The following is a 115343-nucleotide window of genomic DNA, read 5'->3' as shown; positions in this document are numbered from 1 at the left end:
ATACCGGAGGAGGCGCAACTGGTGCTCGCCGAGCAGCAGTTGCCAGTGCTGGTTGCCGCCCGTGACAGTGCCATCGAACCGTTACGTGCCCAACATGGCGAGGCGGAGCAGGGTAAACACCAGTTGGCACAACAATGCGTGCAACAAGCGCAGGATAGTGAAAGCGCCCTGGCAGAACTGCAAACCCTCGGCGACGGAGAGATCATTGGCGACGGCCGTGCCGATTTCACCCGCCAAACCCAACGCTACGATCTGGAGTTGAACGGCCAACCATTCGCTTTGCTGGATGTGCCCGGTATCGAGGGTAACGAAGGGCTGGTGGTCAGCCAGATCGAAAAAGCCGTGCAGACGGCTCACGCCGTGCTTTATGTCACTAACCAGGCGGCTCCACCCCAAACCGGTGATGCACAGCGCAAAGGCACGTTGGAAAAAATCAAGGAACACCTTGGCGCGCAAACCGAGGTCTGGACGATTTTCAACAAGAAGATTACCAACCCCAAACACTCGCTTACCGACCGACCGCTCATCTCCGAAGACGAAGCTGTGAGTTTGGAAGGGCTGAACGAGAAGATGCGCGAGCAGCTTGGTGCCAACTACCGCGAGGTGTTTCCCCTCTCGGCACTGCCTGCGTTTTTGGCCTCAACCGATCACTTTGCCCCCCACTCGCAAAATGCCACTCGGCGCACCAAGATTCTCGCGGACTTCAACGCTGAAGAACTGTTGGAAAAAACCCGTTTGCGCGCGTTTTTATACCTGCTCAACGGTAAGTTACTCGATGGCAGCGACGCCAAGATAACCCGAGCTAATTTCCATAAGGCCAAGGATGCATTGGACCAGACGGTGACAGCGCTGGAGGCGCTCAAGGGCAGGTTCAGCCAGTTATTGGAGAACCTGCGTGTCGACGGTCACAGTGCTCAAGTGCAATTGAAGGGTAGCTTCAAATCCCTGAAAAAACGTCTGGAGTCAGCCGGTGAAACGGAGATTGATCAGTTTGTCAGCCGCGTGCGAAATGCGATGTACAAACGCATCGATACCGACATCAGCAATGATGAGTTCAAGCAAGCGTTTCGCGGCACCATCGATGCTCAGCAAAAGAAGCTGAGTGATGAGTTACCGCAGGTTATCGCGAAGGAGGTCGAGCGGTTCCAAAAGGAGGCCGAAGACATTCTTGCTCGCTTCGAAGAGCAAGCGCGCGAGTTGACGGGTATCTACGCGAAACTTGGCAGTACCAAGCTCGATAGCCAGTTCAATCTCAAGATCAAGATCGACAACGGTGTCAAAGTCGGCAGCTTGCTGATTGGCGTGGCGGGCACTATTGCAGCGGCGTTCTTTACCGGTGGTACCAGTTTGCTGGTGCTGGCCCCCGCGCTCGCGGGGCTCGCAGTATCGGCTTACAAGGCTGTTCGCAGCGCATTCAGCTCTGACTACAGGAAGTCCCAGCAGCGCGACGCTATTGATAGCAACCTGCGCGAAGCAACAGGTGAATTACGTACTTTGCTCCACGACGGTTTGAAAACCTCCCTGGCAGACATGGAGAAGAAAATTCGCGTGCTGGAGCAGGCACTTGAAGCCCCCATCACCCAGACCGCTGGCCTGGTACTGCTATTGGGTCAATCGACTGATCAACTGACTGCCCTTTCTCGCCAAATCGACAACGCAGGAACCCTGTAATGGAAAACACCCTCGATACATTCAAGGCTCAGCAAGCGCTCTCGGTAGACCTGCTCGGCAAACTGCTCACATTTCTCGATCAGGGCGAAGCCGCCGGCGTAACGGTTGATCCGGTGCTCAAGGACAAACTGCAAACCGCCATCGGCAGCGTGGCCGGTGAAAAACTCAAAGTGGCCCTGATTGGTGGCTTCTCGGAAGGCAAAACGTCTATCGCCGCAGCCTGGATGGAAAAGCTGGATAAATCCAGCATGAAAATCAGCCACCAGGAGTCGTCCAACGAAGTGAAAGTCTACGAAGTGGGTGACGACTTTGTATTGATTGACACCCCAGGCTTGTTCGGTTTCAAGGAGCAGGTGAACGCCGAAACCAATGCCATCGAAAAATATAAAGACACCACCAAGAAGTACGTGAGCGAAGCCCATCTGGTGCTCTACGTCATGAACTCCACCAACCCGATCAAGGAGAGCCACCAGGACGATTTGGTCTGGCTGTTCCGAACCCTGGACCTGCTGCCCCGCACGGTATTTGTACTCAGCCGTTTTGACGAAGTCGCCGACGTTGAAGACGAGCAGGACTACCAGGCCAACCTGGCCATCAAACGTACGAACGTCACCGGGCGCCTGCGCGAGCTGGTAGGGCTAAGCAAAGCCGAAGTTGCTCAGTTGACTGTCGTGGCAGTAGCGGCGAACCCATTTGATCTAGGGTTTGATCATTGGCTGACCAACATTGGCCAGTTCAAAGCGCTGTCCCATATCGCCAGTCTGCAATCGGCAACTACCTACAAAATCCAGAACAGCGGCGGCAGCGTCGCGTTGGCTGGCGAAATGCACAACAGCGTGATTCGTGATGTGCTGAACAAGCAGCTACCAGTGGCCATCGAGAATGATCAGAAAATCTCGCTGGAGGTGAGCCGACTTCGTGAGCTGAAAAGCCGCTCGGAAGACCAGTTGGAAACTACAGGGCGAGAAATCGAGGCAGTGCGCAGAAGTTTGAGCGCTTTCGTAGAGCGCTATTTCACTGACCTGATCATGCAAGCCAAGGGTGCCAGCCTGGAGACATTTGGCGACTTTTTCGAGCGCGAAGTGGGCGCAGAGGGCATCGTGCTTGCTACGCGACTGCAGAACGAATTCAGTCGGCAAACCGAATCCATCACCCTTGATGTGGCGAAGATGCAGCTCGGCTTTGATACCGAAATCAATCATTTCAACACCAATGTCCGCGCATTCGGCAAACAGGGTGTCAATCACCTGCTTAAAGGCAACATGATCAATAACACCACCGTGTTAGCCGCACGCGACACAGTGGTCAGCGCAGGCAAGATGATAGGCATGGAGCTTGGCTCACTGCTCAAATTCAAACCCTGGGGCGCCGTGAAGTTCGCCAAGGGCGCCAATGGTGCACTCGCCTTTCTCGGCGTTGCCATGGAAGCCTGGGATAGTTGGGAGCAATACAAGCGGGAAGAGGCGTTCCGTACTTCCATCGCGAAGATGGTTGAAGACTTCGAGAAGCAGCGCAAGGAGCTAATAGGCCTGATCAACGCCGAGCAATTCAAAGAGCAATTCTTCGGCAAGTATCTGGAGCTCAAAGAAAGTGTTTCCATGCTCCAGAACAGCCTGAAAGACAGCAGTGAACGCCAGCAGCGATTCCAGGCATGGCGTGTTGAGGCAGAAAACATTGAGGCGCAGTTCAAGGCGCTGAATTGAATGCGGTGAAGCGGTAAGCGTGATCGGTGTAGGTGCGGTGGTTGCGCATCTACTGATCCGGGCGGGGCTGACGGGTGACTGCCAACTCTCCGGGTGCCTGAATCTCTTTATTTACTGAATCCCAGGCACAAAAAAAGACGTCCGTGGACGTCTTTAGATGTTGAAGTGGTGGAGCCGGGGGAAGTTGAATTAGCTCAGTAACATATTGATTAATGGTGATAACTCCGGTTTGTATTTTAAGCAGGAATACCGATTGGAATACTGCGACAAGTATTCCTGGCCTGCCGATGACCAGTTCGGCCGCCCAATGTCGGGCGACCCCTGTTCCCAGTACAGTCACTGAGCTATCACTACGGGGTAACGGGCGCTTCCAGCCTGTCCAGCATCAGTAGAGTAATGAGCAGAAGCGGCTTGCCGAGCAGGTTGGCGCAGCCACGCAGTTTATCTCGGTTGACGCTGCGAAGAGCTAAGTGTCAGTACTTCATCAACCACGGCTGCAGTTCCTGGAGGTTGCTTACCACCAGTTGCTGGGCCTCAGGCAGTATTGCCATGTTGCGGTGGTCGATCTGATACCGCTGCAGCACATACTTCACCAGTGCCCGGCGGCTGGAGACCACCAGTTGTCCCTGCGTCATGCCGAAGTCGGTTTCGATAATTGCCTTCTGCGCCGCGTTCAACCGCCAATCAGGCTCGAAGATAATCGGCACCTCGATATTCCAGTCTTCGTCCTGCTCGCGGGTGTTTGGCGACGCGTCGAGTAAGTCTGGCTGCCCACGCAGGCGGCTGAGGACAAAGTCGCGGTACTGGCCGTTCTTTTCGCAGTAGGCCCGCACGTGCCAGCGCATGCCAGTGTAGACCAGCGTGTGCGGTGCGATCAGGCGCACCTCGACGTCGGGGGTGTTGAAGGAAACGTATTCGGTTTCCAGGCGCAGGCCTTCACGGCAGGCCTTGAGCAAGGGGCGCAGCACCTCGGGCCGAATGGGCCGATCAGGCACTTCCAGCACTCGGGTGTGTGCATAAGCCAGTGCCAGCCCGTCGATGTGCGGGGCGCGTTCATTATTCTGGTAAAGCAGGTGCAAATAGGCGCTGGCGCTGTCTTCGATGAACAGCGGCTCGAACTGCGCGCTTGGTACATAGCCCTTGATCTGCTTGTCATACGTCAAGTTTTCGGGCGCATGTTCGGTGATGTAGGTATTGATGTCCTTCGACGCCTGCTGGCGGCTGATGCCAAAGCTCTGCATCAGGTGCCCTGTGGTCAGCCGGCCTTCCCACCAGGCAACGGTTTCGATCAAACGGTAGCGAAGTGCCAGATCCCAGCGTACCTGCTCGATGGATTGCTTGCGTTTCATACCCTCTCCATGTGCGCGATTACTTTACCTGTATAAGTCTACATTCTGGACGTGTAGCTCTTCATTACATATTTTTGGCTTGTCTTCGGAATACGTCGGAGGCAGCAAAGGATATGAGCATGACTATGCCGGAAGTGGTTGCGACAGGGGCTTTGGTGGCGATGGGGGGCATCCTGCTGGTGCTGATTCAGCAAGCTTTGAGGCTCGGCGAGCTTTGGAAAAAGGTCGAGCAATGCCAGCATTACCTGCGCTGGCTGCAGATCTGGGAAATGGAGAACCGCGAGTTGCGCTCGGCGTTGCGTGCAGAGCGTGAGCATGTTGCGCAGTTGCAGCGCAAGTTGGTGATTTTGCAGGAACTGAATTCTGCAGCAGAGTGTTAAGGGACGATATGAACAGAATTGAACGGATCAGCGGCTGCCTGCTGGCGGCGAGTATGAAGAGCAGATTGAACTGGCTTATCCAGGTAGTTGGATGCGTTGAAGGTAATGGATTTGCCCAAGTGAAAGGAGCTTGAAAATGCCGATCAAACCCAGACCCTTCACTTTGAAATGTGAAGGTTGTGGTTGGACGAAAGCAGTGGCGCCGCAGAGTGATGCGTTGGCACCTAGTGAGAGGTTTGATCAGTGCCCTAGGTGTGGCAGCAAGGCGCTGGAGATACGTCCTGCGGGTTGGTTTAAGGGGGCAGTGGCGGAGTTGCTGGCGCGCAGACGTTTTTGAGGCGCCTCCGCTCAGTTGGTGGAATTCTCCCAGCGGCCCGGAGGGTTCGTTATCGATGGGGCCTACAGGTGTCGTGGCTATATGCCATTGCTGGGCGAGCGTTTACCATAGCGCAGAGCTGTGGTGGAGGCTTTCAGAACCAGCCCATTCGGCTCTGCCTTGGAGCATTCCACTCATGCACGGTCAGGACTTCCAACTCGCTGCTTTTATTGCCAAACAAAACGCTGCCTGGCCTAACTTCATTACAAGGACGCGCAATGAACTCCCCTGAAGATCTCAACCGCCTCTATACCGATGTCTCAGATAGCATTGGCAGCGCCATGACTGACATTCTCGCGCTTAATGTCGAGCACAAGGATGGTAAGCGCGAAATCGGCAATATCACTGACAAGCTGCGCGACATTCGGGGCCGGTTCGACAGCGAACTTCAGCAGTTGAAAACCCACGCCGAGTGGGACACATTTACCTTGGCGTTTTTCGGCGAAACTAACGCCGGCAAGAGCACGATCATCGAATCACTGCGCATCCTGTTCAAGGAAGAATCCCGCCAGGCACTGCTGCAACAGCATGCCGACGATCTTGAGCAGTTCTCGCAGGCCCTTACCGCTCAACTCGAACGCGTCCGCGAAGGCTTGCACGCCTTGTACAGCGAGTACACCGGTGAAGTGGCCAGTATCAGCCAAAGCACAGCCCGGCTGACGCAAATCGTTCAGAGTGAAGCCCAGGAACGAAACACGATTGCCCAAGCCGAAGCCGATGCAAGAACCCGGCTTGCCCAGCAAGAGGCTGAGTCACGCATTGCGGTGCAACAACAGGAAGCAGCGCATCGTCAGCAGATAGCGGAGGCTGACGCGAGGGCCAAGCGCGATCTCGCCGAACAGGAGTCCAACGCTCGCCTGGCACTGGAACAGCAGGAAACCTCACAGCGTCTGGAAATTACGCAAGCGCATGCGATATCGCGCTTCAAGGTCCGCCTGGCCATGTTCGGCATTGGTGGGGTTCTGATCGGCGCCTCAGCTGTGGCGGCGGTGCTGACGTTGGCAGGAGCCTGAAATGTCCCGACATGAGCTCGATGAACTGTTCGATGAGGCAACCTCAGCCCCCTTGCCTGTTGCCCCGGATGACGCATCTGTCCTCCAACACATCGAGGCACGCTCCCCGGCACTGGATGCCCTGCTCAATCAGCAACTCACGGCACTGCACGACAAGCTGTTGGCGCACGAGCGTAAGAAGGCTCAAGCACGTCGGGTAGACGGGCTGATCATAGGCACTGGTGAAGCCGATTTCACTAAGGGCAATACACTCTACCCCCTGAACTACAAGGGCAAACGCTTTCAGCTGATCGACGTGCCCGGTATCGAGGGAGACGAAAGCAAGTACGCGCACATGGTTCGCGAAGCGGTGGCCAAGGCTCATCTTGTCCTTTATGTGAACGGCACCAATAAAAAGCCGGAGAAGGCGACCGCAGAGAAAATTCGTTCCTATCTGCGGCTAGGTACTCAGGTCTGCCCCTTGGTCAACGTGCGTGGCAATGCCGATGCCTACGAGTTCGAGGAAGATCGCGAGTCGCTGACAGCGCACGGCGGTGCCACCGTTGCCTTGCAACAGACCGAGGAAGTGCTGCGTTCGGTATTGGGCAGCAAGGTCTTGCAGCCCGGCCATTGCGTGCAGGGCCTGCTGGCGTTTTCGTCGCTGGCGAGCGACGCGCAAACTGGGCGTACGACAATCGACCCCGCCCGTGGCCGAGACTTGGTCATTCAGCAGCGCAATTATCAGAAGCACTTCGCCTCGTCGAAAGCGATGTACGAATTCAGCCAGATAAAGTCAGTCGCCAAAGTGCTGCATTCCAAACTTGCGACGTTCCGCGAAGACATGGTCGAGAGCAACAAGACCAAGGTGTACGAACTGCTGGTTGAGAACATCTCGACCTTGCAATCGTTGCACGGCGCCCATGAAGCATTTGTGGCCAGATCCAAATCGGAGTTCGAGAAGTGCCGTGAAGCGATCAAGGGTTCCCTGGAGCGATTCGAACGGCTGGTCATGACCGGGAGACGAAACCTTTGGGACAACCTGTTCAATAGCTTGAAGGAAGACGCCGACTATATCGTCGAACGCCATTTTGGCGACAACGACGCTATTTCCAGCCAAATCAATCGTGCCTTCAAAACTCGGCAGAATTCGCTCAAGGAAAAACTGCAGGAGCAGTTCGAACTGTACCTCAACGACTTAGGCCAAGACCTACAGCAGGCGATTCAGCGCTTGTTGGAGGACGTCGCACGGGTGGAGTTCGAGCAGCTTCTCTATGATACCGAAGCCCTAAATATCAATTACAAGACACCTGACTTGGACCTTGGCTTTGAGCTGGGTGACTATGGCTGGATGGCCTTCAACATAGGCTCCTACGCATTAGCAGGGGCAGGTATCGGGACAGCGTTTCCAGTGATAGGCAACCTGATAGGCGCTGCCGCCGGCGCTCTGGTGGGCATCCTGGTCAGTTTGCTGAGCGTCTTCACCGGCAAGGAAAAACGTATTCGCAAGGCGCAGGGGCAAGTGCAGGAGAAGATCGATGAAGCCTGTTTTGAAGCACATAAAGCCTTGAAAGAAGAGCGCAAAACGCTGTTTGCCCCCGTGCGCAAGCAAATTGATGAGACCGTGCTGTCTCGTGTGCAGCAACTTGACGAGTCGCTCAAGCGCCCTCTGAAGATCATCGAACAGCAGATAGCGCTAATGACCCGTACCAAAGAACAACTGGAGAGCATGCCTTATGGAACAATTCAAGCAGTTCAACGTTGAGAAACAGACCGCGCTCAAGGGGTTGGAGCAACTGCGTGCAGTGCTCGACGAGTTGGGCGAGATGGGCGCGGACGTCGGGAGCGAGCTGCAGAAAATAGACTCGGCGGTACAGGCAGTCGAATCCGATGTCCTGCGTATCGCCTTGCTCGGTGCTTTTTCCGACGGCAAGACCAGCGTAATTGCCGCTTGGTTGGGCAAGGTTATGGCCGACATGAACATAGACATGGACGAGTCCTCCGACCGCTTGGCCATCTATTCCCCAGAGGGGCTCCCGGAAAAGTGCGAAATCGTCGACACCCCCGGCCTGTTCGGCGACAAGGAAAAGAGTGTCGACGGTGAGCAGGTGATGTACGAAGACCTGACCAAACGCTACATCTCTGAGGCGCACCTGATTCTGTATGTGGTGGACGCAACCAACCCGCTCAAGGAAAGCCACAACGACATCGTCAAGTGGGTACTGCGGGACTTGAACAAGCTGTCCTCGACCATTTTCGTGATCAACAAGATGGACGAAGTGACCGACCTCACTGAACAAGTGCTGTTCGATGCCCAGGCCACGATCAAGAAGGATAACCTCAAAGGCAAACTGCAGCGTGCGGCCAATCTTAGCTCGGACGAAATGGCCAGGCTGAACATTGTCTGCCTGGCATCCAACCCAAATGGGCGTGGCTTACCGTTCTGGTTTGGCAAGCCGGAGCACTATGAAAGCCGCTCGCGCATCAACGACCTCAAAGCAATGACCACTGAAGTACTGCGGCACAATGTTCCGGGGGTGCTGATCGCCAAGACCGGCTTGGATGTGGTGCGGGATGTTGTCGGCCAGCATGTGCTTCGCGCCGAAGAACAGTTGGGGCAGCTCAAGGCCTTTGCCGAACAGAATGCCGAGGAATCGGCACGCATCAGTCAGGACATTGCCACGGGCCGCCGTGAAGTCAAACGACTGGCTGGCGAGCTCTTCGAGGAACTTCAGAACCTTGAAAAAGGCTTACTGGGCAAGCTCCGTCCTCTTGGCCTGGAAAACATTCGTGAATTCCTCGAGGACGAACTCGGTTACACCGAGGAAGGCGTAGGCTTCAAGCTGAACCTGAAGATCAAGGGCGCGATCGACCGTTCATTCGATCAGTCGTCCAAAGTGACCAGCCGCATCTCTCAGGATATTGGCCGCCAGCTCAACTCCAGCGAAAGTTTTCTCAATGCTATGGGCGATAGTGCATTGAAGTCGATGGGTGGGGCGGCCAAAGGCATTGCGAACCTGAGTCCAGACATCATCAAGGGCGCGGTCTTCGCGGCCCGCGATGCACTCAGCGCGGTGACCGGTGTCGCGATCAAATTCAAGCCCTGGCAGGCGACTAAAATCGCCGGAGCCATTTCAAAATGGGCAGGTCCTGCAGGAGCAGCTATCACTCTTACCTCGGACCTTCTCAGCGCCTACAAAGCGCATGAATTGGAACAGGAATTGAAGAGCGCCAAGGACTCGATTGCCGAGGTGATCAAAAGTGCCTTCAAGGATATTTACGACATCATCGGCGACGACGAAAAGCTACTGGATTTCTTTGCACCACAGCTCAAGGCGTTTGAGAAGATCATTGAAACTGTGGAGGAGCGCTCGACGTTTATCAGCACCAATCAAGCCAAGCTCCAGGCCGTGAAAGCCAAGTTGAATGCCCTGACATCGTCGCCAGCGCGGCTTGAGGCTACGGTCTGAACAAACGGCAAGGGGCGCCACGCGCCCTTTGTTAACGAGTTTCAGGGGTCGTGCGTGTATTAGAATATGCGAGCGACTAATCAAACCAAGCAGAGTAATAACTTATTGCGGCCGGTTGGTACGCACGCAGGGAAGTCTTGGCGCTAAAGAACGCCAGGAGACGGCCGATAACCTTGCAGAACTGCTGAATTTATGGTGTTGGCACAATACGGTGCTCATACATGAGGTCGGACATGATTATTGTCGTGATAGCCGCAATTGTTGTAGCTGTGATTGTTTTCAAGCTATTGCTTCCGCTTTTGGGGGAAATGATTGGCTTGGTAATCGGCGGTGCGTTATTAATTGGTGGTATTGCTTTGTGCGTGGCTTTTCCGCCCGTGATTATTCTCTTTCTCATTGTGGGCTTGATTATTGCTGGTAATAAAAAATCTAAGGGTGAGCAATGAGTGTTACTACAGAGAAAGAACTGGCTGACGCGGTAAGTCGCAATGAAGATACCATCGTAATTGAAGGCGATCTTGCCAAAAAAACTGTTCGAATCAAGGCGACAGGAACTGTTGCATGGGCTGTTGCCATTGGCTCTATCGGCATCGTCTTTTATGGGGTAATTGCTACGCTGGGCACGGGTGGTGCAGCTACACCAGTTGCTGGTGTAGCGGCTGTTGCCGGATCCGGCGCAGCCCTTAGTATTCTAGGGGTTGCGACAACTACTGCCGCTGTATCCATGGCGGTTTCTGTGAGAAGTCTTAGCGTGCTGAAGAAGCTAAGAGGTAATTATAAGATAGCAATTGACTCGGGAGATAAGGTCACGCTAAAGCGCTGCTAATTGGCTGGGATGCTTTCATGAGTTTTGCTGCCGCTCACGGAGTGCTTAGAAAAACGAAGGAGCAATACTGCGACAAGTATCCCTGGCCTGCCGATGATCAGTTCAGTCGCCCACTGTAGGGCGACCCCTGGTCCAAGCGTGGTCACTGAGCTAAATGACTACGTGATAACAGGCATCACCCCATAATATGTCTGAGTTATCCAGCATCAGCAGAGTAATAACCAGAACCAGCTTGCCGAGCAGGTTGGCGCAGCCCAATCAGGCGGTTAGATCCCTTTCCTCCTTGGCCGCCTGTTAGTAGCCGGGAATGAGACCTTGCAGCCTGTGATGATTTCCTAAAGCCGCGAAGGCGGTGGTCGTGGTATTGTTTGGCCACCATTCGTAAAGGAGTACAGCCGTGGCGTACCTTGTCGTTATACTTGCAGCATTTTTTTCAAAATCGTATTTCAACAGTAAGCTGTGCAGGGGAGAGTATGGTTTTTTTAAGACCTATTTCCTCTATGGCGGTCTTGGAGCATTTGTAATTTATGCTTCAATCATGTTTTTGTTTGGGTATTCAGCTTTGAAAGATGACAGTGGGACTGGGCATTTTGCGCTCCTGACGACAGCGCGTCTTGGCTTATTCTGTCTTGCGGTTTATCTGTCCGGGATTGCATTGGCGGTGTACAAAATAAAGATGAGGAGCGACTTTTCACCGTTGATGAATTTATACGTGGCACTGATATTGATCGCATTTGTCATCCTGCTGCCGACTGCGCTGTTCAAGGCGCCTGTTATGTGTGCTGTCTATGCAGCCTCGGTGTTTGTTTTTTACAAGTTTGTATGGGGTGGTGAGTTTGTGGTGAAGAAGGCTGCTATTGACTGAGCGTGGGAGAAAAGTGCGGTGCGTGAGTGTCGCACTTCATACACTTTGAGATGGGTTTGATGGCTGCTGTCGAATTGAGGTTCTTCGTTCCTCTACAGCCAGTTGTGTCGCTTGTAGGACGACCTCTGCTCCGGTCGTAGCCATCCAGTTGAGCAGCAACCGATTAGCGCTCCCCCCACAAAAGTTGTCGGGGCGTCCCAGCAGGAGTCGAACAAGGAGTGGCACCAAATTGCCTTGCAGATTGATGTAGTCACGCAGTTGATCCAGATTGGTACTTGTGTTCAGCGTGGCGACACTAAGCATGAAGCCAGGTTCGACGGAGGATTGTAGAGTCTCACCATTCAATAGTGGCATTATGACTGTCAAGCACGCGGCTTCGGCCTGGGATGGCTTTCGCAGCACCACGCGTTCATCCCAGCGTTTGGAATCGTGGCAAATCAGCTCGTTACGCCCACCCAAGGTCCCGCTCAAGGAATGAAGGCAATGATCAAGAAATCGGTGACGGAGCTCGCGTTCGTCAACAGTAAATCGCCGCTACCCACCGTCGAGGTCGATTCGCAGTCCATTGAGGACGCAGGTTTCAGTATCTACCGCACGGTGATGCAGGTACTCACCCAATTGGCTGAGCAGGACGCATCACTGCGGGCGACTCTCTATATGTACGGTACTGTTAGCGTCAATTTCCGCGAGCCGTGCTGGTCTGAGTTTTTGCTGGTTGCAGGTCCAGAAAAGGTGCTGCGTGCCTTGGGGGCCGGCTTTGAACGTTTGCCAGCCGTGAAGTCGCGATTCAGCGATTACGTTCCGTCTTCCGCAGCATTGCGCACTTTTCATGTGCAAGATGGCTTGGTGTGGGAACAAGAGGATGCCAGCACTTGGTACTCCCACGCCCAGACGCTGGCTGACCTGACCGCTGAAGCTGATGAGGCTGATGAGGCTGAAGAGGGTGACGACGATGCCGAGCCTATCGAGGAGGATGAAACGGAAGAGGCCTGGGATGCCGAGGACCTGGAGGCTGCGGATGAGCAAGAAGAGGGCACGGCGGTCGTTGTCGGCAATCGGAAGGCGGCACGTTATCGGGCTGCTCGCTCTGATGCGAAAGTGAGCACCATCCGGGCGAGGATCGAAGAAGTCTTCGGGTTGCCGGAAGGTTCTGTCGCGCTCTGTGGGCCAGACGGTCGCTCGTTGCGGGGGAACGCATTGATCAGGACGCTGCGTAGACGTTGGGACGAAAATTGATCCCGGAATTCCTACCCGCCAAGACTAATTCGCTTGTACGGGTCAGTACTCTGCCTTTCGCCGAATTGCTCAATGCAAGCGATTGGCCATTGGCATTGGACAGCTATCAGCGTGGTTTCGTCTGGGGGCCAGATAAGCTGACGCAACTGGTCAGTGATCTAGCAGCATATGCAGAACAGGCGGATTCCACCCTGCCTTACTACATGGGGGGGGTACTACTGCATCGCGACGCGAGCCAGTCGAAGCGGTTCATCATCGATGGTCAGCAGCGCATCACCGCGCTGTCGCTGTTGTACCACCGCTCTACCGGCAAGCTGCCTGTGGGGCAGGCACTTAGCTATTCAGGCCAATCCGCGCGACATATTGCTGAAGGGTTGCAGGCATTGAAGCAAATGGAGGCGATTGCGCCGCAGATCATCGAAAGACTACGGCTGACAGTGATCGAAGTGGACAGCACCGATCTCGCTTTCACCTTTTTTGACACCCAGAACAACCGCGGGGTGCGCTTGGAGGCCACTGACCTGCTCAAGTCCTATCACCTGCGTGCGATCGACTACGCGCAAGGGAAGACTGAACTCAAGGCAGCACTGCAGCGGCACTGTGCGGAGCGTTGGGAGAGCCTGCAACGCCACCCGGCGGTGCTAAGCCCTGGTCAGGACTTCGCCCCTAACTTATTCAATCGTTTTCTCTGGCGTGCGCGGCGTTGGCGCGGGTCGCACACGCCTGCGGGGAGGCACGAACCGCTCCTGGCAGAATTCCAGCGCGACACTTGGCCCCACGTCGCCGACAGCCGTAGCCGCATTGACAGCGTGCCGCTCTACGCGACTCAGCACAATCGGCTAGCGTCCTGCATGACTCTGGCGCGAGATGGCGATTACGTGCTGCAGGGCAGCCATCTGCGAGTCGGTCAAAATCCTGCAAGCCTACCCATGGCGTTGCGTCAGCCCATCCATGAAGGTGTTGGGTTCTTTCTATACGCAGACAAGTACGCAGCGTTGCTGCAACGGCTGATGAATGATCCTGCGCCATACCTGCAGGTGAGCACGTTCCGCACGATCTACAAACAGCTGCTGCACAATAACCAGGAGTACCTGCGCGAGATCTTCATGCTGTGCAGCCTGATGTATGTCGATCAGTTCGAAGTTGAACAACTGACCGCCTTTGCCCTGCGCTTGGAGTTTTTGCTGGGTGCGATTCGCTTGGAGAAAAAACAGGTCAAGCAGGAAACCGCGGCCAATTTCTTCAGGCTGGCCGAGCTGAACCTGTTGGATGTGATTGCCCAGAGTTACCACCCGAAGCAGGTGCTGGACTTTCTTCAGCACCGACAACAAGCGGTGGCGTCTTCGTATGCCAACGAAACGGTAGCAACAGGGCAGGGTGTGCAGGGACGATATAAGAGGGCAGTCCTGGACTTCTATCAAGGGCAGTTGGATTCCGAATGCTTGACCCTTGCGGGTAAATCGCAATGGCTCGAAACGTACTTGAAGGCTTGTCAGGAAGATCGCCATGCGTATTGATTCCCGTCTCTTCACCTTGGAACAGCTGGCTAATCAAGACGACGCGGCCTGGTGCTTCAACGTGCCCATCTATCAGCGCTTGTACGTTTGGGGTGACGATCAGATAAGGACGTTGCTGACCGATATGGCCAACGCCTTCGATCGGCGCGATGAGCAGTTCTTTCTGGGTGGTGCCTTGCTGGTCGAAAAAACCTCTGAGCAAGACCACCTTAAGGGCTTGCGCCGCTTCGACCTGATCGATGGGCAGCAGCGCTTTACTACGCTGTGGATGCTCAGCACGATCGCCATATGGAACCAGGTGATGGGCGATTTCAGCAGGGTGGTGCTGAAAGACGGTGTGATTCCGCGTTTGCACTTCTCGATTCGCGAGCAAGTGAACGCCTTCCTTGCCAGCATGATGCCGGGCAAGGGGAGAGCGAGCCCTGAGATCCTCGATACCCAAAGCATGAGAGAAGCTCAGCAATTGATGGTTTCCTTCAAGCAGACCTATAAGCGTGCGGATGGCGGACCTGTGGATGATGAATATCTCAAGGCGCTGGCTGGCTTCGTTTATCGCAACGTCTCGCTCGTGCTCACACAGGTGCCTGAGGGGATGGACTTGAACAAGTTGTTCGAAGTCATCAACAACCGCGGCATCCAGCTCCAACATCACGAAATTCTCAAGGCCAGGCTATTGCGCGACATCCCTGCAGAAAGCCGTTCCCGTTACGCGGCTTTGTGGAATGCCTGTGCCGACATGAGTGGTTTTGTCGAACGTAACCTTTGCCAGGAAACCCAGCTGGAGGCTCACCGTCTGGGCGATCTCTATAGCAAGGGGCAGTTGCTGCACGCGGCAGCTGTGCACGGGCTGCTGTCGCGAAGAGCCGAGGCTGCACAAGCGGAATCCGCTGAACGACTGACTTTGGAGAACATCGTCAACGGCGCAGTTACCAGGTTTGACAATGGTTCAGCGGCCATCGCGGTGGATGAAGGCGAAGCGCCATGGGCGCGTAGTATTATTGGCTTCCCGCTGTTCCTTCTGCATGTGCTGCGTATCTGGTTGAAAGAGCAAGGGCAGCCGGATGTGCCCCGCGTGCTGGATCGGCACCTACTTACCTTGTTCGAGGCCCACTTACTGCTGTCGGCGGAGCCAGCGCAGCGTACCGCAAGGGCGCAAGGGTTCATTGACTTGCTCTGGCGTATGCGGGTGCTTTGGGATGAATACGTCATCAAATGGGTCGACCAGGGCGACGACGAAGTTCATCAAATTTGCCACACCTCGATCTCTGCCAATGATGACAAACGTTACATCAGTCGCAGCCGTGACAACGATCTGAAACAAGGCATGTCGTTACTGCAGAGCATGCTCTACCACTCCCAGGAAATCACCACCCATTATTGGTTGACACCTTTCCTCTATTTCATCCACAAGCACGCGCAAACGGTACGTGGCGGCGTGGGGGAGGTTGAGCGCTACTACGACTTCCTGTGCCATTTGGATAACCAGCTACTCGGGGAGGTGACGGGCGATCCCTTGATAGTGCGCACGCGGGCATTCATGGATGAGCCGTGGCGTACCGCTGTCGAGCTTCAATTCGAAGCAGTGCTGCCCTGCGATTACGGAGTGGACTTTGCCCATTACTGGTTCTACAAGCTGGACTTCGTGCTCTGGCATGAGCAGCATCGTGATCATGATGCATGGGGCAACTTTCGCTTCACAGCCAAGAACTCGGTAGAGCATATTTCGCCGCAGAATCCACAGGCGACCGATACCAATAAGGTCACCAACGCCTGGCTGAACCGCTTTGGCAATCTGGCGCTGGTCTCGCGCAGCATCAACTCCGAGTACAGCAATCTGCCATACAACGAAAAGCGCCAGCGATTCCTCAACAAGCGAGCCCTTGAGAAGCGGCCAGACTCTTTGAAAATGGACTTGATCTACTCGAACGACGAATGGGGAGATGCATGGGCGGCTGAACATCAGGCGGCGATGCTGGCGGCAATGCAGCGCCATTACCAAAAGCGTTTTGCCGTTGAGTAGCGTGGAGTAAATGGCAGCGCTCACCAGTGCATCACTACAGTCGGAACTGGTGGGCGGTGGTTGGCAGCCCATTGCCGCATGATTTTCATCCGGTCAGCTAAATATCCAGTTAAGGCTTCACCTCACTGGTGGATCTGTCGCATCATCCGGCCATTATCGTTGTCGTCACATGACACTGGATGTCGGGGTCGTGTCTGTTACAGGAATTTTCAATGCAAAGTCTTTATGCTCCAGGCGCTCGCGTCGTTATCCGTGACTGCGAATGGGTAGTGCGCCGAGCTGATCCCTGCGATGACGGTGGTTACATTCTCACCGTCGATGGGTTATCGGAGCTGGTCAATGGCAAGAGTGCGCAGTTTCTCTCTCGGCTAGAGGAGCAGGCTGACGTGATCCGTATTCTGGATCCGGCAGATACCCGCTTCGAGCAGGACACCACTCCAGGCTTCGAGAAGAGCCGTCTGTTCATCGAAACCCAGCTGCGGCAGATCACTCCAGCAGATGGCAAGATTCATCTGGGCCATCGCGCAGCGATGGATACGGTGCCTTACCAGCTCGACCCAGCGCTGCAGGCGCTCAAGCAGAATCGCCAGAGGATCCTTATTGCCGACTCAGTGGGCCTGGGGAAAACCCTGGAAGCCGGCATCCTAATGACGGAGCTGATCCGCCGGGGCCGCGGCAAGCGCATTCTGGTGCTGACGCTGAAAAGCATGATGACCCAGTTCCAGAAGGAGATGTGGAACCGATTCACTATCCCACTGACTCGGCTGGACTCCGCCGGCTTGCAGCGTGTGCGCAATCACATACCGGGTAATCACAACCCTTTCTACTACTACGATAAGTCGATCATCTCTATCGACACGCTGAAGCAGGACAACGAGTATCGCCGCCATCTGGAAGAGGCCTACTGGGACATTATTGTCATCGACGAGGCCCATAACGTCGCCGAGCGTAGCAGTGGCTCGCAGCGTGCCAAGCTCGCGCAACTGCTGGCTGGCCGCTCCGATACGCTGATCATGCTCTCGGCCACGCCGCATGACGGCAAGGCGCGCAGCTTCGCCAGCCTGATGAACATGCTTGACCCGACTGCCATTTCCGATCCGGACGACTACGCCAAGGAGGACTTCCGCGATAAGGGGCTGGTCATCCGTCGCTTCAAGAAGGACATCCGCGACCAGGTAAAGCAGGAGTTCAAGGAGCGAGTAGTCAAGGACATCTACCTGTACGCCTCGCTGGAGGAGGAGGGTGCTTACCAAGCCCTGCTTGATGTGCCCTTCACCTACCGTGGCGAGCATAGTGCGACCAGCAACGGCCAGTTAGTGCGTATCGGCCTGCAGAAAGCCATGTTTAGCTCGCCGGCTGCCGCCGAGATATCGGTCAAGCAGCGCATTGCCAAGTTGCAGGGCAAGGGTGCCAGCACCGACGAGCAGGCTGAAATTGAAGCGCTCCACAACTTTCAGCACGCCTTGCGCAACATCACCCCGACCAGCTTCAGCAAATATCGGGAATTACTCGGACTGCTGAACAGCAAGGACTTTGGCTGGAAGAAGAGCGACACCGACGACCGCCTGGTGATCTTCAGTGAGCGTATTGAAACGCTCAACTGGCTGCAGGCCCAATTGCAGCAGGATCTCAAGCTTAAGGACGATGCCATCCAGATACTGCATGGCGGCATGAGCGACATAGAGCAGCAATCCATCGTCGAAGCCTTCGGCAAGCCGGAAAGCAAGCTGCGTGTATTACTGTGTTCGGACGTGGCTAGTGAGGGTATCAACCTGCACTACCTGTCTCATCGTCTGGTGCATTTTGATCTGCCCTGGTCGCTGATGGTGTTCCAGCAGCGCAACGGTCGGGTTGACCGCTACGGCCAAGAGCAGACGCCGATCATCACCTACCTGATTGCACAGAGCAGCAACCCGACGGTCAAGGGCGACCAGCGCATACTGGAAATCCTCAAGGAGAAGGACGATCAGGCCTACCGTAACATCGGTGATCCAGCCACTTTCATGAAGGTCCACGATGCGGACGCTGAAGAAGCGTTGACCATGCAGGCCATGGCCACCGGCACCGACGCACAATCGTTTGATCAGCAATACCAAGCCGATGACAGTAATGAAGGCGACGATCTGCTTGCGCTGTTTCTCAACCCCGAGGCCGTGCAGCCAAAAACTCCTGAGCAGGTAGAGCAGTTCACCGTCGACGGCTTCAGCTTGTTCCCCAGTGACTATGAGTTCGCTCGTCAGGCGCTGGAAGCCATCAACCGTGAGCGCCGCCAGGTCAACTTCACGGCCAACAATGAGCGTCAAACCATCACCCTGACGCCTCCGGACGACCTGGACTACCGTTTCCGCTTCCTACCCCCGGAGATCCGCCCGGAAGATGGCAGCCTGGTACTTACCGCTGACAAGCAGCGTTTTGCCGAAGAAATTCGCCGTAGTCGTCAGGACGAGAACGCCTGGCCCAAGCTGCACTACCTCTGGCCCCAACATCCGGCGATCCAATGGCTGCAAGACAAGCTGCTGGCCCAAGTGGCTCGGCACAGTGCGCCGGTACTAGCGCTGCCGGATATCGACCGGGTCACCCAGCTAATGCAACCCGACGAGAGTGTGTTCCTGGTCAGTGGCCTGATTCCCAACCGCAAGGCCCACCCAGTGATCTGGAAGTGGTTCGCCATCAGGATCCGTAACGATGCAGTCACGGGCATCGAACCTGCCGAAGCATGGCTGCAGCGCCTGCAGCTGGACAACCGCTTGCCTAACCGCGCTCAGCCGCTGGCTATCGTTCAGCTAGAACGTCTGCGGCCGGCAGTGATTACCGCTGCGCGCAAGCAGATGCAGCAACTGCAACAGGATTACATCGCCGCACACCGACCGCAGCTGGAACGTCAGCTGGCCGAGCTCAAGGTGCTTAAGGGGCGTCAGGTCCTGCAGCTCGATCTGCAACTGGAAAGTTCCAGTCAGGCGGAGCATTTCAAGGCCGCTCGCAAAGAAGAGCGTCTGAACCGGATTGAAAAGGTGTTTGCCGACTACCAGACCTGGGTGCAGGACACTCACACCATAGAACCGGTGCCGTTTATTCAGATTATTGCCATATTTACCCGGGCCACAGACTGAGTAGCCGGGCTCAGGCAAAGGAGTAACAGTTAGATGTCGTTACAGGACAGCGTGGCCACCTTTATCGGGTTGAGCAACGATAACGAGTTTTTTAGCGCCCATTACCTTGCAGAGGTATTCCAGGGCGACCTGGCTGACACCATCAAAGAGTGGGAGATCCGGGAAGAGCAGGGCGATGGCTTCGTCACCCCGCACCGCGCTCTGCGCAACCTGAATCAGGGCTATTTTGCCTTGCGCCACAAGCTCAAGACTGAGCGCAGCGCCAGTGAGCGCATCCGTCTGCAACGCGAGTTCTACCGCGACCTGCTTGTTGCGCTGGGTATTCCCTACCAGCCCGACAACCGTGAGGTTGCCGCCAATATGGAGCTGCCAGTGCTCAGTGTGCTGAGTGACCAGCTGTGGGTATTGGGTGCACTGGATGCTAGCAACGAAGGGGAAGATCCGCTGTCGCTGCAACTGCACAGTGACCAGTTCTTCGGCCCTGGTCCGCACCACGACAAATTGAGCAATGCCGATTGGTATCGCATTCTCAATGAAGTCGTGTTTCGCCAATCCAGCCCGTTTAACGAGCAGCCGCCGCGCTGGGTACTTTTGCTCAGCGACCGCCAGGGCATTCTGATTGACCGCTACAAGTGGTCGCAGAACCGCATGCTGCGTTTTGACTGGGAAGAGATCCTAGGGCGTCGGGACGACCGTACCCTCAAGGCTACCGCGGTACTGCTGCACCGAGAAAGCCTGGTACCGGATGACGGTCAGAGCCGACTCGACAGCCTGGATGAAAGCAGCCACAAGCACGCCTTTGCCGTCTCCGATGATCTGAAATACGCCCTGCGCCAGGCCATTGAACTACTCGGTAACGAAGCAGCCGCGCAACTAATCGAGCAAGCCCGAGATCGCAAAGAGGGCATTTACAGTGGCAGCAATGCGCTGGACGCCAACCAGTTGTCCAGCGAATGCCTGCGCACCATGTATCGCATCCTGTTCCTGTTCTATATCGAAGCTCGGCCTGAGCTCGGCTACTTGCCGTACCAGCACGACGCTTGGCGCCAAGGCTACAGCCTGGAAAGCCTGCGCGATCTGGAAAGCGTTCGCTTAACTACCGAAGAAAGCCGTCACGGTCACTATTTTCACCATAGTCTGCAGCGCATGTTCGGCTTGATTTACAACGGACACCAGCTCAACCACCAGCTCGACCAGTTGCACGAAAGTACCGCCAACGGCTTCACCCTGCAGGGGCTGGACAGCCACCTGTTTGACCCGGCTAACACCCCATTGCTTAGCCGCGTCACTTTCAGCAACGAAACCCTGCAAAGGGTGATCCGGAGCATGTCTTTGACCCGGCCCCAGAAGGGCCGCAGGCGCCGTGGCCGTGTCAGCTACACACAGCTCGGTATCAACCAGCTCGGCGCCGTGTATGAAGCGCTGCTCAGTTACCGTGGTTTCTTTGCCACCGAGGATCTCTACGAAGTCGCCGCCAAAGGCCAAAACCTTAACCCTGACGAACTGGACACTGGCTTCTTCGTTACACAAAGCCAGCTGAACGAATTCGATGAAGACGGTGAATGGGTTTACGACATCGAGGACAAGAAGAAAAAACTGCGTGTCCATCCCAAAGGCAAATTCATCTACCGCATGGCTGGGCGTGATCGGGAAAAATCCGCTAGCTACTATACCCCGGAAGTGCTCACTAAAAGCCTCGTGAAGTACACCCTCAAGGAACGTCTGACAGGTGACGTCACTGCCGACCATATTCTCAACCTGACGGTGTGCGAGCCCGCCATGGGCAGCGCCGCCTTCTTGAACGAAGCTGTAAATCAGCTCGCAGAGGCCTACCTCACGCGCAAACAGCAGGAGCTGGGCCAGCGGATTCCCCATGAGGACTACCAGCGCGAACTGCAGCGAGTAAAAATGCACATCGCCGACCACAACGTTTTCGGGGTTGACCTCAACCCCATCGCAGTGGAACTGGCGGAAGTCTCCCTCTGGCTTAATGCTCTTAGCGGCGGCCACAACGTACCCTGGTTCGGCTACCAGCTGTTTACCGGCAACAGCCTGGTCGGTGCTCGACGCGAGGTCTACCCGACTAGCGCTCTCAAGAAGCAAGCCAGAGAAAGCCTCTGGTATAACCATGCCCCGCGACGGCTCGACCCCTTTAGCCTGCTGGGGCAGGCAGGCGAGAGGGGCCGAAAAGAAGGGGAGATTTACCACTTCCTGCTGCCCGACCCTGGTATGGTTGGCTATAACGACAGCGTCGCCAAAAAGCTGCGTCCAGACGCCTTCAAAGCTATTAACGAATGGAAAAAAGCTTTTTGTGCTCCGTTCGATGCGCAGGAAATCCGTACCCTGCAAACTCTCAGCGACGCCGTTGATCGTCTCTGGCGTGATCACGCCCAAATGCTTGCCCAGCATCGCCTGCGTACCGAAGACAGTTTCCCACTGTGGGGCCAGCCAGGCATGGCCGAGCACCACACCACTACTAAAAATAAAGATCAGCTGAGCACCACCGGCATCTTTAACACTAATGCTCGCATTGCTTCGCCATACCGCCGTCTGAAACTGGCCATGGATTACTGGTGTGCACTCTGGTTTTGGCCGCTGAACAAGACAGAGCAATTACCTGACCGGCAAAAATGGCTGTTCGACCTTAACACCATCCTCAACAGCGCGGGCACCTTCGAATTCGAGCCGTCACAGGAAGGCCTGTTCAGCAGTGTGCAGAAGCAAAGTGAAGACCTCTTCGCCAAACCTATCGCAGATCTCTTCGCTGCCGACGAACCCCAACAAACCTTGCGTGCCGAAACCCAGGCCGCCCGGGACGTCAGCACTCAGCAGGGTGAGCTCAACCTGGAAAAGCTTTTCAAGAATAGGTTTTTCAGCACTCTGGCCATCGCCAACGAGTTGGGTGAACACTTCCGGTTCTTCCACTGGGAGTTGGCCTTTGCTGATATCTACGCGAAGCGCGGAGGCTTCGACATCACCCTGGGTAACCCGCCCTGGCGGAAGGTGGAATGGCAGGAAGGCGGTATTCTAGGCGACCACAACCCAGCCTTTGTGCTACACAACTTCAGCGCCCAGCAGCTCACTGACCAGCGCGAAGCTGCCTTCGAGCGTCGCCCCCAATTGCAACAGGCCTGGTTTGACGAACTGACGGAGGCTGAAGGTTCACAAGCGTTTCTGAACGCCACCCAGAACTACCCGCAGCTCAAAGGCGTGCAGACCAATCTGTACAAATGTTTCCTGCCCCGGGCCTGGACCAACCTGAATGAACGCGGTGTCAGCGGTTTCTTGCATCCAGAGGGGATTTACGACGACCCCAACGGCGGTGGATTTCGGCGGGAGGTGTATCACCGACTGCGTGCACATCATCAATATCAGAACGAGAAGAGACTCTTTCCGATCGGCAACCGCAATAAATTCAGCGTGAACATTTCCGGACCTTATCGTGAGCAGGTCGGGTTCCACAACATTGCCAATCTTTTTGTGCCGCATACTGTCGATGGCTGCTATGTCGATCCTGCTGGTAGGTCTGTGGGTGGCATCAAAAACCATAACGATGAGTGGAATTTGGAAGGACATCCTGACCGTATTATCGAAGTCAGTCAGCACGAATTGGCTTTGTTCGCCAAACTTTACGATGAGGCCGGGACCGACACTTTGGAGGCACGACTGCCGGCACTGCATGCCCGACAGCTCACCAGCGTACTGGAAAAATTTGCTGCTCAGCCCCGGAGGCTGGGGGATCTGAAAGGGCAGTACTTCTCGACGGTAATGTTCGACGAAACATACGCTCAAAGGGACGGTACTATCAGGCGCGATACTCAATTCCCTAAAAAACCTGAGCAGTGGGTGCTGTCGGGCCCTCATTTCTCAGTCGGCAATCCTTTGTATCAAACACCCAAGCGGGTTTGCGAAACTCACCGGGCCTACGACAACCTAGACCTGCAAACCCTGCCGGACGACTACCTACCGCGCACCAATTACATGCCCGGCTGTGACATCACGACCTATCGTGACCGCACCCCGCGGGTGCCATGGGTTGAGGAGGGCGAGCACCGGGAACGGCTGGTGACGGATTATTATCGGTTCATCAGTAGGGAGATGCTTAGTCAGTCTGGGGAGCGCACGCTCATAGGGACGTTACTACCCCCAGGGGCAGGTAATGTTCACACTTGTATTCAGCAGATATTTAAGTCGACCAAAGATTTGATGAGCTTCTTCATTGGGGCGCTGTCTATACCTGTGGACTTTCAGGTAAAGAGCACAGGTGCAGGTCATGCAAATAAGAGCGTTATTGCCAAATTTCCAATCGTCGAACTACAAGGGGTTAAGCAGCATGCTGCTATGGTTCGTGCGCTCTCGCTGGTTTCTCTGACCAATCATTACGCAGGGCTGTGGGAGACATGCTGGGAAGCTGACTTCTGTAAGCAAAGCTGGGCCACCCGCGAACCCTGCTCTTTATTGCGACCGGACTTCTTCGACGAACTCACCCCAAACTGGCAACGCAAAAACGCTCTGCGCAGTGATTACTCTCGTCGCCAGGCTCTGTTAGAAATCGATGTTCTCGTCGCTCAAGCGCTCGGCCTTACTCTGGAGGAGCTGCTCACAATCTATCGGGTCCAGTTTCCAGTTATGCGCCAGTATGAAGCCGATACTTGGTATGACCAAGACGGCCGCATCGTCTTCACGCCCAGCATGGGGCTCGTCGGTGTCGGTCTGCCCCGCAAGGCCCGCAAAAGCGATCTTGCCGGAGGCACTCATTACTCTGTCGAATCCCCGGGCTCCACTGCCCATGACATCGCCCTCGGCTGGGAAGATGTTCAGCACCTTACTCATGGCGCTGTTCGCAAAACCTTCCAGGACGATACCCTGCCTGACGGCCCTTGGGAAACCACAGTCACATACCACGCCCCTTTCTTAAAACCTGATCGGGAGGAGGATTATCGGGTGGCGTGGGCAGTTTTTGAGGAAAGGGCTAGATGCGAAAAGCAATGATTCATCTTACCTTCGTAATGCACCTGCGTATTCATGAGGGTTATCTTGAGCAGGGTCAGCATTTTGGCGCAACTAATAAGGACATTTCATGATTCCCAGCTTGCTGGCCAGCGAAGTATCTGCTGCGCTGCGTGAATTCATCATTACCGGCTTCGAGACTGAAATCGCACCATTCCGGGGTGAGTTCCGTCGCCTAGTAGAGGAGCAGCAGGACGGTGAGGCTTTCATAAAGGGGCCTTATGTTACTGTTGGTTTGCCTTTTCTGCGTGGTCAGTCGGGCTGTGATTTCTTTTCCGGCTTAAAGACTGAGTACCCTCCCCATGCCCACCAGGAACAGGCTTGGCAGCGCCTTGCGACGAGTGACAAAGCAGTCAATACGCTGGTAGCGACGGGCACCGGCTCCGGTAAAACAGAGTGTTTTATGTACCCGGTGCTGGATTTTTGCCAGAAGGCTGGCAAGCCCGGTATTAAGGCCATTGTCATTTACCCGATGAACGCTTTGGCGACGGATCAGGCCAAGCGTTTTGCCAAAGAGATTTATAACCAACCGTCACTGAAGGGACTGCGTGTTGGGTTATTTGTCGGCGGTGATAGCCAAGGCATCAAGGCCATGGGACCGGACCAGGTAATCACGGATAAAGAAACCCTGCGCCAGAATCCGCCCGACGTGCTGCTTACCAATTACAAGATGCTCGACTACCTATTGATGCGCCCGCAGGACCAGAACCTGTGGGTGAACAATGGGCCCGACACCCTCCGTTATCTGGTAGTGGATGAGCTGCATACTTTTGATGGCGCCCAAGGTACAGATCTGTCGCTCCTGATCCGCCGCTTACGTGCCCGTTTTGATCTGGCTCCGGAGCGCCTGATCTGCGTGGGTACTTCGGCTACATTGGGAGGTGAAGACAGTGTGGCGGGACTGCTTCAGTATGCCAGCGATATATTTTCCGCTCCCTTCCCACGGGAGGCGGTGATTACTGAGCAGCGTCAGTCGCCGGATGAGTTCATCGACACGCTGTCGTTCCTCAACCTGAACCCGGACATTGGTCCAGAGACCCTGCAGATCGCGCTGCGCCAGAGCTTGAACGAGTATTTGCTGGTCGCTTACGAGTTGTACTTCAGCAAACAGCCGGAGATGGATCTACAGGAAATGCCAGGGCGTATTGCGCTTGGTAAGGAGCTGAAGCAGCACGGGCAACTGGCCAATCTGTTGCGACACCTGCGGCAGGGTGACAAGACTCCAACCTTCAGAGAGTTGGCGAATCGTCTGGCCGCTCAGATTCCAAAGCGTTTTCAACGTCAGCCGGAACAGGCACTGATTGCTCTTTTGTCATTGTCAGCTCATGCAAGGGCGGAAACGAAGCTGCCCTTGATGCAGTTGCGCCTGCAGCTGTGGGCACGAGAGCTGCGACGCATTGTCGGTACCTTGCGTGAGTCTGTTCCCGCAGATGATCTTGAGATCGAGGAGACCGACAGTATCAAGCGCTTGCCGCCCTTGCTGGCATTCGGTGATGACCCGCCGGCCAGGGACGAGCAGCAGATTCGGTTGCCACTCGTGCAGTGCCGTGAGTGTCACGGTACGGCCTGGTTGACGCGGATGGAGGTGGCGCAGCCGGTCAATCAGCAGATCGAATTGGATCTGGCCAATATTTACTCGGCGTTCTTCAGCAATCACCAGGAAACCGGGTTGTTGATGCCTTGGCAGCTTAGTGGTGATAAGCAGATGAGCGGCCCAAGGTTGACCCATTTCCGGGTTTGCCGTGAGTGCGGCTTTACCGCAGGGCTGGAACATAACGGTGGGTGCAAGGCATGCCAGGCTGGGAATGAAGCGCTGGTGCGTGTCAGTCGCCCAGATTTGCTCAAGGAGGAGCGTGTCGGCCAGGTAAACCGGGTTGTACATCAGCACAACTGCCCGTACTGCTCCGCAAAAGCATCCCTGGTGGTGTTTGGTGCGCGAGCCGCGAGTCTGAGCGCGGTGGCTATTCATCAGCTATTCAGCAGTCGCGATAACGATGACCGAAAACTGCTGACCTTTAGTGATTCGGTGCAGGATGCAGCACATCGCGCCGGTTTCTTTGCCGCCCGTACATGGCAGAACAACGTTCGAATGGCCTTGACTCAGCTGCTGGAAAATCAGACCGGTCCGGTGCCGCTGTTGCAGATACCGGAATTGTTTGAGCGTTATTGGCTAGAGTATGAAGGTCGGCATGGGTATTTGACGCTGCCGTATTACCTGCGTGAGTTCATGCCGCCGGATAAGCGTTTTGATGGGGACTTTGAATATTTTGAGCAGTCCGGTGAGGTGCGCAATCCGGCCCGGCATTTGAAGATCATCCGTAATCGCATGCTCTGGCAGGTACTGGAGGATCTGGGTTGGCGTGCGCAGGTTGGTCGCTCGCTAAATCGCTTAGGCATTGCAGCGCTAGAGTGGCCGCTGGATAAGGTGCAGCAGGCTGCGGAACGTTGGGCGACTGAGGTAAATAATACGCTCGGCTATCGGATTGATTCTGAGGCAGCCCAGCAGTATATGCAGGGTCTGATGCTGCATCTGGTGTATCTGGGTGCATTCGCGTTAGAGGACCTCGCGAGCTACCGCTGGAATTCTGGGAAGTCTTATCTGCTGAACCTCCTTGATTACGTGCCGGCCAGCGGTCCGTCTGCCGCTCGTCCACGTTATCCGGCAGCGAGTAATGGTGATGGCTTTGAAGTGCTTTCTGGAAGCCAGGGCGCTACCTGGTACCAGCGTTGGCTGGCTTGTCTGAATCCGGGAGAGTTGGTCGATCGAAAACAGTTGGAGTCTGTGTTGGGGGCGTCGTTCAAGGCTCTTTGTTCGACTGGGCTGCTTAAAGAGGAGCTGAGTGAGCGTGGTGTTCAGTTGTGGGCGGTGGTGCCTGAAGTGCTGCAAGTCACCTCGGAAGTACATAACGTAGAGTGTCCGGGCCATCGTTCTCTGCTGTTGCCAGCAAGCCATGCCAAGGCTTTGCTTGGCATGCCGCTTTTGAACGCGGCACACCCGGATCTGCTTTACTTGCAAGTTGTACCCACACGGGACTCGCTGTATCGCAACCTGTTCCGCCATGGCGTCATTCACCGGGTGATAGCTCATGAGCATACCGGGCTGCTATCCACGCCGGAGCGGATCCGCGTCGAGAACAGTTTTATGCGTGAGGGTGGCAAACCGTGGGAATACAACCTGCTGTCTGCTACGCCGACCCTGGAAATGGGTATCGACATTGGCAACCTGTCCAGCGTGCTGCTTTGCTCCGTGCCGCCGGCACAGGCGAACTACCTGCAGCGCGTTGGGCGAGGAGGTCGGCGTGATGGCAACTCCTTCGTCCTAACCGTGGCCAACGGTCGACCCCATGACCTGGTGTTCTACGCCGACCCGAGCCGCATGCTGGATACCCCGGTGGAGCCCCCAGCGGTTTTTCTCAAAGCGCGGTATGTGTTGCGTAGGCAATTGCTGGCATATGCCATGGACTGCTGGACCAGAGAATCCAGGGGCGACAACCTAGTGCCTTCGAATATGCAGCCGGTGCTGGATGCGGTGGAAAAGGTCCAAGAAGACCGCTTCCCCTATACCCTGCTGAATTTCCTTAAACACAATATGCAGGAAATTTGGGATGGCTTCAGTGCTTATGTAGCCAGAGAGCTCAGTGGTGATGATCTTGAGTCGCTGCGCCAGTTCTTGTTTGGCGGACCGCAGCATCTGGATGACCATTTGCAGTTCTATGTGCTTGGGCGGCTCAAGGTGGTTGCTGATGAGCGGGCAAATATGGCTGCGCGCAGTGCGGATCTGAAAAAGCAGATCGATAAGCTAGCCAAGGCACCACAGGACGAGCATACCCGGGACGAACTCGCTGAGCTTGAGCGAGAGCGTGAGGGTTTCAATCGTTTGCGCTATGTGATGAACCGGCGCGAAACGCTCAATTTCCTGACAGATGAAGGCTTACTCCCCAACTACGCCTTCCCAGAGGAAGGAGCAACCTTGCATTCGGTTATCTTCCGATCAGAAAAAGCGACTTCTGGTGATGGGGCTGAGCGCGAGCTGATCAAGCGCGAGTACGAATACCAGCGACCGGCACAGGCAGCGCTGACGGAATTGGCGCCTGAATCGGTGTTCTATGCCGGGAACCGCAAGGTGAAGATATCCCGAGTGGAAACCGCCAAAGGGCGCAATATTCAGGACTGGAGATTCTGCCCGCGATGCCATTACTCCGCAGCTGCGGACAACCCCACTGCAGGCTTCAGCGAAAAGATCTGCCCGCGTTGCCATACCAGTCAGTGGGGGGATTCAAGCGCTCGTACCAAGATGCTGAAGATGACTCAGGTGTATGCGTTTACTAACGCACGCGATGCGCTGTTGAACGACAACTCGGATGATCGGGAGCCGGTATTTTTTAGTAAGCAGATGCTGATCGATTTTAAGCCTGCAGATATCCATATCACTTGGGTTTTGGATGATAAGGATCGTCCGTTTGGTTTCGAGTTTATCCGCTCGGCGACTTTCCTTGAGGTGAACTTCGGTCGCCGTGACGGCGAGGAGATGATGTTCCAGGTAGCTGGCGAGCAGTTGCAGCGATCCGGTTTTGCCGTTTGTCGCGAGTGTGGCTCGGTGCAGAGCCGTAAAGTGATGGCAGGCAAGGGCGAGCCGGTTCATCTGAAGAGCTGTAGCTATGCCAAGGGCGTGAAAAAGCTTGTCAATGGCGGTGACGACTTTGGACTGGACAACTGCCTGTATCTGTACCGCCAATTTACCTCGGAAGCCCTACGTATTCTGTTGCCAAGACTGGCAACGGGGGGGACTGAAGAGCAGATTAACTCCTTTGTTGCGGCCCTGCAGTTGGGACTCAAACGACGGTTTGGCGGCAAAGTTGACCATCTGCGAGTAGCCCACCAGAGCGAGCCGATAGGGGAAACAGACGAGCGTCGACATTTTATTGTGTTGTACGACTCCGTGCCCGGCGGGACTGGGTATCTGCATGAGCTACTGAGCCGGGCTGAGAACATGCAGGCTGTGTTCCGGATGGCTTACGATGTCATGGAGACGTGTGATTGCTACGAGCACACGATGGATGGTTGTTATCGCTGCCTACTGGAGTACCGCAATGCCTATGGCATGGAGAGCACCAGTAAGGCGATAGCCTTGGAAATGCTCAAGGACATTGTCGAAGGTGAGCATGAGTGGGTGCAGAACAGTGAGCCCCTAAGTTCCCTCTCCGGTAATCCATGGGTGGAGAGTGAGCTGGAAGCACGTTTCCCCGAGGCGCTTGCGCGATTCAGTGGTATGGATTGCGTCAGCGGTCAGAAGGTCAGGGTATCGGCTGACATCATTCACGGTAAGACCGGTTACCGGCTAACGATCGGCGAGCAGGCCTATGAAGTGGAGCCCCAGGTTGATCTGGGCAAGGCTGAGAGTGTCCAGTTTGCCAGTCGACCGGATTTCGTGCTTTGGCCTGCATCGGCTGGTTTCAAGCCAGTTGCGATCTTCCTTGATGGCTACCAATTTCACGGACAGAAAAGTAGCGAGGACTTGATCAAGCGACAAAGCTTGATGCATGCCGGTTTCGTGGTATGGACGTTGAACTGGTATGACGTTAACAAGGTGATCGGTGATAAAGCCTCGGATGTGCCATTACTAACCGGTATGACTTCACCAGCGCAGCATCACCAGGCGATCGCGGGGCTGGCAAAATTGACAGGGACAGCCAATACGGCTCAACACCTGAGCATGCCCACCTTCGACTTACTCATGCACTTTCTTGCCGATCAGAATCCGAAAGTGTTGTCGGAGCAAGCGCTATTTTTCATTCTGCAATGCTTGCCAGCTGCTTCGTTGGCCGACGCCGAAGTCCGGGCGAAGCTTTTGCAAAGTCTCCATGGCTTGCCGGTAAGCTTTACCGATCAGCAACCAGAACCGATAGCTCTCGCGGGGGCGGTGGAAGTCAAGGATGCGCAAGGGGCTGCGCTGATCAGCTTGGGCTTGATTGCCGGTGCGGATTTGGTCAGACAGTTTGATCTGAACCAAGCCTTGGTGTCATTTTGCTATGACTTGAAGCAAGGCAGTGAAGAGGCTGCTCGTTATCAATGGCAGAGATTCTGGGCTGCGGTGAATTTTCTGCAGTTCCTGCCGCTGTTTTATGCCTGGACACCCCAGTCAAAGCACGATGGGACAGCAGCAGGCTTGCTCTGGCCGTTGGTTGGTGCGGTGGCCGAAGAGTCGGTGGAAGCACGCCAGTTGCCCAACTGGTTCCAGCTGCTGGATGAGAACGTAGCCACCGCCTTGAGTGAGCATCAGATTGCTTGGTCTATGTCTGCTGTTGTCGGCGATGCGGTTATGGATGAGCAGGGTGAGGTGGTCGGTGAAGCAGAGCTGCTGTTGCCCGAGCAGAAAATTGCTCTGCTGCTTGAGCATTTGGAAGACCAGCAGGCGGCGATGGCGTATTTGCAGAAAGCAGGTTGGATCATCGTTTCCAGCGCCGAGGATCTGGTTAAGGCCATCACCCAATTGAATTCAGGAGCCTGAGATGGTTAGTGTTGCGTTTTCGGACAAATATTTTGACAGCCTGTTGAAGCTCACGCCGAACGAGCAAGCTCAGGCTAACAAGGCGGTCATGCTGTTCCAGCAGGACCCGCAACATGGCGGTCTGCACTACGAAAAGCTGACAGCTTTCAGGGATGACAAACTGCGTTCGATCCGGGTGAACCAAGATGTTCGAATCATCCTGGCAACAGTGGAGAAACAGAACTTATATCTGATGCTCTACATAGACCACCACGAGCAGGCTTACTTTTGGGCGGCGCGTCGTAAGGTCGAGATCAACCCCAACACAGGCAGTCTGCAAGTATTTACTGTCCAGGAGCAAGAGTTGGTGGCGCCCGAACAGCCTGCCATGGTTGCACAGCCTGGGCTGTTTGATTCCATCCGTGATCGTCAGCTGACTCAGTTGGGAGTTCCGGAGGAGGCCTTGCCACTAGTGCGTAGTATGAAGATCGAGGCTGATCTGGAAACGGCGCGCCTAAATGAGCAGATCCCGGCAGATGTACATGATGGATTATTCATGTTGATGGCTGGCGCCAGCTTCGAAGAGGCTTTCAACGAGGTTGTTCCGGTAGTTACACAGCAGGTGGATACCGACGACTTCACTACGGCATTGGCGCGCCCCGAATCTCGCGCGTGCTTTGTTGTGGCAGAAAATGAAGAGGCGCTACAGGAGGTGCTCAATCAGTCGCTGGAGAAATGGCGGGTTTTTCTCCACCCGGCGCAGCGGCGCTTGGTGGAAGGCAAGAAGAATGGCCCGGTGCGAGTGCTGGGCGGTGCCGGTACTGGCAAGACCGTAGTGGCCATGCATCGTGCAAAATGGCTGGCCGAGCATGTGGCGAATCCAGATAATAAGGTGCTGTTCACCACCTTTACTCGCAACCTAGCGACGGATATTCAGCAAAATCTAAACAAGATTTGCAGCCCGGCACAACGCGAGCGTATCGAGGTAATCAACCTGGATGCTTGGGTAATCAGCTTCCTGAAGAAGCAGGGTTATGACTATGGGCTTTTGATGAATGCCCAGCAGGAAAGGCAACTCTGGGAGCAGGCTTACTCCGACAAGCCGGCTGGCTCTGAGCTGAGTCTGGCGTTCTTCCAGGAAGAATGGGCGAGGGTGGTTCAGCCCCTATCGATCATGACTGCCGATGAGTTCAAGACCGCTTCACGTATCGGTCGCGGCACGCCACTGAATAGGCAGCAGCGTATCGATATCTGGCCTGTGTTTGAACGCTACCGACATCTGCTGTCGAGCAATTACCTCAAAGAACCGGATGACGCTTATCGCGATGCGCGCCGGCTGCTTGAAGGCCGCGCTGAGCTCCGACCGGAGCTGTGCGCGGTTATCGTGGATGAGGCGCAGGATATGGGCACCCAGGCATTCATGCTGATTCGTGCTCTGGTACCTCCGAGTTCTAACGATTTGTTCATTGTCGGGGATGGGCACCAGCGCATTTATGGCAAGAACAAGGTGATATTGGGCCAATGCGGTATCGATATTCGAGGTCGCAGTTCCCGCCTCAAAGTGAACTACCGTACTACGGATGAAACCCGAAAGGTCGCGGTTAGTGTGCTTGAGGGTGTGTCCGTGGACGATCTTGATGGCGGCGAGGATACCAACGCTTATTACCATTCGCTGATGCACGGACCTAGTCCGGTCATCAGGAGTTTTGCCGGTATGGCTGAGCAGGTACGACAGGTCATAGGGGACCTTCAGGCCAATGATTTGGCCTCTGACAATTGCTGCGTGATCGCTCGTACCCGCAAGGAATTACTAGAAATTCAAGCTACATTCGAGAGCTGTGGCCTGCGCTGTCATATGCTGGATCGTGACAGTGCCTCCACCCCTGATGGTGCCATCAACCTGGCGACCATGCACCGGGTGAAGGGGCTTGAATTTGATGCGGTATTCATCCTCTCTGTGAATAAGGGTTTGGTCCCCCTGGACTTCGTGGTTAGCCAGGCAGCTGATCTGGTGACCAGACGTCAGAAGGAAAACGAGGAGCGTGCGCTCATTTACGTCAGTCTGACCAGGGCCCGAAAGCTGGCGTTTGTCTATGGGTACGGACATATGAGTGAGTGGTTTTGAAATAGAAGGCCGCAGATGGGTTGTGAGGCATAACTCTTCGAGCTCTCAATGCGCGCTGAAGGCGATGCCTCGTCTTTGGTCGCATTGGAGCTCCAGTTTTCGCTCGAAGGTAGAAACCCCATTTCATTTCTAGGCGTCGAGTAATCAACCGAACAGTGAGCAGATAGTAATACCGGGTCTGCACGCTGCGTTGTTTCAGTCGATGTTTGAGAAACTAAGTCAGTTGCTTCTGTTTTCAACCCTAAAACGGCACCAGAAGAACGGTTTATTATTGAGAAGACAGGGATCTCGAGGGGCTGGAGTTTGGAGGTCTTTTAGCGTATCTCAAAGGGTCGCTATAAATAAGCTAATTATTTCGTTTGGTGGAACTGAGTTATGAACGGCGGCGCTGCTTTGACGATGAGCGTTATGAATACAAAGCTCCGAACGCTCTGCCTGATGTTTGCATTTTAGAAGGTTCGCAGGGGTAGGTATCGCTAGGTCTGCGCTTCGCTGAGGCCGCTCGCGAACGGCATCATACAGCCGATTCTGTTGAAAAAGTCGGCCATGGTTTCTCTGATAAAAACATACGTGCTTGAGATTGAAATCTTTACTTTGAGCAGGCGATTCCAGGCTCAGATTTCGCGTAGCGGCGCGCAAAAAAAGGCGTTTTCAGCGGTCAGTATGCGGGCAGTCTGAAAAATCCGACTTTTTCAACAGAATCAGCCAATAGCCGTCATTCAGGAAAGTCATGAAGCGAGCCAGTGATACCGGTGATCGTGATCCTGAACCAGTCACAGACAATCTTCGCCCCTGTTTGGAAATATCACCTGCCTCATCATTTATGTGGGCGTATCAAGCTACCAATCAACGCAAGGAGATCGCGCTGAGCGCTTACGTACGCTCAGCGCAAGAGAGGTGAAGCCCTACAGCGGTACAATCGATTGGTGTGCTGTTTAAGTTATGTGTATCACCAGAAAAGACTTCTGCTGCCTACTCTCGGCTTAGACGGGGCAATGAGGGAAGTGGTAATTGAGAGTTACCGAATTCCTATAGTCGGCTCTATGGACCTTAGCGGTAGGGAGGCTATTTAGATCATCACTCACAAACTTGTGCGGAAAATAGCCACCAGAACGTTCAGGCACGCAGTGAACAAAATGGTCTGACGCAAATTTAGCCGCGACGCCAGGTGTCCAAGAGTCTTTAGATCCGTGATGAGGTACCTGCACAACAGCCAAATTATCCCAGCGATCAATTCCATAATGGCACTGCATGGATGAAATAGTAGGGAAGTCTATTTTTAGGTCTCCCAGACAAAGTAAGCCACTCCGCTGCAAGCTTGAGCCATCAGTTTTTTTGGGGGAGTCATGCAGAATGCTTTCATGGTTAGGAAACAAGCCGCACGATTCAACCTCAATGATAGGCTGTACCATGAGACACAATGAAATGTTGTTTTTTTGCATGCCGGAACGACCGAAATGGCGTTCATAAACCTCTTTAAATCTAAATCTCCACTTCCGATCAATCGTTGCAGGGTTATCAAGCCCAGAGGCCTTCAAAGCTATTTCAAGCTCAGCCTGCACAACTTCGATCGGTGCCCGCGATATTCGTGCCACCCGCGTTCCTGATTCAATCTCAAAGAGATCTGGCTGGTTCGAATTAAAAAACTTAAACTCAATGGGGACTTCACCGAGACCGAAGCTGACTGAGTGACTCAGCTCCATTGTTGCGATACCGGATTTCTTAGTAATGGCTGGGTGCTGAAATAAATCTTCCAATGAATTCGGATAGGTTACTTCGCCATTCATTTCATTAAGAGACGAAGGTTCAGCACCTTCAGGCTTGGGCAAGGGGCCATGAGGGGTATCTGGTTTCTGGCCGTCATCCGGAGTCTTTGTTTCAGAACCACCTTTGACGAATATGATTGTATTGACCTGTTCAGAGAGGCCGTTGACTTTCAGCCACCTCACAGGGTCGTGCTGAAATAGAGCCGTGGAAGCAGAACAAGATGACGCGTCCCCGATTGCAATTTGTTCCGCTTGTTGGAACAAGTCCAAGTAAGGTACAGCGAGCCAACGGATTTGTTTTGACTGTAAAAGGTCCTTCACTCCGTTAACATGATCATTATCAAAGTGAGATATGACTAATAGATCAATCAGGTCGGGGATGAAAGGCGAGGAGTTCACGGCATCTAGAGCCGCGGTGAGGCTGGTGGTGCTCTTGGAGCCGCAGTCATATGCCCAACTGAACACCGGCGTCCTTCGGGCCTCATCCCATACCAATCCGGTGAAAAATGTGCCGTGCCCTACGGCATGAAAGCACTGTTGCACGTGAAAATAGCGTTCCATAGCATACGTTTCCAATTTTTTGACAGCGGTATGCTAACCCGACTTTACTAGAATGGCGGCCTTTTGATGGCATCCAGCTCGCGACCTTCACCGAGCACTTCTCCTTCGGATGCCTATAGGTTTTTTAGGCAAATGCTGATATTTGCGAACGGCCCCTTTGGGTCTGGGCTGTGTGAAAACCCCGGAGCGATAAGACTGGTTAAAAAAACAACCTACAATTTCACGCTCCCAAGTGATTTCTAGATTGGCTGAGTAGCCAGCCTTTTCAGATTTCACTAAGGAGCACGATCTTTCAGGAAGCGTTTGCATTTTCACCGCCTGGGTCGAATGCGGCCGGTTTCGGGGGAGGGCCCGTCTCTGCTCAAAGACCGAAAACCCACGACGCCCCTAAGCGTCGAGCGATCAATCTGACGGTGAGCACATAATAATATCGTGTGTAGTCACCACGCTGTTCCAAGTGATTCTTCAAAAACCAATCCAGATGCTTTCTCTGCCAAGCCCATGGCGTATCTCGCTGCCAGCGCTCAGTGATTTCAGCTTGAATGATTTTCGCCTGCCGCAGATGGCGTTGCCGCGTGGCGTGCGACCCGGTCAGTACACCAGCCAAGAACAAATCCATATCGAATGGCTTAGTCATGCGCGCGCTCCAATGTAGGCAGCGACCACGTCTACCCGACCGTGCCCCAACTCATAACTGATTTGCCTCCGGGCCTCACGATCTAGGTTGCTATCTATCTGACAACATTGGCCACCATTGATAGGCGCACGGTGTTGGGTGATTTGCTCATAGCGCTCGCATGCGTATGCTGCTCGTAGCTCGTGGAAGCCTTTAAGGTGGTGTGTTTGCAGGATGTACCGCGCAGGGCGGATAATTTGTTGCAGAAAATCCAGGTAGCTTTCGTTTGGCTCAATCAGGTTGCGGCTATCCGCCGGCGACACCTGCCGTGCAAACCCAAGTGCACCTCGAACATGGTCGTCCACCGCAATCCAACGTGGCGCCGAGGCGCCGGCGCGGCCGCCTTTAGTGCCATCCTGAATGTTTATACTGCCTAGGTCGTTAGCCTCATGACTTAGCCGAGGCAGATCAGCCAAGATGGCCTCACGCAAGCGCATGCCGGTTGCTCGCGCCAGCAGAACGATCGCGGCGGCGCGTAGCTGATGTTGGCGGCAAAGTGCATCGACGATCTGCATAACCTGCTTGCGGTCCTGGCCCTGTGGCACAGACTGGCGAACCCCGGTGCGTTGCATACCCAACGCCTTGCTCGGACTTGGCAACTTCACGTACTGATCACCGCGAAGCGCCGCCATGGTCCTGTTAACGCTGGATAGCCGATTTTGTGCGGTGCTGATGGCGAGTTCACCCCGCCGAACCACGTCGCGCAGATACGCTGCATAGTCGGCCAACACCTTCCGATCAATCTGCCGCGCATCATTGATACCGGGCCCCTGTTCGGAACGGCACCATTTGACGAATGCCTGCCACCGATCACAGTGCGCTTTGACCGTGCCGTAGTGGCCACCGCCGAACATGTCTATCAGCGCCTGAGGTCCTGCGTAGCTCAATTGCCTGCCGTAGCCGAAATTGCGGCCATCGCGTCTACCCACCAATGCCATATCGCTCACCTAATCTTTCGATCTCCAATCCTCGCCCCACGTCATCCCGCCAAGAATGTTGAGTGTTATCAGGGATCAAGGCCCCTGCGACCTGTGGGGATATCCTCTAACGCGGGACTGGCGGCTCCTTACGACCGGGAGCAAGGGCATCTCATGATCCGGCCTCCTTAGCACCGTTACCGGTGGGCGGGTGGAGGCTGCACTGGCTGACGAGACCAGCGCCGCGAGATCCTGAGCCGGATGAAGGCAGCGATGCGATGACAGGGGCATGCCTGGCTGTCAGCCAGGTGCAGTCCAATCCATGGTCTGCGGCATCATCATCTGCATCGCTGTTGCTGGTGACTTCGGTGTTTGTCACGCCGATTGTCACGAGGAGCGTTGCGGCAAAGCCCCGTTCTATAGGAGCTGCAGCAGTGGTAGGAGCGCCCGTCTCTTTCCAGGAGAAAGAGACGGGCGCAGGTTGGCGCAATATTCGGCCAAGCGGATAGGTTGCTGCAGGGCAGCGAAGTAGGAAGTGTCGTCTGGCGCACGAGGGCCATGATCTGAAGTAGGCATCCATCACCGAGGAGGTGACCGGGCGAGCTGCCGGACGCGAATCGCCATTAGGGGAGAACCACCGCGAGAGCGGCGTGACCTTGAAGGTTCGGGTCACCTGGGGTGCTGTCAACGACAGCCTTTGCACTGTCTTTTCTACGCTCGCAATCCGAGAGGGTCAAGCGATGAGCCTCGCATGGAATTGCAATTGAAAATGGTACTGGGCGTGTACGGAACACCGTGGTTTCCAGTGGCGGATTTGGTGCTTTTGATTTTTTAGGTGAGGTCCATCCAAACAGGGCGGCTTTGCAGCCCTGTTTGGATGGACCCGCGCTTACAAACGGATAAACGAGGCTGCTTGCCCCGAATCTTGAGCGCACAGTTGTTGTCGCTGCCGTTATGGCATCTGTACAGCGCTAGCGGATCGGCACCACGTTCCTGTCTCTGGCTTGGCCATATGCTGAGGCGAGCAGGCTGCCGGTGGCGGCCTTTTGGATGTACTCGCTCCACCAGGCCATCATCGGGCGTCGTCGCTCAATGTAGTCGGCTCGGTTGTAGGCGCTCCGCACCTCATCCTTGTCGACATGCGCCAGTGCAAACTCAATCAGCTCCGGGTCCCAGCCATGCTCATTTAAGATGGTGCTGGCCATCGAGCGCATGCCGTGGCTGACCAACCGATCCTGGAACCCCATGCGTTTCAACGCCATGTTGGCGGTTTGGCTATTGGCGTGGGTACGTGGATTTCTGTCTGCCGGGAAGACGAATTCGCGATGGCCGCTGTGAGTTTTCAGTGACTCCAACAGAGCGACAGCGTGATCACTCAACGGAATGCTGTGTGGGCGACGCTTCTTCATCCGCTCCGGTGGGATAGTCCAGACACGTCTTTCAAAGTCGATGTCAGCCCAGCGAGTAGTCGCCGCCTCGGCAGGGCGAGTCATGGTGTGCAACTGCCATTCGATCAGGCAGCGGGTCGTGCGTTTGATACTGGCGTTCGCGATCTCCAGCATGAGCTCCGGGAGCTCTTCGGGCGGAAGCGCAGCCATGTTCTCTTTCTTAGGCTTCTTGAATACCGCTCGGATACCGCTGAGTGGGTTGGCGAAGATCAGACCAGAGTTCACCCCGTAGGTCATGATCTCGTTAAGCCGCTGACTAAGACGCTTGACCGTCTCCAGGCTGCCTTTCGCTTCGATTGGACGAAGCAGTTCGATCACCATCGGCGCGGTGATTTTCGCGAGTGGCGTCGTCTTCAAGTCGGGAAGCACATGTAGCGTGAGCGACCGCCAAATGTCTTCAGCGTAGGCCGGCGTGACCGAGTCTTTCTTAAGCTCGAACCAGGCGGAGGCCACGTTCTCGAAGGTGTGTTCTGTTTCTGCGCGCTTGGCTTCATTCAGCGTATTGCGCTGCACCTTCGGATCGATGCCCTGGGCGAGCAGCTCGCGCGCTTCGACTGCCTTCTTTCGTGCGTTCGCCAGTGACAGTTCAGGGTAGGTCCCGAAGCCGATGTTGATGCGCTTTTTGGTCACCGGTTCGCGGTAGTTGAAATTCCAAAGCAACGAGCCGTTGCTGCGTACGCGGAGCTGCAAACCATCACCGTCAGTGAGGACGTAATCCTTGGACGCGGGTTTGGCTCCCTTGAGCTGCCGATCGGAGAGGCGGAGGGTTTGAGCAGGCATGAGATTTTCCTCAGGCTCTGATTTGGTATTCCAAAGATTAGCACCGGATGGCCTGGAATACCGTCTGGAATACCCGAATGGCTGGAACTTAAAAACTCTCAAAAGACCATAAAAGCGCTGGAGGCCGCGTATTTACTGGATCGCAGGCACAAAAAAAGACGTCCGTGGACGTCTTTAGATGTTGAAGTGGTGGAGCCGGGGGGATTTGAACCCCCGTCCGCCAGTACTCCGCTGTCGGTACTACATGCGTAGCCGTTTCTATTAAGTTAACCCTCAGCGACCCGAAGGGCAGGGTGCTTTGGGCGAGTTGTGTAAGTTTTAGCCGCTTCGTCCACAACGTACTGCACGGCGATTCTGTTCTATATGACAATCACTTTGGGTTTACAGACATCCCCTGGTGATTGCTGGACCCGAAGGTACCAGAAGCTCAGGGCTAAGGCTGCTTACGCAGCGAGAGCGAATTCCTGGCCGTAGTTTTCGTCATTGGCAACTATAAGAAGTTGCAACAGTGGATTTACGAGTTCTGTTACCAACTCGGCATGCACCTAAAGTTTCGCAACCGGCGTCGAATCCTAAACGGCCCCGTGCTTGTAACTCGTTGTTTCATAGTGAGTGACAAGCCTTTGCAGTGTACGCCAAACCGTCACGGAAGGCCAACCCGAAGGTTGTCCTTCCGTGACTGATCGGGCTATTGGCCGCCTTTTTCGCTGTTCTGCAGGTCTTGCAGTGCCTTTGAGGTGATCTCGATGCACTTCTTGTCATCCCCAGCTGCGTGGGCGGCCTTGGCCGAGGACACGGCAGTGTCTATCTCGCCGCTTTTGCCGCTGGTGTCAGTGGCGAGCAGCGCTTTACCGTTGTTGATTTTGTCCAGGTTGATCTGGCACAGGTCTTTATCGCCCGCCGCAAAAGCAGGGGAAGCCAGCATCGCAGCGGTAATGAACAAGCCAGCAAGAGCGGAACGCTTCATAGGGTATCTCCTTGCGCAAAAGGGCTCGACGCTGCTGGCGTTCAACGGCTGCCAGCGACATCACTGATGAGCCTCGTTTGTCGAGGCCTATGCAGATGACTACGCCGGCGCGCAGGGGTTCTGTTTTTTTGCAGGATTAATGAGCGCGGGCTTGGGTGACTCGGTCAACCAGGTAGACCAACCCGTGATAATCAATACCGCCGTGCTGGCTCAAGCCGATCTCGCAAGTGCGGCTGGTGGAGATGCCTTCGCTGCAATATTGCACCGCTTCTTTTAGTGTGCGCAGTGAGTGGGCGTTGAGTTCCGGCGTGGTGAAGCCCTTGTCACCGGCAAACCCGCAACAATGAATGCCTTCCGGAATGACCACCGTGTTGGAGCAGCGCCGGGCCAGGTCGATCAGGGCCTGGCTTTCGCCCAGGTGTTGGGTGCTGCAGGTGACGTGCACGGCGATGGGTGCTTCCTGGGGCGTGAAGTCGAGGCGGTCCATCAGGTGGGTGCGGATAAACCGTACGGGGTCGTAAAGGTCCAGGCGCGTTTCGCCCAAGTCTTGCACCAGGCGCAGGGTGCAGGGGCTGGTGTCGCAGTAGATCGGGTCAAGCCCGCCACGGCTGGCGTGGAGCAGGGCGCCGATCAGTTCCTGGCGCTTGTGTTCGGCCTGTTCGGCGTAACCTTTGGAGGCGAAAGGCTGACCGCAGCACAGGCTGTCCTGATTGTCGGGGAACACGACTTGGTAACCGGCTTTTTCCAGCAGGCCACGGGTTTTGTCGTACAGCGACATTTGTTCTTTATCCCCCGCTGCCGGGCCCATGGCACGTGAAACGCAGGCGGCCAGGTAGACCACCCGTGGCCGTTCGTCCGTCACTGCCGGGCTGAAACGGATGGCTTTTTCCGGCTGCGGCATGGCGTTGGTCCACTGCGGGATTTGCCCCTTGGACAGCTGGGTCACGCGGGCCGATAGCTTCGTCAGACGCGGTGCGCCGAGCAGCATCCGAGCGCCATTGGCCACATGCAGGGTAAAACGCGCGCCTTGCAGGGCGGTGGAGAAGTGGGTGGCGAGCCACTCGGCGGTTTTCGTACGGTCGGCGTCGCGGCTGCGCAGTTTTTTCACCAGGTCGCCGGTATTGATTCCCACAGGGCAGCGTTGAGCGCAGAGGCCGGTCGCGGCGCAGGTGTCGATGCCCTGATAGTGATACGCAGCTTCCAACTCAGTGGTGTCGACACCGGCGCGTTTCTTCGCCTGAATGTCTCGCCAGATCACAATGCGCTGGCGCGGGCTCAAGGTCAGGCCTTTCGACGGGCACACTGGTTCGCAGAAGCCGCATTCAATGCACTTATCCACAAGCTCATCAGCGGCGGGTAGCGGCTTGAGGTGCTTGAGGTGGATTTGCGGGTCTTCGCTGAGCACCACGTCCGGGTTGAGGATGCCGTTGGGGTCGAGCAGGCGTTTGAGTTGCCACATCAATTGATAGGCGTCGCTGCCCCATTCCAGTTCCACGAACGGCGCCATATTGCGCCCGGTGCCGTGTTCGGCTTTAAGCGAACCTCCGAACTCCACCGCCACCAGTTGCGCTACGTCGTCCATGAACGCTTGGTAGCGTGTGACTTCTTCCGCGCTGTTGAAGCCTTGGGTGAACACGAAGTGCAGATTGCCTTCCAGCGCATGTCCGAAAAGGATCGCTTCGTCGTAGTGATGTTTGTCGAACAGTGCGATCAAACGATTGACGCCGATTGCCAGTTGCTCAACCGGGAAGGTCACGTCTTCGATGATCACGGTGGTGCCGGTTTTGCGCACGGCGCCGACGGCAGGGAAGGTGTCTTTGCGGATTGCCCACAGGCGCGCGTTCTCGGTGGGATCTTCGGTGAAATCGACCTGTTTTTCTACCGGGAATGAGGCCAGGGAGGCCATGATCAGCGTCAGTTGCTCATGCAACAAAGTCGATGATGCCGCGCGGGACTCGATCAACAGGGCGCAGGCATTTTCCGAAAGTTGCTGTACGAAAGCCGGCATGCCTGGCTTGTTTTGTACCGAGCGCATGCTGCGTCTGTCCAGCAGCTCCACGGCCGAGACTGGCTGGGTTTTGAGCACGGTGACCGCGTTGCAGCAGGTCTCGACATCGGGAAACACAATCAACGCCGAGGCTTTGTGCGGGTGGTCGATCACTGTGTCGTAGGTGACTGCACTGATAAAACCAAGGGTGCCCTCGGAACCCACCAGCAGATGGCTGAGGATATCCAGCGGTTCATCGAAATCCACCAGGGCATTGAGCGACAGCCCGGTGGTGTTTTTCAGACGGTACTTGTGGCGAATTTTGGCCGCTAATTCGGTATTTTCCCGCGTCTCGCGACCCAATGTCGCCAGCCGCTCAAGCAGTTTGCTGTGTTGTTCGCGAAACGCCTTAACGCTGGTGGCGTCTTCGGTATCCAAGCGGCTGCCGTCAGCCAGCACCAGGCGTATGCCGGCCAGGGTGTGGTAGGTGTTCTGCGCGGTGCCGCAGCACATGCCGCTGGCATTGTTGGCGACGATTCCGCCGATCTTGCAGGCGTTGATCGACGCCGGGTCCGGCCCGATCTTGCGCCCGAACGGCGCCAGCCACGCATTGGCCTGGGCGCCGATCACACCGGGTTGCAGGCGAATTTGCGTGCCTTGCCCGCGAATCTCGCGGCCATTCCAGTTGTCGCCCAGTACGATCAGTACCGAATCGCTGATGGCTTGCCCGGACAGGCTGGTGCCGGCGGCGCGGAAGGTCACCGGTATGTGGTCGCGTTGAGCCAGTTGCAGCAAGGCGACGACTTCGTCTTCTGACTCCACGCGGATCACCAGTTGTGGGATCAGTCGGTAAAAACTGGCATCGGTGCCGAAAGCGAGGGTGGAAAGTGGGTCGTCGAAACGTCGATCTTTCGGGATCAGTTGTGCGACGTCGCTCAGAAAGGCAGCAGGCAGGCTCATCGGTCCTCCAGAAATAGCTGACGCCGGAATCGTATCCGGCGGCATTACGTGCAGGTCTTAGTGCACCAGCATACCGGTGAACCAGTAGGCTTGGGCCAGGGTGATCAGCCCGACGATGGTGGCGAAGAACAGGCTGTGCTTGAGAGTAAAGCGGAACAGGTCGGACTCTTTGCCCACCAGGCCGGTAGCGGCGCACGCCACGGCGATGGATTGTGGCGAGATCATTTTGCCGGTGACGCCACCACTGGTATTTGCGGCGACCAGCAACGTGTCGTTGACGCCGATCTGATGCGCGGTGGTGGCTTGCAGCGAACTGAACAGGGCGTTGGACGAGGTATCAGAGCCCGTCAGGAAAACCCCCAGCCAGCCGAGGAAAGGCGAGAAGAACGGGAAGGCCGCGCCGGTACCGGCCAAAACCAGTGCCATGGTCGAGGACATGCCGGAGTAGTTGGTAACAAAGGCGAAGGCCAGCACCATCCCGATCGACAGGATCGGCCAGCGCAGTTCGTAGAAGGTCTCTTTTAAAGTGGTAAGACCAGTCTTGATGTCGATTTTCAGTACCAGCATCGAGACCAGCGCAGAGAAGAAAATCGCAGTGCCGGTCGCCGAAATCGGGTCCAGTTTGAACACGGCCGGGATCGCGGTGGGGTTGGTCACGATTGGCGCGACCTTGATCACCAGTTGATCCAGGTGCGGGATCGCGAAGTTGAACACCCAGCTGTACATCGAGCCGCCGGCGGCGAACATCGCCTTGAACGGCTTGAGGGTCCAGATAGTGACCAGCACGGTGAGAATCAGGAACGGCGACCAGGCCTTGAAAATCTGCCCGAGGCTGTAGGGCGAGACGATGGTGTTGCGTGGCAGGCCGAAGCCACCGGCGCTGGCAGTGACTGCGGCGCTGGAAGTAGCGCCAGCGATTTGTGCGCCTGCGGTGCGTTTTGGCTGCCAGACTTTCAGGAGCAGCGTCAGGGAAATCAGGCTGGCCAGGGCCGAGGTGATGTCCGGCAGTTCCGGGCCGATGAAGTTGGAGGTGAAGTACTGGGTGATGGCAAAGCTCAAACCGGCGACCAGCGCAGCCGGCCAGGTTTCACGTACGCCACGCACGCCGTCCATCATGAACACCAGCCAGAACGGCACGAACAGCGACAGCAGCGGCAGTTGGCGGCCGGTCATGGCGCCGATCTTGAATGCGTCGATGCCGGTCACCTGGCCTGCAACGATAATCGGGATGCCCAGCGCACCAAAGGCTACGGGAGCGGTGTTGGCAATCAGGCACAGGCCTGCGGCGTACAGCGGGTTAAAACCCAGGCCGACCAGCAGTGCCGCGGTGATCGCCACAGGCGCGCCGAAACCGGCCGCACCTTCGAGGAAGGCGCCGAAGCAGAAGCCGATCAGCAGCACTTGCAGACGTTGGTCGTCAGTGATCGACAGGACCGAGCTGCGGATGATCTCGAACTGGCCGCTTTTGACTGTGAGTTTGTAGAGGAACACCGCCGCGACGATGATCCAGGCGATGGGCCACAGGCCGTAGGCAAAACCGTAACCGGCGGCGGCCAGTGCCATGTCCACGGGCATCTGGAAGGCGAAGATCGCTACCAATATCGACAGCGCCAGGGTGATGCTGCCGGCCACATGGCCTTTGAGGCGAAATACGGCCAGGGCAAGGAAGAAGAATACGATCGGAATAACGGCCGCCAATGCGGACAGGCCGAGGCTGCCGAGTGGGCTGTAGAGCTGTTGCCAGGTTTGCATAGTGGGGTGGCCCCTGATTGTTGTTGTTTGGTCAGCTTGGATAATTGGTATTACCAATTTACAATCGCTGTGGGCTAGAGTAAAAGCCTTGGCGGGGGTGTGTCAATTTGCCGCCCGCGAAACTTTGGTCGTAAGTGAGTGGGCAGGGTGTGCTGATCGGCTGAAATGAGGGCGTTCTGATAGGTGCTGCAAGCGCTGTGATAGGCGAGAATAGAGGCCCGGCGCGTGGTCGGGATGGTGGGGAGTAAGTGATGGGGTTTGATCAGGTGCGTCAGCGCCGTTTGTCCGATGACATCGTCGAGCAGCTTGAGGGCATGATCCTTGAGGGCACGCTGAAGTCGGGCGAGCGCTTGCCGGCCGAACGCGCGTTGGCTGAGCAATTCGGGGTGTCGCGACCTTCTTTGCGCGAAGCAATCCAGAAACTGTCAGCCAAAGGTTTACTCGTCAGCCGCCAGGGCGGTGGTAACTACGTGGCCGAATCCTTGGGTTCCACGTTCAGTGATCCGCTGTTGCACCTGTTGGAGAACAACCCCGAGGCTCAGCGTGATCTGCTGGAGTTCCGTCAAACCCTTGAGGCCTCTTGCGCCTACTACGCTGCGTTGCGCGCGACGGAGGTTGATCGCGAGCGGCTTACGGCGGCCTTCGAAGCACTACAGGATTGCTACACCCGGTCCGATGAGGTGAGTCGGGCCGAGGAGGGCGCGGCGGATGCGCGGTTTCACTTGGCTATTGCCGAGGCCAGCCATAACGCCGTGTTGCTGCACACCATTCGCGGTCTATTCGATTTGCTGAAGCGTAACGTGGTGACCAACATCGGCGGCATGTATCAGCAGCGAACGGAAACCCGCGACATGCTGATCAGTCAGCATCGGGATCTGTACCTGGCGATTATCGAGGGGCGGGCGGAGCAGGCGCGGGATGTCTCAACACGTCACCTGCTGTATGTGCAGGAAGTGTTGGAAGAAGTGCGTCAGGAAGTTCAGCGCGTGGCGCGTGCGGAGCGGCGCAAGGGGATGTAGCCAAGGGCGACTCCCAAGGCTACATCACAGCAAGGATCAGTCTTCCTTGCCCTTATTGCGCACGGCGCGATGCAGTTCGCGATTGGAGTCGCGTTCACGCTCGGTATCGCGCTTGTCGTATTCCTTCTTGCCCTTGCCCAAGGCGATCTCGCACTTGACCAGGTGCTTGCTCCAGTACCAGGACAGGCAGACGCAGGCATAGCCCTTCTGCTGTACGGCGGCAGCGAGCTTTTCCAGTTCGCGGGCATTGAGCAGCAGCTTACGCGTGCGCACCGGATCGGCAATCACGTGGGTGCTCGCGGTGGTCAGCGGGGTGATATGACTGCCAAGCAGCCATGCCTCGCCGTCCTTGAGCAGTACATAACTGTCGACCAGTTGCAGCTTGCTGGCACGCAGACTCTTTACTTCCCAGCCGGCCAGGACCAGACCAGCCTCGAACCGATGTTCGATGAAGTAATCGTGTCGCGCCTTTTTATTTTGCGCGATGGTCCCTGTAGGGTGTTTCTTTTGTTTAGCCATAGGGGCGGCATTATAGGGAGTTGCGAGGCTGTCGGCTACGGTCAACCTGCGTGCTTGAGCGTGTTGGACGAATCCCGGACAATGCGGGCAGTTATCTGGTTTTTTTCTTTCGCGGATCGGGCTCTTCTTTCGCGATGTTTTGCCTCAGCAGTGGAAATAACGCACACATGACGACGCATATTCAACGTTCGGCGCTGCTGCCCTATCCGGCACAGGCGCTCTATGACCTGGTCAACGACGTGGCGCGTTACCCGGAATTCCTGCCGTGGTGCTCAACGGCCGAGGTGCTGGAAAGCAGTGATGAGCACATGGTCGCTAGTGTCGGGGTGGCGAAGGGCGGCCTGAGCCAGCATTTTGTGACGCGCAATGTGCTGGTGCCTGGGAAATCCATTGAAATGAATTTGCAGGAGGGACCTTTCACTCAGTTGCATGGAGTGTGGGTTTTCAAGGCGCTGACGGACAAGGCCTGCAAGATCAGCCTGGATCTTTCCTTTGATTACGCCGGGCCTATCGTGCGCGCGACGCTGGGGCCTTTGTTCAATCAGGCGGCCAATACCCTGGTGGATGCATTCTGTCAGCGAGCCAAGCAACTGCATGGTTGAGATTGAAGTGGTGTACGCCGCCGTGGATCGCCAGATGCTGCTGGCGGTCACGGTGCCGGCTGGCACCAGCCTGCGCATGGCGGTAAAGGCATCGGGCATCGCAGCGCACTTTCCCGAGTTGGATCTGGCTGATTGCGCTTTGGGTATATTCGGCAAGGTGGTCGCGGACGCTGAAGTGCGTAGTGTGCAGGCGGGTGATCGCATTGAGATTTACCGCCCCTTGCTGGCAGACCCTAAAGAAATACGCAGGTTGCGCGCAGCCAAGGCGGCGCTGACCAAGCAGCAGAACTCCTAGGTCGGCCAAATGGCAGGCAACAAAAAGCCCGGCATGCCGGGCTTTTTGTTGAGCTCCGCACACTTACTGCGGGCTGGTGTCCAGAGGTTGTGGCGTTGGGACGGGGACCGTTTCCACGCCATCGACGTCTTTCTGGATCTTGTCGAGCAGAGAGCCTGGCTTGGCCGGTACTTCGGATTTCGGCTTCTCGCCTTCCTGCGCAGGCGCAGTGACGTTGGTGCCGTTGTCCTTGCCGAGCAAGGCTTCATCACGGCTCACGCCGGGCATGAAGTCACCGGACAGGCTGACAAGCTGGTCATTGCCATTGAAAATGACGCTGACGCGCTCCTGTTGGCGTTCACCGCCACCAGGCTGGAGGCTGTAGAGATAATCCCAGCGATCGGCATGGAAAGTGTCGGTCAGCAGGGGGTTACCCATGATAAACCGTACTTGCCGTCGGGTCATTCCGGGGCGTAACTGGTCTATCATGTCCTGCGTGACGACATTGCCCTGCTGGATGTCGATTTTGTAAACCCCGGGGAATGAACAACCGGCGAGTGCGAGCAGTCCCACAAAGGTGAAACTGGTTAGCAAGAGCTTGGTGTTTTGCATCGGTGGGCGACTTCCACTATCTTGGCTGGGACAACGTAAACGCCGATCATACCCGTATTAAGAGAAGCTGCGAAGCAGCATCCGCGAGAAAGCTAACCATGGTTGAAAATAGCGAACTACGCAAAGCCGGTCTCAAAGTGACTCTGCCACGAGTCAAGATTCTACAAATGCTCGATTCTGCTGAGCAGCGTCACATGAGTGCCGAGGATGTCTACAAGGCGCTGATGGAGTCTAACGAGGACGTCGGCCTGGCCACGGTTTACCGTGTACTGACCCAGTTTGAAGCCGCAGGGCTGGTGGTTCGTCATAATTTCGACGGCGGTCATGCAGTATTTGAACTGGCTGACGGTGGTCATCACGACCACATGGTTGACCTGGATACCAATGAGGTTATCGAGTTCACCAGCCCGGAAATCGAAGCGCTGCAGCACAAGATTGCTGAGGAACATGGCTTCGATCTGGTTGACCATAATCTGGTCCTGTACATCCGTAAGAAAAAGTAACAAGCGCTGCAGATTTTCTCTGCAAAACGATCGAAGGCGACCTCAGGGTCGCCTTCGTGCTTTCTATAATGAAGGAAAACTGCCCGGTCAGGCCTTTGCTGCCACGACCATTTTCTTCGCATGCGCCAACGACTCCTTGGTCAAGTCGATCCCGCCAAGCATGCGCGCCACTTCTTCAACGCGTTCCGACTTATTCAACTTGGACACGGCTGTGTGTGTGGCATCGCTGCCGCGTACCTTGTGTACAAACAGGTGTTGATGCCCCTGGGCCGCCACTTGCGGCAAGTGGGTGACTGTCAGCACCTGGCCTCTATCCCCCAGGCGTCGCAACAACTGGCCAACAATTTCTGCCGTCGGCCCACCAATCCCCACATCAACTTCGTCAAACACCAGCGTTGGCACCCGAGAGGTTTGCGCAGTGATCACCTGGATGGCCAGGCTGATGCGCGACAGCTCACCGCCGGAGGCCACTTTTGCCAGCGCTTTGAGCGGCTGCCCAGGGTTGGCGCTGACCAGTAGCTCGACCTGCTCCAGCCCGTGGGGCTGCAGTTCGTTACTGGCGTTGGTGCGCAATTCAATGGTAAAGCGCCCGCCAGGCATGCCCAGGCGTTGGATCTCTAGTTCCACTGCGTTGGCTAGGCTCGTCGCTGCTTGCTGGCGCAAGTCGCTGAGTTCGCGCGCCTTCTCCTGATAGTGGCGAGCGAAAGAGGCAAGCTCGTCGCCCAGGCGCTCGATGGATTCATCGTTGGCGTTCAGGGTCTCGATTTCATCCAGCAGCTTTTGCTGCATCGTCGCCACTTCGGTGGGCTGGATGCGATGTTTGCGCGCCAGGGTATAGATGGTGTCGAGGCGTTCTTCTATCTCCTGCAGGCGCGCCGGGTCGGCATCGAAGTGGTCCAGGAAGCGATTCAACTCGCCGACGGCTTCCTCTACTTGAATCTGTGCGCTGGTCAGCAAGGTGGTGGCCTCGCTCAACGAGCCGGAGGCGCTGTTCACGCTAGAGAGGCGATTGAGGCTGGCGGTCAGTGCATTGAGCACATTGCCGGAGTCACTCTCACTGCATTGCTCCACCACCTGGCGGCAAATGCCCAGCAGGGTTTCCGCGTTGGTGAGGTTCTTGTGTTCCTGCTCAAGCTGCTCCAGTTCGGTCTCGCCCAGGCCCAGGCTTTCCAGCTCTTCGAGCTGATAGCTGAGCAATTGGTGGCGAGCACGTTGCTCATCGCCGGAGTTGGAGAGTCGCTCCAGTTCCTGGCGAGTCTGGCGCCAGCGCTGGGCGGCGAGTTGCACCTGGCGGGCCAGGTCTGTGGCGCCGGCGTACTCATCGAGCAGGCGGCGATGGGTATCGGTTTTCAGCAGGGACTGATGTTCATGCTGGCTGTGGATATCGATCAACAGTTCGCCCAGGGCCTTTAAATCGCCAAGCGGGCAGGGCGTACCGTTGATATACCCGCGTGAGCGGCCTTCCGCCGTGATGACCCGTCGCAAGATGCACGGGCCTTCATTATTAAGGTCGCGTTCGGCCAGCCAGGCCTCAGCCTCGGGAATATCCGCCAGGTCGAAGGTGGCCAGGATGTCGGCCTTGTCCGCGCCGGGGCGCACCACGCCACTGTCAGCGCGATCACCCAGGGTCAAGCCCAGAGCGTCGAGCATGATCGACTTGCCGGCGCCGGTTTCGCCTGTGATTACGCTCATCCCGCGATCCAGTTCGAGATCCAGGTGTTCAACGATGGCGTAGTTATGTACGGACAGGTGCACGAGCATGACGGCCGCTCCCAGGCTTTAGGTCTGGTTATTTATACAGTGTTTTGTCCGGCGCTGACAATCCTGGTGCTTAGCTCGATTTGCTTGAATCTGGATATTTTTAAGCGCAACCAGGAATGACCACGCAGGAATTGATGAAGGTCAGTCGAAAGACTTTTGGTAACGCCTGCGCCCTTGAACCTGGAAATTGTGGCCCCATATACCGGAACAGAAGCGCGAGTTGAGTTCGCGCATGATTTTGAAAGGAGAAAACTATGGCTGACGAACAGACGCAGGATACGCAAACTCCAGACGCCAATTCGGCTGTCGGCGATGAGCTGGCGACTCGTGTGCAAGTGCTCGAAGAGCAATTGGCCGCTGCGCAGGACCAGTCTTTGCGTGTTGCCGCTGATCTGCAGAACGTCCGCCGCCGTGCCGAGCAGGATGTAGAAAAGGCTCACAAATTCGCGTTGGAAAAATTCGCCAATGACTTGCTGCCGATTATCGACAGCCTGGAGCGTGGCCTTGAATTGTCCAACCCGGACGACGAAAACATCCGCCCGATGCGCGAAGGGATCGAACTGACCCTGAAAATGTTCCAGGACACCCTGAAGCGTTATCAGTTGGAAGCGATCGATCCACAAGGCGGCGAGCCGTTCAACGCTGAGCATCACCAAGCCATGGCCATGCAGGAAAGCCATGACCTGGAGCCAAACAGCGTGCTCAAAACGTTCCAGAAGGGTTATCTGCTCAATGGTCGCCTGCTGCGCCCGGCGATGGTCGTCGTGAGCAAGGCGCCTGCACCGGTTTCGCCTTCTATTGATGAGCAGGCTTGAAATACGCTGCAAAGCCCCCATCTATAAGTCAAGCGTTTAAGTGCTACCGCAGTTAGCCACCACTGCTGCGGCAACCAAATTCAAGTTTCGGGAGAGTAAATCATGGGCAAAATTATCGGTATCGACCTGGGGACCACCAACTCCTGTGTCTCCGTCATGGAAAACGGCAAAGCCAAAGTAATCGAAAACGCCGAAGGCGCGCGTACCACGCCGTCGATCATTGCTTACGCAAATGATGGCGAGATCCTCGTTGGTCAGTCGGCCAAGCGTCAGGCTGTGACCAACCCGCACAACACCCTGTACGCGGTAAAGCGTCTGATCGGTCGTAAGTTCGACGAAGAAGTCGTACAGAAAGACATCAAGATGGTGCCTTACAAAATCGCCAAGGCTGACAACGGTGACGCCTGGGTTGAAGTAAATGGCAACAAAATGTCGGCACCGCAGATCTCGGCTGAAGTCTTGAAAAAGATGAAGAAGACCGCCGAAGACTACCTGGGTGAAGCTGTGACCGAAGCGGTGATCACCGTTCCGGCTTACTTCAACGACAGCCAGCGCCAGGCGACCAAAGACGCCGGCCGCATCGCGGGCCTGGACGTAAAACGTATCATCAACGAACCTACCGCAGCTGCCTTGGCTTACGGTATGGACAAGGCCAAAGGCGACCACACTGTGATCGTTTATGACCTGGGCGGTGGTACGTTCGACGTGTCGGTCATCGAGATCGCTGAAGTTGACGGCGAGCACCAGTTCGAAGTGTTGGCCACCAACGGTGACACTTTCCTGGGCGGTGAAGACTTTGACATTCGTCTGATCGATTACCTCGTTGACGAATTCAAGAAAGAAAGCGGCATGAACCTCAAGGGTGATCCGCTGGCGATGCAGCGCCTGAAAGAAGCTGCCGAGAAAGCCAAGATCGAGCTGTCCTCGAGCATGTCGACCGACGTGAACCTGCCGTACATCACTGCAGATGCCACCGGTCCTAAGCACTTGAACGTGAAGATTTCTCGCGCCAAGTTGGAAGCGCTGGTTGAAGACCTGGTTCAGCGCACCATCGAACCTTGCCGCATCGCGCTGAAAGACGCCGGTATCGACGTTGGTTCCATCAACGACGTGATCCTGGTGGGCGGTCAGACCCGTATGCCACTGGTTCAGCAGAAAGTGACCGAGTTCTTCGGTAAAGAAGCACGTAAAGACGTGAACCCGGACGAAGCGGTTGCCATGGGTGCTGCCATCCAGGGTGCGGTATTGGCCGGCGACGTGAAAGACGTGCTGCTGTTGGACGTCAGCCCGCTGACCCTGGGTATCGAAACCATGGGCGGCGTGATGACCGCGCTGATCGAGAAAAACACCACGATTCCTACCAAGAAATCGCAAGTGTTCTCGACTGCCGATGACAACCAAGGCGCTGTGACCATTCACGTGCTGCAAGGTGAGCGTAAGCAGGCTGCTCAGAACAAGTCCCTGGGCAAGTTCGACCTGGCCGAGATTCCACCAGCACCACGTGGCGTGCCACAAATCGAAGTGACCTTCGACATCGACGCCAACGGCATCCTGCACGTCGGCGCGAAAGACAAGGCAACTGGCAAAGAGCAGAAGATCACCATCAAGGCCAACTCCGGTCTGTCTGATGAAGAAATTCAACAGATGATCCGTGATGCTGAAGCCAACGCTGATGCGGATGCCAAGTTTGCCGAACTGGCTGGCGCCCGTAACCAGGGTGATGCACTGGTTCACTCGACACGCAAAATGGTCGCTGATGCCGGCGATAAAGTGACTGCTGAAGAGAAGACTGCAATCGAAGCTGCTGTGGTTGCCCTGGAAGCCGCTGTCAAAGGCGACGACAAGGCCGCTATCGAAGCCAAGATCGAAGAGCTGTCGAAAGTCTCCGCTCCAGTGGCGCAGAAAATGTACGCCGAACAAGGTCAGCCAGCTGACGGTGCTGCGCAACAGGCTGAGCCTGAAGCCAAGCACGACGACGTTGTCGATGCCGAGTTCGAAGAAGTCAAAGACCAGAAGTAAGTTGGTCGCCCGGTTGACCGCTATCAAGCGGTGACTGGTAGGATGTCGCCGCGCGGGAGCTTGCTCCCGCGTTGGCGTGTCTGGGGTATGCGAATTTTTACAGCATGCGACAGCGTTCGGATGCTGGCGGTGTGATCGGGAATGCTCCTGCTTTCCGAGCAGTAAATACCGCATTTTTGGCCGGGTACCTGGCTAAAAGTAGTAATGACCAGGATCGTTGAATTGACGTGAGTTGGGTCCGGGCCTGTATTGGGGCTCAACGAGTTTGGCAAGGCTCAGGAGGGTCTGGCTGAACGTCCTATAAGAGTGCAAAGACTTATGGCAAAGCGTGACTATTACGAAGTGTTGGGTGTGGAGCGCGGCTCCAGCGAGGCGGACCTGAAGAAGGCCTACCGTCGCCTGGCGATGAAGCACCACCCGGACCGTAATCCGGATAGCAAAGAATCCGAAGAAATGTTCAAAGAGGCCAACGAGGCCTACGAATGTCTGTCTGATCCCAACAAGCGCGCGGCCTACGACCAGTATGGCCATGCCGGTGTCGATCCGAGCATGGGTGGCGGCGGTGCCGGGTTTGGCGGTCAGAACTTCTCCGATATCTTCGGTGACGTGTTCAGCGACTTCTTCGGTGGTGGCCGCGGTGGTCAGCGTGGCGGCGCCCAGCGTGGCAGCGATTTGCGCTACACCCTGGAATTGAACCTGGAAGAAGCCGTGCGCGGCACCAGCGTCAATATCCGTGTGCCGACGCTGGTCAACTGCAAACCGTGCGATGGTTCGGGGGCCAAAAAAGGCTCTTCGCCGATTACCTGCCCTACCTGTGGCGGTATTGGCCAGGTGCGCATGCAGCAAGGCTTCTTCTCGGTGCAGCAGACCTGCCCGCGCTGCCATGGCCAGGGCAAGATCATTTCCGATCCGTGCGACTCGTGCCACGGCGAAGGTCGTGTCGAAGAGTACAAAACCCTTTCGGTGAAAGTGCCGGCGGGCGTGGACACCGGTGATCGCATTCGTCTGTCGGGTGAAGGCGAGGCCGGTACTCAAGGCGGTCCGACGGGCGACCTGTACGTGGTGATCAATGTGCGTGAGCACTCGATCTTCCAGCGTGACGGCAAGCACCTGTTCTGCGAAGTGCCGATCAGTTTTGTCGATGCAGCCTTGGGCGGCGAGCTGGAAATTCCGACCCTCGACGGTCGGGTCAAGCTCAAGATCCCTGAAGGCACCCAGACCGGCAAGCAGTTCCGTATCCGTGGCAAAGGCGTTGCGCCAGTGCGCGGTGGCGGTGCTGGCGACCTGATGTGCCGTGTGGCGGTAGAGACTCCGGTCAACTTGAACCGCCGTCAGCGCGAATTGCTTGAAGAGTTCCGCAGCTCGATGGAGGGTGACGACTCTCACTCTCCGAAGACTGCGGGCTTTTTCGATGGCGTGAAGCGCTTCTTCGGCGACCTGTAAGGAATTGAGTATGCGACGTATAGCCGTAATGGGCGCTGCCGGGCGCATGGGCAAGACGCTGGTCGAGGCGGTGCAGCAGCGCTCGCCGGCTTCCGGGCTGACCGCTGCGATCGTTCGTCCGGGCAGCACGTTGATTGGTGCGGATGCCGGCGAGTTGGCCTCGTTGGGGCGCATCGGTGTGTCGTTGTCCGGCAATCTGGAGCAGGTGGCGGACGAGTTCGACGTGCTGATCGACTTCACTCTGCCGGACGTGATGCTGAAAAACCTGGCCTTCTGCCGCAAGGCGGGCAAGGCCATGGTGATCGGCACCACGGGTTTGACGGCTGAGCAGAAGCAGTTGTTGGTGGAAGCGGGCAAAGATATTCCTGTCGTCTTCGCTGCCAACTTCAGTGTCGGTGTGAACCTGTCGCTCAAGCTGCTGGATCTGGCTGCTCGCGTGCTGGGGGATGAGGCGGATATCGAGATCATCGAGACTCATCATCGCCACAAGATCGATGCGCCGTCGGGCACCGCGCTGCGCATGGGTGAGGCGATTGCCGATGCGCTGGGCCGAGATCTGTCGAAAGTGGCGGTGTACGGTCGCGAAGGCCATACCGGTGCGCGTGCGCGTGACACCATTGGTTTTGCGACGGTGCGTGGCGGCGATGTAGTGGGTGATCACACCGTGTTGTTCGCCACTGAAGGTGAGCGCCTGGAAATCACGCACAAAGCCTCCAGTCGTATGACGTTTGCCAAGGGCGCGGTACGTGCTGCGCTCTGGTTGGAAGGTCGTACGTCTGGTCTGTACGACATGCGCGATGTGCTGGATCTGCACTGATCAGTAGCTAAAACGGGGCCTCAAGCTTATGCTTAGGCCCCGTTTTTACCCGCTAAGCGACGTCCTGTCGCATTCCCCTGCCTTTAAGGCTCATTAGCGGTGGACCAAAAAAGCCTTTTTCTGTAAGCTACAGCTTTAGTGTGTTCACTAAAAGCGCGCAGAATAATTCAGTGAATAAGCGGAGTGACGTGTCCATACGTCACTCCGCTTTTTTACACCTGCGATCGCCCTTTCAGGCTTTATTTACGGGAGGTCTTCTTGACTAAGCCAGCCATACTCGCCCTTGCTGATGGCAGCATTTTTCGCGGCGAAGCCATTGGAGCCGACGGTCAGACCGTTGGAGAGGTGGTGTTTAACACTGCCATGACCGGCTATCAGGAAATCCTTACCGATCCTTCCTACGCCCAACAGATCGTTACCCTGACCTATCCGCACATCGGCAATACCGGTACTACACCGGAAGACGTCGAGTCTGATTGCGTCTGGTCGGCCGGTCTGGTGATTCGTGACCTGCCACTGGTCGCGAGCAACTGGCGTAACACGATGTCGCTGTCCGATTACCTGAAAGCCAACAATGTTGTGGCGATCGCCGGTATCGATACGCGCCGCCTCACGCGCATCCTGCGTGAAAAAGGCTCGCAGAACGGCTGCATCATGGTCGGTGACAATATCTCCGAAGAGGCGGCGATTGCCGCAGCGCAAGGTTTCCCAGGCCTGAAGGGCATGGACCTGGCGAAAGTCGTCAGCGTCAAAGAGAAGTACGAGTGGCGCTCCACTGTCTGGGACTTGAAGACCGACAGCCATGCGACCATCGAAGCTGCTGACCTGCCTTACCACGTTGTGGCCTACGACTACGGCGTCAAGTACAACATCCTGCGCATGCTGGTCGAACGTGGCTGCCGCGTGACCGTGGTGCCGGCGCAAACGCCTGCCAGCGACGTACTCGCCTTGCAGCCGGACGGCGTGTTCCTGTCCAACGGCCCGGGTGACCCTGAGCCATGCGACTATGCCATCCAGGCGATCAAGGACGTGCTGGAAACCGAGATTCCGGTATTCGGTATCTGCCTCGGTCACCAACTGCTGGCCCTGGCCTCCGGCGCCAAGACTCTGAAAATGGGTCACGGCCACCACGGTGCCAACCACCCGGTACAGGACCTGGACACTGGCGTCGTGATGATCACCAGCCAGAACCACGGTTTTGCGGTAGATGAAGCCACCCTGCCGAGCAACGTGCGCGCCATTCACAAGTCGCTGTTCGACGGTTCCCTGCAGGGCATCGAGCGCACCGACAAGAGCGCGTTCAGCTTCCAGGGCCACCCTGAAGCGAGCCCAGGCCCGAACGACGTAGCGCCGCTGTTCGACCGTTTCATCAATGAGATGGCCAAGCGACGCTGACTGAGCGGCCTGCGGGCGGCCCCGGATTCCGGTGGCCCCCGCGGGCTCATCAAAGATTGTTCAAGACGGCTTGCCGACTGACCTGCGGATTTGAGTGACAAACCCATGCCAAAACGTACAGACATAAAAAGCATCCTGATTCTCGGCGCTGGCCCGATCGTGATCGGCCAGGCCTGCGAATTCGACTACTCTGGCGCCCAGGCCTGTAAAGCCCTGCGCGAAGAGGGTTACCGCGTCATCCTGGTGAACTCCAACCCGGCCACCATCATGACCGACCCGGACATGGCTGACGCCACCTACATCGAGCCGATCAAGTGGCAGACCGTTGCCAAGATCATCGAGAAAGAGCGTCCGGACGCGCTGCTGCCAACCATGGGTGGTCAAACAGCTCTGAACTGCGCCCTGGACCTGGAGCGCGAAGGCGTCCTGGAGAAATTCGGCGTAGAAATGATCGGCGCCAATGCCGACACCATCGACAAGGCCGAAGACCGTTCGCGCTTTGACAAGGCGATGAAGTCCATCGGCCTGGACTGCCCGCGCTCGGGCATCGCCCACAGCATGGAAGAAGCCAACGCAGTGCTCGAGAAGCTGGGCTTCCCGTGCATCATCCGTCCTTCCTTCACCATGGGCGGGACCGGTGGCGGTATCGCTTACAACCGTGAAGAGTTCGAAGAAATCTGCTCTCGTGGCCTGGACCTGTCGCCGACCAAAGAGCTGCTGATTGACGAGTCCCTGATCGGCTGGAAAGAGTATGAGATGGAGGTTGTCCGCGATAAAAAGGACAACTGCATCATCGTCTGCTCCATCGAAAACTTCGATCCGATGGGCGTGCACACCGGTGACTCGATCACCGTTGCTCCGGCGCAGACCCTGACGGACAAGGAATACCAGATCATGCGTAACGCCTCGCTGGCGGTACTGCGTGAAATCGGCGTGGAAACCGGCGGTTCCAACGTTCAGTTCGGTATCTGCCCGGACACTGGCCGTATGGTCGTGATCGAGATGAATCCGCGTGTATCGCGTTCTTCGGCGCTGGCATCGAAAGCTACTGGCTTCCCGATTGCGCGTATCGCTGCCAAGTTGGCGATCGGCTATACCCTGGACGAGCTGCAGAACGAAATCACCGGCGGCGCTACTCCGGCGTCCTTCGAACCGTCGATCGACTACGTCGTCACTAAGCTGCCACGTTTCGCTTTCGAGAAATTCCCGAAAGCCGACGCACGCCTGACCACTCAAATGAAGTCGGTGGGTGAAGTCATGGCCATCGGCCGGACCTTCCAGGAATCCCTGCAGAAAGCCCTGCGTGGTCTGGAAGTGGGCGTTTGTGGCCTGGACGAGAAGCTCGACCTGAGCAACCCGGAAAGCATGAGCATCCTCAAGCGCGAACTGACCGTGCCGGGCGCCGAGCGCATCTGGTACGTGGCTGACGCGTTCCGCGCCGGCCTGTCGGTCGAAGACATCTTCGGCATGAACATGATCGACCCGTGGTTCCTGGTGCAGATCGAAGACCTGATCAAGGAAGAAGAGAAGGTCAAGACCCTGGGTCTTGCCAGTATTGACCGCGACTTGATGTTCAAGCTCAAGCGCAAAGGTTTCTCCGACATGCGTCTGGCCAAGTTGCTGGGTGTGACCGAGAAAGCGTTGCGTCGCCACCGCCACAAGCTGGAGATCTTCCCGGTCTACAAGCGCGTTGACACCTGCGCGGCCGAGTTCGCCACCGACACCGCCTACATGTACTCAACCTACGAGGAAGAGTGCGAAGCCGCGCCGTCGGGCCGCGACAAGATCATGATCCTCGGCGGTGGCCCAAACCGTATCGGCCAGGGTATCGAGTTCGACTACTGCTGCGTACACGCGGCATTGGCCCTGCGCGAAGACGGTTACGAGACCATCATGGTCAACTGCAACCCGGAAACCGTTTCCACCGACTACGACACCTCCGATCGCCTGTATTTCGAGCCAGTGACCCTGGAAGACGTGCTGGAAATCTGCCGGGTCGAGAAGCCGAAGGGCGTGATCGTCCAGTACGGCGGCCAGACCCCGCTGAAACTGGCGCGTGCCCTGGAAGAAGCCGGCGTGCCGATTATCGGCACCAGCCCAGACGCGATCGACCGTGCAGAAGACCGTGAACGCTTCCAGCAAATGGTTGAACGCCTGAACCTGCGCCAGCCGCCAAACGCCACCGTGCGCAGCGAAGACGAAGCTATCCGTGCAGCCAGCAAGATTGGCTATCCGCTGGTGGTGCGTCCGTCCTACGTACTGGGCGGCCGCGCGATGGAAATCGTCTACGAAGAAGAAGAACTCAAGCGCTACCTGCGTGATGCGGTGAAAGTGTCCAACGACAGCCCGGTGCTGCTCGACCACTTCCTCAACTGCGCCATTGAGATGGACGTGGATGCAGTGTGTGACGGTACCGACGTGGTGATCGGCGCGATCATGCAACACATCGAACAGGCGGGCGTTCACTCCGGTGACTCCGCTTGCTCGCTGCCGCCGTACTCGCTGCCGGCGCACATCCAGGACGAGATGCGCGAACAGGTCAAGAAAATGGCCCTGGAGTTGGGCGTGGTCGGCCTGATGAACGTACAGTTGGCGCTGCAAGGCGAAGACATCTACGTCATCGAAGTCAACCCGCGTGCTTCGCGTACCGTGCCATTCGTTTCCAAGTGCATCGGTGTGTCCCTGGCCATGATCGCTGCCCGCGTGATGGCCGGTAAGACCCTGAAGGAAATTGGCTTCACCAAGGAAATCATTCCTAACTTCTACAGCGTGAAAGAGGCGGTGTTCCCGTTCGCCAAATTCCCTGGTGTGGACCCGATCCTGGGCCCAGAGATGAAGTCCACCGGTGAAGTAATGGGCGTGGGCGATACCTTCGGTGAGGCCTTCGCCAAAGCCCAGATGGGTGCCAGCGAAGTGCTGCCGACTGGCGGTACTGCGTTCATCAGCGTGCGTGATGATGACAAGCCACTGGTTGCAGGCGTGGCCCGTGATCTGATCAACTTGGGCTTCGAAGTCGTGGCCACTGCCGGGACCGCCAAGCTGATCGAGGCTGCCGGCCTGAAAGTGCGTCGCGTGAACAAGGTGACGGAAGGCCGTCCGCACGTGGTCGACATGATCAAGAATGACGAAGTCACCCTGATCATCAACACCACCGAAGGTCGCCAGTCGATCGCGGACTCCTACTCCATTCGCCGTAACGCCTTGCAGCACAAGATCTACTGCACCACCACCATTGCTGCTGGCGAAGCCATCTGCGAAGCGCTCAAGTTCGGTCCGGAAAAGACCGTGCGTCGCTTGCAGGATCTACACGCAGGATTGAAGGCATGACCAAATACCCAATGACCGTCCAGGGCTTCAAGGCCCTGGAAGAGGAGCACGCCCATCTGACCAAGGTCGTCCGTCCAAAGCTGAGCCAGGACATCGGTACGGCCCGCGAGCTGGGTGACTTGAAGGAAAACGCCGAATACCACGCTGCTCGCGAGCAGCAAGGTATGGTCGAGGCGCGGATCCGTGACATCGAAGGCCGCCTGCAGAACTCGGTGGTCATCGACGTGACGACCATTCCGAAGACCGGCAAGGTGATTTTCGGCACGACCGTGGAAATCGCCAACGTCGAGACGGACGAAAGCGTGGTCTACCACATCGTTGGCGAAGATGAGGCTGACTTCAAACTCGGCAAGATCTCTGTCGGTTCTCCGCTGGCCCGCGCCTTGATTGCCAAGGAAGAGGGTGATGTGGTGTCTGTCAAAACGCCGGGCGGCGTGACCGAGTACGAGATTGTTGAAGTTCGTCACGTCTGAAAGACGGCGCCCGCTTCGTGCGGGCGCCATGCTTTGGCAACTCTCCCAGATGCTTTGGGTGGGCGGCCTGTGGTTGCTGCACATTGGCGTGTTGCCGGCGCTGGGCCTGATAGGCCTGGCACCGTTGCTGATCGATGAGATCGATGGATTACTCAGTGCGTTGCTGGTGGGTTTTGCGGCGGCGTGCGTGACGCTCCAGGCGTTGGTGCTGGTCAAGGCTGAAGGCTTGGGAAGTTTGTGGCGGGATATTCGCGGGCAACTGCTGTTGATGGCGCTGTATGCGTGTGCAATGTATTGCATGGTGCATGTCTGGCTGCCGGAAGCGTTGCGCTGGCAGCTATTCAGCTATCTTGTGCTAGGGTTTTCCGGTCTGGTGCTGGTGATGCAGCCGGCGCCAGGTTGGAGTGGCAGGGCGCGCGAAGCACGCCCGTGACCCTTTTTATTACTTGAAGCGGTGTACGTTCGACAGTTGCTTGTTGACGCTGAAGTTCTTGCGATACAGCAGCGCCATCTTGCCGATGACCTGGACCAGGTCCGCTTTGCCTACCTTGCACAGTTCTGCAATGGCAGCCAGGCGCGCTTCGCGGTCAAGGATGTTGACCTTGATCTTGATCAGTTCATGATCGTTCAGCGCACGTTCGAATTCGGCTAACACACCTTCAGTCAAACCGTTATCTGCCACAATCAGAACTGGTTTCAGATGGTGGCCAATGGATTTGTACTGTTTCTTCTGCTCTTGAGTGAGCGGCATAATCTGACCCCTGCGTCTGATCTTGTAAAAAGCGGCGGCCAGTTTACCCGAGCGAGTCCGGGACCGCCCAGTTAATCACGACCCGTTTTATTTTTCGAGGTGGCCCGTGGCCCGTTCCAAAACCAGCCTTAAGTGGCTACAAGAACATTTCAACGATCCTTACGTCAAAAAGGCGCAAAAGGACGGCTACCGTTCCCGGGCCAGCTACAAGCTGTTGGAGATCCAGGACAAGGACAAACTGATTCGTCCAGGCATGAGCGTAATTGATCTGGGGGCCGCCCCAGGTGGCTGGTCCCAGGTGACCAGTCGTCTGATTGGCGGGCAGGGCCGCTTGATCGCTTCCGATATCCTGGAAATGGACAGCATCCCGGATGTGACCTTTGTTCATGGTGATTTCACTCAGGATGCCGTACTCGCCCAGATCCTCGAGGCTGTGGGAAATTCGCAGGTAGACCTTGTGATTTCCGACATGGCCCCCAATATGAGTGGATTACCGGCCGTTGATATGCCGCGCGCAATGTTCCTATGTGAACTGGCGCTGGATTTGGCGGGTCGGGTTTTGCGTCCTGGTGGTGATTTTCTGGTGAAAGTCTTCCAGGGCGAGGGTTTCGACGAGTACCACAAGAACATCCGCAAGCTGTTCGACAAGGTGCAAACGCGTAAGCCTGACTCTTCCCGGGACAGGTCGCGGGAGCAGTACCTGCTGTGCCGCGGCTTCCGCGGGGTTGAAGGCGCTGCGAGTGAAGAGCGTTTTTGAGGAATTGGAGGAGGGCGATAGGTTTTTTTATATCGCTTTCGTCACGAAGCTTTACGAATATTGTGTAGTCAAAGTTTCACAAAGGGTTACAGACGGCGCCTGCCAGAGTTGTAGGTAATGTAGTAAGTTAGGCCGGTGAATATCATGCGAAGCGCGCGCCAGTAGCGGAGCTTGCTTCAGAGGGTAGTTAATTGAACGATATGGCAAAGAATCTGATCCTGTGGTTGATCATCGCGGCTGTCCTGGTGACGGTGATGAACAACTTCTCCAGCCCTAACGAGCCGCAGACCCTCAACTATTCCGACTTCATCCAGCAAGTTAAGGATGGCAAGGTCGAGCGCGTAGCGGTTGATGGCTACGTAATCACCGGCAAACGCAACGATGGCGACAGCTTCAAGACCATTCGTCCGGCGATCCAGGACAACGGTCTGATCGGCGACCTGGTGGATAACCACGTGGTGGTCGAAGGCAAGCAGCCTGAGCAGCAGAGCATCTGGACCCAATTGCTGGTCGCCAGCTTCCCGATCCTGGTGATCATCGCCGTGTTCATGTTCTTCATGCGCCAGATGCAAGGCGGTGCGGGAGGCAAGGGCGGGCCGATGAGCTTCGGCAAGAGCAAGGCACGCCTGCTCTCCGAAGATCAGGTGAAAACCACCCTGGCTGACGTTGCCGGTTGCGACGAAGCCAAGGAAGAAGTGGGTGAGCTGGTCGAGTTCCTGCGTGATCCAGGCAAGTTCCAGCGCCTGGGTGGCCGCATTCCTCGCGGTGTACTGATGGTCGGTCCTCCGGGTACCGGTAAAACCTTGCTGGCCAAGGCGATTGCCGGCGAAGCCAAGGTGCCGTTCTTCACCATTTCCGGTTCTGACTTCGTCGAGATGTTCGTCGGTGTTGGTGCCAGCCGTGTTCGCGATATGTTCGAACAGGCTAAAAAGCATGCACCGTGCATCATCTTCATCGACGAAATCGACGCCGTTGGTCGCCATCGTGGTGCTGGCATGGGCGGCGGTCATGATGAACGTGAGCAGACCCTTAACCAGTTGCTGGTTGAGATGGACGGCTTTGAAATGAATGATGGCATTATCGTCATCGCTGCAACCAACCGTCCGGACGTATTGGACCCCGCGTTGCTGCGTCCGGGCCGTTTCGACCGCCAGGTTGTGGTGGGCTTGCCGGATATCCGTGGTCGCGAACAGATCCTGAAAGTACACATGCGCAAAGTGCCAATGGGTGACGACGTGGCTCCGGCCGTGATTGCCCGTGGCACGCCAGGCTTCTCAGGTGCTGACCTGGCCAACCTGGTCAACGAGGCGTCGCTGTTTGCGGCTCGCACCGGCAAGCGCATCGTTGAAATGAAAGAATTCGAACTGGCAAAAGACAAGATCATGATGGGCGCCGAGCGCAAATCCATGGTCATGTCCGAGAAAGAGAAGCAGAACACCGCTTATCACGAAGCCGGTCACGCTATTGTTGGTCGCGTCGTGCCTGAGCATGATCCGGTCTACAAGGTGTCGATCATTCCTCGTGGTCGGGCGCTGGGTGTGACCATGTTCCTCCCGGAAGAGGATCGCTACAGCCTCTCCAAGCGCGCACTGATCAGCCAGATCTGCTCGTTGTATGGCGGTCGGATTGCTGAAGAAATGACCTTGGGCTTTGACGGGGTCACCACCGGTGCCTCCAACGACATCATGCGTGCCAGCCAGATTGCACGGAACATGGTGACCAAGTGGGGCTTGTCGGAAAAACTCGGTCCTTTGATGTATGCCGAGGAAGAAGGCGAAGTGTTCCTGGGTCGCGGTGGTGGTGGTCAAAACGCCAGCTTCTCCGGTGAGACTGCCAAGCTGATCGACTCCGAAGTGCGCAGTATCATTGACCAGTGCTACGGCACGGCCAAGCAGATCCTGACGGACAACCGCGACAAGCTGGATGCCATGGCGGATGCGCTGATGAAGTACGAGACCATTGATGCCGACCAGATCGACGACATCATGGCCGGTCGCGCACCCCGCGAGCCTCGCGATTGGGAAGGCGGTTCGGGCACCTCTGGCACGCCGCCAGTGGTTCAGAACGAACGCCCTGAAACTCCGATCGGCGGTCCGGCAGCTGACGTCTAAGGTTTGAAATGACTTCTGTGTTGTCCTCCACCCGGTTGCCTTGCGGCAACCGGGTTCTTGATTTGGCCCATACGCATGTCATGGGCATTCTCAATGTCACTCCCGATTCCTTTTCCGATGGCGGCCGCTTCAGCCAGCTCGATGCTGCATTGCGCCATGCTGAGGCAATGGTTGCGGCGGGCGCGACATTGATTGATGTCGGTGGCGAATCGACCCGGCCTGGAGCTCGCGTTGTATCCCCTTTGGAAGAGCTGGAGAGGGTGGCGCCGATCGTCGAGCGCATTGCGCGTGAACTGGATGTCATTATCTCGGTTGATACGTCGACGCCAGCCGTGATGCGCGAAACTGCGCGCCTCGGGGCGGGGCTGATCAACGATGTGCGCTCTCTTCAGCGTGACGGGGCTCTGGATGCGGCTGCGGCCACCGGATTGCCGGTGTGCCTGATGCATATGCTGGGTGAGCCCGGCAATATGCAGGACAGCCCGCACTATGATGATCTTGTCGGTGAGGTGAGTGGTTTTCTCGCGGAGCGAGTCGCTCAATGCGCAGTCGCGGGAATTGCCGCAGAAAAGATCATCCTCGACCCTGGCTTCGGCTTCGCCAAGACCCTGCAGCACAATCTGAGTTTGTTCAAACACATGGAATCCCTGCATGCCCTTGGTCGCCCCCTGCTGGTCGGCGTTTCACGCAAGAGCATGATTGGCCTGGCCCTGAATCGACCAGTGGGTGAGCGCTTGTACGGCGGTCTTGCGCTGGCGGCGCTTGCTGTCACCAAGGGGGCGCGCATATTACGTGTGCATGATGTTGCCGAGACAGTGGATGTAGTGCGTATGATTGCCGCGGTAGAATCAGCCGAATAAGAATGATGGAGCACTTATGACTAAAAAATACTTTGGCACCGACGGTATCCGTGGTCGGGTCGGCGAATTTCCGATTACTCCTGATTTCATGCTCAAGCTGGGTTGGGCGGCGGGTATGGCGTTCCGAAGCATGGGCGCGTGCCGCATCCTGGTGGGCAAGGACACTCGCATCTCGGGCTACATGTTTGAGTCTGCGCTGGAGGCGGGTCTGTCTGCAGCGGGGGCTGATGTCATGTTGCTGGGGCCCATGCCGACGCCGGCGATCGCTTACCTGACGCGTACCTTCCACGCTGAAGCCGGTATTGTGATCAGTGCCTCGCACAACCCGCATGATGACAACGGCATCAAATTCTTCTCGGGTCAGGGCACCAAGCTGCCGGACGAGATCGAGTTGATGATTGAAGAGCTGCTGGATGCACCGATGACGGTGGTTGAGTCCAGCAAGTTGGGCAAGGTGTCGCGCATCAATGACGCCTCTGGCCGCTATATCGAATTCTGCAAGAGTAGCGTGCCAAGCAGCACCAATTTTGCCGGCTTGAAGATTGTGGTCGATTGCGCCCATGGCGCTACCTACAAGGTGGCGCCCAGTGTGTTCAAGGAATTGGGGGCGGATGTAACCGTGCTGTCGGCTCAGCCTAATGGGTTGAACATCAACGACAACTGCGGCTCCACCCACATGGAGCAATTGCAGGCTGCGGTCCTTGCTGAACATGCTGACCTGGGCATTGCGTTTGACGGCGACGGTGACCGTGTTTTGATGGTGGATCACACCGGCGCCATTGTTGATGGTGATGATCTGCTGTTCATCATTGCGCGCGATATGCATGAGCGCAACAAGCTGCAAGGTGGTGTCGTTGGTACGCTGATGAGCAACCTGGGGCTTGAATTGGCCTTGGCGGATCTGGGTATTCCTTTCGTGCGCGCCAATGTCGGTGACCGCTACGTGATCGCTGAGCTGCTGGAGCGTAACTGGCTGGTGGGCGGCGAGAACTCCGGGCATGTCGTGTGCTTCCAGCACACCACCACGGGTGACGCGATCATCGCTGCGCTGCAGGTTCTGCTGTCGTTGCGTCGCCGCGAAGAAAGTCTTGCCCAGGCACGCCAGGCGCTGCGCAAATGTCCGCAAGTGCTGCTCAATGTGCGTTTTGGCGGCGGCGAAAACCCGATCGAGCACCCGGCTGTCAAAGAGGCGTGCGAGCGCGTAACCCTTGCTATGGCGGGGCGTGGCCGCGTGTTGTTGCGCAAGTCCGGCACAGAGCCTCTGGTGCGTGTCATGGTCGAAGGTGATGACGAAACACAGGTTCGCGGCCATGCCGAAGACCTGGCAAAACTGGTAACTGAAGTTTGCGCCTGAATTCGGCTTGCCAGTGATGATGTGGTTGGGTAACATCTGCGCCCACTTTGACCGACGAGGTACAGCATGCGTCGCACTATGGTAGCTGGTAACTGGAAGATGCACGGTACCCGCGCCAGTGTCGCTGAGCTGATCAATGGCCTTCGTCACTTGGCCTTGCCGAGCGGTGTTGATGTCGCGGTGTTCCCGCCTTGCTTGCATATCAACCAAGTGGTTGATGGCCTGAAAGGCAAGTCGATCCAGGTCGGCGCGCAGAACTCTGCGGTGGAGCCGATGCAAGGTGCGTTGACCGGTGAGATTTCGCCGAGTCAGCTGGTTGATGCGGGTTGTTCCTATGTGCTTGTCGGGCACTCCGAGCGCCGTCAGATGATGGGCGAGCGTGACGGGACACTCAATCGCAAGTTCGCAGCGGCACAGGCTTGTGGCTTGATTCCGGTGTTGTGCATAGGGGAGACCCTGGAGCAGCGCGAATCGGGCAAGACTCTTGAAGTTGTCTCGCGTCAGCTGGGCAGCATCATCGAGGAGCTGGGTGTTGGTGCGTTTGCAAAGGCAGTAATTGCTTACGAGCCGGTCTGGGCCATTGGCACCGGGCTGACTGCTACACCGCAACAGGCGCAGGATGTGCACGCAGCCATCCGCGCGCAGTTGGCGGCAGAGAATTCTGAAGTCGCACAAGGTGTGCGTCTTCTATACGGCGGCAGCGTGAAGGCGGCCAATGCGGTCGAACTGTTCGGCATGCCGGATATCGATGGGGGGCTCATTGGTGGAGCTTCCCTGAATGCAGATGAGTTCGGTGCGATCTGTCGCGCCGCGGGAAACTGAAAAAATGCTGGAAACAGTCGTAGTCGTTTTTCATCTGTTGGCTGCCCTGGGCGTAGTTGCCCTGGTTTTGTTGCAACAGGGTAAAGGTGCGGATGCTGGTGCGTCTTTCGGTGCAGGTGCTTCAAATACTGTGTTCGGAAGCCAAGGTTCCTCTACCTTTCTTAGTAAGTTTACTGCTATACTTGCCGCCGGTTTCTTCATAACCAGCTTGGGGCTAGGTTACTTTGCTAAAGAGAAAGCTCATGTGCTGACTCAAGTAGGTCTCCCAAACCCAGCAGTGTTGGAAGTACCAAAAGCAAAACCGGCTTCTGATGATGTCCCGGTGCTTCAAGAGCAAAAGTCGGCTACTCCAGCGACTGACGTACCTCCAGCTCAAGAGCAGAAGTAAGAAGGGTTGTAAACGCTGTATTGCCGAGGTGGTGGAATTGGTAGACACGCAACCTTGAGGTGGTTGTGCCCATAGGGTGTAGGGGTTCGAGTCCCCTTCTCGGTACCAATTATCAGGAGAGCCCGCTGTTGCGGGCTTTCTTGTAGGTGGAAGGTTACATTGACCCTGTAAGGGATCGGTCGTATACTTCCGCCCCAGCTTTGTCGCGGGGTGGAGCAGTCTGGTAGCTCGTCGGGCTCATAACCCGAAGGTCGTCGGTTCAAATCCGGCCCCCGCAACCAGTTTTAGCGGAGCCCCTTTTAAGGGGCTTTTTGTTAGCTGGACACTTTCAACGCCGCTGTTCGACGGCGTTTCAAGGATGGGCGTTTCGCCCATTTTTTTATTTTGCACAGCATGCACATACATGCACGAGGGGGTTCAGGTGTCGAGCAAGCTAGAAGAGTTGCAGGCCTTGCTGGCCCCGGTGGTCGTGGCCCTAGGCTATGAATGCTGGGGTATTGAGTTTTCGGCTCAAGGTCGCCACTCAATGTTGCGCGTTTATATCGATAAAGAGGGCGGCGTGCTGGTGGACGATTGTGCCATTGTCAGCCGTCAGATCAGCGGTGTGCTGGATGTTGAAGATCCAATCTCCGTTGAATACACCCTCGAAGTTTCCTCGCCAGGCATGGAACGCCCACTGTTCACTATTGAGCAGTTTGCAAAATTTGCCGGTGAACAAGTGAAGATCAAGCTGCGATCTCCCTTTGAAGGGCGACGCAACTTTCAGGGCCTTCTGCGCGGTGTAGAAGAACAGGATGTCGTGGTGCAGGTAGAAGACCATGAGTTCCTGTTGCCGATCGATATGATCGACAAGGCCAACATTATTCCCAGTTTTGACTGAGACGCGGATCCCGCGGATCCAATGGCTTGCGAAAGGCGAGGCGTACGATGAGCAAAGAAGTACTGCTGGTTGTTGAGTCGGTATCCAATGAAAAGGGCGTACCGGCAAACGTGATTTTTGAAGCGCTGGAGCTGGCCCTGGCCACTGCTACCAAAAAGCGTTTTGAAGACGAAGTTGATCTGCGTGTGGAAATCAACCGCCACACCGGTGCCTATGAGACTTTCCGTCGCTGGACGGTCGTCGAAGAAGCCGATCTTGATGATCCGGCCATCGAAACCTGGCCAAGCAAGGTTGCGCAAACGCATCCTGGTGCCAAGGTCGGTGATGTGGTCGAAGAAAAGATCGAATCGATCGAATTCGGCCGTATTGCTGCACAGACCGCCAAACAGGTCATCGTGCAGAAGGTTCGCGAAGCCGAGCGCGCTCAAGTCGTTGACGCTTATCGCGAGCGCCTGGGTGAAATCATCTCCGGCACCGTTAAAAAAGTCACCCGCGACAACGTGATCGTCGACCTGGGCAACAACGCCGAAGCGTTGCTGGCCCGCGAAGACATCATTTCTCGCGAAACCTTCCGTGTCGGCGTGCGCCTGCGTGCGCTGCTCAAGGAAATCCGCACCGAGAACCGCGGCCCTCAGTTGATCCTGTCGCGTACCGCGCCGGAAATGCTGATCGAGCTGTTCCGTATCGAAGTGCCGGAAATCGCCGAAGGCCTGATCGAAGTCATGGCTGCGTCCCGCGACCCGGGTTCGCGCGCCAAGATCGCGGTTCGCTCCAAGGACAAACGCATCGACCCGCAAGGCGCTTGCATCGGTATGCGCGGTTCGCGCGTCCAGGCAGTGTCGGGCGAATTGGGCGGTGAGCGTGTGGACATCGTCCTGTGGGACGATAACCCGGCGCAGTTCGTGATCAACGCCATGTCGCCGGCTGAAGTGGCGGCAATTATCGTTGACGAAGATGCCCATGCAATGGACATCGCCGTTGGCGCAGACAATCTGGCTCAGGCCATTGGTCGTGGTGGTCAGAACGTGCGTCTGGCCAGCCAACTGACCGGTTGGACCCTGAACGTGATGACCGAATCGGACATCCAGGCTAAGCAGCAAGCTGAAACCGGTGACATCCTGCGCAACTTCATCGAAGAGCTCGAAGTCGATGAAGACCTGGCACAGGTGCTGGTAGATGAAGGCTTCACCAGCCTGGAAGAGATTGCCTACGTACCGTTGGAAGAAATGCTCAACATCGACGGCTTTGACGAAGACACCGTCAACGAGCTTCGCGCTCGGGCCAAGGATCGTTTGTTGACTAAAGCCATCGCTACTGAGGAAAAGCTGGCAGACGCCCATCCGGCCGAAGACCTGCTCTCGCTTGAGGGTATGGACAAGGATTTGGCGATGGAACTGGCGGTGCGCGGCGTAATTACCCGCGAAGACCTGGCCGAGCAGTCTATTGACGATCTGCTCGACATCGACGGCATTGACGATGATCGTGCCGGCAAGTTGATCATGGCCGCCCGAGCCCATTGGTTCGAGTAACTAGGCGCGGCCTGAGGAGAGAAGTGCATGACGCAAGTCACGGTGAAACAACTGGCCGATGAGGTCAAAACACCGGTAGAGCGCCTGTTGCAGCAGATGCGTGAGGCAGGTCTGCCGCACACCGCCGCCGATGAAGGTGTGAGCGACAGTGAGAAGCAGTCTTTGCTGACTCACTTGAAGAGCAGCCACAAGGCGAAAGTGGAAGAACCGCGCAAGATTACATTGCAGCGCAAAACCACCAGCACCCTGCGTGTTGCTGGTAGCAAGAGCATCAGCGTTGAAGTACGCAAGAAGAAAGTCTTCGTACAGCGCAGCCCGGAAGAAATCGAAGCCGAGCGCAAACGCGAACTGGAAGAACGTCGCGCAGTAGAAAATGCTGCACGTCAGAAGGCTGAAGAAGAAGCCAAGCGTCGCGCCGAAGAAGAAGCGCGTCGCCAGCCTGCTGCTGCGCAACCTGCTGCCACTGAAGCGGTCGCCGCGCCTAGCGCTCCTGTAGAAGCTGTGCGTGAGGCCGCTCCGGTTGCCGCTGCACCAGCACCTGCTGCTGACGCTCGCAAGCGCGACGAACCTCGTCGTCCGGACAAGCCGCGTGCTGACGATAACAATCGTCGCGGTGGTGGTGGCGATGGCGAGCGCAAAAACGCTCCGCATCGTGCCTCGGTCAAAGAGAAGGCGCCTGCTCCACGCGTTGCCCCACGTACTACCGACGAAGAAAGCGATGGCTTCCGTCGTGGTGGTCGCGGCAAGGCCAAGCTGAAGAAACGCAACGCCCACGGTTTCCAGAGCCCAACCGGCCCTGTCGTGCGTGAAGTGAAGATCGGCGAGACCATCACTGTGGGCGATCTGGCCCAGCAGATGTCGGTCAAGGCAGCTGAAATCATCAAGTTCATGTTCAAGCTGGGCACTCCGGCCACCATCAACCAGGTACTGGACCAGGAAACTGCCCAGTTGGTTGCTGAAGAGCTGGGCCACAAAGTGACCCTGGTCAGCGACACCGCCCTGGAAGATTCCCTGGCCGAGTCCCTGAAGTTTGAAGGTGAGGCGGTTTCCCGTGCACCGGTTGTGACCGTAATGGGCCACGTTGACCACGGTAAAACTTCCCTGCTCGACTACATCCGTCGTGCCAAGGTGGCTGCGGGCGAAGCCGGCGGTATCACCCAGCACATCGGTGCGTACCACGTTGAAACCGACCGTGGCATGGTGACGTTCCTCGACACCCCTGGTCACGCCGCATTTACCGCGATGCGTGCCCGTGGTGCCAAGGCGACCGACATCGTGATCCTGGTGGTTGCAGCGGACGACGGCGTGATGCCACAAACCATCGAAGCCGTTCAGCATGCCAAGGCAGCTGGCGTTCCGTTGGTAGTCGCAGTGAACAAAATCGACAAGCCGGGCGCCGATCTTGATCGCATCCGTAGCGAACTGTCGGTTCACGGCGTGACCTCCGAAGAGTGGGGTGGCGACACTCCATTCGTACCGGTCTCCGCGAAGATGGGTACCGGCGTTGACGAACTGCTCGAAGCCGTTCTGTTGCAAGCCGAGGTTCTGGAACTGACCGCTACTCCATCGGCTCCTGGCCGTGGCGTTGTGGTTGAGTCCCGTCTCGACAAGGGCCGTGGCCCGGTTGCAACCGTCCTGGTTCAAGACGGTACCCTGCGCCAAGGCGACATGGTGCTGGTCGGTTCGAACTACGGCCGTGTACGTGCCATGCTCGACGAGAACGGCAAGCCAATCAAGGAAGCAGGTCCTGCTATCCCGGTCGAGATCCTCGGCCTGGACGGTACCCCGGACGCTGGCGACGAGATGAGCGTGGTTGCCGATGAGAAGAAAGCCCGTGAAGTGGCTCTGTTCCGTCAAGGCAAGTTCCGTGAAGTCAAGCTGGCCCGTGCTCACGCCGGCAAGCTGGAAAACATCTTCGAGAATATGGGTCAGGAAGAGAAGAAGACGCTTAACATCGTCCTCAAATCTGACGTACGTGGTTCCCTCGAAGCGTTGAACGGCGCCTTGAATGGCCTGGGTAACGACGAAGTGCAAGTGCGCGTTGTCGGTGGCGGTGTCGGTGGTATCACCGAATCCGACGCCAACCTGGCACTGGCTTCCAACGCTGTACTGTTCGGCTTCAACGTGCGTGCCGATGCTGGCGCTCGCAAGATCGTCGAGCAGGAAGGCCTGGACATGCGTTACTACAACGTCATCTACGACATCATCGAAGACGTCAAGAAAGCCCTCACCGGCATGCTTGGCAGCGACGTCCGGGAGAACATCCTGGGTGTGGCCGAGGTGCGTGACGTGTTCCGCTCGCCGAAATTCGGCGCGATCGCCGGTTGCATGGTTATCGAAGGTGTTGTGCACCGTAACCGTCCAATCCGTGTACTGCGTGAAGACATCGTTATCTTCGAAGGCGAGCTGGAATCCCTGCGCCGCTTCAAGGATGACGCTTCCGAAGTACGTGCCGGCATGGAATGCGGTATCGGCGTCAAGAGCTACAACGACGTCAAGGTGGGCGACAAGATCGAAGTCTTCGAGAAGGTTCAGGTTGCTCGCAGCCTCTAACTCGCGCACTTCCGGAGCCACGCCGCGTGTGGGCATGCAAATGCCCCGCGCAGCGTACGGACTCTAAACGCAACGCCCGGTCTGGCTTTTGTCAGGCCGGGCGTTTGCCGCTTTCAGACCCCACGGGTTTCACCGTGTGGCAGTAACAGGTAACAAGACATGGCAAAAGAATACAGCCGTACCCAGCGTATCGGCGATCAGATGCAGCGCGAGCTGGCCCAACTGATCCGTCGCGAAGTCAAAGACCCCCGCGTTGGCCTGGTCACCATCACCGCCGTTGAAGTGAGCCGTGACGTGGGGCACGCCAAGATCTTCATCACCGTGATGGGGCAGGACAGCAGCGAAGAGATCGCGCAAAGCATCAAGGTGCTCAACTCGGCTGCGGGTTTCCTGCGCATGCAGTTGGCCCGTGAAATGAAGCTGCGCAGTGTTCCCCAGTTGCATTTCCACTACGACGAAAGCGTCGTGCGTGGCGCGCACCTGTCGGCACTGATCGAGCGCGCCGTGGCTGAAGACAGTCAGCACCCGTCCACACCTGAAGACGCCAAGGAGTAAGCGGTGGCTCAGGTCAAACGTATCCGTCGCAACGTCAGCGGCATCATTCTGCTCGACAAGCCCATTGGCTTTACCTCCAATGCGGCTTTGCAGAAGGTCCGCTGGCTGCTCAACGCCGAAAAGGCCGGGCACACCGGCAGCCTCGATCCTTTGGCCACCGGTGTACTGCCGTTGTGCTTTGGCGAGGCCACCAAGTTCTCGCAATACCTGCTCGATTCCGACAAGGGTTACGAAACCCTGATGCAATTGGGCAAGACCACCACCACGGCCGACGCCGAAGGTGATGTTCTGCAGGTTCGCGATGTGACCGTTGGTCGTGCTGATATTGAAGCGGCTTTGCCCGGTTTTCGTGGGCAAATCAGTCAGATACCGCCGATGTACTCGGCGCTCAAGCGTGATGGCCAGCCTCTTTACAAGCTGGCACGTGCGGGCGAAGTAGTGGAGCGCGAACCGCGTTCTGTTACTATTGCGCGCTTGGAGTTACTCGCCTGTGAAGGCGACACTGCCCGCCTGGCCGTGGACTGCAGCAAAGGCACCTATATCCGTACCCTCGTGGAAGATATCGGTGAACAGCTCGGTTGCGGTGCGTACGTTGCAGAACTGCGACGCACCCAGGCCGGCCCTTTCAGCCTGGCGCAGACGGTCACGCTGGAAGAGTTGGAAGCCGTACACGCCGAAGGTGGCAACGAAGCGGTTGATCGCTTCCTGATGCCATCGGACAGCGGTTTGCTGGATTGGCCATTGCTGCACTTCTCGGAGCACAGCGCGTTCTACTGGCTCAACGGCCAGCCGGTACGTGCCCCGGATGCCCCGAAGTTCGGCATGGTGCGGGTACAGGATCATAACGGTCGCTTCATCGGTATCGGTGAAGTGAGCGAAGACGGGCGCATCGCGCCGCGTCGACTGATTCGGTCAGAATGACCGAACGAGTGTGGCTGTTAACAGGCACGGTCAACACTCATTTTTAGATACAGGGATTTGTCCCTGGCCTGTTGAAACTGCCCTTTGGGTGGTTTCCTGAAAAAAGGATTGCCTCATGGCTCTCGACGTTCAAGAAAAAGCACAAATCGTTGCTGACTATCAGCAAGCTGTTGGTGACACTGGTTCGCCAGAAGTGCAAGTTGCACTGCTGACCCACAACATCAACAAGCTGCAAGGTCACTTCAAGGCCAACGGTAAAGATCACCACTCCCGTCGTGGTCTGATCCGCATGGTAAACCAGCGCCGTAAGCTGCTGGACTACCTGAAAGGCAAGGATCTGGGTCGTTATCAGACTCTGATCGGTCGCCTGGGTCTGCGTCGCTAATAAGCGATTGCGCTAGAGGTTGGTTGTCTGCCGTGTGTCAGTGGGATTCCCGCTGGCGCATGGTAGGCTCCCAGCCTCAAGTTTTATCTGGATACACGTTTTACCCCTGGACCAGGTTCGGGCCGATTCCCGACATTGCCCAAGAATTTCGCAAGAAGACAAGTTCCCCCAAGAGCCACAAAGAAGGTAGGACACCGTGAACCCGGTTATCAAAAAATTCCAGTTCGGTCAGTCGACCGTTACCCTCGAGACAGGCCGTATCGCCCGTCAAGCCTCCGGCGCAGTGCTGGTTACCGTTGACGACGACGTGACCGTTCTGGTGACCGTTGTTGGCGCCAAGACCGCTGACCCGAGCAAAGGCTTCTTCCCTCTGTCCGTTCACTACCAGGAAAAGACTTACGCTGCCGGTAAGATCCCTGGCGGCTTCTTCAAGCGTGAAGGCCGTCCTTCCGAGAAAGAAACCCTGACTTCCCGACTGATCGACCGTCCGATCCGTCCGCTGTTCCCAGAAGGCTTCATGAACGAAGTGCAGGTAGTCTGCACCGTCGTTTCCACCAGCAAAAAGACCGATCCGGACATCGCTGCGATGATCGGTACCTCGGCTGCCCTGGCCATCTCCGGCATTCCTTTCGATGGCCCGATCGGCGCAGCCCGCGTTGCTTTCCATGAAAGCACCGGCTACCTGCTGAACCCGACCTACGAGCAACAGAAAGCGTCGAGCCTGGACATGGTCGTTGCCGGTACCTCGGAAGCCGTGTTGATGGTTGAATCGGAAGCCAAAGAGCTGACCGAAGACCAGATGCTGGGCGCCGTGCTGTTCGCCCACGACGAGTTCCAGGCTGTTATCAAGGCTGTCACCGAGCTGGCTGCCGAAGCTGCCAAGCCAACCTGGACCTGGGCTCCACAAGCTGAAGCGACCGAACTGCTGGGCGCTATCCGCTCCGAGTTCGGCGCTGCCATCTCCGACGCCTACACCATCACCGTCAAGGCCGACCGTTACGCTCGCCTGGGCGAGCTGAAGGATCAGGTTGTGGCCAAGCTGTCCGGTGAAGAAGGCCAGCCTTCCTCCAGCGACGTCAAAGCGGCTTTCGGTGAAATCGAATACCGCACCGTTCGCGAAAACATCGTTAACGGCAAGCCACGTATCGACGGTCGCGACACCCGTACCGTACGTCCGCTGAACATCGAAGTCGGCGTTCTGCCGAAGACTCACGGTTCGGCGCTGTTCACCCGTGGTGAAACCCAGGCTCTGGTAGTTGCGACCCTGGGCACCGCCCGTGACGCACAGCTGCTGGACACCCTGGAAGGCGAGAAAAAAGACCCGTTCATGCTGCACTACAACTTCCCTCCGTTCTCGGTGGGCGAGTGTGGTCGCATGGGTGGCGCTGGTCGTCGCGAAATCGGTCACGGCCGTCTGGCCCGTCGTTCGATCGCCGCCATGCTGCCTGCTGCCGACGTGTTCCCGTACACCATCCGTGTTGTGTCGGAAATCACCGAATCCAACGGTTCCAGCTCCATGGCTTCCGTTTGCGGTGCTTCCCTGGCACTGATGGACGCGGGCGTGCCGATGAAGGCGCCGGTTGCCGGCATCGCCATGGGCCTGGTTAAAGAAGGCGAGAAGTTCGCCATCCTGACCGACATCCTGGGTGACGAAGACCACCTGGGCGACATGGACTTCAAAGTAGCCGGTACCGCCAAAGGTGTGACCGCGCTGCAGATGGACATCAAGATCAAGGGCATCACCGAAGAAATCATGGAAATCGCCCTGGGCCAAGCCCTGGAAGCGCGCCTGAACATCCTCGGTCAGATGAACCAGATCATTGGTCAGTCCCGTACCGAACTGTCGGAAAATGCTCCGACCATGATCGCGATGAAAATCGACACCGACAAAATCCGTGATGTCATCGGTAAAGGCGGCGCGACTATCCGTGCGATCTGTGAAGAGACCAAGGCTTCGATCGACATCGAAGACGACGGCTCGATCAAGATCTTCGGCGAAACCAAGGAAGCGGCTGAAGCAGCACGTCAGCGCGTTCTGGGCATCACTGCTGAGGCCGAGATCGGCAAGATCTACGTCGGTAAGGTTGAGCGCATCGTCGACTTCGGCGCATTCGTCAACATCCTGCCGGGCAAGGACGGTCTGGTTCACATCTCCATGCTGAGCGACGCTCGCGTTGAGAAAGTGACTGACATCCTGAAAGAAGGCCAGGAAGTGGAAGTGCTGGTATTGGACGTGGACAACCGCGGCCGTATCAAGCTGTCCATCAAGGACGTTGCAGCAGCGAAGGCTTCGGGCGTTTAACTACCCCCAAGCGTTGCGCTGAAAAAAAGGACTCCTCGGAGTCCTTTTTTTATGGGCGCTGGAAAGTGACGGTAAATCAGCTGCTTAGCCGAAACCAAAAGCCGCAACTTGCATGCAGTCACGATGACGTTCATGCAACTTGCACGATTCCGAAAAATGCTTGTTTTTATAAGTACTTGTTTTATATGGGTTTTATTGGCTTACAAGACTTGGCACACTGCCTGCAATATCCCTGTTAACGCTGCAGCATCAAGGTTTACGTACTGCAGACTTTTAATAAAACAGGAGTTACTCGTATGAAGAAGTTCGCTCTCGCTACTGCTACCGCTCTGACCCTGGCCATGGGTGCTAACGTAGCCTTTGCTCAGACTTCCCAAGCCCCTATGACGCTGGCGGCCGGTGAAGTGACCAAGGCTAAAGAGTCCACCTCAGATACCTGGATCACCACCAAAGTGAAAGCTGACCTGCTGACCGAGAAAGGTATTCCTGGTTCGGACATCAAGGTTGAAACCAACAAAGGCGTGGTTTCCCTGTCCTCGACAGTCGCTATCTCCGACGCACAGAAAGCTACTGCTGTAGCAATCACCAAGAAAATTAAAGGTGTGACCGCCGTTTCGGCTGACGGCCTGATGGCTGGCGGCGCTACCAAGGCTGACAACGTCGACAAAACCAAAAGCGCAGCAGCCGGTGCCAAAGAGTCCACTTCGGACACTTGGATCACCACCAAAGTAAAAGCTGACCTGGTTACCGAGAAAGGCATTCCGGGTACCGACATCAAAGTCGAAACCAATAAAGGCGTAGTGTCCCTGTCTTCGACCGCAGCCGTCACTGAAGCTCAGAAAACTACCGCGGTGAACATCACCAAGAAAATCAAAGGCGTTAAAGCTGTATCGGCCGACGGCCTGAAAGCAGAGTAACGCACCCGTTTCGTTTGGACTGGATAGCGGCGGCTTAGGGTGAGTTAGATATCCACCCGATGCACCTCTGGAGTTCATGCGACGGACCACACGGATGTGGTCATTACAGGCCCCGGCACTTGTGTCGGGGCCTGTTCTATTAAGGGCTGGAATACATGAGAATCAAATGTGGGAGCGGGCTTGCCCGCGAAGGCGGTTGGTCAGTCGACGAATCTGTCAACTGACGCTGCCCCTTCGCGGGCAAGCCCGCTCCCACATTTAGAGTTGTGTTGCTTTGAGTTATTCGGCGTCCAGATGCATAGGTGTAACGACCCGGCCATCCTTCTCGGCCTGGCCCAAGTTGGCATCAATGAAGTACACCCGGTCATCTTCCAGCTGGCCTTTGTCCACCAGGTAGTCCTTGATGGTGCTGGCGCGGTCCTGGCCCAGTTGGCGCAGCAGCACATCACTGCCACTCCAGAACTTGATCACGCCGTCACGAAGCTTGGCGCTACGATCATCGCTGCTCAGGTCTTTCCATTCGGCTGGTGGTTGCTGTTTCAGGCGGGTGCGGTAGATGCCTTCAAGCAACGGCGCTTTTTCCTTTTCGGGCACGACAAGCAGGGACGCCTGGGCTGGAACCTTGTCGCCACGACGTTGAAGAATCTTGTAGTAGTTGTACTGGTATTCACGTTCCAGTCGCTGAGCGGCAAGGAAAGGTCCATCGCTGCTGGCTGCCGCTGTGCCTTCGATCTCCAGGCGTAGGGTAGGGCGCTCTTTCAGTGCTTTAGCCAAGGTGTTCAGGGCGCCTTCGGCATCCTTGTTCAATTCGCTTGAGCCAGCGGCGAACGATACATTGCCGAGGTCTTCCGAGCCGCCGCCCGTCACCAACCCGCCGATAAACTTGAAGGGCGCCGTCGCTGCACGCACCACCAGGTTACGCAGGGTCTGCCAGACAATCGGCATCACACTGAACTGCGGGTTATTCAGGTCGCCTGTCACCGGCAGTTCGATGGAAATCTTGCCGTCGGAATCCTTGAGCAAGGCGATTGCCAGGCGAATCGGCAAGTCCACGGCATCGGCGCTGTCGACTTTCTCTCCCAGTTGCAGTTGCTCGACCACCACTTTGTTCTCGGCCTTCAGCTGACCCTTGGTGATCACATAGTGCAGGTCGAGGTTCAGGCGACCCTTGCGGATACGGAAACCGGCGAACTTGCCGGAGTAGGGCGTCAGGGTGGTCAGCTCTACGCGTTTGAAGCTGGTTGCGATATCCAGCGCCGCCATCGGGTCGAATGGGTTTACGCTGCCCTTGATGGTCACCGGCGCATAACGGTCAACCTTACCCTTGATATCGACGCTGGCCGGTTTGGCCTGGCGGCTGTCGATGGTGCCGATCTGCCCGTTGAGTTGTTGAATCGCCGTGGCGAAGTTGGGTGTCAGGCTGAAGTCGGCAAAGTTGGCCGAACCGTCATTGATCGCAATCTGGCCGATACGAATGCCCAACGGCTTTTCCTTGCTGGCAGGCTTGGGTGTCTTGTCGGCGGGTTGCGGGATCAACAGGTCATCCACGTTGGTGGTGCGGTCATCGTTGATCATGAAACGTGCATACGGCTGCAGCAGGTTGACCTTGTCGATCGACAGACTGTCGCCGTGCTGATAGTTCACGCCTTCGAGCACCAAGCGCTGCCATTTGAGGAAGTCGCGGGTCTTGAGGGTGTCCAGGGTGTGCAACTGGTCGACCTGCGCTCTGCCTGTGACCTGGAGTTTCAAAGGATCAGTGCTTTTCAGGTTCACATCGAGATTGCTGCCAAGCATGCCGCTGCGCAGTTCCAGACGGATGAACGGGCTGATATAGGACTGGGCGACCCGCAGGTCAATGTCCTGGGTATTCACTTTCAGCTTGGCGCTGACCGGGTTGAGGTTAACCTCGCCGGTCGCCTGAACCTTGCCCTGCTTGCCCACGCCCGTGTCGACTTTCAACGTGAAGGGGCTCTGGTTGAGGCTGTCGAAATTCTGCACATCGACGTTCAGCGGGCCCACTTCCAGCGCGACCGCCGGCTTGGCCTGGCGGTCAGCCAAATGCACCTGATAGTTACGCAGTTGCACGTCCTTGAGCAGTACTTGCCAGGGTTTGCTTGGCGCAACAGGTTCAGCCTTTGGCGAATCGGCAGTGGCCGGTGCGGTGGCCGGCTCCGGAGCCTTGGCCGGTTTGCTCGGTTGGCTGGCGAACAGTTTCTGCCAGTCCAGTTGCCCGTCCGCTTCCAGCGCCGCCCAGGTTTCCAGCTTGTTACTGCGGATCTTGCCGACGACGACCTGTTGTTTGGCCAGGTCCACCGTGGTTTCGCTGACGTCCAGGCGTTCCAGGCGCACCAGTGGGCGGCCATCCGGTGCCTTGATGGCAAATGGCGCGATGCTGGCGGAGGTGTTGGTCAGGTTCAGTTCTGTCTCTTTGGCCAGGCTGAACTTGTACTCGGTGCTGAAGTTGAGCACACCGTCTTCCAGCACCAATGGCAGCGCGTCACGTACATACGGCCACCAGGCTTTCATCTTGCCATCGGTGACTTTCAACGTGCCTTCGGAGGTGATCGGCACCAGGCTGAAATTACCTTTCCAGTCGATCTGTCCGCCTGCAGGTCCGGCCGCTACCAACGTCATGTCGGCATTGTCTTCAGGCAGGGTACTGAGGTTTTTCAGCTCGAAGTCGAGCTTGTCGTAGAGGAATTCGATGGGTTCGCTGGGACGCAAATCTTCGAAATGCACATAGCCGCCCGCCAGCTTGATGCTGTCGATGCGCAGCGGAAACGGTTTGGCATTCGGATCGGTCGGGGTGGGCTCGCTGGGCGGCAGCTTGAACAACTGCGCGAGGTTCAACTGGCCGGACTTGTCGAACAACAACTCGGTCTTGGGTTTGTCCAGTTGCACATCGGCCAGGTGCAGGGCGCGAGTCCAGAGGCTGTCGATCTGCAGGTTGGCGTAGAGACGCTCGAAACCCACCTGTTCCTTGCCCGGCTCACCGATTTTCAACCCCCATGCCGTCACCTCCAGGCTGAACGGGTTGAGCTCGATCCGCTCGATCCGCGCCGGCACCGTGGCGTAATTGGCCAGTTGCTGGTTGGCAATGCGAAGGGCAACGCCAGGGAGAATCAAAAAGCCCAGCAAGCTGTACAGGGCAAGGGCGGTCAACAAGGCGCCAGCGGCGCGAATCAATCCTTTGGGCATGGGGCGGCGCCATCTATGTCAAACAGGAGTGCCTTGGAGTATGGCACGGGTTTTCGGTTCCGAAGAACGGGTCCTTTGGGAAACGTCTTACAGCTGCAGTATCAGGGTTTTCAGCGGGGGTTGTTGGTCCTGCGAGGGAAAGTCCGCGCCAGGGGTCATGATTTTCCAGTCTCGCACGGGGCGCCCGGCCTTCTCTGCGCAACGTAGCACCTGTTCGCGCCAGTCCTCCATGCTGACTTTCGCCAGGTTGTTGCAGCAGATCAGCACGCCATTGTCGGCGGTGGCCAGCAGTGCGGGTTTGAGCAGGCTCTGGTAATCGCGTAGCAAATCGACGGTGCCGAAAGCGCTCTTTGCCCACGCCGGCGGGTCGAGCAGTACCAGATCGTATTGACGCTGTTCCAGGCGCGGATAACTCGGCAGCTTCTGCCCGCGGCGCTGGGTGATCGGCAGGCCGGCCAATTGGCGGATCGCCGGGAAGTAATCCGACTGCACGAATTCCATAGTCGGCAATTGCGGGTTGAGCAGCCCATTTTCGCGCCCGACCGCCAGGTTGCCCTCGGCGAAGTCCAGATTGCACACCTCACGCGCCCCACCGGCCGCCGCGCTCAGGCCGACGCCGCAGGTGTAGGCGAACAGGTTCAGCACGCTTTTGCCGGCGCTGTGGGCCTTGACCCAGCCGCGGGTGTTACGCAAATCCAGGAACAACAGCGGATCCTGCCCGGCATGGCGGCCGCGCACGCGGTAATTGAGGCCCCACTCATGTCCCACCTTGTCCTCCAACGCAGCGGGCTCGGCACGATAAACCGTGTCTTCGCGGTCGATGCGTGAATTGCCACGGGAACGGTCGTTGTACACCAGCAACAGTTCCAAGCCCACGTACTGGTTGACCTGTTGATGCAGGTCCAGCAGTTCTGCGGTTTCCAGGGATTGGTGAAAACTCTGCACCAGCAATTGCGGGCCGTAGCGGTCGATGGTCAGGCCGCCGGCGCCTTCCTGGCTGCCATGGAACAGGCGGTAGCAGTCGGTGCCTTGGGCGTGCAGCTCATGGATCAGGTCTTGGCGATGATTGAGGGCGGCGCGCAGCGCCTGATTCAGAGGAGACATGGAGCGCGCCTTGCTGGGGAAATGAGGGCGCGAAGTTTAACAGCTATGCGCCGTCGCCTACATCAACCCCATCCGCCGATGGGCGCGTTGCACCGAACCGTTGCGCATCGCCCACCGTAGCATCGGCGCACTGCGCTTGACCCCGGCACGGATCATCTGGCGTTGCAGCGGGCTTTGGTGCTGGTCGAGCATGGCGCTGGCCCAATCCGGCAGCAGGTCGATCCCGGCCTGCATCATCAGGCTGCCAAAGGGCTTGGCCAGCAGGCTCGGGGAGGGCGCATTCAAGAGCAAGCGCAGTACTTCGCGGCTGCGATCGTCGCACAGTAATTGCGGGCGGATGCGGGCCAGATAATCCGAAATTTCCTGCCGAGAACGCGGAACATGCCGCGCGCCCAGCTGATCGGCGACCAAGGCAATTTCGCTGTAGTAACGGTCCTGGTCTCGACCGGATAGATTCGGGTTGCGATAGCGCAAGTGGGCGGCGAGAAAGTTACTGACCTCCGCCACATGCACCCAGGTCAGCAACTCCGGGTCGCTGGCCGCGTAAGGTCGCCCGTTCGGGGCATGGCCGACCACCTGCAGGTGAATGGTGCGGACTTTTTCGATCAGCCATTCGGCGTCTTTGCGCGAACCAAATGTCGTGCCCGAGATGAACTGCGAGGTGCGCCGCAAGCGCCCGAGCATGTCCTGACGAAAGTTGGAATGGTCCCACACGCCCGCCAGGGCCAATGGGTGCAAGGCTTGCAGCATCAAGGCGCTGATGCCGCCGATGAGCATGCTGCTGAAGTCGCCATGGACTTGCCAGCTCACCGAGTCGGGCCCGAACAAGCCGGGGTCGCCCTTGGGGTTTTCCAGGTCCAGTTGGCCCAGCGACAGGCCAGTCAGGCTCATCAACTGGTTTTCGATACGGCTGCGGATAAATTCCATGGCGACTCAGGGGTTCCTATCGGTTCAGGCGTTTGTCGATCAAGCCCTCTACGACACTCGGGTCGGCCAGGGTCGAGGTATCACCGAGGCTGTCGAGTTCGTTGCAGGCGATCTTGCGCAAAATCCTGCGCATGATCTTGCCGGAGCGGGTTTTCGGCAAGGCCGGCGCCCATTGGATCAGTTCCGGCTTGGCAAAGCTGCCGATTTCCTTGCTGACCAGCTCCAGCAGGTGTTTTTTCAACGCATCGTCGGGTTCCACCCCATTCATGGGCGTGACAAACGCATAGATGCCCTGGCCTTTGACGTCATGGGGGTAGCCCACCACGGCGGCCTCGGCCACCAGGTCATGCAGCACCAGCGCGCTTTCCACCTCGGCGGTGCCGATGCGATGGCCGGACACGTTGATCACATCGTCGATGCGCCCGGTGATCCAGTAGTCGCCGTCGTCGTCACGGCGTGCGCCGTCGCCGGTGAAGTAGTAGCCGGGGTAGGGTTTGAAATAGGTGTCGATCATGCGCTGCGGATCGCCGTACACGCTGCGGATCTGTCCGGGCCAGCTCGCTTTGATCGCCAGCACGCCGCTGCCGGCCCCGCTGAATTCCTTACCCTGTTCGTCGAGCAGCACGGGCTGTACGCCAAACATCGGCTGGGTCGCGCAGCCGGGCTTGATGCGCTGCGTGCTGACCAAGGGGCTGAGCATGATGCCGCCGGTTTCTGTCTGCCACCAGGTGTCCACGATCGGGCAGCGCTGCTCGCCGACGGCATTGAAGTACCAGTCCCAGGCTTCCGGGTTGATTGGTTCGCCGACACTGCCCAGCAGGCGCAGGCTGGCGCGAGAGGTGTTCTCCAGCGGGCCATGCCCCTCACGCATCAGAGCACGCAAGGCGGTGGGCGCGGTGTAGAAGATGTTGACCTTATGCTTGTCGATCACTTGCCAGAAGCGCGAGCTGTCCGGGTAGCTCGGCACGCCTTCGAACATCAGCGAAGTGGCACCGTTGGCCAGCGGGCCGTACACGATGTAACTGTGGCCGGTGACCCAGCCCACATCGGCGGTGCACCAGAACACCTCGCCGTCGCGGTAGTCGAGCACGTATTTGAAGGTCATCGCGGCTTGCAGCAGGTAGCCGCCGGTGGTGTGCAGCACGCCTTTGGGTTTGCCGGTGCTGCCGGAGGTGTAGAGGATGAACAGCGGGTCCTCGGCGTCCATCGGCTCAGGCGGGCAGTCGTCGCTGGCCGCATCCAGGGCCGGTTGATACTTAAGGTCGCGGCCTTCGCTCCAGTTGACGGTCGCTGCGGTGCGTTCCACCACCAGTACTGTGCTCACATTCGGGCAACTGGCCAGGGCTTTGTCGACATTCTGCTTCAGCGCCACCGGCTTGCCACCGCGCACGCCTTCGTCGGCGGTGATCACCGTGCGGCAGTCGGCGTCGAGAATACGGTCACGCAAGGCATCCGGCGAAAAGCCGCCAAACACCACGGAATGCACTGCGCCAATCCGCGTACACGCGAGCATGGCGTAGGCCGCTTCCGGGATCATCGGCATGTAGATGCACACCCGGTCGCCTTTCTTCACGCCACGGCTTTTCAGCACATTGGCCAGGCGACTGACGTTCTGGTGCAGTTGGCGGTAGGTGATGTTGGAAGATTTGGCAGGATCATCGCCCTCCCAAATGAAGGCCGGCTGATCGGCGCGTTGCGCCAGGTGACGGTCGATGCAGTTGTAGCTGACATTCAGTTGGCCGCCGGCAAACCACTGGGCGGCGCCAGTAATGATGTCGGAGCGGTGAACGGTGTGCCACGGGGTGATCCAGTCGAGAAAGCCTTTGGCCTGTTCAGCCCAGAAGGTGTCCGGTTGTTCGATGGATTGGCGGTAGAGGCGCTGATAGTCCTCTTGACTGAGTTGCGCAGCCCGGCGGACGGCATCGGCGGTGGGGAACGTGCTGATATCGAACATGAGCGATCCTTATTCTTGTTTTAGCCACAAGTGATAAAGATGCACCCTGCAAGGGGAGGGTTCAAGGCCAACGTCCAAACGGACGTTGGCCCTGCCATACCTGGATCAGCCGCGGTGACGACCGCGGAAGTAGTTGATCAGGCCCTGGGTCGACGCATCGTCGGCCAGGGTTTCCTCAGCGCCGGTCAGGCGGTTGTAGACGCCTTTGCCCAGCTCTTTACCCAGCTCCACACCCCATTGGTCGAAGGCGTTGATACCCCAGATCACGCTCTGCACGAACACTTTGTGCTCATACATGGCAACCAGAGCGCCCAAGCGACGCGGGCTGATGCGCTCGACCACAAGGGTGTTGCTCGGACGATTGCCCGGGATCACCTTGTGCGGTGCAAGTTTTTGCACTTCGTCTTCCGGGATGCCCTTGTCGCGCAGCTCGGTTTCGGCTTCGGCGCGGGTCTTGCCGAGCATCAGCGCTTGGCTCTGGGAAAGGCAGTTGGCGTACAGCCACTGATGGTGGTCGGACACCGGGTTGAAGCTGACGATCGGCACGATAAAGTCGGCCGGGATCAGTTGGGTCCCCTGGTGCAGCAACTGGTGGTAAGCGTGCTGGCCGTTGCAACCTACGCCACCCCAGATCACTGGGCCGGTATCGGTGGCGACGGGGGTGCCGTCCTGGCGCACGCTCTTGCCGTTGGATTCCATGTCCAGCTGTTGCAAATGTTTGGTGATGTTACGCAGGTAGTGGTCGTACGGCAGGATCGCATGGCTCTGCGCGCCCCAGAAGTTGCCGTACCACACGCCCAGCAAGCCCAGCAGCACCGGCATGTTCTGTTCGAACGGTGCGTTCTGGAAATGCTGGTCCATGGTGTAGGCACCGGACAGCAGCTCCTTGAAATTGGACATGCCGATAGCCAGGGCGATCGGCAAGCCGATGGCCGACCACAGCGAGTAACGACCGCCGACCCAGTCCCACATCGGGAAGATGTTTTCTTCACGGATACCAAAGGCCACCGCCGCCGCGTTGTTGCTCGATACGGCGATGAAGTGGCGGTACAGCTCGGCTTCCGAGCCACCTTGGGCCAGGTACCAGGCGCGGGCGGCCTGGGCGTTTTTCAGGGTTTCCAGGGTGTTGAAGGATTTCGACGAGACGATGAACAGCGTGGTCTCGGCGCGCAGCTTCATGGTCAGTTCGTGGAACTCGCTGCCGTCGATGTTCGCCAGGTAGTGGCAGCGCACGCCTTTGTGGGCGTAGGACAACAGCGCTTCGGAGACCAGCTCCGGGCCGAGGAACGAGCCACCGATACCGATGTTCACCACGTCGGTGATCGGCTTCTCGGTGTAGCCGCGCCACAGGCCATCATGAATGCGGCCGACCAGGTCGGTGATCTGGTTCAGTACCTTGTGCACGTCCGGCATGATGTTCACGCCGTTCACCGACAACTTGTCGCCTACCGGGCGGCGCAAGGCGGTGTGCAGGGCCGGGCGGCCTTCGGAGGAGTTGACCGGCTCGCCGGCATACAGCGAGTTGATCGCGTCTTTCAGGCCGACTTCTTTGGCGAGGCCCACGAGCAGGTCGCGGGTTTCGCTGGTGATCAGGTTTTTCGAGTAATCGAGGAAAAGTCCGCAGCTGCTCAGGGTGAACTGGGAAAAACGCTGAGGATCGGCATTGAACGCTTCGCGCATGCTGAAATCCTGCATGGCTTGGCGATGTTGATTGAGCGCTTGCCAGGCGGGCAGAGCGGTAACGTCATGAGGAGTGCGGTAGTACGCCATCGCTGCGGGTTTCCTTTTATTACGGGGACTGCCTTTAGGACACTTCTAAGCCCGGAACGTCCAGTCTTTGATCAAGCATTGGGTTCCGGACAGCGCTAACCATAGCGCAGGGCGATTACATTAAACCTAGCGTGTCGATATGTCTTGGCTTTGTCTGCGCTAAGGCCGGTACTTTTTTATACCGGCCCTTTTTATTGACGCAGCGAGGAGGGTGACTGAAAGGGGTCAGTCGAGGGTCAGGTGCAGGTTGTCGATGAGTCGGGTAGCGCCGAGATAGGCGGCTACGAGGATCACGATATCCCGATCCTCGGCCGTGGCCGGACGCAGATGCACACCCTGACGCACTTCGAGGTAGTCGAGGCGCAATCCGGCGGCTTCGATTTGCTGGACCTGTTCGGCACGCAGCCTGGCAAAGTCGTGGTCACCGGCTTGGATCGCGGCGCCAATCTGGCTGAGGCTGCGGTACAGCACCGGCGCAATGGCCCGTTGCTCGTCGGTGAGGTAACCGTTACGCGACGACAGCGCGAGGCCGTCGTCGGCGCGCACGGTGGGCTCGCCGATGATCTGGATCGGCATGTTCAGGTCGTGGACCATGGCGCGGATCACGGCCAGTTGCTGGTAATCCTTCTGGCCAAACACCGCCATGTCCGGCTGGACCATGTTGAACAGCTTGCTGACCACCGTCGCCACGCCTTCAAAATGCCCCGGACGGCTGGCGCCGCACAGGCCTTCAGACAATTGCGGCACGCTGACGCGGGTTTGGCCGGTCATGCCGCCGGGGTACATTTCCTCGACAGTGGGCGCGAACAGCAGGTTGCAGCCCGCTTGCAGCAGCTTTTCCTGGTCGGCGGCGAGTGTGCGCGGATACTTGTCCAAGTCTTCGCCAGCACCAAATTGCAGCGGGTTGACGAAGATGCTGGCCACCACGAAATCCGCCTGCTGGGCGGCCTTGGTCACCAATGTGGCATGGCCTGTGTGCAGGTTGCCCATGGTCGGCACAAAGCCAATACGCTTGCTGGCATTGCGGGCGTGGGTCACGGCGGCCCGCAGTTCACGTACGGTTCTTACGGTGTTCATGCAGAGAATCCGTGTTCAGCGCCAGGGAAGGTCACGCCTTTGACTTCGGCGACGTAGGCGCTCAATGCAGCGTGAATGCTGTCCTGGCCGGCCATGAAGTTCTTCACGAACTTCGGCACACGGCCGCTGATCGACAGGCCGAGCATGTCGTGCAGCACCAGCACCTGGCCATCGGTGGCCGAGCCTGCGCCAATCCCGATCACCGGCACTTTCACGGCCTGGGTGATTTCTGCCGCCAGTTCGCTCGGCACGCATTCGAGCAGGATCATTGCCGCGCCCGCCTGTTCCAGGGCGATGGCATCGGCGCGCATCTGTCGCGCCTGGGCCTCATTGCGGCCTTGTACCTTGTAGCCGCCGAGGATGTTCACCGACTGTGGCGTCAGGCCCATGTGTGCACACACCGGCACGCCGCGTTCCGCCAGCAGGCGGATCGACTCGGCCAGCCACACTGCGCCTTCGACTTTGATCATGTGCGCACCGGCTTGCATCAGCTTGCCGGCATTCTGGAAGGTCTGTTCGAGTGTCGCGTAACCCATGAACGGCAGGTCGGCGATGATGAACGCACCGTCGTTACCGCGTTTGACGCTGGCGGTGTGGTACGCAAGTTCATCGGTGGTGACGGGCAGGGTGCTGTCATTCCCTTGAAGAACCATGCCCAGGGAGTCGCCCACCAGCAACACTTCAACCCCGGCCTGGCAACTGGCGTGGGCGAAGGTGGCGTCATAGCAGGTCAGCATGGCGATTTTTTCACCTTTGAGCTTGAGGCTCTGCAAGGTGGTCAGGGTAATGTCTGGCATGAAAGGGGTCCTCATTCAGGCGCTTGGAAACAGCGAGTAACGCGCGTGAGTCTTCGTTTATACAGGCGCACGGTCTTGAGAGCAGTGCTTATATGGCCTGGATTGCGCCCTTTAGCGCCGGGTTGGCGGCAGCGGGACGCCTATAGTCGTGAGGAGGACACGGGAAGTCAATTGGATGTGTTACCGCATTGTTACGATGACGGTGTTACCGCTGTTACTGACGCGATTCAGCAACTGTGAGGCGTTCCAGACCGACAAACGGGCAGGCTGCCAACAAATCATCGAGGGTTTGGCCGTCGGGTAACGCCAGGCGGGCGGGCGCCAGTTCGGCCAACGGATACAGCACAAAAGCACGCAGGTGCATCTGATAGTGCGGGACCTTGAGGCGCGGTTCATCGATCAGGCGATCGCCAAACAGCAAGATGTCCAGGTCGAGTGTGCGCGGGCCCCAGCGCTCAAGACGTTCGCGACCTTGATCGTTCTCGATGGCTTGCAGTGCATCCAGCAACTCAAGGGGCGCCAGATCGCTGTCCAGGGCGGCAACGGCATTGGTGTAGCGCGGCTGGCCTGGAAGCAGGGAATCACTCTGATAAAACGCGGACACACCGGCGACGGTGGTGCCCGGCAATTGCGCCAGTGCTTCGATAGCGCTGCGCAATTGTTGGTCCGGGGCCGCCAGGTTGCTGCCCATGCCGATGTAGATGCGTTCCACGTTTATTCGCCCGAGGTGTCGGCCGCGCTGCGCTTGCGCTTGGTGCCGCTGCGACGACGCTTCTTCGGCCCCTCGCCGTCGCCTTTGCTGCCCAGGTCACGAATCATGTCGCGGCGCTCGCTGTCATTGGCGTCCTGGTAATCGGTCCACCATTCGCCCAGGCCATCGGTCTGCTCGCCAGCGCTTTCACGCAGCAGCAGGAAGTCGTAGCCGGCGCGGAAGCGCGGGTTGTCCAGCAACAGGTCGGCGCGTTTGCCGCTGCGGCGTGGCAGGCGCTCCTGCATGTCCCAGATCTCGCGGATCGGCATGGTGAAACGTTTCGGAATGGCGATGCGCTGGCACTGTTCGGCGATCAGCTCATGCGCAGCTTCCTGCATAGCCGGGATCGGTGGCATGCCGCGCTCCTGCAAGCGCAGTACGCGTTTGGGCAACGCTGGCCACAGCAAGGCGGCAAACAGGAACGCCGGGGTGACCGGCTTGTTCTGCTTGATGCGCAGGTCGGTGTTGATCAGCGCTTCGCTGATCAAGGTGTGGGTGTACGTCGGGTTGTATTCCAAAGCCTCCGCGCTGGCCGGGAACAGTGGGTCGAACAACTGCAGGTCCACCAGCATTTCAAAGGTGTCGGCGGCATAACCCGAGAGGAACAGCTTGAGCACTTCTTCGAACAGGCGTGCCGACGGGATCTCCCGCAGCATCGGTGCCAGTTCGCGAATCGGCGCGGCGGTATGACGCTCAATGCCGAAGTTCAGCTTGGCGGCAAACCGCACGGCCCGCAGCATGCGTACCGGGTCTTCCTGGTAACGCTGGACCGGGTCGCCGATCAGGCGAATCAGGTTGTTACGAATATCGTGTACGCCATTGGCGTAATCGAGGATGCGCTCGCTGACCGGGTCGTAATACAGGGCGTTGATGGTGAAGTCGCGGCGTTGCGCGTCTTCTTCCAGGGTGCCGTAGACGTTGTCGCGCAGGATGCGCCCGCTCTCGTTGCGGGAGGACTGATTGGTGTCTTCCTCTTCATCGTTTTGCGGGTGGCCAGCACGGAACGTCGCGACTTCGATGATTTCGCGACCGAAGTGGATATGCACCAGCTTGAAGCGTCGGCCGATGATCCGCGCATTACGGAATTCGGCACGCACTTGCTCAGGCGTGGCGCTGGTGGCGACGTCGAAGTCCTTGGGCGTGATATTGAGCAGCATGTCGCGCACACAGCCACCGACCAGGTAAGCCTGGTAGCCAGCGTTCTGCAGGCGTTCGACGATATTCACGGCATAACGGCTGAATTGAGCGCGCTGCAGCGAATGCTGGCTGCTGTTGAGCACTTCAGGCGTGCTGCGTTTGTGTTGCGTACGACGCAAGGGAGAACGGAATGACTGGAACAACTTCTTCAGCATGGGATGCACTGTTTGAAGGAATGTTCGGCCATAACGAAGAATGACCGCATGATGGGCGGGGATTCTAGCATTTAGTCAGGGGATGGTGTAGGAACAAGCTACAGGCATTGCGCCATAAGCCTTGAAAGGTCAAATCCCGGAAACTACAAGGGGAGCCGAAGCTCCCCCAGAAGTAGTTGCGTGCTCTATTTTTATTATTGATTTCGGGCTTCTTGTTTTTGTTGATCGCCCTCGCCATGAAGCTTCACCTTCATGACACTCCCAATCGGGAGTCAAGAGCAAACGGATTGCTTTGGTCGCTGTGTTGCTGATCTACGATCCAACCAGTTCAGGCTCTGCCTTAGGGCAGTTTTTGTTGTTCTCGGCCTGGTTGCGGGGCAAGCCCCAAATGCAACGCCTCTCCAAAAGAATCAGTTAGCTGCGCCTCCGCCGTGTTGTTTTTGTTATGCGTGAGTCGATTCGTCTTATTTTTATTGTCTTGTACAAAGCTTGTTATTGTTTTTGTACTAAGCATATAGCAGGGTGCGTGCCAACTTTTGCGCCGCCCAGCAAAAACGGGGGGTTGAGGTGGTTTTTGGTTTTTGACGGGCCAAAAAAAGCCGGGGCTTCGTTACCGTAAGCCCCGGCTTTTGTTACGCGAAATATCCGCGGTAACAGTTTTTTCACATCGGTGGGTGTTACCTGTAGCGGCGCGCCCTCAGCTTTCGCTGGCCACACCGGTCTTGCGCCGTGGAATGCCCAGGCGCTGGCGGCGTTCCCACAGGCATTTACGGCTCACGCCCAGTTTGCGCGCCAGTTCGGTCTCGGTCATGTGGTCCTGGTGCTCAAGGACGAAATGCTGGAAATAATCTTCCAGTGACAAATCTTCCGTCGGCTCATGGCTGGTATTGCTACCGCCCTGCTGTGGGGCCAGACCGATGAAATCGTCGTCGTCCAAGTCGCTCAGTTCGATATCGATGCCCAGTAGTTCGGCGGAAATCTCCGGACTCTCCGACAGGATCACCGCACGCTCCACCGCATTCTCCAGCTCCCGCACGTTACCCGGCCACGAGTAATGCCGGATCGCTTGCTCGGCGTCTGGCGCGAACTTGAGGTCGGTACGGTTGATACGCGCGCTCTGGCGCAGCAGAAACGCGTTGGCGATCTCGTTGACGTCGGCGCCACGCTCACGCAGGGCCGGCAGCTTGAGGGCGATCACGTGCAGGCGGTAATACAAGTCTTCACGGAACTGGCCGATCTTGGCCAGGCTCTTGAGGTCGCGGTGAGTGGCCGCGATCAGGCGCACATCGACCTTTTGCGACTGCACCGAGCCTACGCGGCGAATTTCGCCTTCCTGTAGCACACGCAACAGCCGCGCTTGGGCTTCCAGCGGCAGCTCACCGATTTCATCAAGGAACAACGTGCCGCCGTCCGCCGCTTCGACCAAGCCCGCACGACCGGCGCTGGCGCCGGTGAATGCGCCTTTCTCGTGGCCGAACAGTTCGGACTCGATCAGCGATTCGGGGATCGCTGCGCAGTTCACCGAAATCATCGGCGCCTTGGCACGCTTGGACAGGTTGTGCAGGGCACGGGCCACCAGTTCTTTACCGGTGCCGGACTCGCCCTGGATCAAGACATTGGAGTCAGTCGGCGCTACTTTGCGGATCTTGCTGTAGAGGTCCTGCATCGGTGGGCATGAGCCGATGATGCCGATCTCGCCGTTGCTGTTGTCCACGCCCGGTTTGTCGGCAGCTTTGCCGGCTGGCCGTTGTTCGGCGGGAGCACTGCTGGCCGACTGGCGGTCACGCAGGATGCGGGCCACGGCCTGAAGCATCTCGTCATGGTCGAAAGGCTTGGCGATGTAGTCCACCGCGCCCATCTTCATGGAGTCGACCGCCGAACGCAGGCTGGCGTAGCTGGTCATGATCAGCACCGGGGTGCCCTGGCCAAGCTTGATCAACTCGGTGCCAGGCGCGCCAGGCAGGCGCAGGTCACTGACAATCAGGTCGAACGTGGGAATGCTGAAACGCTCCTGGGCTTCCTGCACCGAGCCGGCTTCGCTGACCTGGTACTGATTACGTTCAAGCAGGCGACGCAAGGCAGAGCGGATAATGGTTTCGTCTTCGACGATCAAAATGTGCGGCATTGATTCAATTCTCTCGACGGTCTCAGTTCACAGCGGACGTCGCTTCGACATGACGCGGCAAGGTCACCCGAATACGGGTGCCGCGTTGGCTTTCGGTGTCAGCCGGGCTGTCGATGGTGATTTGTCCATAATGCTCTTCAACGATGGAATAGACCAGTGCAAGGCCCAGACCGGTACCTTCACCAGGGTCCTTGGTGGTGAAGAAGGGTTCGAACAATCGGTCCATGATGTTCTGTGGAATACCGCTACCTTCATCTTCGACGATCAGATCGACCGTATGTTCGAAAGCCTCGGTCTTGACGCGTACCGCACCGCCGGCCGGAGTGGCGTCACGGGCGTTGGACAGCAGGTTGATCAGCACTTGGGCCAGGCGTTGTGAGTCGCCATCCACCCAGTGGTCGGGATCGCATAAATTGAAGAACTGTACTTCGAAATTGCGCCGGTTCAAGGCCAAGAGCCCAATGGCATCCTGCGCCACTTCGGCCAGGCACACCGCTTCGTCCTGATTCTGATGGGCGCCGGCATGGGCGAAGCTCATCAGCGACTGCACGATGCGTGAGACGCGCTTGGTCTGTTCGAGAATCTGCCCGCTGATTTCGGTGATTTCGCCGTCTTCTTCGCGTTCTTCGCGCAGGTTCTGCGCCAGGCAGGCGATACCGGTGATCGGATTGCCAATTTCATGGGCCACGCCCGCCGCCAGCCGGCCGATGCTGGCCAGACGCTCGGAGTGCACCAGCTTGTCTTCGAGCATCTGGGTTTCGGTCAGGTCTTCCACCAGCAACACCAGGCCGCTGTTACCGGGTGCCAGGGGCTCGTCGATGGCGGCTTTGTGCAGGTTGAGCCAACGGGTCTGGCCGTCGAGCGCCAGGTGCTGTTTGTGCAAGTGCTCGTCGGGCAGGTTGATAAAGCCTTGCAACAATTCTTTCCAGGGATCGCCAAGCGTGTTCAGGCGTGAACCGACCACGCGCTGTGCGGCGATGCCGGTGAGTTCTTCCATGGCCTTGTTCCACATCAGGATCTCTTGATCCTTGGCCAGGGAACACACGCCCATCGGCAGCTCCTGCAGGGTCTGGCGGTGGTAGCGGCGCAGGGCGTCGAGTTCGGCGGCGAGGCCGGTGAGGCGTGAGTGGTAATCCTCCAGCCGGCTCTCGATGAAATGGATGTCTTCGGTGACGTAGTTTTCGCCGCCGGCCTTGTAGGGCAGGAAGGTTTCCACCATGTCCTGGGACACGCTCGGTCCCATCAGCCCGGACAGGTTGGCTTCGATGCGATCACGCAGACGGCGCAACGCGTAGGGGCGCCGCTCATCGAACGGCAGATAGAGATCGCGCAGCGCCTGTTCGACCTCTTTTTGCGCCGCCTTGGCACCCAGTGGCTTGGCCAGTTGCGTGGCGAACTCCTGGGGCGAGGCCGCGTGCAATTCGCGGCGCTGTGGGCGACGCACGTTATCCACCGCGCACGCTTCGGCGGCGCTGGTTTCTTCCGGGCTGGCGTTGGTGAACAACGAGATCAGGGTGAACATCAGGACGTTGGCGGCCAGGGAGGCAATCGCGGCCATGTGCCAACTGGTGTCATCGAGCACGTAGATCATGTTCAACAACGGGATGTAGAAGCCCTGCAGATTGCCGACCAGCGGCAGCAGCATGGTCACGACCCACACCAGGATCCCGGCCAGCAAACCGGCGATGAAGCCCCGGCGATTGGCGGTCGGCCAGTACAGTACCGACAGTACGCCTGGGAGGAACTGCAAGGTGGCCACAAACGCGACAATGCCCAGGTTGGCCAGGTCCTGCCCGGCGCCCAGCAACAGATAGAACCCGTAGCCGGCCATGATGATCGCGACGATCAGCGCGCGGCGTGTCCATTTCAGCCAACGGTAGATATTGCCTTCAGCCGGAGGCTGGTACAGCGGCAATACCAAGTGGTTGAGCGCCATGCCGGACAGTGCCAGGGTCGTGACGATGATCAGCCCGCTCGCCGCTGACAATCCACCCACATAAGCCAGCAGCGCCAAGGCTGGGCTGTTGGCGGCAATGCCGATGCCGAGGGTGAAGTATTCAGGGTTGGTGGTGGCCCCCAGTTTCAGGCCGGCCCACAAGATCAGCGGCACCGCCAGGCTCATCAGCAGCAGGAACAACGGCAAGCCCCAGCTGGCGCTGACCAGCGAGCGCGGGTTGAGGTTCTCGGTGAATGTCATGTGGTACATGTGCGGCATCACGATGGCCGAGGCGAAGAACACCAGCAGCAGCGTGCGCCATGGGCCTTCCTGCAAAGGCGTGTGCAGGGCGGCGAGGGCGGTCTGGTTTTGCAGCAACCAAAGCTCAAGCTGCTGTGGGCCATCGAACACGCCGTAGAGCGCATAGAGGCCGACGCCGCCGATGGCGATCAGCTTGATCACCGACTCGAAGGCAATCGCAAATACCAGGCCTTCATGTTTTTCGCGGGTGGCGATATGGCGCGAACCGAAGAAAATCGTGAACAGGGTGATCAGCGCACAGAAGGCCAGCGCTACGCGATGTTGCACCGGCTCGCGGGTCAGGATGCTGATGGAGTCGGCCACCGCCTGGATTTGCAGGGCCAGCAATGGCAGCACGCCGATCAGCATGAAAACGGTGGTCAGCGCGCCCGCCCAGGTGCTGCGAAAGCGGAAGGCAAACAGGTCGGCCAGGGAAGACAATTGGTAGGTACGGGTGATCTTCAGAATCGGGTACAGCAGCACCGGCGCCAACAGAAACGCGCCGGACACCCCGAGGTAGCTGGACAGAAAGCCATAACCGTACTGATAGGCCAGGCCCACGGTGCCATAGAACGCCCAGGCACTGGCGTACACACCGAGGGACAAGGTGTAGGTTAACGGATGGCGAATGATCGCCCGCGGAATCATTCCGCGCTCACTGATCCAGGCCACCCCGAACAACGCGGCCAGGTAGGCGGCGCTGATCAGCAGCATCTGGGTGAGGCTAAAGCTCATCGGCATCTTTTTGGCTCTGCAGGATGAAAGTCACGACGATCAGGATCAACCACAGCAGATAAGGGCGATACCAGGCGCCCGTGGCGTCGATCCACCAATCCATGATGGCGGGGGAGAACAGGTAGATCCCGACGACCAACAGCAGGACCAATCGATAGATGTACATGTTGGCCTCTGTGTAAAAACGTGCGGCGATGGTAACGGATGCTTGGCAAGCTGCAAGCGCCTTCAGCTCAATTGCGCTTCGGCCAGCGTGAGTGTGCGCGGGATCTGCGTGGCATCCCAGTGCGCAATGCCCCAATGCAGCAATTCCCGCGGGCTGGCGTGCAACAGTTCGTCGCCGGGTTGCTGGCCTAGGGCGCGTAATGCCCTCAATAGCAAAGGCGTGGCCTGGTCAGGTGTCAACGGCGGCGAACGGTAGGATTTGCCCAGTTTATTGCCGTCCGGCTGGATGATCAGTGGCACGTGCAGGTAGCGCGGTTGGCGCAGGCCGAGTAGTTCTTGCAGGTAGAGCTGGCGAGGCGTCGAGTCCAGCAGGTCGGCACCGCGCACGATATCGGTCACACCTTGCCACGCATCGTCGAGTACCACCGCCAGTTGATAGGCGTACAGGCCGTCGCGGCGACGGATGACGAAATCGCCTACGTCGCGGCCCAAGTGCTGTCGGAATTCGCCCTGGACGCGGTCGGTAAAGTGGTACTCAAGCTCGGGAACACGCAAACGGATGGCGGCGTCTTGCTGGTCGTGGCCAGCATTGCGGCACAGGCCCGGGTAGATCCCGTTGTAGGGTTCAAGCTGTTTGCGTGAACAGGTGCAGGCGTAGGCCAGGCCGTGGTTGAACAGGTCGTTCAGGACTTTGGCGTAGGCCTCGTGCCGCTCGCTTTGTCGGACCAGTGCACCGTCCCACTCGAAGCCATAGCTTTCCAGCGCGTGCAGGATTGCTGCCTGTGCGCCGGGTTCTTCACGGGGTGGGTCGAGGTCTTCCATACGCATCAGCCATAGGCCGTGGTTGGCGCGGGCGTCGAGGTAGGAGGCGAGGGCGGCGACCAGGGAGCCGAAATGCAAGTGGCCGCTGGGTGTGGGGGCAAAGCGCCCGATATAGGTAGAGGCTGTCATGGGCCGGATACTACTGGAAATTCGGTAAACGCCAGAAACAAAAATGGAGCGTTCGCACGCCCCATTCGTTCAGTTCGGCTGGATTACTTGCCGACCTGTTTTTCCTTGATTTCAGCCAAGGTCTTGCAGTCTACGCAGAGGTCCGCGGTTGGGCGGGCTTCCAGGCGACGGATGCCGATCTCGACACCGCAGGATTCGCACCAGCCGTATTCTTCGTCCTTGATCAGCTGCAGCGTCTTGTCGATCTTCTTGATCAACTTGCGCTCGCGATCACGGGCGCGCAGTTCAAGGGCGAATTCTTCTTCCTGGCTCGCACGGTCGGCCGGATCAGGGAAGTTGGCTGCTTCGTCCTTCATATGGTCAACCGTGCGGTCGACCTCCTGCATCAAGTCCTGTTTCCACTTGTTCAGGATTTTGGTGAAGTGCTCGCGCATGGGCTCGCCCATGTACTCCTCACCTTTCTTTTCTACGTAAGGTTCGAAGCCATTGAGGCCTTGAGTCTGCTGTTGCTTTGCTTGGGTGGACATGAATAGACCGCCTCTCACTCTTCTAATCCATTGCGCAGGATTGCAACGTCACCGACACCTGCCGGCCCTGCGGCTGCAAGCGGGCGAACTTACCAGATAGATTCGGGGTGCGCCACTCCCGGTTGTCGAGGCCCACGGCAATGGGGTTGCAAACTGCATCAGCCCGTCGTTGCTGGGTATGTGTTGCCTCAGATGTAGATTTTAGTCGTTTTGCTGGCGCTTGCCCGGACGACACCTGCCGTCGGGCAGGCAATAGAACATGTTTTACGGCGCGGGTTCGGTAGAATCCAGATTTTGTCCTCACCGTTAAGGAAGGCTAATGGCTCAGCCCTACAGTGCGAGCAGTCGCGCCATCGAACCTTTTCATGTCATGGCATTGCTGGCGCGCGCCAATGAGCTGCAGGCCGCCGGCCATGACGTGATCCATCTGGAAATCGGCGAGCCGGACTTCACCACCGCCGAACCGATCATCCAGGCCGGCCAGGCAGCGTTGGCCAACGGCAAGACGCGCTATACCGCCGCCCGTGGCTTGCCTGAGTTGCGCGAGGCTATCAGCGGTTTCTATCAGCAGCGCTACGGGTTGAGCGTGGACCCCGAGCGCATCCTGATCACTCCCGGCGGCTCTGGCGCATTACTGCTCGCCAGCAGTTTGCTGGTGGATCCGGGCAAGCATTGGCTGCTCGCCGACCCTGGCTATCCTTGCAACCGCCACTTCCTGCGCTTGGTGGAGGGGGCGGCGCAACTAGTTCCGGTCGGCCCTGAGGTGCGCTATCAGTTGACCGCCGACCTGGTGGCCAAGCATTGGGATCAGGACAGTGTGGGCGCTTTGGTGGCATCGCCAGCCAACCCGACCGGCACGATTCTCACCCGTGATGAATTGGCCGGTCTTTCAACTGCCATCAAGGCGCGCAACGGCCATCTGGTGGTGGATGAGATTTACCATGGCCTCACCTACGGCACCGATGCGGCCAGCGTGCTAGAAGTCGACGACGATGCGTTCGTCCTGAATAGTTTTTCGAAGTATTTCGGCATGACCGGTTGGCGCCTGGGTTGGCTGGTGGCACCACCGGCGGCGGTGGGTGAGTTGGAGAAGCTCGCGCAAAACCTCTACATCAGTGCGCCGAGCATGGCGCAGCACGCGGCATTGGCCTGTTTTACCCCGCAAACCCTAAGCATTCTCGAAGAGCGCCGCGCTGAATTCGGCCGCCGTCGCGATTTCTTGCTGCCCGCCTTGCGCGAGCTGGGATTCGGTATCGCGGTTGAGCCGGAAGGCGCGTTCTATTTGTATGCTGATATCAGCGCGTTCGGCGGTGATGCCTTCGCATTTTGCCGCCACTTCCTCGAAACCGAACATGTGGCCTTTACCCCTGGCTTGGATTTCGGCCGCTACCAAGCCGGCCACCATGTGCGTTTTGCCTACACCCAAAACCTCGATCGGCTACAGGAAGCGGTGGAGCGGATCGCCCGTGGCTTGCGGAGCTGGCAAGGCTGATGCGCTTTCATCCTCCCCTCGAAGAAGCGCGGTTGATTCGTCGCTATAAGCGTTTTCTTACCGATATCGAAACCGTTACCGGTGAGTTGCTGACCATTCACTGCCCCAACACCGGCTCGATGCTCAATTGCATGGTCGAAGGTGGGCAGGTCTGGTTCAGTCGCTCCAACGACCCCAAGCGCAAGTTGCCCGGCACCTGGGAAATTGCCGAGACGCCCCAGGGCCGCTTGGCGTGTGTGAACACGGCGCGTGCCAATCAACTGATCGAGGAAGCGTTGCATGCGGGTGTCATCACCGAGCTGAACGGCTTCACCGCCTTGAAGCGTGAAGTACCTTACGGTCAGGAGAAAAGCCGCATCGACTTTCGTTTGGACTATCCCGACGGCGCGGCCTACGTCGAAGTCAAAAGTGTGACCCTGGGTTTCGACGGTACTTCGGTGGCCGCCTTCCCCGATGCGGTGACCCAGCGAGGCGCCAAGCATTTGCGCGAGCTGGCCCATCTGGCGCGTGACGGTGTGCGGGCGGTGCAGTTGTATTGCGTCAATCTCTCGGGGATTGATGCAGTGCGTCCGGCCGTGGAAATCGACGCCGGCTACGCTGCGGCCTTGCGTGAAGCCGAGGCGGCCGGGGTGGAGGTACTGGCGTATGGCGTGCGCGTGACATCCGAAGAAATATGCGTGGACCGGCGCCTGGACGTGCTGCTCGACTAGAGTTCCACCCACAGCCCCTGGGCGTCTTCGCGGCCGGGCAGGGCGGTGAGGCTTTGTCCGGCGCAAGGGCCGGAGATGCACTCGCCGCTTTCGATCAGGAACAGCGCGCCGTGGGTGGCGCACTGGATCAGGCTGGCGCTGTCGTCGAGGAACCGGTTGGGCTGCCATTCCAGTGGAATGCCGCGATGGGGGCAACGGTTGATATAGAAGTAGGCAACGCCGTCCCGGCGCACGGCCAACAATTTGCAACCATCGATTTCAAAACCGAGGCTGCTGTCTGGCTCGAGGGTATCGGAGGAGCAGAGAAACTTCATTTCAGTCCTTAAGTGCCTTGACGTTCAAATGCAAACAATTATCAAATGCCGGCTTCGCCCGTTGGCTGACCGGGCGCTCAATACGATGCGGGGCAGGGATTATCTGTCACATTGATGAGCGTTTGAGCGGCCCTGCCCCTGGAAGGAAACCCTGTTATGCGCCTGAGTGCCAGTGCTATTGCGCTTGTTGTCGGACTGCTGGTCAACCCTGGGGCGCAAGCCTCTGAACTGCCACAACGTTGGGTGAGTGCCGGTGGGGCCCTGTCGGAATGGGTGACGGCCTTGGGCGGTGAGGCGAAATTGGTGGGGGTAGACACCACCAGCCGGCATCCGGAGTCGCTTAAGGCGTTGCCGAGCATTGGCTACCAGCGGCAGTTGTCGGCTGAAGGCATCTTGAGTCTGCGTCCGCAGGTGTTGGTGGGTACTGAAGAAATGGGCCCGCCGCCCATCCTTGCGCAGATCCGCAGCGCGGGCGTGCAGGTGGAGATGTTTTCCGCGCAGCCTGACTTGCCGACGTTGAAGGGCAACCTTCAGCACCTGGGCAAGTTGCTGGGCGCAGAGGCCAGGGCCAACGAATTGTTTACCGGATATGAGCAAGCGCTGGATCAGCAGAAGCGCTGGGTCGCCAAGGCTCAGAGCACCCAAAAGGCCCCCGGCGTATTGCTGTTGCTGGGTCATGCAGGCGGCAAGCCGCTGATCGCGGGTAAAGACACGGCGGCTGACTGGATGTTGCAGCAGGCGGGCGGACGCAACCTGGCCACCCATACCGGCTACAAGCCGTTTTCGGTGGAGTCGTTGGCGGGGTTGAGCCCGGATGTGTTGGTGTTTGCGGATCGTGCCTTGACCGGGGATGCGGCGCGTGCGGCGCTGTTCAAAGAAAACCCGATCCTGGCGTCCACGCCGGCGGCCAAGGCTGGGCGGGTATTTGAGGTAGACCCTACATTGCTGGTCGGCGGGCTTGGGCCGCGTTTACCACAAAGCCTCGCGGACCTGTCTGCCGGGTTCTACCTGTCCCAGGCCAAGCCAGCCCAATGACCACTCTGGTAAAACCGAAGACGCTGTTTGTTGGGCTGGCGCTATTGTGTGTTTTGGCGATCTGGCTTTCGCTGGCACTGGGGCCGGTCAGCTTGCCCCTGTTGGATACGCTCAAGGCCGCCTTGCGCTTGATGGGGTTGCCGATTGAGGCTCAAGGGCTGGAGCAGGCTGAGCTGATCCTGGGGCAGATCCGTTTGCCGCGCACGTTGCTGGGCTTGGCCGTCGGTGGTGTGTTGGCCTTGTCTGGGGTGGCGATGCAGGGGCTGTTTCGCAATCCCTTGGCTGATCCAGGCCTGGTGGGGGTTTCCAGTGGCGCTGCGCTGGGGGCGGCGGTAGCGATTGTCGGGGGTTCGTTTTTCGGCGGTTTGCCGGCTGCGTTTGGCCCCTATCTTCTGTCGCTGTGTGCATTTCTGGGTGGGCTGGGTGTGACTGCACTGGTCTATCGACTGGGGCGGCGTAACGGCCAGACCAACGTCGCGACGATGCTGCTCGCCGGCATTGCCCTCACGGCGCTCGCCAGTTCGGCCGTGGGTCTGTTCACCTACCTGGCCGACGACGCCACCTTGCGCACGCTGACCTTTTGGAACCTGGGCAGCCTCAACGGCGCGAGCTATTCGCGCTTATGGCCATTGTTGCTGGTGAGCGCGGGCGTGGCGCTGTGGTTGCCGCGCCGGGCCAAGGCGTTGAATGCCTTGCTGCTGGGTGAGTCGGAGGCCAATCATCTCGGCATCGATGTGGAAGGGCTCAAGCGCGAATTGGTTTTCTGCACGGCGCTGGGCGTCGGGGCAGCGGTGGCTGCCGCGGGCATGATCGGTTTTGTAGGGCTGGTGGTGCCGCATCTGGTGCGTTTGCTGGCGGGGCCGGACCATCGCGTGTTGTTGCCGGCATCGGTTCTGGCAGGTGCGAGCTTGCTGTTGTTTGCCGATCTGGTCGCACGGCTTGCCCTGGCGCCGGCTGAATTGCCGATCGGTATCGTCACTGCGTTTATCGGCGCGCCGTTTTTTCTTTACCTGTTGTTGCGGGGGCGTGCCTGATGCTGCGTGTGGAAGACCTGCAGATCCGTCGTGGTCGCAAAGCCGTGTTGGCGGATGTCACCCTCGACCTATTACCAGGGGAAGTACTTGGCGTGCTGGGCCCCAATGGTGCGGGCAAAAGTACGCTGCTCGGTGGGTTGTGTGGTGAGTTGCACCCCGACCAAGGCAATGTGTGGCTGGATCAACGCCCGTTGAGTGAGTGGAGCGGTGCGCAGCGGGCACAACGCCTGGCGGTATTGCCGCAAAGTTCGACGCTGGACTTTGCTTTCCGTGTCGAAGAGGTGGTCGGCATGGGGCGCTTGCCTCATCAGACCGGGCGAGTCCGCGATGACCAGATCATCGAGGCGGCCCTGCAGGCGGCAGATGTCGGCCACTTGAGCGGCCGCAGCTACCTGGCGTTGTCCGGTGGCGAGCGCCAGCGGGTGCACCTGGCACGGGTGCTGGCGCAGTTATGGCCGGGCGAGGCAGGGCAGACGTTGCTGTTGGATGAGCCGACGTCGATGCTGGATCCTTTGCATCAACACACCACTTTGCAAGCCATTCGTACCTTTGCTGATCGAGGGGCGGCGGTGTTGGTGATCCTTCACGACTTGAACCTGGCAGCGCGCTACTGCGATCGGATTCTGCTGCTGGAAGCAGGGCGCCCGCATGCTTTGGATACACCCGCGCAGGTAATGCAACCTGAACCGTTGAAGGCGGTGTTTGGATTGGATGTGCTGGTGCAGCCCCATCCGGAGCGTGGGCATCCGCTGATCATTGCGCGCTGAAGTCGGCTTTTTTACAGGCAAAAAAAGACCCGGCAAGAGCCGGGTCAAATAACCGTGATTAGCCTGATGAGGAGATAATCTGAGAGTCCGAACCAATGGTCTTTCAGTTATCGGCTGATCTCGCGACCAGTTGTGATAATCATAACGATTCTCATTTGAGAGTCAACATTTGTTTTTGCATGTTCTCTGCGTTTTCTCAAACGCCTGTTCGCAATGCCTGTAAATGCTGGGGTTAATCGACGAGCTAATTCTTCTGGCGTGCCGATAACGCGTCCAATTGGCGGTTCAACGCTTCCTTGCGCTCGGCAGGAATGTCATTCCAGTGCACATCCATCAAGGCCCCTTCTATTGCATACAACAATACTTTCGAGGCGCGAAACCCGCGTGTCCGGACGGCCCGGTAAGCATCGACCGCACCCAGGCGACGCAAGTCCGACGCACTGTGGATGCCCACCGCATGCAGCCACTGTGCTGACGTCTTGCCGAGGTTTTTCAGGTGTTGCAGCTCATCGTTCATCAAGCCTCCTTGCGACGGCCGAATGGTGCGGTGGGTATCGAGACCAGGCAAGCCTGCAAAGGAGTGTAGCGCTCAGTAGGAAAAGCGTAGTTCTTTAGTCGGAAACGGCCTAAAGCTTATAAGAATGGCGAGGTCAGGCAGGAGGGAAGTCCCCGGCTCGGCTGAGCGAACCGGGGCTTAAGCAGAGCGTTTCAGCGGGTGCGGTAGCGCAGGCGAGTACCGAAATTAACCGACATGAGAATCTCGTCGGCGGTCAGTTCTGGCGGGAAGTAGGTGCCGGAAATCTGCGCATGGGCCAGGCTGGCGCCTTCCAGTGGGCAGTCACGCAGGTCCAGGCCGCGCAGGTCGGCGGAGCGGAAATAGGCATCGGTGAAATCCACGCCAGCGGTGTTCAGCTCACGCAAATCCAGCCCACGGAAGTCGCCACCGCGCATGTCGATGACCCCGTCTTTCGGGCGTTCCTGGTTGAAGCCACGGATATCGTCTTTATGCAGGAGCGAGTAAAGCGGCGTATCAAGAAGCTTGGGGTGACTCATGACGGCGACTCCTGTTGGATTTATGACGCCATTATAGTGCCACTATTGCTTGGCCGTGCCCCCTAAGTAGACGACACGACCAAGAAATTTTTCTTACAGACCAGGCAGGCGCTGACGAATATGCGCCACCAGCGCATCGAGGGTGCCACTTTCATTGGTCTCAACCCGTTTGCTGAGGAGCAATTCCTCGGCAGTCAGCGGGTCACGCTTGGCCTGCTGTTCTTCGATAACCGCCAGTGTCGCGTCGGAAGGATCATTTTTGTCCGCCTGACGTTGTGCCAACCAACTGGCGATAACGGCTTGCGGCGCATTGCAATCCAGGATCAGGAACGGGGCGCCGGTGGCCTCGGCTACTTTGGCCGCTGCATCGCGTTGTTCGCGTTTAAGGAAGGTCGCATCCAGCACCACCGGGTAACCGGCGCGTAGCACGGTATCGGCGATTTCATTCAAGCGTGCGTAAGTTGCCGCACTGGCGTCGGCCGCATAGATCCCGGCCTGTGGCGTGTTTGCCACCTGTTGTTCGCCGAACAGGCGCTTGCGCTCCACATCCGAACGCAGGCGTACGGCGCCCAGGGCTTCCACCAGCCGCATGGACACGTGGCTTTTACCGACGGCCGACACACCGTGGGTAATGGCCAGGAAGCGCGACGGAATGGTGCTGTAGCTTTCTGCCAGGTTGGCGTAGTTGCGGTATTGGCGCAGGGTCGTGGCGCGTTGCACCGGGCTGGCTTCACTCGGCATGCTGAACAGCGCGATCTTGGCGCGGACCAGAGCGCGATAGGCTTTATAGAAGTTCAGTACTTCCAGGCCTTGATAGTCGCCGGTCAGTTCCAGGTACTGGCTGATAAAGCGGCGAGCCAGGGACTTGAGGCCCCGATCTTCAAGGTCCATGGCCAGGAAGCCGGTGTCGGCATATACATCTGTGAAGCGGAACGGCTCGTTGAACTCAATGCAGTCGAAGATCACCACATGGCCATCAATCAAGGTGGCGTTGCCCAGGTGAATATCTCCGTGGCATTCGCGGGTAAACCCGTCTTTTTTGCGCTGGGAGAACAGCGGCTTGAGGCGCTCGAAGCTGCTTTCGGCCCAGGCCAGCAGGGCGTCCAGCTGAGCCAGGTCGGCCTTGTCGCTGAGGAACGGACGGATCTGGTCGAAATTCTGGCGAACCGGTGCCATGACTTCATCCGGAGTGCCGGCCGGGTGTTCCTGCGGGACTTTTGGCGCCGTGAGGTGGAAGTGCGCGATTTGCTTGGCCATCTCATCGATGTGCGCGCTGGTCAGTTCACCGTTGGCCTGCAAGGTGCTGAGCAGTTGGCTCTGCGGGAACTGGCGCATTTTCAGCGCGTATTCGACGACCGGGCCATCGCCGCCCAATTGCGGGGCTTCGGCACTGCCGGTGATCGGCAACACTTCAAGATACAAATCTTCGGTCAGGCGCTGGTTGAGGCGCAGTTCTTCGCGGCAGAAGTGACCGCGCTTTTCCAGGTCGGTGAAGTCGAGAAAGCCGAAGTTCATCGGCTTCTTCAGCTTATAGGCATACGGGCCGGTGAGGACGACCCAGGAAATATGGGTTTCGATGACTTGAAACGCTTCAACCGGGTGAGGGTATAAAGCCGGGTTTTGCAGGGCAGCGATCAGGGACTGGCTCACGGGCGATCCTTCAAAGTCTGGGGAAAAACATGGCGGGCATTATGGCCGCTACGAGCGGTCGTGCAAACCGCTGTCCGGCTCATGTTGATCATCAATAAAGTGCGTATAATCCGCCGCCATGACTCGAACCCGATCTCCCCGTTCCCGTAAAAAACCTCCTTCCCGTGGCCTGCGCCCTTGGCTGGGCTGGGCGCTCAAGCTCGGCCTGGTAGGCCTGGTAGTACTCGCTGGCTTTGCGGTGTATCTCGATGCCGTGGTGCAGGAGAAGTTCTCTGGCAAGCGCTGGACCATTCCGGCCAAGGTGTACGCACGCCCGCTGGAACTGTTCACCGGCCAGAAGCTGAGCAAGGACGACTTCCTTACCGAACTCGACGCCTTGGGCTACCGCCGCGAACCCGTGAGCAACGGTCCCGGTGCGGCCGCCGTCAGTGGCAACACCGTCGACCTGAATACCCGTGGCTTCCAGTTCTACGAAGGCCTGGAGAAAGCCCAGCCGGTGCGCGTGCGCTTCTCGGGCGATTATGTAGCCGAACTGTCGTCGCTCAACGGTTCAAAGTTGCCGGTGGTTCGCCTCGAACCGCTGATGATTGGCGGCATTTACCCGAAAAACCTTGAAGATCGCATCCTGATCAAGCTCGATCAGGTGCCTCCATACCTGCTGGAAACCCTGGTTGCCGTTGAAGACCGTGATTTCTACCATCACTGGGGTGTCTCGCCCAAGTCGATCGCCCGCGCGGTCTGGGTGAACACCTCCGGCGGCAAGATGACTCAGGGCGGCAGTACGCTGACGCAACAATTGGTCAAGAACTTCTACCTGACCAACGAGCGCAGCCTGACCCGCAAACTCACCGAAGCGATGATGGCGATGCTGCTGGAGTTGCACTACAGCAAGCAGGAAATCCTTGAGGCGTACCTCAACGAGGTATTCGTCGGTCAGGATGGCCAGCGCGCCGTGCACGGCTTCGGTTTGGCGAGCCAGTTCTTCTTTGGTCAGCCGCTGTCCGAACTGAAGTTGCACCAGGTCGCGTTGCTGGTGGGCATGGTCAAGGGACCGTCCTACTACAACCCGCGCCGCAATCCCGAGCGTGCGCTGGAGCGTCGCAATCTGGTGCTCGACGTGCTTGAGCAGCAGGGTGTCGCCACCGCTGAGCAAGTCGCCGCGGCCAAGAAAATGCCACTGGGTGTAACCACTCGCGGCAAACTGGCAGACAGCTCCTTCCCAGGCTTTATCGACCTGGTCAAACGCCAACTGCGTGAAGACTACCGCGACGAAGACTTGACCGAAGAAGGCCTGCGGATCTTCACCAGTTTCGACCCGATCCTGCAGATGAAAGCCGAAGCGTCGGTCAATGACACCTTCAAACGCCTGACGGGCCGCAAAGGTTCTGATGAAGTCGAAGCGGCCATGGTGGTGACCAACCCGGAGACCGGTGAAGTACAGGCCATGATCGGCAGCCGTCAGGCCAGCTTTGCCGGCTTCAACCGCGCACTGGATGCGGTGCGGCCGATCGGTTCGCTGGTCAAGCCCGCCGTTTACCTGACCGCCTTGGAAAAGCCGAGCAAGTACACCCTGACCAGTTGGTTGTCGGATGATCCGCTGTCGGTCAAAGGGGCTGATGGCCAGGTGTGGACGCCGCAGAACTTCGACCGTCGCTCCCACGGTACGGTGTTCCTGTATCAGGGGATTGCGCACTCCTACAACATTTCCACGTCGCGACTCGGCCTTGAAGTCGGCGTGCCGAATGTCCTCAAGACCATCGCGCGACTGGGCGTCACCCGTGAGTTCCCGGCCTTCCCGTCGATCCTGCTGGGCGCTGGCGCAATGACGCCGATGGAAGTTGCGACCATGTACCAGACCCTCGCCAACGGTGGCTTCAATACACCGATGCGCGGGATCCGCAGCGTGTTGACCGCCGAGGGCGAGCCGCTCAAACGCTACCCGTTCCAGATTCAGCAGCGGTTTGACGCAGGTTCCATCTACCTGATCCAGAACGCCATGCAGCGCGTGATGCGTGAAGGTACCGGGCGTTCGGTCTACAGCGTGCTGCCGGCGAACCTGACGTTGGCGGGCAAAACCGGCACCAGTAACGATTCGCGTGACAGCTGGTTTGCCGGTTTCGGCCAGGATGTGCTGGCAGTGGTGTGGCTGGGGCGTGACGATAACGGCAAGACGCCATTCACCGGTGCGACCGGTGCGCTGCAGGTCTGGACCAGTTTCATGCGTAAGGCCGACCCGTTGCCGTTGAATATGCCGCAGCCGGATAACATCGTGCAGGCCTGGATCGATCCACACACGGGGCAGGGCTCCGATGCCAACTGTCCGGGCGCGGTGCAGATGCCGTATATTCGCGGCAGCGAACCGCCACCCGGCGCCGCGTGCGGTGGCAGTGCCCCTGCAGATGCGGAATCGGTGATGGATTGGGTCAAGGGCTGGATGAATTAAGCAAAGAGGGTTTCAAGTGAACAAGTGGTTGTTTCCAGCTATTACAGCTCTGGCTTTGCTCGGCGGTTGCTCCAGCGTGCAGCGCGGCTCCATTCCCGTGGTGGACTCGAGCACGGCCGTCTCCAATAACGATCGGATTTCGGCCAATGGCGGTTTCCGCCAGACCGTGACCAATCGTCCTGCCCAAGCCAAACCACAGGCCGTGCCGCAGGATTCGGGTGTGGTAGTGATGGTGCCAGGCGGTGGCGCAGCGACATCGGCACCAATCAGCGCCGAGCCGTGGACACCAGGGCCAAGCACTTCCGGCCCGATCGATACCACGCCGATCCAGGCGGCCCCGATCAACCAGGGCACCTACAACATGCCATCGACGCCGAGTGGCATTCCATCCTCGTCCAGCGGCAGTGGCCTTTCGGCTGATGAGCAGCTGGATGGCCCGGTGCTGGCCTTGTTGACCACTGCCCAGCAACAACAGGCGGGTGGCGATTTGAACGGTGCGTCGTCGAGCCTTGAGCGTGCCCAACGCGTTGCGCCACGGGAGCCGCAAGTGTTGTATCGCCTGGCCCAGGTACGCATGGCCCAGGGTGATGCACCGCAGGCCGAGCAGTTCGCCCGTCGCGGCTTGTCGCTCGCCAACGGCCGTCCCGACCTGCAAGCCAGCCTGTGGGCGTTGATTGGCGACGCGCGTGCCGCACAAGGCGATGCCGCTGGCGCTGCCCAGGCGCGTCAAAAAGCCAAGGTCAGCCTCTGATGGATGCACGCTTTCCTGCTATCGCCGAACAGTTGTTGCTGATTGAGCGAGAGTTGCGCGTGCAGGGCTGGTGGGACGATGTGTCCCCCAGCGCCGAGGCGCTCAGCAGTGTCGAGCCCTTTTCCGTGGATACCCTGGATTTTCACCAGTGGCTGCAGTGGATCTTCCTGGTGCGCATGAAGCAGATCCTCGAACAGGACCTGCCGCTGCCCAATGCCTCGGGCATTCTGGAAATGGCCGAGATGGTCTATGCCGACCGCCCGCAAGAGAGCCTTGGCTTGCGTAACGCGCTGAAAAAGTTCGACCAATTGATCGTCGACGCTCGTTAATTGCCTGACTGCCGGGTTTTCCGGCAGTCTTGCGCACATTTCTACCGCTTGACGACATTCAGGCGAGTTTTATCCCTCCTCAAAGCCCTTTCTCCTACGTTCTCATGCGCTTAGTTGGAAAAAAGCGCAATTATTGCTTGACTTGAAGGGCCTGAAACAGAAGAATCTAAAGTCCGCTGTATCGGGACTGCCAGAAGCAGGCCCGCTCAGCAGATCATGAGGCGCACATCCGCGCCGACCTGTTACACCCGCAACGCGTTACCTCGCGCTGGGTGGGAAAAGCCCGCAACACTTGGGACGATCCCAATACTTGCTCAGTCAGTGCTGACGTAGTCGGCGACCACCGTCGCTCATGCTCTGTTGAGAAGTAAACCTATTAAGACCCGTCGGTTTTCAACGGACGGTATTCTGGCGTTTTAGAGGTGAACAACGTGGAGCTTTTATCTGGTGGTGAGATGCTCGTCCGCTTTTTGCGTGACGAAGGCGTCGACTATATCTACGGGTACCCAGGTGGTGCTCTGCTGCATGTCTACGACGCACTGTTCAAGGAACCGGCTGTTACCCACATCCTGGTTCGCCACGAACAGGCCGCGACCCATATGGCTGACGGTTACGCCCGTGCCACCGGTAAAGCCGGCGTGGTACTGGTAACGTCCGGCCCAGGCGCAACCAATGCCATTACCGGCATCGCGACTGCGTATATGGACTCCATCCCGATGGTGATCATTTCCGGCCAGGTGCCCAGCACCATGGTAGGGACCGATGCATTCCAGGAAACCGACATGATCGGTATCTCCCGGCCGATCGTGAAACACAGCTTCATGATCAAGCATCCCTCGGAAATCCCGGAAGTCATGAAAAAGGCTTTCTACCTCGCACAGTCCGGTCGTCCGGGTCCTGTCGTGGTCGATATCCCGAAAGACATGACCAACCCGGCGGAAAAATTCGAATACATCTTCCCGAAGAAAGCCAAGCTGCGTTCCTACAGCCCGGCTGTTCGTGGGCACTCCGGGCAAATCCGCAAGGCGGCAGAAATGCTCCTGGCGGCCAAGCGTCCTGTGTTGTACTCAGGCGGTGGCGTGATTCTGGGCGGCGGTTCCGCGCCTTTGACCGAATTGGCCAAGCTGCTCAACCTGCCCGTGACCAACACCTTGATGGGCCTTGGCGCATTTCCGGGCACAGACCGTCAGTTCGTCGGCATGCTCGGCATGCACGGCAGCTACACCGCCAACCTGACCATGCACCACGCCGATGTGATCCTGGCAGTGGGCGCACGTTTCGATGACCGAGTAATCAACGGCGCGAGCAAATTCTGCCCGAATGCCAAGATCATCCACATCGACATCGACCCGGCGTCCATCTCCAAGACCATCAAGGCCGATGTGCCGATCGTAGGTCCTGTGGAAAGCGTACTGACCGAAATGGTTGCCGCGCTGAAGGACATTGGCGAGACGCCGAACAAGGAATCCGTCGCCAGTTGGTGGAAGCAGATTGACGAATGGCGCGGTGATCGCGGCCTGTTCCCTTACGACAAGGGCGACGGCAGCATCATCAAGCCACAAACCGTGATCGAGACCCTGTGCGAAGTGACCAAGGGCGACGCCTTTGTGACCTCCGACGTAGGCCAGCACCAGATGTTCGCCGCGCAGTACTACAAGTTCGACAAGCCTAACCGCTGGATCAACTCCGGTGGCCTGGGCACGATGGGCTTTGGTTTCCCTGCGGCCATGGGCGTGAAACTGAGCTTCCCGGACACCGACGTGGCGTGCGTCACCGGTGAGGGCAGCATCCAGATGAACATCCAGGAACTGTCGACGTGCCTGCAGTACGGCCTTCCGGTGAAGATCGTTTGCCTGAACAACGGCGTGCTGGGCATGGTTCGTCAATGGCAGGATATGAGCTACAACAGCCGTCACTCCCACTCCTACATGGAATCGTTGCCGGATTTCGTAAAATTGGTTGAAGCCTATGGCCACGTCGGCATTCGCATCACCGATTTGAAAGATCTGAAGCCGAAGATGGAAGAGGCGTTCGCCATGAAGGACCGCCTGGTGTTCATCGATATTCAGGTGGATACCAGCGAGCACGTCTACCCGATGCAGATCAAAGACGGCTCTATGCGCGACATGTGGCTGAACAAGACGGAGCGTACTTAATCATGCGGCACATTATCTCCCTGCTTCTGGAGAACGAACCCGGCGCTCTGTCTCGTGTTGTCGGTCTGTTTTCGCAACGCAACTACAACATCGAAAGCCTGACCGTGGCTCCGACCGAAGACCCGACTCTGTCGCGCCTGACGTTGACCACTGTGGGCCACGATGAGGTGATCGAACAGATCACCAAGAACCTCAACAAGCTGATCGAAGTGGTCAAGCTGGTCGACCTGTCGGAAAGTGCCCACATTGAGCGCGAGCTGATGCTGGTTAAAGTCAAGGCCACGGGTGCCCAACGTGCCGAGATCAAGCGCACTACCGATATTTATCGCGGGCAGATCGTCGATGTGAGCGCCAGCGTTTATACCGTTCAACTGACCGGTACAAGCGACAAGCTGGACAGCTTCATCCAGTCGATCGGGACGGCCTCGATTCTGGAAACGGTACGCAGTGGTGTCACCGGGATTGCCCGTGGCGACAAAGTACTCAGCATCTAACCCAAATTAGCGAATGGCCTTACGGCCTGGATATATAGAGGAACCTCATGAAAGTTTATTACGATAAAGATTGTGACCTGTCGATCATCCAGGGCAAGAAAGTCGCCATCATCGGCTACGGCTCCCAAGGTCACGCGCAAGCTTGCAACCTGAAAGATTCCGGCGTTGACGTGACTGTTGGCCTGCGTAAAGGCTCGGCCACTGTTGCCAAGGCTGAAGCCCACGGCCTGAAAGTGACTGACGTTGCTTCCGCCGTTGCTGCTGCCGACCTGGTCATGATCCTGACCCCGGACGAGTTCCAGTCCGCGCTGTACAAGAACGAAATCGAGCCGAACATCAAGAAGGGCGCCACCCTGGCCTTCTCCCACGGCTTCGCGATCCACTACAACCAGGTTGTGCCGCGCGCTGACCTCGACGTGATCATGATCGCGCCGAAAGCACCGGGCCACACCGTGCGTTCCGAGTTCGTCAAAGGCGGCGGCATCCCTGACCTGATCGCGATCTACCAGGACGCATCGGGCAACGCCAAGAACGTGGCACTGTCCTACGCTGCTGGCGTCGGTGGCGGTCGTACCGGCATCATCGAAACCACCTTCAAGGACGAGACTGAAACCGACCTGTTCGGCGAGCAAGCCGTTCTGTGCGGCGGTACCGTCGAACTGGTAAAAGCCGGTTTCGAAACCCTGGTTGAAGCGGGCTACGCGCCAGAAATGGCTTACTTCGAGTGCCTGCACGAACTGAAGCTGATCGTTGACCTCATGTACGAAGGCGGTATCGCCAACATGAACTACTCGATCTCCAACAACGCTGAGTACGGCGAATACGTGACCGGCCCGGAAGTGATCAACGCCGAGTCCCGTCAGGCCATGCGCAACGCCCTGAAACGTATTCAGGACGGCGAATACGCCAAAATGTTCATCAGCGAAGGCGCTACCGGCTACCCTTCGATGACCGCCAAGCGTCGTAACAACGCCGCTCACGGTATCGAAGTCATCGGCGAGCAACTGCGCTCCATGATGCCGTGGATCGGTGCCAACAAGATCGTCGACAAAGCCAAAAACTAAGTCGTACGTGTCAACGGAAAACGCGGCTTAGGCCGCGTTTTTTCGTTTGGGGGCAGGTTCTGGTATAAAGCTGCATCGTTTGCGGGCGAACACGCGCCGCAAGTATTTGTCGAATTCTTTTCACACCGTTGCAAGGTAAAGTCCATGACCGAACGTCCCGAAGAGCCAGGCCAGGCCTCTGACGCCGAAAGCCTGCTACCGATCGATGAGCATGTCGAAGAAGGGCATGATGCGGAAGGTCGCAAGGTCCGGCATCGTGGCATCTATCTTCTGCCCAACCTGTTCACCACGGCGAACCTGTTTGCCGGTTTCTACTCCATCATCAACTCCATGAGCGCCCAAAGCGCACTGGCGGCGGGTGATGCGGCGAGTGCCAGCAAGTATTTCGGTTTTGCTGCCATCGCTATCTTCGTCGCCATGGTGCTCGACGGCCTGGATGGTCGTGTCGCGCGCATGACCAATACGCAAAGTGCCTTCGGTGCCGAGTACGACTCGTTGTCGGACATGGTCGCGTTTGGTGTTGCGCCCGCGTTGCTGGCATTTGCCTGGGCGCTGGGTGACATGGGCAAGGTCGGTTGGATGGTTGCCTTCATCTATGTCGCGGGTGCTGCTTTGCGCCTGGCGCGCTTCAATACTCAGGTGGGGACTGCCGATAAGCGTTACTTCATCGGTTTGGCGAGCCCGGCCGCTGCAGGTGTGGTGGCAGGTATTGTCTGGGCATTCAGCGATTACGGCATCCAGGGTTCGAAGATGTCGTTCCTGGTGGCCTTGATGGTGGCTGCGGCCGGCATGCTGATGGTCAGCAACATCAAGTACAACAGCTTCAAGGAGTTGGACTTGAAGGGGCGTGTGCCTTTCGTGGCGATTCTGGCAGTGGTGCTGGTCTTTGCCGTGGTCTTCAGTGATCCGCCGCGCATTCTGCTGCTGGCGTTCCTGGTCTACGCCGCTTCAGGTCCGGTTCAGTACTTGCTGCACCTGCGGCGCGACAAAACATTGCCTTAATGTAATTTCCCCCATACTCCGCAGTCTATTGGTGCATCAGTTCTCCAATGCTGCGGAGTTGCCATGTTAATCAAATTGCCTAAAGCGTCCGATTGCCACGAATCGGACGTCACACCTGAATCCTTCTACCTCTCTCGCCGTAGCTTGCTCGGTGGTGCGCTTGCTGGCATCGCAGCCAGCAGCCTGCCGCGTTGGGCGAGTGCCGATGAGGCCGCGCGTTACGCTGATGTTGAACCGGGCAAGGCGCCGAATTGGTTTACCGAGAAACTGCCGGGAACGAAATGGCAGGCGATCACGGTAAAGGAAGAAGCGATCACGCCGTTCAAGGATGCAACCCACTACAACAACTTCTATGAGTTCGGTACAGGCAAGGGCGACCCGGCAACCAATGCGGGCTCACTCAAGACCGAGCCATGGAGTGTGGTGATTGATGGCGAAGTTGCGAAGCCAGGCCGTTATGCCCTGGAAGACTTCATGAAGCCGTATCAGTTAGAAGAGCGTATCTACCGGCTGCGCTGCGTCGAAGCGTGGTCGATGGTTATTCCATGGATCGGTTTTCCGATCTCTGCGTTGCTCAAGCAGGTTGAGCCGACTTCCAAGGCCAAATACATTCGTTTTGAAACCCTTCAGGATCCCAAGAGCATGCCGGGGCAGCGTTCGAGTTTTGGCTTGATCGATTGGCCTTATGTAGAGGGACTGCGTCTGGATGAGGCGATGAATCCCCTGGCGATCCTCGCTGTGGGGATGTATGGGCGTGAATTGCCTAACCAAAATGGCGCGCCGCTGCGGTTGGTCGTGCCATGGAAGTATGGCTTCAAGAGTGTGAAGTCGATTGTTCGCATCAGCCTTGTAAGCGAGCAGCCGAAAACCACCTGGCAGAGCATTGCAGCGGACGAATATGGTTTTTATGCGAATGTGAACCCTACGGTTGACCATCCGCGCTGGACTCAAGCGCGGGAGCGTCGTCTGCCGAGTGGGTTGTTCAGTCCCAATGTGCGCGAGACGCAGATGTTCAATGGCTACTCGGATGAGGTGGCCTCTCTTTATACCGATCTCGACCTGCGGAAAAATTACTGATGCGCTACCCGATCTGGCGTATTGGCGTCTTTATAGCGGCGGCGGTTTGGCCGTTGTTCTGGTTATATGAAGCTTGGAGTTCTGTCCTGGGGCCGGATCCGGGCAAGGTGTTGGTTGACCGGCTGGGGCTCGGCACGTTGATACTGTTGTTGATCACCCTGGCAATGACGCCGTTGCAGAAGCTTAGCGGTTGGGCAGGGTGGATTGCGGTACGCCGGCAGCTTGGGTTGTGGTGCTTTGCTTATGTCGTGCTACATCTGGCTGCTTATTGTGTGTTTGTGCTTGGGTTGGATTGGTCGCAACTGGGTGTGGAGCTGCGCAAGCGGCCTTACATAATTGTAGGGGCGTTGGGTTTCCTGTCGCTGTTGGTGCTGGCGGTGACGTCGAATCGTTACAGTCAACGCCGATTGGGCAGTCGCTGGAAGAAGCTGCATCGTCTGGTGTACGTGATTCTGGGGCTTGGCTTGCTTCACATGTTGTGGATTGTGCGGGCGGATCTCAAGGAATGGGCTATCTATGCCTCTATAGGTGCGCTGCTCCTGGTGCTACGGATCCCGCCTGTAATGCGCCGGATTCCGCGCCTTATTGCGAAAAAGCCACTTTCTGCAACAAAAGCGTAATTAACGGTTGACGGCGAATTGTAACTCTCTATAATTCGCCCCACTTCCGGTGCAGTCGAAACGGAAAACTC

The 115343-nt window shown here is 57.6% G+C and carries 86 protein-coding genes, 2 tRNA genes and 1 other RNA gene (1 of these 89 running past the window's edge); 58 read left to right on the top strand and 31 right to left on the bottom strand.

Features of this window, described 5'->3' with window-relative positions; genetic code table 11:
- Together HX823_RS14575 and HX823_RS14570 are read left to right on the top strand one after the other, a co-directional pair.
- A protein-coding gene (locus HX823_RS14575; RefSeq protein ID WP_177075269.1) for a DUF726 domain-containing protein crosses the window boundary here: on the top strand, window positions 1–1671 show its 3' portion. It extends 1365 nt beyond the left edge of the window; the window shows 1671 of its 3036 coding nt (coding positions 1366–3036); its start codon lies beyond the left edge, outside the window; the stop codon is at window positions 1669–1671.
- Window positions 1671–3374, top strand: coding sequence for a LeoA/HP0731 family dynamin-like GTPase (locus tag HX823_RS14570; protein WP_177075268.1), 1704 nt, complete (start codon window positions 1671–1673; stop codon window positions 3372–3374). Before HX823_RS14575 ends, HX823_RS14570 begins: the two co-directional genes overlap by 1 nt.
- 473 nt (window positions 3375–3847) lie before the next feature.
- Here HX823_RS14570 and HX823_RS14565 read toward each other — a convergent pair whose 3' ends face one another.
- The gene (locus tag HX823_RS14565) at window positions 3848–4723 is read right to left on the bottom strand and encodes a WYL domain-containing protein (RefSeq protein ID WP_177075267.1); all 876 of its coding nucleotides are present in this window, start codon (window positions 4721–4723) and stop codon (window positions 3848–3850) included.
- A 119-nt stretch (window positions 4724–4842) separates the two neighbouring features.
- Here HX823_RS14565 and HX823_RS14560 point away from each other — a divergent pair, with 119 nt between their 5' ends.
- The 14 genes from HX823_RS14560 (at window position 4843) to HX823_RS14495 (ending at window position 33134) form a co-directional block, all read left to right on the top strand.
- Complete coding sequence (locus tag HX823_RS14560; protein ID WP_177075266.1) at window positions 4843–5103, top strand: hypothetical protein; 261 nt, start codon at window positions 4843–4845, stop codon at window positions 5101–5103.
- A 594-nt stretch (window positions 5104–5697) separates the two neighbouring features.
- On the top strand, window positions 5698–6492 hold the full coding sequence (locus HX823_RS14555; protein WP_177033994.1) for a hypothetical protein: 795 nt from the start codon (window positions 5698–5700) through the stop codon (window positions 6490–6492).
- A 1-nt stretch (window position 6493) separates the two neighbouring features.
- Complete coding sequence (locus HX823_RS14550) at window positions 6494–8233, top strand: hypothetical protein (RefSeq protein ID WP_177075265.1); 1740 nt, start codon at window positions 6494–6496, stop codon at window positions 8231–8233.
- Entirely contained in the window at window positions 8205–9938 is a 1734-nt protein-coding gene (locus HX823_RS14545) for a LeoA/HP0731 family dynamin-like GTPase (protein WP_177033998.1), read from the top strand. Before HX823_RS14550 ends, HX823_RS14545 begins: the two co-directional genes overlap by 29 nt.
- Window positions 9939–10171: 233 nt before the next feature.
- Complete coding sequence (locus tag HX823_RS14540; RefSeq protein ID WP_177075264.1) at window positions 10172–10384, top strand: hypothetical protein; 213 nt, start codon at window positions 10172–10174, stop codon at window positions 10382–10384.
- On the top strand, window positions 10381–10764 hold the full coding sequence (locus tag HX823_RS14535; RefSeq protein ID WP_177034002.1) for a hypothetical protein: 384 nt from the start codon (window positions 10381–10383) through the stop codon (window positions 10762–10764). The genes HX823_RS14540 and HX823_RS14535 overlap by 4 nt, the downstream gene beginning before the upstream one ends.
- A 397-nt stretch (window positions 10765–11161) precedes the next feature.
- Complete coding sequence (locus HX823_RS14530) at window positions 11162–11629, top strand: hypothetical protein (RefSeq protein ID WP_177075263.1); 468 nt, start codon at window positions 11162–11164, stop codon at window positions 11627–11629.
- 483 nt (window positions 11630–12112) lie between these two features.
- Window positions 12113–12865 (top strand): hypothetical protein, encoded by a 753-nt coding sequence (locus tag HX823_RS14525; protein WP_177034007.1) that lies wholly within the window; start codon window positions 12113–12115, stop codon window positions 12863–12865.
- Window positions 12862–14382 carry a DUF262 domain-containing protein gene (locus tag HX823_RS14520; RefSeq protein WP_177075262.1) on the top strand — a complete coding sequence of 507 codons (1521 nt, stop codon included), beginning with the start codon at window positions 12862–12864 and terminating at the stop codon, window positions 14380–14382. Before HX823_RS14525 ends, HX823_RS14520 begins: the two co-directional genes overlap by 4 nt.
- Window positions 14372–16402: a DUF262 domain-containing protein gene (locus HX823_RS14515; RefSeq protein WP_177075261.1), complete on the top strand. Its 2031-nt coding sequence runs from the start codon at window positions 14372–14374 to the stop codon at window positions 16400–16402. Before HX823_RS14520 ends, HX823_RS14515 begins: the two co-directional genes overlap by 11 nt.
- A 212-nt stretch (window positions 16403–16614) precedes the next feature.
- Window positions 16615–19512, top strand: coding sequence for a DEAD/DEAH box helicase (locus tag HX823_RS14510; RefSeq protein ID WP_177075260.1), 2898 nt, complete (start codon window positions 16615–16617; stop codon window positions 19510–19512).
- A gap of 33 nt (window positions 19513–19545) precedes the next feature.
- The gene (locus HX823_RS14505; RefSeq protein WP_177075259.1) at window positions 19546–24504 is read left to right on the top strand and encodes an Eco57I restriction-modification methylase domain-containing protein; all 4959 of its coding nucleotides are present in this window, start codon (window positions 19546–19548) and stop codon (window positions 24502–24504) included.
- Window positions 24505–24592: 88 nt separating this feature from the next.
- Window positions 24593–31030 (top strand): DEAD/DEAH box helicase, encoded by a 6438-nt coding sequence (locus HX823_RS14500; protein WP_177075258.1) that lies wholly within the window; start codon window positions 24593–24595, stop codon window positions 31028–31030.
- A gap of 1 nt (window position 31031) precedes the next feature.
- Entirely contained in the window at window positions 31032–33134 is a 2103-nt protein-coding gene (locus HX823_RS14495; protein WP_177075257.1) for a UvrD-helicase domain-containing protein, read from the top strand.
- Between the two features lie 983 nt (window positions 33135–34117).
- Here HX823_RS14495 and HX823_RS14490 read toward each other — a convergent pair.
- From HX823_RS14490 to HX823_RS14455, 8 genes are all read right to left on the bottom strand, one after another.
- Entirely contained in the window at window positions 34118–35461 is a 1344-nt protein-coding gene (locus HX823_RS14490) for a hypothetical protein (protein WP_177075256.1), read from the bottom strand.
- A gap of 361 nt (window positions 35462–35822) precedes the next feature.
- On the bottom strand, window positions 35823–36098 hold the full coding sequence (locus HX823_RS14485) for a hypothetical protein (RefSeq protein ID WP_177075255.1): 276 nt from the start codon (window positions 36096–36098) through the stop codon (window positions 35823–35825).
- Window positions 36095–37075 (bottom strand): integrase domain-containing protein, encoded by a 981-nt coding sequence (locus tag HX823_RS14480; protein WP_177075254.1) that lies wholly within the window; start codon window positions 37073–37075, stop codon window positions 36095–36097. Before HX823_RS14480 ends, HX823_RS14485 begins: the two co-directional genes overlap by 4 nt.
- A gap of 950 nt (window positions 37076–38025) precedes the next feature.
- Window positions 38026–39282 (bottom strand): integrase domain-containing protein, encoded by a 1257-nt coding sequence (locus HX823_RS14475; RefSeq protein WP_177075253.1) that lies wholly within the window; start codon window positions 39280–39282, stop codon window positions 38026–38028.
- Window positions 39283–39469: 187 nt separating this feature from the next.
- Window positions 39470–39866, bottom strand: a transfer-messenger RNA (tmRNA) gene (ssrA, locus tag HX823_RS14470).
- A 104-nt stretch (window positions 39867–39970) separates the two neighbouring features.
- On the bottom strand, window positions 39971–40249 hold the full coding sequence (locus HX823_RS14465; RefSeq protein ID WP_033898249.1) for a hypothetical protein: 279 nt from the start codon (window positions 40247–40249) through the stop codon (window positions 39971–39973).
- Window positions 40250–40385: 136 nt separating this feature from the next.
- The gene (locus tag HX823_RS14460) at window positions 40386–43196 is read right to left on the bottom strand and encodes an FAD-binding and (Fe-S)-binding domain-containing protein (RefSeq protein ID WP_177075252.1); all 2811 of its coding nucleotides are present in this window, start codon (window positions 43194–43196) and stop codon (window positions 40386–40388) included.
- 57 nt (window positions 43197–43253) lie between these two features.
- Window positions 43254–44948: a lactate permease LctP family transporter gene (locus HX823_RS14455; protein WP_177075251.1), complete on the bottom strand. Its 1695-nt coding sequence runs from the start codon at window positions 44946–44948 to the stop codon at window positions 43254–43256.
- Between the two features lie 251 nt (window positions 44949–45199).
- Between HX823_RS14455 and HX823_RS14450 the strand changes: the two genes are divergently transcribed.
- Window positions 45200–45967, top strand: coding sequence for a GntR family transcriptional regulator (locus tag HX823_RS14450; protein ID WP_038843795.1), 768 nt, complete (start codon window positions 45200–45202; stop codon window positions 45965–45967).
- Between the two features lie 36 nt (window positions 45968–46003).
- Here the strand turns inward: HX823_RS14450 and smpB are convergent, their stop codons facing one another.
- On the bottom strand, window positions 46004–46486 hold the full coding sequence (gene smpB / locus HX823_RS14445; protein WP_005791513.1) for an SsrA-binding protein SmpB: 483 nt from the start codon (window positions 46484–46486) through the stop codon (window positions 46004–46006).
- Window positions 46487–46653: 167 nt separating this feature from the next.
- Between smpB and HX823_RS14440 the strand changes: the two genes are divergently transcribed.
- Both HX823_RS14440 and HX823_RS14435 read left to right on the top strand, forming a co-directional pair.
- Window positions 46654–47088, top strand: a complete 435-nt coding sequence (locus tag HX823_RS14440; protein WP_005791512.1) for a type II toxin-antitoxin system RatA family toxin — start codon at window positions 46654–46656, stop codon at window positions 47086–47088.
- Window positions 47081–47383, top strand: a complete 303-nt coding sequence (locus tag HX823_RS14435; protein WP_177075250.1) for an RnfH family protein — start codon at window positions 47081–47083, stop codon at window positions 47381–47383. Before HX823_RS14440 ends, HX823_RS14435 begins: the two co-directional genes overlap by 8 nt.
- Window positions 47384–47446: 63 nt before the next feature.
- Here the strand turns inward: HX823_RS14435 and HX823_RS14430 are convergent, their stop codons facing one another.
- A complete protein-coding gene (locus tag HX823_RS14430; protein WP_016976810.1) occupies window positions 47447–47974 on the bottom strand; it encodes an outer membrane protein assembly factor BamE in 528 nt (175 codons plus the stop codon).
- Between the two features lie 98 nt (window positions 47975–48072).
- Between HX823_RS14430 and fur the strand changes: the two genes are divergently transcribed.
- Window positions 48073–48477 (top strand): ferric iron uptake transcriptional regulator, encoded by a 405-nt coding sequence (gene fur, locus HX823_RS14425; protein ID WP_003194220.1) that lies wholly within the window; start codon window positions 48073–48075, stop codon window positions 48475–48477.
- A gap of 87 nt (window positions 48478–48564) precedes the next feature.
- Here the strand turns inward: fur and recN are convergent, their stop codons facing one another.
- The gene (gene recN / locus HX823_RS14420) at window positions 48565–50238 is read right to left on the bottom strand and encodes a DNA repair protein RecN (RefSeq protein ID WP_038843799.1); all 1674 of its coding nucleotides are present in this window, start codon (window positions 50236–50238) and stop codon (window positions 48565–48567) included.
- Window positions 50239–50492: 254 nt separating this feature from the next.
- Here recN and grpE point away from each other — a divergent pair, with 254 nt between their 5' ends.
- The 8 genes from grpE (at window position 50493) to HX823_RS14380 (ending at window position 60960) form a co-directional block, all read left to right on the top strand.
- A complete protein-coding gene (grpE, locus tag HX823_RS14415; protein WP_016976812.1) occupies window positions 50493–51053 on the top strand; it encodes a nucleotide exchange factor GrpE in 561 nt (186 codons plus the stop codon).
- Between the two features lie 102 nt (window positions 51054–51155).
- Complete coding sequence (dnaK, locus tag HX823_RS14410) at window positions 51156–53072, top strand: molecular chaperone DnaK (protein WP_028617977.1); 1917 nt, start codon at window positions 51156–51158, stop codon at window positions 53070–53072.
- Window positions 53073–53390: 318 nt separating this feature from the next.
- Window positions 53391–54515, top strand: a complete 1125-nt coding sequence (gene dnaJ, locus HX823_RS14405) for a molecular chaperone DnaJ (protein WP_016976814.1) — start codon at window positions 53391–53393, stop codon at window positions 54513–54515.
- A gap of 10 nt (window positions 54516–54525) precedes the next feature.
- A complete protein-coding gene (gene dapB, locus HX823_RS14400) occupies window positions 54526–55332 on the top strand; it encodes a 4-hydroxy-tetrahydrodipicolinate reductase (RefSeq protein ID WP_177075249.1) in 807 nt (268 codons plus the stop codon).
- Between the two features lie 258 nt (window positions 55333–55590).
- On the top strand, window positions 55591–56727 hold the full coding sequence (carA, locus tag HX823_RS14395) for a glutamine-hydrolyzing carbamoyl-phosphate synthase small subunit (RefSeq protein WP_033898257.1): 1137 nt from the start codon (window positions 55591–55593) through the stop codon (window positions 56725–56727).
- Between the two features lie 105 nt (window positions 56728–56832).
- Window positions 56833–60054, top strand: coding sequence for a carbamoyl-phosphate synthase large subunit (carB, locus tag HX823_RS14390; RefSeq protein ID WP_038843804.1), 3222 nt, complete (start codon window positions 56833–56835; stop codon window positions 60052–60054).
- Window positions 60051–60527 carry a transcription elongation factor GreA gene (greA, locus tag HX823_RS14385; RefSeq protein ID WP_010206609.1) on the top strand — a complete coding sequence of 159 codons (477 nt, stop codon included), beginning with the start codon at window positions 60051–60053 and terminating at the stop codon, window positions 60525–60527. The genes carB and greA overlap by 4 nt, the downstream gene beginning before the upstream one ends.
- A gap of 28 nt (window positions 60528–60555) precedes the next feature.
- Window positions 60556–60960, top strand: coding sequence for a hypothetical protein (locus HX823_RS14380; protein WP_038843806.1), 405 nt, complete (start codon window positions 60556–60558; stop codon window positions 60958–60960).
- A gap of 9 nt (window positions 60961–60969) precedes the next feature.
- Here the strand turns inward: HX823_RS14380 and HX823_RS14375 are convergent, their stop codons facing one another.
- Window positions 60970–61278, bottom strand: coding sequence for a YhbY family RNA-binding protein (locus HX823_RS14375; RefSeq protein WP_010206607.1), 309 nt, complete (start codon window positions 61276–61278; stop codon window positions 60970–60972).
- A gap of 106 nt (window positions 61279–61384) precedes the next feature.
- Here HX823_RS14375 and rlmE point away from each other — a divergent pair, with 106 nt between their 5' ends.
- The 16 genes from rlmE (at window position 61385) to HX823_RS14295 (ending at window position 77612) form a co-directional block, all read left to right on the top strand.
- Window positions 61385–62035 carry a 23S rRNA (uridine(2552)-2'-O)-methyltransferase RlmE gene (gene rlmE, locus HX823_RS14370; RefSeq protein ID WP_032862906.1) on the top strand — a complete coding sequence of 217 codons (651 nt, stop codon included), beginning with the start codon at window positions 61385–61387 and terminating at the stop codon, window positions 62033–62035.
- A gap of 200 nt (window positions 62036–62235) precedes the next feature.
- A complete protein-coding gene (gene ftsH, locus HX823_RS14365) occupies window positions 62236–64146 on the top strand; it encodes an ATP-dependent zinc metalloprotease FtsH (protein ID WP_016976820.1) in 1911 nt (636 codons plus the stop codon).
- Between the two features lie 8 nt (window positions 64147–64154).
- A complete protein-coding gene (gene folP, locus HX823_RS14360; protein WP_010206604.1) occupies window positions 64155–65006 on the top strand; it encodes a dihydropteroate synthase in 852 nt (283 codons plus the stop codon).
- Between the two features lie 16 nt (window positions 65007–65022).
- Window positions 65023–66360, top strand: coding sequence for a phosphoglucosamine mutase (glmM, locus tag HX823_RS14355; RefSeq protein WP_038843809.1), 1338 nt, complete (start codon window positions 65023–65025; stop codon window positions 66358–66360).
- A gap of 66 nt (window positions 66361–66426) precedes the next feature.
- Complete coding sequence (gene tpiA, locus HX823_RS14350) at window positions 66427–67182, top strand: triose-phosphate isomerase (protein WP_003194193.1); 756 nt, start codon at window positions 66427–66429, stop codon at window positions 67180–67182.
- Between the two features lie 4 nt (window positions 67183–67186).
- Complete coding sequence (secG, locus tag HX823_RS14345; RefSeq protein WP_010206600.1) at window positions 67187–67570, top strand: preprotein translocase subunit SecG; 384 nt, start codon at window positions 67187–67189, stop codon at window positions 67568–67570.
- A gap of 22 nt (window positions 67571–67592) precedes the next feature.
- A tRNA-Leu gene (locus tag HX823_RS14340) sits at window positions 67593–67678 on the top strand.
- A 96-nt stretch (window positions 67679–67774) separates the two neighbouring features.
- Window positions 67775–67851, top strand: a tRNA-Met gene (locus HX823_RS14335).
- A gap of 140 nt (window positions 67852–67991) precedes the next feature.
- Window positions 67992–68450: a ribosome maturation factor RimP gene (gene rimP, locus HX823_RS14330; RefSeq protein ID WP_038843818.1), complete on the top strand. Its 459-nt coding sequence runs from the start codon at window positions 67992–67994 to the stop codon at window positions 68448–68450.
- A gap of 47 nt (window positions 68451–68497) precedes the next feature.
- Window positions 68498–69979: a transcription termination factor NusA gene (gene nusA / locus HX823_RS14325; RefSeq protein WP_010206599.1), complete on the top strand. Its 1482-nt coding sequence runs from the start codon at window positions 68498–68500 to the stop codon at window positions 69977–69979.
- A gap of 27 nt (window positions 69980–70006) precedes the next feature.
- Window positions 70007–72532, top strand: a complete 2526-nt coding sequence (gene infB / locus HX823_RS14320; RefSeq protein WP_016976824.1) for a translation initiation factor IF-2 — start codon at window positions 70007–70009, stop codon at window positions 72530–72532.
- A gap of 159 nt (window positions 72533–72691) precedes the next feature.
- The gene (rbfA, locus tag HX823_RS14315) at window positions 72692–73087 is read left to right on the top strand and encodes a 30S ribosome-binding factor RbfA (protein ID WP_016973761.1); all 396 of its coding nucleotides are present in this window, start codon (window positions 72692–72694) and stop codon (window positions 73085–73087) included.
- Window positions 73088–73090: 3 nt separating this feature from the next.
- Window positions 73091–74008 carry a tRNA pseudouridine(55) synthase TruB gene (truB, locus tag HX823_RS14310; protein ID WP_003235022.1) on the top strand — a complete coding sequence of 306 codons (918 nt, stop codon included), beginning with the start codon at window positions 73091–73093 and terminating at the stop codon, window positions 74006–74008.
- 115 nt (window positions 74009–74123) lie between these two features.
- Complete coding sequence (gene rpsO, locus HX823_RS14305) at window positions 74124–74393, top strand: 30S ribosomal protein S15 (protein WP_003177875.1); 270 nt, start codon at window positions 74124–74126, stop codon at window positions 74391–74393.
- 196 nt (window positions 74394–74589) lie between these two features.
- A complete protein-coding gene (pnp, locus tag HX823_RS14300) occupies window positions 74590–76695 on the top strand; it encodes a polyribonucleotide nucleotidyltransferase (protein WP_016976826.1) in 2106 nt (701 codons plus the stop codon).
- Between the two features lie 296 nt (window positions 76696–76991).
- Window positions 76992–77612: a BON domain-containing protein gene (locus HX823_RS14295; RefSeq protein ID WP_038843813.1), complete on the top strand. Its 621-nt coding sequence runs from the start codon at window positions 76992–76994 to the stop codon at window positions 77610–77612.
- A 279-nt stretch (window positions 77613–77891) separates the two neighbouring features.
- Here HX823_RS14295 and HX823_RS14290 read toward each other — a convergent pair whose 3' ends face one another.
- From HX823_RS14290 to dksA, 14 genes are all read right to left on the bottom strand, one after another.
- On the bottom strand, window positions 77892–80810 hold the full coding sequence (locus HX823_RS14290; protein ID WP_177075248.1) for a DUF748 domain-containing protein: 2919 nt from the start codon (window positions 80808–80810) through the stop codon (window positions 77892–77894).
- 87 nt (window positions 80811–80897) lie between these two features.
- Window positions 80898–81914: a class I SAM-dependent rRNA methyltransferase gene (locus tag HX823_RS14285; protein WP_177075247.1), complete on the bottom strand. Its 1017-nt coding sequence runs from the start codon at window positions 81912–81914 to the stop codon at window positions 80898–80900.
- A gap of 57 nt (window positions 81915–81971) precedes the next feature.
- On the bottom strand, window positions 81972–82841 hold the full coding sequence (locus HX823_RS14280; RefSeq protein ID WP_177075246.1) for an oxygenase MpaB family protein: 870 nt from the start codon (window positions 82839–82841) through the stop codon (window positions 81972–81974).
- A gap of 16 nt (window positions 82842–82857) precedes the next feature.
- Window positions 82858–84795: an acetate--CoA ligase gene (acs, locus tag HX823_RS14275; protein ID WP_177075245.1), complete on the bottom strand. Its 1938-nt coding sequence runs from the start codon at window positions 84793–84795 to the stop codon at window positions 82858–82860.
- Window positions 84796–84900: 105 nt separating this feature from the next.
- Window positions 84901–86565, bottom strand: a complete 1665-nt coding sequence (gene pgi, locus HX823_RS14270; protein WP_038844171.1) for a glucose-6-phosphate isomerase — start codon at window positions 86563–86565, stop codon at window positions 84901–84903.
- 225 nt (window positions 86566–86790) lie between these two features.
- On the bottom strand, window positions 86791–87642 hold the full coding sequence (gene panC, locus HX823_RS14265; protein WP_177075244.1) for a pantoate--beta-alanine ligase: 852 nt from the start codon (window positions 87640–87642) through the stop codon (window positions 86791–86793).
- Complete coding sequence (panB, locus tag HX823_RS14260) at window positions 87639–88439, bottom strand: 3-methyl-2-oxobutanoate hydroxymethyltransferase (protein WP_016976834.1); 801 nt, start codon at window positions 88437–88439, stop codon at window positions 87639–87641. Before panB ends, panC begins: the two co-directional genes overlap by 4 nt.
- A gap of 214 nt (window positions 88440–88653) precedes the next feature.
- Window positions 88654–89151, bottom strand: a complete 498-nt coding sequence (gene folK / locus HX823_RS14255) for a 2-amino-4-hydroxy-6-hydroxymethyldihydropteridine diphosphokinase (RefSeq protein WP_177075243.1) — start codon at window positions 89149–89151, stop codon at window positions 88654–88656.
- A 2-nt stretch (window positions 89152–89153) separates the two neighbouring features.
- Window positions 89154–90542 carry a polynucleotide adenylyltransferase PcnB gene (locus HX823_RS14250; RefSeq protein WP_033898282.1) on the bottom strand — a complete coding sequence of 463 codons (1389 nt, stop codon included), beginning with the start codon at window positions 90540–90542 and terminating at the stop codon, window positions 89154–89156.
- Window positions 90543–91239: 697 nt separating this feature from the next.
- Window positions 91240–92667, bottom strand: coding sequence for a sigma-54 dependent transcriptional regulator (locus tag HX823_RS14245; RefSeq protein ID WP_177075242.1), 1428 nt, complete (start codon window positions 92665–92667; stop codon window positions 91240–91242).
- Window positions 92668–92689: 22 nt separating this feature from the next.
- Window positions 92690–95644 (bottom strand): sensor histidine kinase, encoded by a 2955-nt coding sequence (locus tag HX823_RS14240; protein ID WP_161630232.1) that lies wholly within the window; start codon window positions 95642–95644, stop codon window positions 92690–92692.
- A complete protein-coding gene (locus HX823_RS14235) occupies window positions 95628–95804 on the bottom strand; it encodes a hypothetical protein (protein ID WP_003176118.1) in 177 nt (58 codons plus the stop codon). Before HX823_RS14235 ends, HX823_RS14240 begins: the two co-directional genes overlap by 17 nt.
- Window positions 95805–95866: 62 nt before the next feature.
- Window positions 95867–96754 (bottom strand): tRNA glutamyl-Q(34) synthetase GluQRS, encoded by an 888-nt coding sequence (gene gluQRS / locus HX823_RS14230; RefSeq protein WP_177075241.1) that lies wholly within the window; start codon window positions 96752–96754, stop codon window positions 95867–95869.
- Window positions 96755–96837: 83 nt separating this feature from the next.
- Complete coding sequence (dksA, locus tag HX823_RS14225; protein ID WP_025857127.1) at window positions 96838–97281, bottom strand: RNA polymerase-binding protein DksA; 444 nt, start codon at window positions 97279–97281, stop codon at window positions 96838–96840.
- A gap of 319 nt (window positions 97282–97600) precedes the next feature.
- Here dksA and HX823_RS14220 point away from each other — a divergent pair, with 319 nt between their 5' ends.
- Together HX823_RS14220 and sfsA are read left to right on the top strand one after the other, a co-directional pair.
- Window positions 97601–98773: a pyridoxal phosphate-dependent aminotransferase gene (locus HX823_RS14220; RefSeq protein WP_177075240.1), complete on the top strand. Its 1173-nt coding sequence runs from the start codon at window positions 97601–97603 to the stop codon at window positions 98771–98773.
- On the top strand, window positions 98773–99483 hold the full coding sequence (sfsA, locus tag HX823_RS14215) for a DNA/RNA nuclease SfsA (RefSeq protein ID WP_177075239.1): 711 nt from the start codon (window positions 98773–98775) through the stop codon (window positions 99481–99483). Before HX823_RS14220 ends, sfsA begins: the two co-directional genes overlap by 1 nt.
- Here the strand turns inward: sfsA and HX823_RS14210 are convergent.
- Complete coding sequence (locus HX823_RS14210) at window positions 99480–99797, bottom strand: Rieske (2Fe-2S) protein (protein ID WP_038844159.1); 318 nt, start codon at window positions 99795–99797, stop codon at window positions 99480–99482. The genes sfsA and HX823_RS14210 overlap by 4 nt on opposite strands.
- Before the next feature lie 156 nt (window positions 99798–99953).
- On the opposite strand from HX823_RS14210, the gene HX823_RS14205 reads away from it, so the two are divergent.
- The 3 genes from HX823_RS14205 to HX823_RS14195 are packed head-to-tail and all read left to right on the top strand — an operon-like array spanning window position 99954 to window position 102633.
- On the top strand, window positions 99954–100832 hold the full coding sequence (locus HX823_RS14205) for a hemin ABC transporter substrate-binding protein (RefSeq protein ID WP_177075238.1): 879 nt from the start codon (window positions 99954–99956) through the stop codon (window positions 100830–100832).
- Window positions 100829–101866 carry an iron ABC transporter permease gene (locus HX823_RS14200; RefSeq protein ID WP_177075237.1) on the top strand — a complete coding sequence of 346 codons (1038 nt, stop codon included), beginning with the start codon at window positions 100829–100831 and terminating at the stop codon, window positions 101864–101866. The genes HX823_RS14205 and HX823_RS14200 overlap by 4 nt, the downstream gene beginning before the upstream one ends.
- Window positions 101866–102633 (top strand): heme ABC transporter ATP-binding protein, encoded by a 768-nt coding sequence (locus HX823_RS14195; protein WP_177075236.1) that lies wholly within the window; start codon window positions 101866–101868, stop codon window positions 102631–102633. Before HX823_RS14200 ends, HX823_RS14195 begins: the two co-directional genes overlap by 1 nt.
- A gap of 244 nt (window positions 102634–102877) precedes the next feature.
- Here HX823_RS14195 and HX823_RS14190 read toward each other — a convergent pair whose 3' ends face one another.
- The 3 genes from HX823_RS14190 to HX823_RS14180 all read right to left on the bottom strand — a co-directional run bounded on the left by HX823_RS14190 (window position 102878) and on the right by HX823_RS14180 (window position 105336).
- The gene (locus HX823_RS14190; RefSeq protein ID WP_010206563.1) at window positions 102878–103150 is read right to left on the bottom strand and encodes a TfoX/Sxy family protein; all 273 of its coding nucleotides are present in this window, start codon (window positions 103148–103150) and stop codon (window positions 102878–102880) included.
- Window positions 103151–103341: 191 nt separating this feature from the next.
- Window positions 103342–103686, bottom strand: coding sequence for a pentapeptide repeat-containing protein (locus tag HX823_RS14185; RefSeq protein WP_016976848.1), 345 nt, complete (start codon window positions 103684–103686; stop codon window positions 103342–103344).
- A gap of 93 nt (window positions 103687–103779) precedes the next feature.
- Entirely contained in the window at window positions 103780–105336 is a 1557-nt protein-coding gene (locus HX823_RS14180) for a bifunctional aminoglycoside phosphotransferase/ATP-binding protein (RefSeq protein ID WP_038844154.1), read from the bottom strand.
- 118 nt (window positions 105337–105454) lie between these two features.
- Here HX823_RS14180 and mrcB point away from each other — a divergent pair, with 118 nt between their 5' ends.
- The 9 genes from mrcB (at window position 105455) to msrQ (ending at window position 115272) form a co-directional block, all read left to right on the top strand.
- Entirely contained in the window at window positions 105455–107779 is a 2325-nt protein-coding gene (gene mrcB / locus HX823_RS14175; RefSeq protein ID WP_033898300.1) for a penicillin-binding protein 1B, read from the top strand.
- 16 nt (window positions 107780–107795) lie between these two features.
- Window positions 107796–108530, top strand: coding sequence for a M48 family metallopeptidase (locus tag HX823_RS14170; protein WP_177075235.1), 735 nt, complete (start codon window positions 107796–107798; stop codon window positions 108528–108530).
- Window positions 108530–108859, top strand: a complete 330-nt coding sequence (locus HX823_RS14165) for a YqcC family protein (RefSeq protein ID WP_038844150.1) — start codon at window positions 108530–108532, stop codon at window positions 108857–108859. Before HX823_RS14170 ends, HX823_RS14165 begins: the two co-directional genes overlap by 1 nt.
- Window positions 108860–109290: 431 nt before the next feature.
- Complete coding sequence (locus HX823_RS14160) at window positions 109291–111015, top strand: acetolactate synthase 3 large subunit (protein WP_038844180.1); 1725 nt, start codon at window positions 109291–109293, stop codon at window positions 111013–111015.
- A 2-nt stretch (window positions 111016–111017) separates the two neighbouring features.
- Window positions 111018–111509: an acetolactate synthase small subunit gene (gene ilvN, locus HX823_RS14155; protein WP_003176102.1), complete on the top strand. Its 492-nt coding sequence runs from the start codon at window positions 111018–111020 to the stop codon at window positions 111507–111509.
- 47 nt (window positions 111510–111556) lie between these two features.
- Window positions 111557–112573 carry a ketol-acid reductoisomerase gene (gene ilvC / locus HX823_RS14150; RefSeq protein ID WP_003176099.1) on the top strand — a complete coding sequence of 339 codons (1017 nt, stop codon included), beginning with the start codon at window positions 111557–111559 and terminating at the stop codon, window positions 112571–112573.
- A gap of 144 nt (window positions 112574–112717) precedes the next feature.
- Window positions 112718–113575: a CDP-diacylglycerol--serine O-phosphatidyltransferase gene (gene pssA, locus HX823_RS14145; protein WP_038844148.1), complete on the top strand. Its 858-nt coding sequence runs from the start codon at window positions 112718–112720 to the stop codon at window positions 113573–113575.
- 63 nt (window positions 113576–113638) lie between these two features.
- Window positions 113639–114652 carry a protein-methionine-sulfoxide reductase catalytic subunit MsrP gene (gene msrP / locus HX823_RS14140; RefSeq protein WP_038844146.1) on the top strand — a complete coding sequence of 338 codons (1014 nt, stop codon included), beginning with the start codon at window positions 113639–113641 and terminating at the stop codon, window positions 114650–114652.
- Window positions 114652–115272: a protein-methionine-sulfoxide reductase heme-binding subunit MsrQ gene (msrQ, locus tag HX823_RS14135; RefSeq protein WP_033898304.1), complete on the top strand. Its 621-nt coding sequence runs from the start codon at window positions 114652–114654 to the stop codon at window positions 115270–115272. Before msrP ends, msrQ begins: the two co-directional genes overlap by 1 nt.
- The last annotated feature ends 71 nt before the right edge of the window (window positions 115273–115343 follow it).

It is taken from the genome of Pseudomonas sp. P7759 (assembly GCF_013386445.1).
Classification (GTDB): domain Bacteria; phylum Pseudomonadota; class Gammaproteobacteria; order Pseudomonadales; family Pseudomonadaceae; genus Aquipseudomonas; species Aquipseudomonas azotoformans_A.
This window is presented reverse-complemented; position numbering and strand designations above follow the sequence as displayed.

Excerpts from the sequence above, each read along its gene's own strand:
- HX823_RS14570 (WP_177075268.1), top strand. The coding sequence starts at position 1,671 with ATGGAAAACACCCTCGATACATTCAAGGCTCAGCAAGCGCTCTCGGTA.
- HX823_RS14565 (WP_177075267.1), bottom strand. The coding sequence starts at position 4,723 with ATGAAACGCAAGCAATCCATCGAGCAGGTACGCTGGGATCTGGCACTT.
- HX823_RS14560 (WP_177075266.1), top strand. The coding sequence starts at position 4,843 with ATGACTATGCCGGAAGTGGTTGCGACAGGGGCTTTGGTGGCGATGGGG.
- HX823_RS14555 (WP_177033994.1), top strand. The coding sequence starts at position 5,698 with ATGAACTCCCCTGAAGATCTCAACCGCCTCTATACCGATGTCTCAGAT.
- HX823_RS14550 (WP_177075265.1), top strand. The coding sequence starts at position 6,494 with ATGTCCCGACATGAGCTCGATGAACTGTTCGATGAGGCAACCTCAGCC.
- HX823_RS14545 (WP_177033998.1), top strand. The coding sequence starts at position 8,205 with ATGGAACAATTCAAGCAGTTCAACGTTGAGAAACAGACCGCGCTCAAG.
- HX823_RS14540 (WP_177075264.1), top strand. The coding sequence starts at position 10,172 with ATGATTATTGTCGTGATAGCCGCAATTGTTGTAGCTGTGATTGTTTTC.
- HX823_RS14535 (WP_177034002.1), top strand. The coding sequence starts at position 10,381 with ATGAGTGTTACTACAGAGAAAGAACTGGCTGACGCGGTAAGTCGCAAT.
- HX823_RS14525 (WP_177034007.1), top strand. The coding sequence starts at position 12,113 with ATGATCAAGAAATCGGTGACGGAGCTCGCGTTCGTCAACAGTAAATCG.
- HX823_RS14515 (WP_177075261.1), top strand. The coding sequence starts at position 14,372 with ATGCGTATTGATTCCCGTCTCTTCACCTTGGAACAGCTGGCTAATCAA.
- HX823_RS14510 (WP_177075260.1), top strand. The coding sequence starts at position 16,615 with ATGCAAAGTCTTTATGCTCCAGGCGCTCGCGTCGTTATCCGTGACTGC.
- HX823_RS14505 (WP_177075259.1), top strand. The coding sequence starts at position 19,546 with ATGTCGTTACAGGACAGCGTGGCCACCTTTATCGGGTTGAGCAACGAT.
- HX823_RS14500 (WP_177075258.1), top strand. The coding sequence starts at position 24,593 with ATGATTCCCAGCTTGCTGGCCAGCGAAGTATCTGCTGCGCTGCGTGAA.
- HX823_RS14495 (WP_177075257.1), top strand. The coding sequence starts at position 31,032 with ATGGTTAGTGTTGCGTTTTCGGACAAATATTTTGACAGCCTGTTGAAG.
- HX823_RS14490 (WP_177075256.1), bottom strand. The coding sequence starts at position 35,461 with ATGGAACGCTATTTTCACGTGCAACAGTGCTTTCATGCCGTAGGGCAC.
- HX823_RS14485 (WP_177075255.1), bottom strand. The coding sequence starts at position 36,098 with ATGACTAAGCCATTCGATATGGATTTGTTCTTGGCTGGTGTACTGACC.
- HX823_RS14480 (WP_177075254.1), bottom strand. The coding sequence starts at position 37,075 with ATGGCATTGGTGGGTAGACGCGATGGCCGCAATTTCGGCTACGGCAGG.
- HX823_RS14475 (WP_177075253.1), bottom strand. The coding sequence starts at position 39,282 with ATGCCTGCTCAAACCCTCCGCCTCTCCGATCGGCAGCTCAAGGGAGCC.
- HX823_RS14465 (WP_033898249.1), bottom strand. The coding sequence starts at position 40,249 with ATGAAGCGTTCCGCTCTTGCTGGCTTGTTCATTACCGCTGCGATGCTG.
- HX823_RS14460 (WP_177075252.1), bottom strand. The coding sequence starts at position 43,196 with ATGAGCCTGCCTGCTGCCTTTCTGAGCGACGTCGCACAACTGATCCCG.
- HX823_RS14455 (WP_177075251.1), bottom strand. The coding sequence starts at position 44,948 with ATGCAAACCTGGCAACAGCTCTACAGCCCACTCGGCAGCCTCGGCCTG.
- HX823_RS14450 (WP_038843795.1), top strand. The coding sequence starts at position 45,200 with ATGGGGTTTGATCAGGTGCGTCAGCGCCGTTTGTCCGATGACATCGTC.
- smpB (WP_005791513.1), bottom strand. The coding sequence starts at position 46,486 with ATGGCTAAACAAAAGAAACACCCTACAGGGACCATCGCGCAAAATAAA.
- HX823_RS14440 (WP_005791512.1), top strand. The coding sequence starts at position 46,654 with ATGACGACGCATATTCAACGTTCGGCGCTGCTGCCCTATCCGGCACAG.
- HX823_RS14435 (WP_177075250.1), top strand. The coding sequence starts at position 47,081 with ATGGTTGAGATTGAAGTGGTGTACGCCGCCGTGGATCGCCAGATGCTG.
- HX823_RS14430 (WP_016976810.1), bottom strand. The coding sequence starts at position 47,974 with ATGCAAAACACCAAGCTCTTGCTAACCAGTTTCACCTTTGTGGGACTG.
- fur (WP_003194220.1), top strand. The coding sequence starts at position 48,073 with ATGGTTGAAAATAGCGAACTACGCAAAGCCGGTCTCAAAGTGACTCTG.
- recN (WP_038843799.1), bottom strand. The coding sequence starts at position 50,238 with ATGCTCGTGCACCTGTCCGTACATAACTACGCCATCGTTGAACACCTG.
- grpE (WP_016976812.1), top strand. The coding sequence starts at position 50,493 with ATGGCTGACGAACAGACGCAGGATACGCAAACTCCAGACGCCAATTCG.
- dnaK (WP_028617977.1), top strand. The coding sequence starts at position 51,156 with ATGGGCAAAATTATCGGTATCGACCTGGGGACCACCAACTCCTGTGTC.
- dnaJ (WP_016976814.1), top strand. The coding sequence starts at position 53,391 with ATGGCAAAGCGTGACTATTACGAAGTGTTGGGTGTGGAGCGCGGCTCC.
- dapB (WP_177075249.1), top strand. The coding sequence starts at position 54,526 with ATGCGACGTATAGCCGTAATGGGCGCTGCCGGGCGCATGGGCAAGACG.
- carB (WP_038843804.1), top strand. The coding sequence starts at position 56,833 with ATGCCAAAACGTACAGACATAAAAAGCATCCTGATTCTCGGCGCTGGC.
- greA (WP_010206609.1), top strand. The coding sequence starts at position 60,051 with ATGACCAAATACCCAATGACCGTCCAGGGCTTCAAGGCCCTGGAAGAG.
- HX823_RS14380 (WP_038843806.1), top strand. The coding sequence starts at position 60,556 with ATGCTTTGGCAACTCTCCCAGATGCTTTGGGTGGGCGGCCTGTGGTTG.
- HX823_RS14375 (WP_010206607.1), bottom strand. The coding sequence starts at position 61,278 with ATGCCGCTCACTCAAGAGCAGAAGAAACAGTACAAATCCATTGGCCAC.
- ftsH (WP_016976820.1), top strand. The coding sequence starts at position 62,236 with ATGGCAAAGAATCTGATCCTGTGGTTGATCATCGCGGCTGTCCTGGTG.
- folP (WP_010206604.1), top strand. The coding sequence starts at position 64,155 with ATGACTTCTGTGTTGTCCTCCACCCGGTTGCCTTGCGGCAACCGGGTT.
- glmM (WP_038843809.1), top strand. The coding sequence starts at position 65,023 with ATGACTAAAAAATACTTTGGCACCGACGGTATCCGTGGTCGGGTCGGC.
- tpiA (WP_003194193.1), top strand. The coding sequence starts at position 66,427 with ATGCGTCGCACTATGGTAGCTGGTAACTGGAAGATGCACGGTACCCGC.
- secG (WP_010206600.1), top strand. The coding sequence starts at position 67,187 with ATGCTGGAAACAGTCGTAGTCGTTTTTCATCTGTTGGCTGCCCTGGGC.
- nusA (WP_010206599.1), top strand. The coding sequence starts at position 68,498 with ATGAGCAAAGAAGTACTGCTGGTTGTTGAGTCGGTATCCAATGAAAAG.
- infB (WP_016976824.1), top strand. The coding sequence starts at position 70,007 with ATGACGCAAGTCACGGTGAAACAACTGGCCGATGAGGTCAAAACACCG.
- rbfA (WP_016973761.1), top strand. The coding sequence starts at position 72,692 with ATGGCAAAAGAATACAGCCGTACCCAGCGTATCGGCGATCAGATGCAG.
- rpsO (WP_003177875.1), top strand. The coding sequence starts at position 74,124 with ATGGCTCTCGACGTTCAAGAAAAAGCACAAATCGTTGCTGACTATCAG.
- HX823_RS14295 (WP_038843813.1), top strand. The coding sequence starts at position 76,992 with ATGAAGAAGTTCGCTCTCGCTACTGCTACCGCTCTGACCCTGGCCATG.
- HX823_RS14290 (WP_177075248.1), bottom strand. The coding sequence starts at position 80,810 with ATGCCCAAAGGATTGATTCGCGCCGCTGGCGCCTTGTTGACCGCCCTT.
- HX823_RS14285 (WP_177075247.1), bottom strand. The coding sequence starts at position 81,914 with ATGTCTCCTCTGAATCAGGCGCTGCGCGCCGCCCTCAATCATCGCCAA.
- HX823_RS14280 (WP_177075246.1), bottom strand. The coding sequence starts at position 82,841 with ATGGAATTTATCCGCAGCCGTATCGAAAACCAGTTGATGAGCCTGACT.
- acs (WP_177075245.1), bottom strand. The coding sequence starts at position 84,795 with ATGTTCGATATCAGCACGTTCCCCACCGCCGATGCCGTCCGCCGGGCT.
- pgi (WP_038844171.1), bottom strand. The coding sequence starts at position 86,565 with ATGGCGTACTACCGCACTCCTCATGACGTTACCGCTCTGCCCGCCTGG.
- panC (WP_177075244.1), bottom strand. The coding sequence starts at position 87,642 with ATGAACACCGTAAGAACCGTACGTGAACTGCGGGCCGCCGTGACCCAC.
- panB (WP_016976834.1), bottom strand. The coding sequence starts at position 88,439 with ATGCCAGACATTACCCTGACCACCTTGCAGAGCCTCAAGCTCAAAGGT.
- HX823_RS14250 (WP_033898282.1), bottom strand. The coding sequence starts at position 90,542 with ATGCTGAAGAAGTTGTTCCAGTCATTCCGTTCTCCCTTGCGTCGTACG.
- HX823_RS14245 (WP_177075242.1), bottom strand. The coding sequence starts at position 92,667 with ATGCCGCACATTTTGATCGTCGAAGACGAAACCATTATCCGCTCTGCC.
- HX823_RS14240 (WP_161630232.1), bottom strand. The coding sequence starts at position 95,644 with ATGCCGATGAGCTTTAGCCTCACCCAGATGCTGCTGATCAGCGCCGCC.
- HX823_RS14235 (WP_003176118.1), bottom strand. The coding sequence starts at position 95,804 with ATGTACATCTATCGATTGGTCCTGCTGTTGGTCGTCGGGATCTACCTG.
- gluQRS (WP_177075241.1), bottom strand. The coding sequence starts at position 96,754 with ATGACAGCCTCTACCTATATCGGGCGCTTTGCCCCCACACCCAGCGGC.
- dksA (WP_025857127.1), bottom strand. The coding sequence starts at position 97,281 with ATGTCCACCCAAGCAAAGCAACAGCAGACTCAAGGCCTCAATGGCTTC.
- HX823_RS14220 (WP_177075240.1), top strand. The coding sequence starts at position 97,601 with ATGGCTCAGCCCTACAGTGCGAGCAGTCGCGCCATCGAACCTTTTCAT.
- sfsA (WP_177075239.1), top strand. The coding sequence starts at position 98,773 with ATGCGCTTTCATCCTCCCCTCGAAGAAGCGCGGTTGATTCGTCGCTAT.
- HX823_RS14210 (WP_038844159.1), bottom strand. The coding sequence starts at position 99,797 with ATGAAGTTTCTCTGCTCCTCCGATACCCTCGAGCCAGACAGCAGCCTC.
- HX823_RS14205 (WP_177075238.1), top strand. The coding sequence starts at position 99,954 with ATGCGCCTGAGTGCCAGTGCTATTGCGCTTGTTGTCGGACTGCTGGTC.
- HX823_RS14200 (WP_177075237.1), top strand. The coding sequence starts at position 100,829 with ATGACCACTCTGGTAAAACCGAAGACGCTGTTTGTTGGGCTGGCGCTA.
- HX823_RS14195 (WP_177075236.1), top strand. The coding sequence starts at position 101,866 with ATGCTGCGTGTGGAAGACCTGCAGATCCGTCGTGGTCGCAAAGCCGTG.
- HX823_RS14190 (WP_010206563.1), bottom strand. The coding sequence starts at position 103,150 with ATGAACGATGAGCTGCAACACCTGAAAAACCTCGGCAAGACGTCAGCA.
- HX823_RS14185 (WP_016976848.1), bottom strand. The coding sequence starts at position 103,686 with ATGAGTCACCCCAAGCTTCTTGATACGCCGCTTTACTCGCTCCTGCAT.
- mrcB (WP_033898300.1), top strand. The coding sequence starts at position 105,455 with ATGACTCGAACCCGATCTCCCCGTTCCCGTAAAAAACCTCCTTCCCGT.
- HX823_RS14165 (WP_038844150.1), top strand. The coding sequence starts at position 108,530 with ATGGATGCACGCTTTCCTGCTATCGCCGAACAGTTGTTGCTGATTGAG.
- ilvN (WP_003176102.1), top strand. The coding sequence starts at position 111,018 with ATGCGGCACATTATCTCCCTGCTTCTGGAGAACGAACCCGGCGCTCTG.
- ilvC (WP_003176099.1), top strand. The coding sequence starts at position 111,557 with ATGAAAGTTTATTACGATAAAGATTGTGACCTGTCGATCATCCAGGGC.
- pssA (WP_038844148.1), top strand. The coding sequence starts at position 112,718 with ATGACCGAACGTCCCGAAGAGCCAGGCCAGGCCTCTGACGCCGAAAGC.
- msrP (WP_038844146.1), top strand. The coding sequence starts at position 113,639 with ATGTTAATCAAATTGCCTAAAGCGTCCGATTGCCACGAATCGGACGTC.
- msrQ (WP_033898304.1), top strand. The coding sequence starts at position 114,652 with ATGCGCTACCCGATCTGGCGTATTGGCGTCTTTATAGCGGCGGCGGTT.